Source organism: Roseovarius litoreus (assembly GCF_900142765.1).
Lineage (GTDB): Bacteria > Pseudomonadota > Alphaproteobacteria > Rhodobacterales > Rhodobacteraceae > Roseovarius > Roseovarius litoreus.
Genome location: NZ_FRCB01000003.1, coordinates 57,672 through 171,208, shown reverse-complemented (window position 1 = coordinate 171,208; position 113,537 = coordinate 57,672). Strand labels below are relative to the sequence as shown.

Sequence of the window (113,537 nt, the reverse complement as noted above, 5' to 3'; positions counted from 1 at the left end):
CGGTGTGCTGAACACCGCATGGATCGCCACCGTCAGTTCCACAACGCCAAGGCTCGATCCCAGATGGCCGCCGGTTTCCGACACGGCCGAGATCACCTCGGATCGCAGCTCCTGGGCCAGCCGGGCGAGATCCCGATCCGGCATCTGGCGCAGGTCCGACGGACCTGCAACACGGTCGAGCAACGGTGTGTGTGGTTTTTCGCTGGGCATCGCGGCCCCCCTTTTCGGTGGCTCTGGCGTCGCCCGCGCAACGGGGTCGGGACGCAGGCGGCGCGATGAGAACGGAACGGCGCGCGGGATGGCGCGCCGTTCCCTGTTTCAGCTCAGTTGCCGTAATCCGGCGCGCCCGTCGTGGCCAGTTCCGGCCAGTCCTTGATGACGTTCGTGCCCTGCAGCGGCTGCTGATAGCCCTTGTGGCAGGTCTTGCAGGCCGCCTTCGGCGCATCGGCATGAACCGGCCCAAGACGTTCGGGCGGATACTGATCCTGAAGCGGCACGAGATATTCGTTGTTCATCTCGAGCACCATCTGGATGCCAAGGCTTTCGGTGGCCCATTGCGGGGTCACTTGCGCACCGTCATAGAAGGCGCGGCTGTTGTGGCAGAACACGCAGTTCACCCCGAGCGAGTTGCTGACATAGTTCATCAGCGAATAGGTCCGCTCGGCCTGCTGGATGCCCGGATAGCCATCCGTGCCCGGAATACCCGCAACGCGGCTTTCCAGATCGTGCACCGCGATCACCTCGCCATCGAGCAGGTATTTCTCCAGCGCGTCCGAGGGCAGAGAGGTGAACTGGCTTTGTGCCGTCACCCGGTTCTGATTGGCCGACCAGCCCGCCATCGTCTCGTTCACATCGCCCATCTTGAACCAGATGTCGCTGGGAACGTTCTGTCCGCGGTGGCAGGTCATGCAGGTCACGCCGACCTGTTTGTTGGCGTTGACGTGACCGTCCCATGCCTCGTTGAGGTTCTGCGTCATCTGGATCATCCGGCGGGCGACGACCTTGGTGTAAAGGTTGTCCTCGCCGTAGGTCTCGATGTCGCCATCGCCGTGGCAATAGGCGCAGCCCTGCTCGGGCGAAACCCACCGGGTCATCGCCGCCATCAGCCGGTTGAAGTTGGCATCGGTCAGATCGCCCAGAACCTGAACGTTCTGGTAGATGTCCTTGGCCAGGGCTTCACCCGGTTCGGGCACGAAGGGCGGATCCTCGATCAGAAGCTCGATATCGGGATCGGGCTTCGCCAGATCGGCGGTGAATTCGGGGACGGACATCCCCGTGCCGCGCGGACCGGTCTGCATGCTGTCGGTTGCGAAGGGCTGCCCCCATGCGATCAGCATGGTGGCGGCAAAGACTGCCCCGCCCACCGTGCCGATGATGATCGCCGGACGGAAGACGTCCGTGGGATTGTCCCGGTTCCATTTGTCAAACCATTTGGGAAACATCGCTCAGTCCTCCTGCCCGATGAAGGCTTCATAAGACCCAAAGCTCTCATAGCCGTAAGACCCATCGTACATCGGCGCGAAGTTGTGCTCCTGAGCCCAGATGAACCAGTTGTCGACAACCGTGCCTGTCAGCAGGATCCCGATACCGCCGGTGATTGGCGTCAGTACCGCGAACCACCAGGCCCAGCGGTGAATACCCTCCATCGTGGCATTGAACCCCATGGTCCAGCGCCAGAACAGGGCCGCACGCTCGCTCGCCGTGCCGCGGTCATAGATCTGCTCCAGCTCACGGTCGCCGCCGAAGCGGGTCACGGCAAGGATGGTCGCCCCATGCATCGCGAACAGCAGCACCGAGCCATAAAGGAACACGATCGAGAGACAGTGGAACGGGTTGTAGTACAGATTGCCGTAGCGGATCGAGAACGCCGTGGTCCAGTCGAGATGCGGGAAGATGCCGTAAGGCACAGCCTCGGACCATGACCCCATCAGGATCGGACGGAACAGCCCCAGCACCAGGAACAGCCAGATCGCGGAGCCGAAGGCCCAGGCGATATGCTTGCCCATCTTGTGCTGCTGAGCCAGCAGATACGAGCGCAGCCACCATGTCATGACACTGACCAGCAGGAAGAAGCTCGAGATGATATACCAGCCCCCGTCATTGAGCGGCGGCATCGACAGGCCGTGTTCGGGGCCGGGCGGTTCAAGCGCCAGCCAGAAGCCCTGCCGCAGGAACTCGGGGATCGACCAGCCGACCTGCGCCAGCATGTTCAGACCCACGATGTTGAACCACAGGACACCTGTCAGCAGGCTGATCATCCCGGTCCAGCCAAGATAGACCGGACCGATCTGTGCGTTGCCCATCCAGCCGACCAGGGTGCTGAAGAACGGCTTGCCGATCCGCTCTTCGGCCATGTTGTTTTCGTTGTCCATGCCCCATTCGGGCGGGCCCTGGACCTGAACTTGTGTGAATATGTTCTGATATTCGGGCATTTGTTACATCCCCACCTGAGAGGGCCAGATCGGCAGCTCAAGCCACCAGTTCCACCACTCGGGCCAGCCCTTGGTCCAGAGAGGTCCGCTGATGATGATGCAGACCGCCGACCAGAACCCGGCATTGAGCGCCAGCAGCAAACCGACGCGGTGAATCCCCAGCGTGCCCACCGAGTAACCGATGAAATCGCGGAAGAACGTATCCTCGTGATCGGGCGATTTGGCCTCTTCGCCCTTCTCGGGGTTGGCAGCCGACAGGATCAGGCCGCCATGCAGCGCCAGCGCCAGCGTGGTGGTGAAGAAGAAGGTCACCGCCAGCATATGCGCCGGATTGTAATGGAAGTGCAGATAGGCGTAGCCGGTGTTCGACACCCAATCGAGGTGGCTGAAGATGCCATATGGGAAGCCATGCCCCCATGCGCCCATCAGCAAGGGACGGAACACCACCAGTGTGGCATAGGCGAAGATCGCGACACTGAAGGCGAAGGGCACATGATAGCCCATGCCCAGTTTGCGGCAGATCTCGACCTCTCGTAGCGCCCAGCTGATGAAGGCGCCTAGCGCGCAGATCGTGATGATCTGCCAAAGACCGCCCTCCATGAGCGGTGCCAGCCCCAGACCGTATTTCAGGTCGGGCGGCGCGATGTTGATCAGCCAGGGATTGAAGGTGCCCTGATGGGCAGCGCCCCAGAATATAAGGATGGTCCCCAGGGCGGCAAAGAACGCCGCCGTGACACCGAAGAAGCCAACGTAGAAAGGTCCGACCCAGAAGTCGAACAGATCGCCGCCGATCAGCGTCCCTCCGCGGACCCGGTATTTTCGTTCGAAACTGAGCACAGCCATTTTCGCAGCCTCCGCATATGGCGACTCGCGGGGCCCTCTGGCCCGGAGCCAACCGGATCTAAACTTGGTCTTGGTAGCCGCGGGCGGGACAGGCCCCGCCCGCAGCGCTGTCTTGCATCAGCTGATCAGCCGCCGTACTTGGCAGCGGCGATTTCAAACCAGTTGAAACCGTCGGTGCTCAGAAGCACGAGGTGGATCATCGCTGCGAGCAGAAACAGGAACGCGCCCTGCGCCACGAACACGCGGCGGGGGTCGAAGATGAGCCAGATCTTGTAGAATTTAGCCATTTCTATACCCCTTCCTTAGAACCACGGGAACCAGATGAAGGTTGCGATGTGTGCAACCACTGCAATCAGCGCGAACAGCCAAAGGCCGCTCATGTAGACCGAATGCAGCTCCTGGGCCTGCTCGTCTGTGAGACCTGTGAAGGACAGGTCGGATTTATCAGCCATGAACTTTCCTCCGGAACGTTATGCTGACGCCGCGAACCCCGCGGCCGGGTGCCTTCGGGGCCTTCACGGTCCCTCAGGTTTCTGTCCGCCCTTTCGGACAGGCAGCTTGGATCTCGGATCACCGAGCACTTGGACGTGCTCAGGCCGAGAATATGAATGGCGTCGTGCGATCCGCCTCGGACCATGCGCGGGCCAGCGGGCCGCGCAGGTTCAACGTGCGGAGCGCCCCGACATCGCGCAGGTAACTGACCGTTGCGAAAGGCAGCGCCACGATGAAGATCGTCGCGAAATAGACCTTGAATTCCAGGCTGCGGCGACGACCGTGATGGCTGCGCTGCGGCGGGTTGGATGTCATGTCGGTCATGATGTCAGTCCTCCTTGTGAACTGGCTGTGCCTGGCGCCCCTCGGGCGACAGGGCTTGCACGGTTTCCAGGACCACGCGCTCGGCGCCTTGCCGCAGGGCGGCTTCCTCGGCGGCGTCGCGCAGGGTCTTTGCTGCGGAAATTCGGGTCAGAACCGGATGGCCGGCAACGATCCGGTCGAGCTCGCGTTGCGCGTCCTCGTCCCAGGGGAAGTCGCGGCGCAGCGGCGTCGGCGTGGCGGCAGTGGCGTCCATCTCGGAGCCGAGCGGCAGGATGTGGAACAGCGCATCGAACAGCCCGTTGCACACTTCCTGCAAGAGATACGTGGCCCCCGCATAGCCCATCATCGGTGTTCCCGTGGCCCGTCGGATCGCGGCACCGGGGAAGCTGGCGGGGATGAAGGCCGGTTTCGGCCCATGCCCGCCCTGCAGCTCGGCGAGATACATTTTCTCGTTGATCGACCCCATCAGGATCAGCGGACGTGCCTGCCCGATCAGCGCGCGCACTTCCTCGTTGTTGGTCTTGGTCCCGGCGCTGCGCGACACCGCGAAGGCGCAAGGCAGTCCCAGATCACCTTCGAGGTAATTGCGGATGCCGCGGGCATAGGTCTCGTTGGCGACGATGCCGAAACTGGCCGTGGCAAAGAAATCCTGCGTGACGCTGCGCCACAGATCCCAGACCGGCTTGATCGTCGAATGCTTTTCGCGGGCGATGAACGGCTCGGGGTCCAGCCCCAGAAGCTCGCCCAGCTTGCGCAGGAATTTCGTCGTGCTCTCGACCCCGATGGGCGCCTGCAGATAGGGCTTTTCCAGCACCTCGCACAGACCCCGGCCAAACTCGCGATACATGCAGATGTTCACATCCGCGTTCACCAGATCGCGCATCTCGGCCAGATGCGCGCCAAGCGGCATCACCATGTTGACCTCGGCGCCGATCCCTTCGACCAGACGGCGGATCTCGTGCAGGTCGCTCGGCATGTTGAACGTGCCATACATCGGGCCAAGAATGTTGACGCGCGGCGCGGCGCCATCCTCGCGGGCCTTCTCGCGGGGCATCCTGCCCTTGGTCATTCCGAATTCGGTGAACAGCCAGGTCATCGCGCGATCAGCGGCTTGCCACTGGTCCTCGTCGATGGTGCGCGGCAGGAAACGCTGGATATTGGTGCCCATCGGCGTCACGCCACCGCCGATCATCTCGGCGATCGAGCCGGTGACGACCACGGCGGGAAGTGCCGGATCAAGCGTGCCCCAGGCCCGCTTCATCGCGCCTTCGGTGCCGTCGCGGCCCAATTCCTCTTCGCCAAGCCCCGTCACCACGATCGGCAACTCATGGGGCGGCAACGCATCGGTGTAATGCAGCACCGAGGTCACGGGCAGGTTCTCGCAGCCCACGGGACCGTCTATGACCACCTGCAGACCCTTGATGGCGCAGAAGGCATAGATCGCCCCCCAATAGCCGCCAGCCCGGTCATGATCCTGGATCAGCATGGCGCACCGCCTTTCGCGCGGTGAGTCGCACCGACGCAATACCGACGTGATACCGACGTGATACCGAAGCGGATATTTTGCCCCCGGACACCCATCAGATCATCTCCTGCGCCTTGGCGGCGCGGCGCTGTTTTTCCAGTTTCTTGAGGTTCAGGGCGCGATAATCCTCGCGGATATTCGGATCGCCCTCCCAGACACCGGCGGTATCGCCGGTGCCCACACCCTCAAAGAATTCGCGCATATGTTCCATGCGCGCCTTGCCTGCCATGGCGGCATTGACCACCTCGGCCAGGCTGCCTGCCCCTGCAGGTCCCATCAGCGGTCGCGCCGAGATGAGGTTTGTGAAGTAAAGCGCTGGAATCGCGAGCTCTTTGGCCTTTTGCACAACCGGTGTCGTGCCGATGGCCAGATCGGGTTTCAGTCCTTCCATCGCCGCGCAATCGTCTTCCAGCGAGGCGCGGAATTTCACCGTCACACCGCGGGCGCGCAGCCATTCGGCATCCGCTTCCGACCACGGGGTTTTCGGGCAGGCGGTGCCCACATAAGGCACATCCGCACCGCTCTCGATCAGCAGCCGGGCAACCAGCAGTTCGCTGCCTTCATATCCGCTTAACGTGATCGTGCCATTGATCGGCGCTGCACTCAGCGCGCCCTTGATCGCCGGCAAAAACGCATTCTGCGCCTGCGCCACCTTGTCGGCGGACAAACCGAACGCGTCACCGATCCCCGCCAGCCAGGCGGCGGTGCCGTCATGCCCTACGGGCGCGCTGCCCACGATGGGGCGGCCTGCGGCCTGAAACTCGCGGACGGCGGCGGTATAGAACGGATGGATCGCCGCGACCGCGCCGCAATCCAGCGCGGCATAAAGCTCGCGCCATTCGCGGCATGGCACCACCGGCCCTGCCGCCAGCCCCATGGGCGCCAGCATCTGGCCGATCATCACCGGATCGACCGGGAACATCTCGCCCAACAGGGCCACGCTTGGCCTGTCGGACACACCGCCCTCGGGCTTGGGCACCGGGCCGGCCTGGATTTCCTTGCGCGCATAATTCAGCATCGCGCCGGCCAGCACGTCCTTGGCCTCGGCATGGGTTGGAATTCCGAACCCCGGCACATCAATGCCGACGATCCGTACGCCGTTGATTTCACTCGGCAAAAGCCGCAGCGGAACACCGCTGGCGGTTGGCACGCACAGATTGGTCACAACCACCGCATCGAAGCGGTCGGGATCGGCCAGCTCGTGCACGCTGTCGCGGATATCCTCGAAGAGCTTCCCCGTCACCAGGCTTTCGGAATTGAACGGCACATAGCCGACCGACCGCCGCGCACCGTAGAAATGGCTCACGAAGGTCAGACCGTAAACGCAGCAGGCCGAACCGGAGAGCACCGTGGCCACCCGTTTCATGCGCAGCCCAACCCGCAGCGAACCAAAGGCGGGGCACATGCTTTGCGGCTTGTCATGCGGACCTTGGGGATAGTCCTTGGCATACTGGTCCAGCAGCTCGGATTGGCCGGCCATGCGGGCGGCCTTTTCCATCTCGGCGCCCGAGTGGCAGCCAAGCCCCGGATCGCCCTGCAGTTCAGGGGCCGGCGCGTCGGACTTGCCTTCGATCACCTGCGCAGTCGCGGCGTCGTCATATGTGACTTCTTCGCTCATGCAGTCCCCCGGGTGTCCTCTTGCTGGCCGGATTGGCGGATATCCTCGACAAGTCGGCGAATCTGGTCGGGGCGGGCCCGGGCCAGCATTTCGCGGACTTCGTTCAGGCGGCGGTCACAGGACTGATCATGCTTCGTCATAGATCACCTCCAGGCTCTCGCGCGTGACGGCGTATTTGCCGCGCATGTCCTCGTCGGTCGCGGGCTCCAGCGTGACACCCGCTCCGGTATCCGAGCCGTCGAACAGCGCCAGAAGCCCGTCCTGATCCAGCGGTGCAGGCCGCACCGGCGGCGCCAGAGACACCGCCTCGGCCAGCTCGGCAAACAGCGCGCCCCATTGGCTTTGGGCCGTGCCGACAATCTGGTAATTGGCGGATTTCTTGCGCAGATCGTCATCCTGCGGAATGGCCGCCAGCACGGGGATATCCACCGCCTTGGCAAAAGCCTGCGCCTCGCCCGAGCCATCGTCCTTGTTGATCACCAGACCGGCGATCCCGACATTGCCACCCATCTTGCGGAAATACTCGACCGCCGAGCAGACATTGTTGGCGACATACAGCGATTGCAGATCGTTCGAACCCACAAGGATCACCTTCTGCGCCATGTCCCGCGCGATCGGCAGGCCGAAGCCGCCACAGACCACGTCGCCCAGGAAATCAAGCAGGACATAATCGAAATCCCAATCGTGAAAGCCCAGCTTTTCAAGAAGTTCGAAGCCATGGATGATCCCGCGACCACCACAGCCACGACCCACTTCCGGCCCGCCAAGCTCCATCGCGAAGACACCGCCGCGCTTGAAGCAGACATCGCCGATCTGCACCTGCTCGCCGGCGAGGTTCTTCTTGGTCGAGGTCTCGATGATCGTGGGGCAAGCCTTGCCACCGAACAAAAGCGAGGTCGTATCGGATTTGGGATCGCAGCCGATCAACAGGACGCGCTTGCCCTGTTCGGCCATCATGTGACTGAGATTGGCCAGCGTGAAGGATTTGCCGATCCCGCCCTTGCCGTAAATCGCGATGATCTGGGTTTTCGAGGTCGGCTCCCCATGAGGAACCTCCAGGGTCGGCTCTTCAGCCGCCTCATCCCGCAGGCGTTTGTCGAAATCCTTCAGATTCGGTACTTCGTCCTTCACGCGGCGTCCTCCCAATCAAGTATCATTTTCAGGCATCCGCTGTCTTCGAATGCCGTTCGGTAGGCGTCGGGTGCCTGCCGCGCCGAGGCGCGATGCGTGATCAGCCCCTCCAGCGACAGCGCGCCGCTATTCACCAATGCGGCGGTCGCGGTCAGATCATCGCGCGCCCATTCCGCCGCGACGCGGAACCGCGCCTCTTTCATGAAAGCGGGCGGAAAGGCGAAACTCAGCGCATCGGGATAAAACCCGGCCAGAACGATCTCGCCGCCCTTGCGGATGCGGCCCACCAGATCGTTGAGAATGGCCGAATTGCCCGAGGCATCGTAAATCGCGCCATAGTCACGGCGCGTGTCGTCTTCTGGGGCGATCACCTGGTATCCCGTGGCGCCCGTGCGCCGGTCGGCCTGCGTCTCCCAGACGGTGGGCGCGGGCGCACCGGCGGCGATGGTCAGCCGCGCAAGCAAGCGCCCCAGCACACCATGCCCCACGATCAGATCGGGCACGGCCTTGTCGAGCCCCGCCATCGCGTGCCGCGCCGTAGCCGCGAGAGCCAGAAGCGCGCCTTCGGCCCCGAGGACCGGATCGATTCGCGTGACGCGGTCGGCCTTCGTCACCAGACGCGCCGAGGCGCCGCCGAAAAGACCGAACGCTCCGTTAAAACAATCTGCACCGGGGACGAATACATGATCCCCAGGCTTGAAACCGGTGCCGGGCGCGGCCTCGACCACCTCGCCTGCCGCCTCATAGCCGGGAACAAGCGGATACCCCATGCCCGGGAAGGGCGGCATCCGGCCTGACCAGAACAGCTTTTCGGTGCCGGTGGAGATTCCGGAATGCGCGATGTCAACGACCAGATCCCCGGCTCCCGGCGCTTTGAGCGCGAGAGTGTCCAAGTGAAGATCCTCTGGACCGTTCAAAAAGACAGCGCGGGCCTCCATTAACATCTCCTTGTTTCCTTGGGCCCCCTGCTGGTCGACAGACTCAGCGCGGATTGCAGGCCTATTTGTAAGTTTAAAGACACACACCAAAGTGTCAAGTTTAGTTTACATATGAGAGGAGATTGTTTGCAAAAGCCTTACAGCGGCTTACTGCAACTCAAGGCGCTGGTGACAAAGGGGCGTGGCGCCTTGGCCACGCGTACGGCTTCGAAACCCGCCGCCTCGCACAGCTCCGCGATTCTCGCAGCCGAGCGCGTGCGCCCGGTGCCCATCGCCATTGTGTAGAAGGCGAAATAGACATCGCAGATCGGATCGGGCCTTGCGCCGCCCGACATCGGCTCGGATATGATCAGCCGCCCGCCGGGCGGAAGCGCGGCATGCACCTTGGCCAAAAGATCGCCCACGGTTGCGTCATCGTGATCATAAAGCACCCGGATCAGGGAAATCGCATCCGCCCCGGTCTGCAGCGGACCGTCACGAAACGAGCCCGCACAGCAGATCACGCGCCCATCGAGCCCGGCCGATCCCAGACGCCTTCGCGCATCCGGGATCACCTCGGGCAGATCGAACACGCTCAGCGCGATTCGCGGATACCGCCGCGCCACATGCGACACGAACACCCCCGAGCCGCCGCCCACATCCATCAGACGGCTGACACCGCGCAGCGGAATCATCCGCAGCGTATCCTGAGCCACCAGCTCCTGTGACTGCGCCATCAGGTCCGAGTAGCGCAGCGCGTCTTCGGGCGGGATATCGCCCTTTGCGCCAAACACATAAGGCCAGAACTGAGCCAGACCCGTCTCGCCCTCGCCGCGCAGCAAGGCCACGGGATCGGCCATGTCCTGATAAAAAACGTGGTGATGCCGGATCATCGCCTCGAGGCCCGGCACGCCGATCAAAGCGGCCCCCTTGCGCGACAGGCGGAACCGGCCATCGCCACGGCGCTTCATCAGCCCCATGGCGGCACCGGCCTGCAAAAGGATCTCCATCCGCTCGGGCGCGATGCCCGCGCCTTGCGCCAACTCGGCAGGATAGGCATCCCGCTCCATCAGCCACGGCAACACCCGCAACTCGACCAGCGCCCCCAGAACCTGGGAACGCACAAAGCCCTGAACAATCTCGAAAATCTCAGCACCGTCGCGCCGTGCAAGCCCGCGACTGAAGGGCAGTCTTGCGGCAAGGCTCTGGATATCGGGGCGGGCGATCAGCCGGTTCAGCCACCGCGTCAGATCGAAACCGCCACGCGCCGGAGGGTCCTGCGCCGCCACGGCGTTCAGGCCCGGCCTGCCGTCGCCGGCACATTGGGCACGATACGCTCCGCAGTCTTGCGAACCATGCGGGCCAGATCCGCCTCGCCCGGACAGGACGGGATCGATGCGATCGCCCCCGCCAGAATATCCGACAAGCGTTTGCTGGCCCCGTCAACGCCCAGCTTGGCAACCGCATTGGGCCGGCCATGCAGCGCATCCTGACCCACGGGCTTGCCAAGCGTGGTCTCGTCCAGCAACGCATCGCGTAGATCGTCCGCCACCTGGAACGCTTCGCCGATCAAGGCACCAAGATCGCGCCAGTTATCGGGATCATGGCCCGCCGCGATGGCCCCCATCTCAGTGGCCGCGATGAACAGCGCGCCGGTCTTCGAGCGGTGATAGGCCGCCAGATCGACCTCGGGCTCGCTTTCCCAGCCCTGCCCCGCGCAGATCCCACCGGGCATTCCGGTGCGCTCCGCAAGCGCGGTCATCAGCCGCGCCGCGCGCGCCGGATCGGTGATCGCCTGCCGCGCCAGCACCTCGAAGGCCAGTACGATCAGGCTGTCGCCCGCCAGCACCGCCAGAGGCTCGGAAAAGGCGCGATGCACAGACGGCTTTCCGCGCCGAATATCGGCATCGTCGAAACAGGGAAGATCGTCATGCACAAGCGACGCGCAATGGATCAATTCAAGCGCACTGGCCGCCGCATCGGACACATCGGGCCGGTCGTCTCCGCAGGCCATCGCCACCGACAACAAGATCGTTGGACGTATCCGCGCGCCGCCGGGCGCCGTGGCATAATCCAATGCCGCGCTCAATTGCCTTGGGGCCCTTCCGGCCCGCGCCCTGGCAATGGCGCAGGAGATAGCCGCTTCGATCCGCTCGGTCAGTGGCATCGAGGCCTCCTTTTTGCGACCTGTCCACAAAATAGGACAGGCAATGTGTAAATCATACTGGACAGTTTGCCTTGCCGAGTCAACAATCAACCCATGACAGCAAACGCATCGGGCATAACCGCCAAAGATCGCGTGGTCGTCGTCGGCGCCGGCATTGCCGGCCTCGCTGCTGCTGCGCGTTTGGCTCACGAGGGCCTGCCCGTCCTTCTGCTGGACAGGCAGCCCGCCCCCGGCGGCAAGATGCGCTGCCTGGACAGCCCCGCAGGCCCAGTGGATACCGGCCCGACGGTGCTGACCATGCGCGCCGTCTTCGACGAGCTTTTCGCGGAAATGGGCGAGCGGCTCGACGATCACGTGACCCTTGTTCCACAGCGCATTCTGGCCCGGCATTTCTGGCCCGATGGCAGCCGTCTGGACTTGTTCGACACGGAAACCGACAGTGCCGAGGCGATCGACGCCTTCGCCGGAGCAAACGCCGCGCGGCAGTTCCGCGCCTTTTCGGCCCGGGCGCGGACCCTCTTTCAAGGGTTCGAACACCCCATGATGCGTGCTGCCGCCCCGTCGCTGCCGGGGCTTGCCGCACATGTGATGCGCCACCCGCATCTGATTCGACCCATGGCGCCCCTTTCGACACTGGCCGGGCTTTTGCATGGCACGTTCGACGATCTGCGCCTTGCGCAACTCTTCGGGCGCTACGCCACTTATGTCGGGGGATCGCCCTACAGGGTTCCCGGCCTTCTGGCGTTGATCTGGCAGGCCGAGGCGGCGGGGGTCTGGGTTGTTCAGGGCGGCATGCACCGTCTCGCGCGGGCGCTATGCGATCTGGCGCAGGCACGCGGCGCCGAAACCCGGTTTGACACACATGTGGAACGGATCGAGCGGCAGGGCGGACGCGTGAGCGCCGTGATCCTGACCGATGGCACCCGCATCGCGACAAGCACCGTCATCTTCAATGGCGATCCTCGTGCTTTGGCCACCGGCGCGCTTGGTCCCGGTTGCGATGCCGCTGCGCCCCAGACAATGCGGGCAGGTCGGAGCCTATCGGCCGAGGTCTGGGCCTTCGCCGCCACGCCGCAAGGTCCCGAGCTTGCCCATCACAACGTCTTTTTCCGCGACGATCCCAAGCCCGAATTCGACGCGCTCGAGCAAGGCCGACTGCATCCCGATCCAACGCTCTATATCTGCGCGCAGGATCGTGGGCTGCCCGGCCCCCTGCCCTCGCCGGAACGGTTCGAGATTATCGCCAACGCACCGCCGCTTGACCCGGCCACCCCCCGCCAAGAGGAGTTCGACACATGCCGGACACGCACATTCCAGACGCTGGTCCGCTTCGGACTGAGCTTCGATCCGATCCCGGGGCCAGAGGCCCTGACAACGCCACAGGGCTTCGACCGGCTGTTTCCAGCCTCGCTCGGATCCCTTTACGGGCAGAGCCCGCATGGCATGACAGCGGCCTTTCAGCGCCCCACCGCGCGCAGCCCCATACCGGGACTGTATCTGGCGGGGGGCGGAACGCATCCGGGGGCGGGCGTCCCGATGGCGACCCTCTCAGGCCGGCACGCGGCCGCGGCGATCTTGAGCGACCGAACTTCAACCTCGACGTCCCGGCCAATGGCTACGCATGGTGGTATATCGACGGGATCAGCGACGACGGCACCCGCGCCCTCAGTGTCATCGCGTTCATAGGGTCGGTCTTTTCGCCCTGGTATGCGTGGTCAGGCCGCCGTTCGCCGGACAACAATGTCTGCATCAATGTCGCGACCTACGGACCCGGCGGGCGCTTCACCATGACCGACCGTGGCCGCGCCGCCCTTCGCCAGACCGAAACCGAGTTTACCGTCGGCCCCTCGTCACTGCGCTGGCAGGGCAACGCGCTGGTGATCGATATCAATGAAATCTCGTCACCGCCGATGATCTCGCGGGTGCGGGGCCAAATCAGGGTCATCCCGTCGGCACTCACCTCGGTGGAAATGCCTCTGACCCCGGATGGCGCCCATATCTGGCGGCCCTTCGCGCCGACATGTGACATCGAGGTCAATCTCGATGCGCCGGGCTGGACATGGACGGGGCATGGCTATTTCGATGCCAATTTCGGCACCCGCGCGCTTGAGCAGGATTTCAGTCACTGGACATGGGGCCGCTATCCGACCGGCGGCGGAAGCACCTGTTTCTATGATGCAAAGCGCCTCGATGGCAGCGAGTTGGGGGTCGGGATCCGGTTCGATGCCGCAGGCCGCGCCGAGGCGATCGACAGCCCTCCGCCCAAGACCCCGTTCCGCCGAAGCCTCTGGGCGGTGGCGCGCGACACGCGGGCTGATCCAGGCTACCAGCCGCAACAGGTCAAGGCGATGCTGGATGCGCCGTTCTATTGCCGCTCGGCAGTGCGCACCTGCATCGATGGCGAGGAAACGGTGGGCGTGCACGAGGCGCTGGACCTCACCCGGTTCCGGTCACCGCTGCTCAAGCCGATGCTTGCCGTGCGGGTGCCGCGGCGTCCGGGTTGGCGGTTCAGCGACTGAAAAGGCCCGGCTCAGGCCTCTTCGCGTGCGGGTTTTGCATCGGGGTTGAGGCGCAACACCGAAAAATTCAGCGCGCCTGCCACTGACACCCAGCACAGATAGGGCACGAACAGCGCCCCCGCGATCCAGTCCACCTGCCAAAGGGCCACCATCGTGGCGGCCACGGCCGCCCAAAGCGCGCTCAGCACGATCAGCCCGAGTTTCATCCGCCGCAGCCCGAAAAAGACCGGCGTCCAGAGACCGTTCAGGGCGATTTGCAGCGACCACAGCGCCATCGCAAGCCCGTTATCGGGGCTGACGGCAACCCGAGCACCCGCCCCCGCCATGCACAGATAAAGCAGGGTCCACGCCACGGGGAAAAGCCAATTGGGTGGTGTCCAGCTTGGCTTTTGCAGCGCGTCATACCATTTGCCCGGCGGAAAAAGCCCACCGGTCGAGCCTGCCGCGAAGCACGCAGCAAGGAAAATTCCGAAATAAAGCCAGATCATGCGGTCTCTCTAACCTGCGCACCCGTCCGGGGCAACGCCATACGGCGCTCCTTGTCCTTTGACTTAAGCTCGGCCAGAGTTTCGTAAAGCGTCTCGCTCCAATCGGTCGCAGGCTTGGCATCCGCCGCCGCTTCGACCAGAAATACCGTTTCCGGCAAGGGCTGCGCATAGATCAGGGGCGATCCGGGCATGACGACCGAGCCGCCCGCCTGCAGGATCGACAGACCAAGCCAGCCCATCTTCTGCCAGCCCCCCGTGCGTGCACGGCGCGAAATCGAATCGTGCCCCGCCGCACGCACCTGTCCGCCGATCCCGGCATAGATATGCCGCGCGGCGAAAATGCCCGGACGGCATGCCAGGGGCAGCGCGGCGATCCCCGACGCCCCGCGCACATACAGATCATCCGCCTCACGCAGCAGGCGCCGGACCATGGTGGCCATCTCGGGACAGGGGCGCGGCGATTCCAGAAACGCCTCGGGCGCCAGGCCCTCCTGCTCCATCCATTCGGTCGGCATGTAAAGCCGGCCCTCGCGGGCATCCTCACCCACGTCACGGGCGATATTGGTCAGCTGCATCGCAACGCCCAGATCGCAGGCCCGGGCCAGCGCATCGCGATCCCGCACGCGCATCAACACGCACATCATCACTCCAACCGCCGACGCCACCCGCGCCGAATAGGCGCGCAGCTCCGACAGGCTGGCATAACGCCGGCCACCGGCATCCCATGCAAGCCCCTCCAGCAACGCCTCGGGCAAGGCGCGCGGCATGTCGAAATCCTCGATCACGGCGGTAAAGGCGCGATCCGCCGGCGCATTGCGCGGCCGCCCCGCATAGGCCTTGTCCAGCCGCTCATGCAGCGAAAGGACCGCATCTGCCTTGGCATCGTGCAAATCCACCGCATCATCGGCCAGCCGGCAAAACGCATAAAGCGCCAATGCCGGATCACGCAGAGAGCGCGGCAACAGCCGGGACGCCGCATGGAAAGACAAAGACCCATGCCGGATCGCCTCGACGCAATGCTCCATGTCGCGCGGATCGATCATGACGGCATCACCGTTTGCGGATCGGGCACCAGTTGATCCAGTACCTCGGCGCTGGAAATCACGCCCGGCAGGCCTGCGCCGGGATGTGTGCCCGCCCCCACGAGGTAAAGGCCCTTGGCCTCTTCGCTCACATTATGCGGGCGGAACCATGCGCTCTGCAGGATGCGCGGCTCGATCGAGAAGCCGGTCCCATAAGGGCTGAGATAGCGATCTCGGAACGTGTCCGGCGTGAACACGCATGACGCCGACAGATGATCGCCCAGACCCGGCAAAAGCTGTTCCTCAAGAACCGACTGCACCTTCTGGCGATAGGTTTCTTCCATTTCGGACCAGTCAACGGGATTGGCATGGCCCAGATGCGGCACAGGACTGAGCGCGTAGAACGTATCACCGCCCTCCGGGGCCACGCCGGGATCGGTCACACTGGGCCGGTGGACATAAAGGCTCATGTCATCGGCCAGAACGCCCGTCCGAAAGATGTCGCGGACCAGCCCCTCATAACGCGGACCGCTCAAGATCGTGTGATGGCCCGCATCGGGCCACATCTCGGACGTGCCTTTGGTACCGAAATACCAAACGAAGAGCCCCATGGACCATCTCGAGCGTTTCAGCCGCGCCGGCGTCCAGCGGCGTTTGCGGTGATTGCGCAGCAGATGGTCATAGGTGTGGCCCGCATCGGCGTTCGACACCACGATATCGGCAGTCACGATCTCGCCACCGGTCAGGCGCACGCCCCGCGCACGCCCCGCCTTGAGCAGGATCTCATCGACTTCGGCATTCTGGCGCATGATGCCGCCCTGATCCTCGATCACCCGCACCATGGCCCGGGCAATCGCATCGACGCCGCCCATGGCGTAATGCACGCCAAAGGCCTTTTCCAGATGACTGACCAGCGCATACATCGATGTGACATTGAACGGATCGCCGCCGATGAACAGCGGATGGAACGACAGCGCCATGCGCAGGCGCTCGTCCTTGACACGCATCGCGGCGTGAGCGGCGACCGAGCGATCGGCGCGCAGCATCGCAAAGGTCGGCAGAACCTTGATCAGATCCCACAGCTTGTGCATCGAGCGCCGGCCCAGATCCTCGAACCCGACCCAGTAGCGCCGCTCGCTGTCGGCCAGAAATTTCTCATAGCCCTTCAGATCACCGGGCGACAGGCGCGCCACCTCGGCCTTCATCGCGGCGTCATCCTGACGTGCGGTGAAATGGCTGCCATCAGGCCAGCGGATTTCATAGAAAGGATCGAGAGCGCGCAGATCGACATCGGCGTCGAAGTCCCGCCCGCAGGCCGCCCACAACTCGCGAAACACCTGCGGCACCGTGACGATCGTCGGCCCCAGATCGAAGCGATGGCCGTTCTGGGTGATCGACGAGCCGCGCCCACCGGGCGAATCGAGCCTGTCGAGAACCGTGACGCGATATCCTTTCGCCCCCAACCTCATGGCAGAAGCCAGCCCGCCAAGGCCCGCCCCGATGATGATGGCATGGGGCTTCATGGCCCCGGCCACCTGCTTGCTCAGCTCAGGATCAACGCGTGTCAACATACGCCAAGACTACACGTGTCTAGTTTAGTTGACAATCTCGACGTGCAGCCCTTTTCACGACCCTAAAACCGTGTCAATAATCACCAACAAGACCACGCAGGAGCCGCCCCATACAAACCGTCAGCCTCAGTTTTTATCGTTTTTCCTCAGGCGCCGACCGTTTATGGGCCTTCGCCATGATGGGATTTGCGCGGTTGTCACTGCCGCGCGTTGACGGCATCGGCTTCTGGAAGCTCTGCGGTTCGGGCACCGGCGAAGGCTTCACCCCCGTGCCCAACACCGCTGTTTATGCGATTCTCGCGACATGGCCCGATCTCGAAACCGCCCGCAAGCAAACCCGCGATGCCGCGATCTTCCGCCGCTACGAACGCCGCGCCATTGAGGCCTGGAGCGTATTTCTCGGACCGACTTCCGTACGTGGGAACTGGTCGGGCGTGGTCCCGTTTCAATCGGACCACCATCAGGACACCGGCGCATTGGCGGCCCTCACCCGCGCCACCGTGCGCCCTTCGGCGGCGTTGCGGTTCTGGCGGCGGGTGCCCGATATCAGCGCGGTGATCGGGCACGATCCGAATGTCGCCTTCAAGATCGGTATCGGCGAGGTGCCCCTGCTGCATCAGATCACCTTCTCGATCTGGCCCGATGCCGACGCCATGGCCGCCTTTGCGCGTCATGACGGCCCCCATGCCCGCGCCATCCGTGCCGTTCGCGACGGCAACTGGTTTCGCGAAGAACTTTACGCCCGCTTCCGAGTGCTCGATACACGTGGCACATGGAATGGCGGCCAACCGCTTGCAAAACTCTCAGGACAGACATGACAGCAGCTTTCCCGTTTTCCGCCATCGTCGGCCAGGAGCAGATGAAACTGGCCATGATCCTGACCGCGATCGAACCCCGTCTGGGCGGCGTGCTGGTGTTCGGCGACCGCGGCACGGGCAAATCCACCGCTGTCCGGTCTCTGGCCGCCCTCCTGCCTCCGATCACGGCGATCAAGGGCTGTCCGGTCAATGCCGCCACCGCCGCCGACTGCCCCGACTGGGCCGGGATCACGACGACCGACACCATCGAGCGCCCCACCCCGGTGATCGACCTGCCGCTTGGCGTGACCGAAGATCGTGTGACCGGCGCTCTGGATATCGAGCGCGCGCTGACCCAAGGCGAAAAGGCGTTTCAGCCGGGCCTTCTGGCGCGCGCCAATCGCGGCTATCTCTATATCGACGAGGTCAATCTGCTTGAGGATCACATCGTCGACCTGTTGCTCGACGTGGCCCAATCCGGCGAAAACGTTGTCGAGCGCGAGGGGCTGTCGATCCGCCATCCCGCACGCTTCGTGCTGGTCGGCTCGGGCAACCCCGAAGAGGGCGAATTGCGTCCCCAGCTTCTGGACCGCTTCGGCCTCTCGGTCGAGGTGACCTCGCCAACCGATATCGACGAACGGATCGAGGTGATCCGCCGTCGTGACGCCTTCGACATGACCCCTGACGCTTTCCTTGCCGCATGGCAGGACAAGGATGCCGCGATCCGCGACCGTATCCTGTCGGCCCGCGCCACATTGGACAGCACGGAAGCTGGTGATGCCATCCTGCGCGATTGCGCCAAGCTGTGCGTGGCCCTTGGTGCCGACGGTCTGCGCGGCGAGTTGACGCTACTGCGCGCCGCCCGCGCGCTTGCCGCCTATGAGGGCGCCGATACCGTCAGCCGCGATCACCTGCGCGCCGTGGCGCCTCTGGCGCTCAGCCACCGTCTGCGCCGCGATCCTCTGGACGAGGCCGGATCGGGCGCCCGCGTCGCGCGCTGCGTGGCGGATGTGCTGGGATGACCGACGCGCCTGCGCCCGCCTCGGCCTGGTCGCGCGGCCTTCGCGCGCTGGCGCTGTTGGCGGTGGACCCGACGGGGCTGCGCGGGCTGACCCTGCGGGCGCGCTGCGGTCCGGTGCGACAGGTCTTCGAAGAGGCGATCACCCGGCTGCCGATGACGCAACGGCGCATCCACCCCGAGATTTCGGACACACAACTTTTCGGCGGCCCTGACATTGCCGCCACATTGGCCGAGGGGCGTCTTGTGCTGGACCCCGGGCTGGCCGAAACGCCGGCCTTGTTGATCCTTCCCATGGCCGAACGCGCCGCACCGGGCCTTGCGGCTCGTCTTGGCCAGATCCTCGATGCCGCGCGCGGACATGGCCTGATCCTGCTGGATGAGGGGATCGACAGCGACGAACAGGCCCCCTCAGGACTGCGCGACCGGCTGGCCTTTGATGTGGATCTGGACGACATCCGCTGGCCCGAAGCCATCGCCCGCCTGCCCGCCCCCGGCGATATCGATGCCGCCCGTGCCCGATTGGCCCATGTCACCGCCTCCTCCGACGATCTGACCACACTCACCGCCTTGGCCGCGCGCTTCGGCATCGACAGCCTGCGCGCCCCCAGCCTTGCCCTGCGCGCCGCCCGCGCCATCGCCGCGCTGAACGGCCATGACGCGCTCAGCGCCGACGATCTGCGCGAAGCGGCCGAACTCGTCTATCCGACGCGGGCCACCATGCTTCCGCAGGACGAGGACGATGAGGCCCCCCCCGAGCCACCCGCGCCCGAGGACACATCCGACCAGCCGACCGACGCGAGCGACACCGATGGCGCCATGGATATCCCCGACGAGTTGCTGATCGAGGCTGTCCGCGCCCTGCTGCCCCCATCGCTTCTGGACCGGATCGCCGAAGGCCGCAGCACTCGTGGCGGCGCATCCGGCGCAGGCGCCGGAGCACGGCGCAAGGGCAATCGGCGTGGCCGTCCGCTGCCCGCACGCCCCGGCCATCCCGATGGACGCTCGCGCATCGATGTCGTCGCGACCTTGCGCGCCGCCGCACCATGGCAGGCCGTGCGCCGTCGCCAACGACCCGACGCGCCGCAAAAGGTCATCATCCACCCCTCGGACATCCACCTGCGCCGCTTCGAGGACCGCTCGGACCGGCTGCTGGTGTTCACGGTCGACGCTTCGGGCTCCGCGGCGCTGGCACGTCTGGCCGAAGCCAAGGGCGCGGTCGAGCTGTTGCTTGTCCAGGCCTATGCCCGGCGCGATCAGGTCGCGCTTGTGGCTTTTCGCGGCACCGGTGCCGAAGTGCTTTTACCGCCCACAAGATCGCTGGTGCAGGCCAAGCGGCGGCTCGCTGCGATGCCCGGCGGCGGCGGCACTCCGCTGGCCGCTGGACTGGTGGCCGCCGCCCTGCTAGCCGAGCAATCCCGCGGCCGGGGGCTTTCGCCTGCTCTGGCGCTACTAACCGACGGGCGGGCCAATGTGGCGCTCGATGGCCGTGGCGACCGCGCACAGGCCACACAAGACGCCGAGATGATCGCCCGCCAGCTTTTCGCACAGGGCTTTCCCGGCGTGGTGATCGACACCGCCACCCGCCCCGGTGATGCGCCCGCCGCACTGGCCGCCCGCATGGGCGCGCGCTATCTCGCGTTGCCACGGGCCGATGCGGCGCGCATCAGCACCGCCGTATCCACGGCCTTGGACGGCTAGGCCGATGGACTGGAACCGCGACCTTGCGGGTTGGCCCCTCCATTCCCTGTCCCGCCGCATTCGCCACCGCCCGCATGACTGGCACGTGCAGGAAAGCGGCGCTGGCCCGATGCTCCTCTTGCTGCATGGCGCCGCTGCCTCGACCCATAGCTGGCGGGACCTGATCCCGACGCTTGCCCGGAAGTTCCACGTCGTCGCCCTCGATTTGCCGGGGCAGGGCTTCAGCCGCGCTGGTACCCGGCGGCGGCTTGGACTGACCGCCATGTCCGAGGATATCGCCGCCCTCTGCGCCGCCGAAGGCTGGCAGCCTCACGCCATCATCGGCCATTCGGCGGGCGCCGCGCTGGCGCTGGATCTTGCGCGCCACATGACACGCCCCGACGGCACGCGACCCGATGTGATCGGCATCAACGCCGCGCTCGACCGCTTCGAAGGTGTCGCGGGCTGGCTCTTTCCGATGCTGGCCAAGGTGCTGGCGCTGAACCCGTTGACCGCGACTGCCTTCACCCTTGGCCGCAACCACGAAGACCGCGCCCGTCGCCTGATCGAAAGCACGGGCTCAACGCTGGATGAGGCGGGACTTGGGCTTTATGCCCGCCTGATTTCCGACCGCAGCCATGTGGAAGCCACGCTTCAGATGATGGCCCAATGGGATATCGACGCGCTCCTGCCCCATCTGCCCGGGATCACGGCGCGCTGCCTGCTGATCACCGGCGCGCAGGACAAAGCCGTCTCCCCCGAGGTCTCGACCCGCGCCGCCCGCCTGCTTCCCAATGCGCAAACCCACCGGATCGAGGGGCTGGGCCACCTTGCCCACGAAGAAGACCCCGCCACGCTGCTGGACATCATCACCGGCTGGCTTGCACAGGACTGACGTGCCGCCCCGCCGCGCGACCGGCTGGACAGTGCGAACTCAGCCCCTTAACTTCAGCGTATAGCGCACATTGGCGCTCAAAATGAAGAGGCGCTGAATTTGGCGATCAAGATCGAGATGCTTCGCTGCTTTCGGGCCGTCGCCGAACAAGGCAGCCTTGCGGATGCCGCCGAAGTACTGGGCCGCACGCCCTCGGCCGTGTCGATGATGCTGCGCCAGTTCGAGGATCACATCGGCGCGCCCCTGTTCGAAAGTGCGCGCAAATCCCGCCTGACGCCCCTGGGCGAGTTGATCCACGCCGAGGCCCGCCGCGAGCTTGACCATTTCGACCGCACCATCGCCGCGATCGAAGGCATGTCCCGCGCCGAGGCCGGGCATGTCCGGTTGGCCGTCACGCCCTCCGTGGGTCAGGTCATCATGCCCTCGATCCTGCGCAGCTTCATGGCGGCGCATCCCGGCGTGCATGTGGATATGCGCGACAGCCATTCCGCGGCCGTACAGGACGATCTTGCCGCGGGCCGGGCCGATATCGGGCTGGCCACCCTGCCCCCAATGCCGGGATTCGAGCGCCATTTGATTTTTACCGACCGTTTCGGGGTCGTCTGCCGGTCCGATCATCCGCTCGCGCGCGACTGGTCGGATCTGCGTTGGTCGGATCTGAATGGCAGCCAGTTCATCGCCAACGGCCTGTGCCATCTCATTCAGGACGAGGGCTTTCTACCGCTGCTTGAAGCGGCGCGCCTCAACGTGGCCAACACCGCCTCGCTGCTCAGCATGGTGCGCGCGGGCGCGGGTGTCACGCTGCTGCCGGAACTTGCCATGCAGCGCGCGGATGAGGATCTGGCCTTCCTGCCGCTTCTCGACAGCAGCGCGCGGCGCGAGGTCTGGATGCTGACGCCGCCCGCCCCCCTTATGACTCCGGCCGTTCAGGCGCTTGCGCGCGCGATCCGCAGCGCCGATCTGCCCGCTCCCCAGGCCTGAGCGCGCTCCGCTCCGCCACCACTTCAGAGTCGCTGAATTTTTCTTCAGAAGTTTGCGTTTGCCTGAAACGCTTCTCTCTGACCTTCTGCCCCGCATCATCTTCGAAGACCGACTCAGAACGGGGGCTGCACCATGACCGACACCAAATTGAACCATATCGCGGGCGAATGGGTCGCTGGTGGCAGCGAGATCGAAAACCGCAACCCCTCGGATCTGACGGATCTTGTCGGCCTCTTCACACAAGCCACACCCGATCAACTGGACACTGCCCTTGACGCCGCCCGCAGCGCGCAGGCCGAATGGGCCGCTTACGGCCTCGAGCGCAAACAGGCCGTCCTGATGGCGATCGGCACCGAAATGATGGCGCGCGCCGAGGAATTGGGCACTCTGCTCAGCCGCGAAGAGGGCAAACCCCTCGCCGAAGGCAAGGGCGAGGTCTATCGCGCCGGGCAATTCTTCACCTATTACGCCCATGAAGTCCTGCGCCAGCTGGGCGAGAATGCCGACAGCGTCCGCCCCGGCATCGAGGTCGATGTGCGCCGCGAACCGGTCGGCACCGTCGCCGTCATCAGCCCGTGGAACTTCCCCACCGCCACGGCCAGCTGGAAGATCGCCCCGGCGCTGGCTTACGGCAACGCGGTGATCTGGAAACCCGCCAACCTGACCCCCGCCTCGGCCCATGCCCTGACCGAGATCATCACCCGGCAGGACATCCCCAAAGGTCTGTTCCAACTGGCGATGGGCGCGGGCCGCGATGTGGGCCAGCGTCTTGTCGAAAGCCCCAAGGTCGATGCGATCTCGTTCACCGGCTCGGTGCCGGTGGGCAAGGGGATCGCGATGGCCGCCATCGGCAACCTGACGCGGGTGCAGATGGAAATGGGCTCGAAAAACGCCCTTGCGGTGATGGACGACGCCGATCTCGATCTGGCAGTCACGCTGGCACTTGGCGGCGCTTTCGGGGGCACCGGGCAGAAATGCACCGCCTCCTCGCGGCTGATCGTGCATGCGGCGGTGCATGACGCCTTCGTCGAGAAACTGGTGGCCGGCGCACAGGCGATGAAGGTCGGGCACGCTCTGGCCGACGGCACCCAGATCGGCCCGGTGGTCAGCGAACAGCAGCTTTCGGAAAACCTCGCCTATGTCGAGCTTGGCAAATCCGAAGGCGCCGAGCTGGCCTGTGGCGGCGCGCGCCTCACGCTCGAGACCGATGGCTACTTCATGTCCCCCGGCGTCTTCGTGAACACCACCAACCAGATGCGCATCAACCGCGAGGAAATGTTCGCCCCATTGGCCGCCGTCATCAAGGTCGACTCCTATGACGAGGCTCTGGCCACCGTGAACGACACCAATTTCGGCCTGACCTCGGGGATCGTCACCAAAAACCTGGCCCGTGCCACCCATTTCCGTCGCAACGCGCGCACCGGGGTGGTCACCGTCAACCTGCCCACCGCAGGCACCGACTATCACGTGCCCTTCGGCGGCCGGGGCGACAGCTCTTATGGGCCGCGCGAACAGGGCATCCATGCGCGCGAGTTCTACACCACCGTCAAGACGGCCTATATCGCCGCAGGCCAGCCGGAGTAAGCGCCGTGGGATATCGCATCGACTGCCTGCAATATGCCAACTGGTCCGAAAAGATCTTCCGCCAGATGCGCGAGGGCGGCGTCGATGCGGTCCATGTCACCATCGCCTATCACGAGAATTTTCGTGAAACCGTCCTCAACATCGAGAAATGGAACCGTTGGTTCGAACAGTTCCCCGATCTGATCTTTCACGGGGAATGGGCCAGCGACGTGGTCCGCGCCCGCGACACAGGGCGCACCGCGATCTTTTTCGGCTTCCAGAACCCCAGCCCGATCGAAGACGATATCGGTCTCGTCGAGGTGCTGCACAAGCTGGGCGCGCGCTTCATGCAACTGAGCTACAACAACCAGTCCCTTCTGGCTACCGGCTGCTACGAGGCCGAAGATCCGGGCATCACCCGAATGGGCCGTCAGGTCATCAAGGAAATGAACCGGGTCGGCATGGTCGTTGACATGAGCCATTCCGCCGACCGCTCCACCATCGAGGCCGCCGATATCTCCGAACGTCCCATCGCCATCACCCACGCCAACCTCCACTCATGGCAACCCGCCCTGCGCAACAAGCGCGACGACGTGGTGCGCGCCGTTGTGGACAATGGCGGGATGATGGGCTTTTCGCTCTATCCCCATCACCTGCAGGGCAAGTCCGACTGCACCATCGACAGCTTCTGCCAGATGATCGCCACCGCCGCCGACCGCTTCGGCGTTCAGCATTTCGGCATCGGCAGCGATCTGTGTCAGGACCAGCCCGACAGCGTCGTGGAATGGATGCGTGTCGGTCGCTGGACCAAGGAAATCGACTATGGCGAAGGCTCGGCCACAGCCCCCGGCTTCCCGCCGCAACCCGACTGGTTCCGCGACAACCGCGATTTCGACAACATCGAGCACGGCCTGCGCCGCGCCGGGTTCAACGACACCGAAGTCGCGGGCCTGATGGGCGACAACTGGCTGCGCTTTTTCGAACAGAACTTCACCCCGGCTGACACAAGGCCGGACACATAAGGGCCCAAGCGCCCACCCCAAGGATATTCGCAGGGAGAACAGAATGTCCGACATCACACACAAGACGACCGCCTCCAGTGGCGGACTTCACCACATCAACAAGCCTCTCTTCGCCATCACCGGCGGCTTCATCGCGATCTTCTGCCTGATCGCGCTTTACGACCTCGACCTGCTGTCGCGCATGGTCGATGCCAGCTTTGCCTTCTCGGCAAAATATTTCGGCCTCTACTGGCAGCTTCTGCTGCTGGGAACCTTCCTGATGGGGCTGGTGCTGGTCGCTCTGCCCGGCAGCAAGGCCATCATGGGCGGGCTCGACCGGCCCGAGTTCCCGCTGTTCCAGTGGGGCGCGATGATCATGTGCACCCTGCTTGCCGGCGGTGGCGTGTTCTGGGCCGCAAGCGAGCCGATGGCGCATTTCCTGTCCTCGCCGCCCCATTTCGGAGCCGAGGCCGCGACGCCTGAAGCCGTTAACCCGGCGCTGGCGCAAAGCTTCATGCATTGGGGCTTTCTGGCATGGGCGATCCTTGGCGCCCTGACCACGGTGATGCTGATGCATTACCACTATGAAAAGGGCCTGCCGCTCTCGCCGCGCACGCTGCTTTACCCGGTGTTCGGCGACAAGGCGATCAACGGCCCCATCGGTCTCATTGCGGATGCGTCCTGCATCATCGCCGTCGTGGCGGGCACCGTCGGCCCCATCGGCTTTCTGGGCCTGCAGGTCAGCTATGGCCTGGGCGCGCTGTTCGGTATTCCCGACACCTTCGCCACTCAGGCGGTCGTGATCCTCGGGCTGGTCGCGATCTACACGATCTCGGCCATGACCGGCCTGTCCAAGGGCATCCAGATCCTCAGCCGGTTCAACGTGATCCTTGCCGGGCTTCTGCTGGTGTTCATGCTGATCGCCGGCCCCACCATGTTCATTCTCAAGGGCTTTGTCGGCGGCTTCACGACCTATCTGACCGATTTCTTCGGCATGGCACTCTATCGCGGTGATGCCGGTCTCTTCGGCGAGCCGGGCTGGCTGGGCTGGTGGACGGTGTTCTTCTGGGGCTGGTTCCTTGGCTACGGTCCGCTGATGGCGATGTTCATCGCGCGCGTGTCGCGGGGCCGGTCGATCCGGTCGATCATCGTCATGCTGTCGATCGTGGCACCTGTCGTGACCGCGTTCTGGTTCACCATCGTGGGCGGCACCGGCCTCAGCCAGGAGCTGGCCAACCCCGGTTCGGTCTCGACCGCCTTCGAAGGCTTCAACCTGCCTGCGGCCCTTCTGGCCATCACCCAGCAATTGCCGATGGGCTTCATCGTATCGATCCTGTTCCTGATCCTGACCACGGTCTTCGTGGCCACGACGGGCGACTCGATGACCTATGTCATCTCGGTCGCCATGTCCTCCGAGGACAAGCCCGCCCTGCCGGTGCGCATGTTCTGGGGGGCGGCCATGGGCGCGATGGCGCTGATCCTGATCTACACGGGCTCGGGCGGCATCGGCAAACTGCAAAGCTTCATCGTCGTCACCGCCGTACCGGTGTCGCTGGTGTTGCTGCCTTCGCTGTGGGACGCGCTGCGCATCACCCTTGCCAAGGGCCGCGGCGACGCATGATAAAAAGGGGCGGTCCGCTGGCCGGGCCGCCCTATCATCTGATATGACAAGACCGGAGGAGCCCCATGCACCAGCCTGACACGCAGCCCGTAGCGCCCCGGCATCCCGATGTCGTGATGCGGCTTGACCGGCTCGGCTCCTTTCATCAATCCCGCCTGAGCTTCATGCGCATCCTGCTGCGCCGCCTGCAATCCGAAGGCTGGCGCTTCGAATGCGCCCTGTTCGACATCGACGCGCGCGGCGTGGGCCGCGCCGTATACACCGCCCATGGCCCCGAGCGCAGTTATTCCCTTGTCGCCTTCGCCAACGACCTGCCCCCCGAAAAACGCTCGGACCGGGTGATCGCCACCGAATGGGACGCGACCTTCACATTGTTCGACGGCGTGCCCGAAACTGCCGATCTCGACCGCCTGCAGGCCAACGTGCCCCGGCAAGAGGCCGGTCGCGTGTCTGAAAAAGAGCTGTCTCTCAGCCGCGCCAACCGCTCGGTCCGGCTCTGGGATCATGTGGTGGACAGCCTGGCCTCGGGCCATCAACCCGACCCTGCCCGCGTGGCCGAGGTGGGGTACCTCATGCGCACCACCGCCGTCTACGGCTCGGGCAAGTTCGGCGCGGCGGACCGCGAACAGATCGCTCACCGCCCCGAATGTCAGGCCCCCTTCCAGATCGAGATGCTGTCGGTCTATCTCACCCGCGCCTTCGTCATGGACCTTGTCGAACACATGGCCCGGATGCGCGCGCCCGAAACCGCCGTGCCGCTCGACCCCGATCTGCGCCGCCGCTTCGGCATCGGCAATTCCACCGGGCTTGGCATGGCCCCTTTTCTGGTCACCCATCCCGCGCTCCTCAACAACTGGATCGCCACCCGCGAAGAGGCGCTGGCCCGCATCCGCAGCCTGCCCCATGCCTCCGCCGGCGAGGCCCAGACCCTGCGCCGCTTCGCGATCCGCGCACAGCTTCACGCCGCCGACTGGCACTCCGATCACCCCGTGCAGATCGCCAAACTGGAGGCGCTGCGCGCCGACATGGCATCCCTTCTGGCCCATCTCGCCACCGCCGACCTGCAGGCAGACCAGCCCTGGAACCGGCTGTGGCTCTGGGCGGAAGGCGCGCTCACGCTCGAAGGTCAGGAACTTCTGGCCTCGCTGCTGCTCGAACCCTATCCGCGTCTTGTCGATCCGCTGGCCTGCTGCATGGCCGCTGACGAGGCCGCCACATGGCGCATCGACGGCGCCATGAGCACCGCACGCCTGCGCGCGCTTGTGCAGGAGATCTACGGCTGGGCGCTCGCCATCGACTGGACAGATCCCGACGCACAGGCCCGCGTCTGGTATACTTCCGAAGCCAAGCTCGAACCCCGCCTTGGCGAACGCTTCGACGAGCCGATCGAACCTTATGAGCAACCGCTTTGCCCCGGTCGCGACGCCGCGCGCCTCTGGTCGGATCTGTCCGAGGCAACCGAGGACAGCGTGGCCGGCTTCCTCATGCGCCACCCTCAGCATCGTCACATCGTGCGCCGCGCCCAGATCGCCGCGCGCCTGCCCTATGCCGAGATCCGCGACAACACAATCGACGCCACCATGATGCCGATCGACATGCTGCGCCTGAAACTCAGCTTCTTCGGCGCCTGCCATTTCGATCCGCGCTCGGACCGCTGGCTGCGCATCAACATGTATCAGCACGCCCCCTTCCCGCATGAACTGGGCGACCGTTCGGGCGATGACTGGGCCTATCCCTTCCTTGCGGTGGCCGCCGAATGACCTGGTCGCTGAACGAGATCGAGGCGCTGTCGCGCAAGGCCGCGCGCGGCGCGGGCCTGAGCTGGGGTCTGGCCGAAGAGGCCGGCAAGGCCGCCCGCTGGCTGGTTGCGCAAGGGCTGCCCGGCCCGCAGGTTCTGGCCGATCTGCTGACCCGCAACGACGGCACGACCTACGAGACGCTCTGCCCCCACGACGAGGATGAAGGCCGCTGGACCGCGCGCGGTGGCACGCTCTGCCCGCTGATTTCCGGCGCAGCCCTTTGCGATCATGCCTCGCGCCTTGCGGCGGGCGAGGCGCTGCATCTGGGCCGCACCGCCAGCCCGATGCTGCTGCTGCCCTATCTCGACGCCGCGGCCCGGATCGCCGGGCGCAGCGTCACCGTGTCATGGGAGGGCGTGTCGGTCACCTGTGGTGCCGCGGATGGCATCCCCGACGGCATGACCGACGCTCTGAGCACCACCATGGTGGACGCCGTGGCGATCCTGCCCGGCGAGCTTTGCGATACCGAGACACCATCGCCGACGGCCCGCGCGGACATCCCCGAAGCAACCGCGCGCCAGCTCGACGCCTTCGCGCAGCGCACCTATGCGCCGGAAACCGAAACAAGCCGTCTGGCCGGTGCGGGCGCGGGTCTCACCGACAACGACTGATCCCGCGCCCCTATATACCCGTCTCAGAACTGCCAGAGCGACGGGATGAACCGGTAGGCATCCCCCTCGCGCTGCACATGGCCCACGCCGGGGAACGGGAAGTGATAGCCCAGAACCGCGATGCGATCCTCGGCGGCCATGTCCAGCAGCCGCTTGCGCGTGGCGACCGTCTGCGCGCCATCGGCGTCAAATCCGTTATACCAGTCAGGATGCGCGAAATTCGTATAGGCGTGGCTCATCGAATCCCCAAGCGCGATCAACGACCGGTCGCCGCTATCGACCCGCAGGCTCATATGCCCCGGCGTATGGCCGGGCGTGTCGAACATGGTCAGCCCCGGCACGACCTCGTGGCCGTCCTGCACCAGCGTCCATTCCACACCCTCGGTCTCGATGGAATTGACCGCGCCGACGACGAATTGCTGCATGTCCGGCTCGACCTGGTTCACCAGACCATCCTGCATCCAGAACGCATGTTCGGCCTCGCCCATCAGATGCTCGGCGTCCGGCAGGATCGGCTCTTCGAAATCGTCGATGATCCCCCAGATATGATCGGGATGCGCATGGGTGATGACCACATGGGTGATCCCCGAGGGGTCGATGCCCGCACGCTCCAGGTTGCCCATCAGGCGACCCGCCGTTTCGGCCATGAACCGGCTGCCCGAGCCCACATCCACCAGCACCTTGGCGTCACCGATCTCCACATAAAGATGGTTCGTGTGCGAATAGCCCATCTCGGGCGACAGGAAATGCCGCTCGAGGAACGCCTGAACCTCGGCGGGATCGGCATTGACGCCAAGCCCGTCCGTGGGCAGGCGGAAATACCCGTCCGAGACCACGGTCAGCCGGGCATCGCCCACGGAAAAGCTGAAATGCGACGGGTTGCCACCCTGCGGCGCGCCAAGCTCGGCGCGGGCGGCGGCAGCAGGCAGAGCAAAGGCGGGGGCCGCGGCGGCCATCTTCAGCAGATCGCGACGCGTGGGTTTCAGCAAAGTCATGTGGTTCCTCCCTTGGTTCGGGCCAAAGATACTGGCCACACGGCATAACGCAATACGTTTCATGAATGTGTTCAACGAGACCGCACCGCACGGCCTGCTTCAGACCGGTGCGGCGCCCGTGCGAGCTCAGCCCGGCTCAGCTCATCTCTTGCAGCCGCGCGACGTAGCGCGCCAGCGTGTCGATCTCGAGATTGACCGCATCGCCCACCGCCGCCTGTCCCCAGGTTGTCGATTGCTTGGTATGCGGGATGAAGTTGATCCCGAAAGTGCAGCCTTCCACCTCGTTCACCGTAAGCGATGTGCCATTCAGCGCGACGGACCCCTTGGGCGCGATGAATTTCGCCAGCGCCTCGGGCGCGCGCAATGAAACGCGCGTGCTGTCGCCCTCGTCGCGCACCGCCACGATCTCGGCCAGCCCGTCGACATGGCCCGACACGATATGCCCGCCCAACTCGTCACCGACCTTGAGCGCGCGCTCCAGATTGATCCGATGACCTTCGGTCCAGCCCTTCACGTTGGTCTTGGACACCGTCTCGGCGCTGATATCCACGTCGAACCAGTCCGCGCCCTTGTCCACCACCGTCAGGCACACCCCGTCACAGGCGATCGACGCGCCTATATCGACGCTGTGCATGTCATAGCGCGTGCCGATCCGCGCCCGCAGATCGCCGCGCATCTCGACCGAGCGCACCTGCCCCACATCCGTGATGATCCCCGTGAACATGATAGGCCTCCGATTGGGTTCTCAACCGGACGTAGCCGCGCCAATCGCCACTGGCAAGGCACCCAAGCCTCTGCCAGACTTAATTTTGCCGAATTTTTCCGTTAGAAATAATATCCGGTAAACGGTTTCACGGGTAATGATCACGCGCATGACAGGCAGCGTTCGGACATTTTTGTTTCTGCAGGGGCCTCATGGGCCTTTCTTCTACCGGCTTGCGCAGATGCTGACGCGCACCGGGGCAAAGGTGCTTCGCGTGGGCTTCAACGCCGGCGATCAGGCGTTCTGGCGTGACCGCTCCAGCTATATCCCGTTTCTCGGCAACACCGACGACTGGCCCGACACGCTTGCTGCCATTCTGGCGGACAGGGCCGTGACCGATCTCGTGCTCTATGGCGACACCCGCCCGATCCATGCTCAGGCGATCCGCCTTGCCCGTGCCGCGGGCCTTCGCATCCATGTCTTCGAAGAAGGCTACCTGCGCCCCTATTGGGTCACTTATGAACGCGGCGGGGTGAACGGCCATTCGCGCCTGATGGACATGACCGTGCCCGAAATGCGGGCCGCGCTGGAAAATTCCGACATGGACACCGCCTTGCCGCCCGCCAGTTGGGGCGACATGCGCCAGCATGTGTTCTACGGCGCACTTTATCATGGCTTCGTGCTTCTGATGAACCGCCGCTATCGCAATTTCCGGCCTCACCGCTCTCTCGACGTGCGGCAGGAGTTCAAGCTCTACCTGCAGCGCCTGTTGCTGATGCCGTTTCAGGCGATCGAACGGCATATCGCCACGTCCCGCATCAAATACGGCGGTTTTCCCTACCACATCGCGCTGTTGCAGCTCGAACATGACGCCTCCTTTCAGGCCCATTCGCCGTTTGCCTCGATGACCGAATTCCTGGAAACCGTGATCGGTGGCTTCGCCAAGGGCGCACCTCGGCACCATCACCTTGTCATCAAGGCCCATCCGCTCGAAGACGGGCGCGTGCCTATCCGACGTGAGCTGCGCAGGCTGGCGCGCGACCACGGCCTTGAAGGGCGCGTGCATTACGTGCGTGGCGGCAAGCTGGCGCAGCTTCTCGATGAGGCGCGCAGCGCCGTGACGGTCAATTCCACCGCTGCCCAACAGGTGCTCTGGCGCGGTATTCCGCTCAGAACCTTCGGCGCGGCGGTCTATGCCAAGCCCGAATTCGTCTCGACCCGCCCGATCGAAGAATTCTTCGCCGGCGCTGAACGCCCCGACAGGCGCGCCTATGCCGATTATCGCCGCTTTCTTCTGGAAACCAGCCAGGTCGCGGGCGGGTTCTATTCGTCTCGCGGGCGGCGCCAATTGCTCCGGCAGACAGTCGATATGATGCTCGCCAACGAAGACCCCTATGACGCGCTGCGCCTCGGGACCGCGGCACCTCGGCAACAGTTGCGGGCGGTGACCTGAGCATCTGCAATCACGGCGCTGGATTTTATCGCCGGATTCCGGTAATTTGCCTGAAAAAGAAAATACGGCAGGCAAAAGGTCGAGGAGACCGAGCAGTGAAATTCAGAACCAGTCGCTGGGCGAAAAGTGTCGCCCTTGTTGTCAGTGTTGCCATGGTATCCTCCTGTGGCATCCTTCCACGTGTCGGCCCGACCAAGAACGAAATCTTCGCAGGATCCGTTCAGCGCGAGGGTGACGCCTTCATCGTTTCGGTCAATGACCGCGTGACCCGCGCCACCGCCGTGCAGCCCGCGCTCGGTTTCTCCGAAGAATTCCGCAATGCCGGCGTGCTCGGCTCCGACACGATCCGCCCCGGCGACGTGCTGGGCCTGACCATCTGGGAAAACGTCGATGACGGGCTTCTGGCCGGCGAAGCCGCCAACCAGACCGTGCTGCAAGAGGTGCAGGTCGACGGCTCGGGCTTCATCTTCGTGCCCTATGCCGGCCGCATCCGCGCCGCTGGCAACACGCCTGACGCGATCCGCCGCATCATCACCTCGAAACTCGACGAACAGACACCCGATCCCCAGGTCGAGGTCCGCCGCCTCGCCGGCGACGGCTCGACCGTGTCGCTGATCGGCGCCGTGGGCGCACAAGGCGTCTACCCGATCGAGCGCCCGACACGTACGCTTTCGGCCATGCTCGCCAATGCCGGCGGCGTGGTCATCGAACCCGAAATCGCCCAGATCACCGTCATCCGCGGCAACCACCGCAGCAAGGTCTGGTTCCAGGACCTGTTCAACGATCCGTCCTTCGACATCGCGCTGCGCGCGGGCGACCGGATCCTCGTCGAACAGGACACCCGCGCCTTCACCGCCCTTGGCGCCACCGGCGCGCAAGCCCGCGTCCCGTTCGAAACCCAGACCCTCAGCGCCGTCGAGGCCCTGGCCCAGGTGGGCGGCCTGACGCCCACCGCCGCCGATCCGACCGGTGTGTTCGTGATGCGCAACGAACCCGCCGCCATCGCAAATCAGGTGCTTGGCCGCGACGATCTCATCGGCGCACAGCGCATGGTCTATGTGCTCGACCTGACCAAACCCAACGGCATGTTCGTCGCGCGTGACTTCTCGATCCGCGACGATGACACGCTCTACGTGACCGAAGCGCCCTTCGCCCAATGGGGCAAGGTCATCTCGGCGCTCACCGGCACGCTTGGCGCGGTCAGTTCGGTCGCGACCTCGGCAGACGTGCTCAGCGGCAACTGATGCCCGCGCCACACGCGCATGATCCCGCCGCAGGCGATACGCCGCGGCGGGTTTTTCACGTCAATGCAGGCTTTCTGCGCCAGCGCCGCCTGCGCCGCATCCTGTCGCTGGCAGGTTACGACCTGCGCCTCGGATGGCCCGGCCCCTCGGACCTGGTCGCCGTCTGGGGTCACAGCCCCTATGCTCCGCGCGGCGAGGCTCTGGCCGCGCGCACCGGCGCCGGGCTCATCCGGATCGAGGATGCCCTCCTGCGCTCGTTGCATCCCGGCCGCTCGGGCGAGCCGCCCCTCGGGCTGGTGATCGACCATCAGGGCGTGCATTTCGATCCCTCCACCCCCTCCGATCTGGAAACCCTGCTGGCGACGCATCCGCTGGACGACACACCCCTGATGGACCGCGCCCGCGCGGCCATCGCCCGTCTGCACGAAGCGCATCTGACCAAGTACACCGCCTTCGATCCCAAGGCACCCTGCCCCGAACCCGGCTATGTTCTGGTCATCGACCAGACCCGTGGCGACGCATCGGTGACCCATGGGCGGGCCGACGCCAACACGTTTCGCGAAATGCTCTTTCATGCGCAGACCGATCATCCCGGTGCGCCTGTGCTCATCAAGACCCATCCCGAAACCGTGCAGGGCCACCGCGCAGGCTATTTCGGGGCAGAGGTCGAAACCGACCGTATCCGCCTGTTCAGCGATCCGGTCAGCCCCTGGGCGCTGCTCGACGGGGCCATCGCGGTCTACACCGTCAGCTCGCAACTTGGATTCGAGGCGATCTATGCCGGCCACAAGCCGCATGTCTTCGGCCAGCCCTTCTATGCAGGTTGGGGCCTGACCGAGGACCATCACCCGATGCCCCTGCCGCGCCGGGGCCGCCCGCTCAGCCGCGCGCAGCTCTTCGCGGGCGCGATGATCCTCTATCCCAAATGGTATGACCCCTGCCGCGACAGGCTCTGCCCGCTCGAAGACGCCATCTCTGCGCTCGAAGCGCAGACCCGCGCCTGGCGCGAGGATCACGCGGGCTGGGTCGCCTCGGGCATGAGGCTCTGGAAACGCGGCCACCTGCAACGCTTTTTCGGCGGCGTGCGCCCGGTGCGCTTCCGGTCCGATCCGGCCAAAGCCGCTTCACTCTCCCTCAAGACAGGCCGCCGCCATATGTGCTGGGCCTCGGGCACGACGCCCGCGCCCGACGCTCTGCGGATCGAGGACGGGTTTCTGCGCTCGCGCGGTCTGGGCGCCGATCTGGTCCCGCCCCTGTCACTGGTCTGCGACGATCTGGGGATCTATTACGATCCCGGGGCCGAAAGCCGCCTCGAACGGCTGATTGCCAGCCGCGCCCGGTTGCGTGCCGATCAGCGCAACCGCGCCGAGGCGCTGATCGCCGCCCTGACTGCCCGCGGCCTGAGCAAATACAATCTGGGCGGACTGCTTCCCGATCAGGCGGATTTGCCATCCGGCCAGCGCATCCTCGTGCCGGGTCAGGTCGAAAACGACGCCTCCATCCGGCTTGGCGCAGGCGCTGCGGTGGCGACCAATCTTGCCTTGCTGCAAAAAGCCCGCTCGGAAAACCCCGGCGCGGTGATCCTCTACAAACCCCATCCCGATGTCGAAGCCGGACTTCGCCCCGGCGCGCTGACCCCTGCGCAACTGGCAGGGCTTGCCGATGCGGTGCTCGATCGCACCGATCCGGCGACGCTTCTGGATCACGTGGACGCGGTCTGGACCATGACCTCCCTGTTGGGCTTCGAGGCGCTGCTGCGCGGCCTGCCCGTGACCACGACGGGCGCGCCTTTCTATGCCGGCTGGGGTCTGACCCGCGATCTTGGCCCGGTACCGCCACGGCGGCGCGCGCGCCCGTCGCTGGCCGGCCTCGTCCATGCCACGCTGATCGACTATCCGCGCTATCTTGATCCGCTCACCAACCTGCCCTGCCCGGTCGAGGTGGTGCTTGACCGTCTCTCGCAAGGTCCCGCTCCGCGCCCCGGCCCTGCCAACCGGGCGCTTGCGAAGCTTCAGGGCGCTTTTGCCAGCCAGTCATGGATCTGGCGGCGCCGCGGCTGACGCTGCCCGTCCCGCGCCCTCTGCGCACCCTCTGCCCTGATCCTGCCCGCGCTCATGCGCCCCCGCCAGCGTTCTGTCTCATCTCGCTGGCCGACGACGCGCCACGAAGCGACGGCAAACACACCTTGCGGCCCGATGTCGTCGTCTCGACCGAGACGGGCAAACCATAGACATCGCCAAGCGCGCTTGCGGTCAGCACCTCATGCGCCGGGCCATGCGCGCGCATGCCGCCCTCTTTCATGAGCAGAACCCGGGCCTCCAGCGCAAACGCCTGATCGGGATCATGGGTCGACAGGATGACGCCGCAGCCTTCCGCCGATGCGGCCTGCGCCAGCAGGGCGATCTGCGCCAGAACCTGCGCCTGATTGCCGAAATCAAGGCTGGCCGTGGGCTCGTCCATGACGATCAGCGGCGCCTCCTGCGCCAGCGCCCGGGCGATGAGCACAAGCTGGCGCTGCCCTCCGGACAGGCGGGAATAATCCCTGTGCGCCAGATCCCCGATCCCAAGGCGCTCCATGGCCTCCTGCGCGATGGCGCGGTCCTGCCGTCCCGGTTGCCCGAAGGCACCAAGCCGCGCGGTCCGGCCCATCAGCACGACCTCCAGCGCCTCGAACGGAAACGGCGGCGCATGGGCTTGCGGCACATAGGCGATCCGTCGGGCGATGTCCGTGCGGCTTTGCGCCGTGATCGGCTGGCCCGCCAGCATGACATCCCCGGCAAGCGGCGGCAAAAGACCCAGAAGCGTTCGGAAAAGCGTTGTCTTGCCACAGCCGTTCGGCCCCAGAAGGCACAGGATATCGCCCGGCCTGACCGACAGGCTCAGACCCGCGCCGATCGGCTCCCGGCCATAACCGATGCTCAGGTCGCGCGCCTCCAGCATCACGACCAGCCCTGTCGGCCGCGCGCCAGCAGCCAGACGAAGAACGGCGCCCCGATCACCGCAGTGAGGATCCCCAAAGGCACCTCGGCCTGGGCGATCGTCCGCGCCAGCGTGTCCACCATCAGCAGATATCCCGCCCCGATCAGCACCGAAACCGGCAGCAACCGGCCAAAGCCCGGCCCCACCAGCATCCGCGCGATATGCGGAATGACCAGCCCGACCCAGCCCACGACGCCCGCCAGCGCCGTGACGCTTGCGGTAATCAACGTCGCCGCCACGATCACCACGAATCGCGTGCGCCCGGCCTCGACGCCAAGCGCGCGCGCTTCCTCGTCTCCAAGGCTGAGCACATTGATCCGCCAGCGCAGCAGCGCCAGCGGCACCAGCCCCACCAGCACCGCAGGCACGGCCGGAAGGATATCCTCGGTGGTGATCGCCGCCAGCGAGCCCAAAAGCCAGAAGGTGATCGCCGGCAATTGGTCATAAGGATCGGCCATCACCTTGAGCAGCGACGTCGCCGCCCCCGCCAGCGCCCCGATCACCACGCCGATGAGCACCAGTGTCAGGGTCCGGTCGGTATTGCGCACCAGCGACGCCACCAGCGTCACCACCCCCACCGCCGCCATGCCGCCCACAAAGGCCGAGGCCTGGATCGCCGCCACCGGCAGCGACAGGAATATCCCCGCCACGGCCCCCAGACCCGCCCCCGCCGACACGCCCAGAATATCGGGCGACACCAAAGGATTGCGAAACAGCGCCTGATAGCTGGCCCCGGCGGCCGCCAGCGCCGCGCCGACCAGCAGCGCCGCCGCCACTCTCGGCAGGCGGATGCTCCAGACCACGATCTCGGCCTGCGGGTCGCCCCTGCCCAACAGCGCCGCAAGCGTCTGCGCGGGGCTCAGGCCATAAGGCCCGATCATCACCGCACCGAACACCAGCGCCGCAAGAGCCAGCAGCAGACCGCCCGTCAGGCTCAGGACCGGCCTCCGCAAGCCTATCTTGGCGGTCGTCCCTCGGCCCATTCCAGCAACCCCTCCATTTCCTCGTCACTCAGGTCGACATGATAATAGAGCTCATAGAACTCACGTGTATCCCGGCGCAGATCGTCCTCCCACCGATCGGGGTAAAGCAACCCCGCCATCCAGCGCAGACCCATCATCCGGTTCAGCGACGGGGGCCGGTCGATCCAGCCGAAAGGGGCCGTGGGCGACAGATAGACCCGTCCTTCGCGCACCGCCTTGATCCCTTGCCAGAGCGGATCATCGAACACGCTTGCATGGAAATTCCTGTCCCATGTCACGATGATCTCGGGATTGGCCACGATCACCTGTTCCATCGACGCCTGCACCAGACCGCGTGTCGCGCCACCATCATCGGCCACGTTCCGCCCGCCGGCGCGCTCGATGATCTCGGTATTGATCGAGCCTTTCATGCCGGTCTCCAGCCCTTCGGGTCCACGCGCAAGATAGACACGCGGGCGCGCCTCGGGCGGCACATCCGCAAGGATCGCGTTGATCCGCGCGAATGTCCCCTCGACATCGCGCGCCAAGGCCTCACCGCGCTCCGGCGCCCCAAGCACCTCGCCCAGAAGCCGCAGCGCTTGCGGTGTGTTTTCGAACCGGCCATCGATCAGGATATAGGGAATGCCGGTCTGCTCCTGCACGCGGTTTGCAAGATCGACATAGGTGTCGCGCACCGATCCGAAATCGATGATCAGATCGGGATTGATCTGCAGCACCCGTTCCAGATTGGCCTCTCCGCCGCGCCCGGTGATGCGCCCGGTCTCGGGCAGGTCGCGGAACGGCTCGGCGATATAGGGGCGTTCTTCGGCGCGCAAGGCGCGCGGCCAGCCGGTCAGCGCCTCGGGCTTCATGATATAGACAAGGATCGAGGCCGGTGGCCCTGCGGCAAAGACAGTGCCGATCTCATCGGGGATCTCGACAACGCGCCCGGCGCTGTCGGTAATGCTGCGCGCCTGCGCGGGCAGCGCCAGCAGGGCAAGGATAAGCACCAGATACCGCATCTCAGTCTCCTGTCGGCTGTCGCCTGTTTGGCCGCGCCGCAAGAACCTCGCCCGGAACGGACCATGCGTGCGCTTTCGCGATCAGAGCACACTCCGCCCCGCGCGACAACGGCTTGCCGATACCTGCATCGCCGCTCGAGCTCGTCTTTGACCGTGTCAGCGCGCTCGAAGCCTGCGCCGCCGCAGCGCCTTGACGACGGGCCAGACGATCACCAGCAGCGTCATGACGATCAGGACAGCCGAAATCGGCCGCGTGAACAGCTCCGTTGCATCGCCGCGGCTTATCAGCAAGGCACGCCTGACGCTTTGCTCCGCCATCGGCCCAAGGATCATGCCAAGGATGATCGGCGCCAACGGCACGTTCACTTTCTCGAACAGATACCCGATCAGCCCGGCGCCGAGCATCACCCAAAGATCGACCGGACGACCGTTGATGACATAGACGCCAACGCACATCAAAATCAGGATCGACGGCACCAGAAGCACGCCGGGCAACCGCTGGAACTGTGCGAAGACACGCGTCGCCAGCGTCCCGCCCAAGGCAAAGATCAGCACCGAGGTCAGAAGCATTTCCATCATGAAGCCGCCCACAAGAACGGGGTTCTGATGGAACAGCTGCGGGCCGGGTTGCAGCCCGTGAATGGTCAGCGCGCTCAGGACCAGCGCCGCGACCACATTGCCGGGAATGCCCAGCGACAGCGCCGGGATCATCGAGGCGGCATTGTCCGCATTGTTCCCGCATTCGGCCGCCGCCACGCCCTGCGGATTGCCCTTGCCGAAGCTTTCGGGATCGTCCGAGGCATTCTTGGCCGCATTATAGCTCAGGAAGGCGGCGATATTGCCGCCCGCGCCGGGCAGGATGCCGACCGCGATACCAATGCCCGAAGACCGCAGCCATGTCGGCAGGAAGCTGCGCAGCTCTGCGCGGGTGAACGGCATATTCGTCAGTTTCAGCTGCGCCGCCGACAACCCCTTGAGATCGCATTTCTCCGCCAGTTGCAGAACCGGCGGCAGCGCATAAAGCCCCACCAGCACCACGATCAGATCCAGCCCGCCCAGCAACCATGTCTGCTCGAAGGTGAACCGTGCCTGACCCGACAAGGTGTCGATCCCCATGGTGCCGATCAACAGGCCCAGAACCGCCGCCATGATCCCCTTCACAGGGTCCGACCCGACCATCACCCCCACCGAAGCCATGCCGAAAATGGCGATCCAGAAATATTCCGCCGGCCCGAAATGCAGCGTGACGCGCGCCAGAAGCGGGCCCACCGTCATCAGCGCAATCGCGCTCGCGATGCCGCCCACCGCCGAGGACCAGCAGGCGATCTTGAGCGCCTTGGACGCCTCTCCCCTGTCGGCCATGGGAAACCCGTCAAAGGTCGTCGCGATCGACGCGGGCGTTCCGGGGATCCGCAACAGGATAGCCGGAATGGCGCCGCCATACATCGAGCCGTTATAGATGCCCGCGACCATGCCAAGCGCCACCAGCGGATCCATCGAATAGGTCAGCGGCAGAAGAAGTGCGATGGCCATGACCGGGTTCAACCCCGGCAGCGCGCCGATGAACACGCCAAGCAGCGTCGCCCCGATCATCGCGACAAGCGGGCCGACCGTCAGAACCTGCGCCAGGGCGTTCGTATAGAACTCCATGTCAGCCCGAACTGCCGAGGATGGACAGGATCGCCTCGCGGGGCAGCGGTTTCTCCAGCAGCACGGTGAACACGAGATAGACAGACGCCATGAAGATCACCGCCACCACCCCCGCCTGGACAGGGCGCCGCAATCCAAGCCCGAAGGGCATCGCCAGCATCAGCAGAAAGGAGGCGGTGTAGAACCCCAAGGGCACGACCGCCGCCACATAGAGCGTCGCGATCCCGACCGCCACCAGCAGCTTGCCCGGCGCCTCCACCAGCGCCCGCGCGCCGCGGCTGCCGGACCGGGCGGCCCTCACCGCCACGGTCCCTCCAAGAAGTGTCAGGATCAGGCCCAGCACCATGGGATAGATGCCGCTGGCCCCGGCATAGCCCCGCGCCATCCAGGCCGCGGCAAGGCCGAGGCCGGCCAGAGCCAGCCCCAGCACGATATCCTGACGCGCCTCCATCCCTCAGAGGCCAAGCGCCTTGGACACGGCCGCCAGCGCGTCGAACTCGGCCTGCAGCCGCGCACCCAACGCCTCGCCCTTGACCACATTGGGCACCTCGCCCTTGGTCTTCAGGAACTCCACATAGCCCGGATCGTTGACCGCTTCCTCGATCGTATCCGCCAAAAGGCTCACGATCTGCGGATCAAGACCCTTCGGCCCCAGAATGGCGCGCCACAGCAGCGTCTCCTTGTCGGCCATGCCAAGCGCCTCGAGCCCCGATGCGCCCGGCAGCGCAGGCACATCCGCCGCCGAGGTCACCAGCGGGCATTTCGCCTCACCGCTCTCGACATAGGGCAACACGGTCGAGATCGAGCCGCCATAGATATCCACGTGACCGCCCAGGAAATTCTGCAGCGTCTCGCCCGCCCCGCCAAAGGGAATGGCCACCGCCTCGATCTGCCTTGTCTGGAAGATCCGCTCGGCCGCAAGCTGCATCGTGCCGCCGATACCATCATTGCCATAGGTATACTTGCCCGGATTGGCCGCCAGTTCCGCCAGGAACTCCTCGCCGGTCGTCGCCGGGAAATCCGCCTTCACGCAAAGCGTATAGGCAGTCTCCGACGTCGAGGCGATCGGCGTGAAACTGTCCAGCGAATAGGCGACATTCTGAACCTGCGGCACGGTTGTCAGCGGGCTGTTCCATGTGGCGAAGAGCGCATAGCCATCGGGCTTGGCCTGCATGAATTGCGACGCGCCCACCGAGCCTCCACCGCCGCCCACATTCAGGATCGCGATCGAGGTGCCCAGCTTTTCCTCCAGCAGGATCGCAAGCTTGCGTGCGCTGGTATCCGTGCCACCGCCGGCTCCGGCCGGAATGGTCATCTCGATGGTGCGTTCGGGATATTCCGCCAGAACCGGCGCCGCCAGTGCGGCGGCGGCCGTCAGGCCGATACAGGCTGCCTTGAATGTCATCGTCTCTCTCCCTTGATGCATATGTGTTGGTCAGTTGATTTCGCTGCGATAGCGGAACTCGGTGGCGCTGCCGCTTGCAATGCGCCATTCGATCGGGGTGTTCTCGATGTCGAAAGCCGTGCGCTTGATCACCGCAAGCGGATCGCCGGGCTTGATCCGAAGTTGCTGCGCCACCCGCTCCGAAGCCCACCCGAAGGACACCTCGTCCGTCGCGTGTTTCACCATTATTCCGAAATGCTCGAAATAAAGCGGATAGAGCAGCGGCCCCAGAGCGGCCTCCGGCAAGGTCTCGAACCCCGCAAAGCGCCGGGCGGGGATGTATATTTCCTCGAAAAGAACCGGCTGGTCCGACAGGCTGCGCAACCGCACGATCTTGATGACCTCCCGGGTGCCCAGCACCCGGGCCGCCTCGTCCGGCGCCTCGGTGATGCTGCGCAAGAGAATATGGCTCGACGGGATCGACAGGGGCGCACCGTCCTTTTCCCGGATCGGAAAGAAGCGGAACAGGGTCGCATTGAAGGACGGCGCGCGCACGCGGGTCCCGGACCCCTGACGACGCTCCAGAAGCCCCTCCTCCACCAGCCCGTCCACCGCCTTGCGGACGGTCCCGATGGAGACGTCGAATTCCTTGGCAAGACGCGCCTCGGACGGGATCGGCTGATCGGGGGTCCACTCGCCCTCGGCGATCCGCGCCGTCAGCGTGTCCCGCAGCCGGACATAGGCCGGAAGCCTTGCATCGATAGCCTTGAGTCGATCCATCCCGTTCTCCTCCTGGCGTCGGGTTTAGTCCATCTTGACCCCTATAGTCAACTAGTCATATATATGTTTTGAGGAGGCCCCGATGATCCGGTTCGACTGTCACGCGCATGTCTACGAAACGCTGGCTGCGGTGGACGGCGCGCGCTATGTGCCGGCGCGCCCCGCGCCGTTGCGCGACTGGCTGACCCAACTGGAACACCGCGGCATCTCGGGGGGCGTGATCGTTCAGGTCAGTTTTCTGGGGGCCGACAATTCCCAGCTCTGTGCGGCGCTCTCACAGCTCGATCCCGCACGGTTCGCGGGCGTCGGCGTCTTGCCGCTCGACGCTGGCGACGCGGCCTTCGACCGGCTCGCCGCGTGCGGGATCCGCGGCATCCGCTGGAACCTCGTGCGCGGCGCCGACATCCCCGATCCCGGCGCGCCTGCAACCCGCGCCTTCCTGCACAGGCTGCGCGCGCGCGGCATGCATCTCGAAATGCATCTCGAAGGCCCCCGCCTCGCTCCGCTCCTGCCGGCGCTGGCCGACCTGGGGATCGATGTGGTGATCGATCATTTCGGCCTGCCCTCCGACCCCGCCCCCAAGGACGATCCGATGCTGCGCGCGGTCAGGCAGCTGCAGGACCGACAGGCGCTCTTTTTCAAGTTCTCCGCGCATTACCGGGTCCCTTTCGACGTGGCCCCGCATGCCCGGGACCTGCTCGAGATGCTCGATGCCGATCATGTGGTCTGGGGCAGCGACTGGCCCCATACACAACATGAAACGCGCACCGATTATGCTCGGGTCTGGGCCCATGCGCCGCATTTGGGCACCCTGTCCGATCACCGCGCGGCGCAACGCCTCTACGGGATCGAAGCCGCACAGCTCAAGGCCGATCGGGCTGGCGCCGATCCCCGGTGACCCACCCCGAGCGGGCCTTGGGTCATCCCGATGAGCACAGATCGGCCGATGCGGCGACCTCGGAAGACGGGAGCCTCCGGCGGGGATATTTTAAGCCAGAAGAAACGGGGGGCGGCGCGGCTTTCTTCTGGCTGCAAATATCCCGGGGGAGGCGTTGAAATCCTTCAGGATTTCAATGTCGGGGGCAGAGCCCCCAAAAGACCCGTTTCAGGACGCGATCCAGCGGCTCATCGCATCATTGCCCAAGACCCGCAATTCCTGCAGCCGGAAGCGCTCGGCGCCGTCGAGACGATCGAGCCCCATCGCCCCCAGGGCCGGCAGGCCTTCGGCGCCGATCATCAGACCGGCGGAAAACAGCACCAGCTCATCCACCAGCCCCGCCCCGAGAAGCGACGCGGCGAGGCTGCCGCCGCCTTCGCAGAAAATCCGCGTGAGGCCCTTTTGGCCAAGTGCGAGCAACACCGCCTCCATGTCGAGTTGCCGGCCCGTCAGATCGCAGGCGATCCGCTCGGCGCCGATCCCGTCCCAGGCGTCGGCCAGGGCCGCGTCCGGGTCCGGGCCGTGGCACAGCCACAAGGGCACCTCGCGCGCGGTTTGCGCCAGTTGCGACATCAGCGGCAGGTCGAGCCTGCGCGAGACGACGATCCGCACCGGTTGGCGCGCGACATCGCCCTGGCCACGCACCGTCAGCATCGGATCATCGGCGCGCGCCGTGCCTGCCCCGACCATCACCGCGTCATGGCGCGCGCGCATCGCATGCACGGCATGGCGCGCTTGCCGCCCGGTGATCCATTGGCTGTGTCCCGAGGCCGTGGCGATCCGCCCATCGAGCGAGGTGGCCAGTTTCAGCGTCAGATGCGGGCGTCCGCCCCCTGCCCGGCGCAGGAAACCACCCAGATCGCGCATCGCCTCTTCAGCCAGAACCCCGGTCGTGACCTCGATCCCGGCGGAACGCAGCCGCGCGAATCCCTTGCCCGACACGCGCGGATCGCTGTCCGAGACCGGCGCCACCACCCGCGCCACACCCGCCGCAATAAGCGCCTCGGTGCAGGGCGGCGTGCGGCCATGATGGGCGCAAGGCTCGAGGCTGACATAGACCGTCGCACCACGCGCCGCGTCCCCGGCGCGCGCCAGGGCCTGCGGTTCGGCGTGGGGCCGACCGCCGACGCCGGTCCAGCCGCGCCCCACCACGCGCCCCTCGCGCACCACGACACAGCCCACCGCCGGGTTGGGCCAGCACCGGCCCTGGCCGCGCCGCCCCAGCGACAGGGCGAGGGCCATGAAGCGGGCGTCGTCGCGGCTCACTCGTCCGGTTGCTTGGCTTCGGCGATCGCCTCGTCGGGGCGCAGTTCGCTCACGAACTTGTCGAAATCATCGGCCGCCTGGAAGTTCTTGTAGACGCTGGCAAAGCGCACATAGGCCACCGTGTCGATCCGCGCGAGGCTTTCCATCACGATCTCGCCCACGGTTTTCGACGGGATATCCGTCTCGCCCATGCTTTCGAGCCGCCGTACAATCCCCGAGATCATCTGCTCGATGCGCTCAGGGTCCACGGGCCGCTTCTGCAGCGCGATCCGGATCGAGCGTTCCAGCTTGTCGCGGTCGAAATCCTCGCGCCGCCCGTTGGTCTTGACCACCACCAGATCGCGCAATTGCACGCGCTCATAGGTGGTGAACCGCCCGCCGCAAGCCGGGCAGAACCGGCGCCGTCGGATCGAAACATGATCCTCCGCGGGCCGTGAATCCTTTACCTGAGTGTCGATATTTCCACAAAACGGGCAGCGCATCGGCCGTTCCCCTTTCTTGTCCGCCTCTTGGTCATGGGTCTGAGGCCCATTTATCCACAGCCACTATAGGAGACCCGCAAGGTTTTGGGTAGGGGGGAAATGACACCCCTAGATAAAGGCCCACGCCCCCCTTTGACCGAAGCGACCCGGCACCTACCTGTCAGTAAGACGCAAGGATCAACGAAAGGACAGGCCATGACTGCCAAGACCCTTTTCATCACCGGCGCATCCTCGGGCATCGGCGCCGCCACCGCCCGCGCCGCGGCCCATGCGGGGTGGAACGTGGCGCTTTTCGCACGCAACCGCGAAAAACTCGACGCCCTCGCCGATGAGATCGGCCCCGACCACGCGCTGGCCCTGCCCGGCGACGTCACCCGCCTCGACGACATCAGCGCCGCGATCGAACGCGCCGCCACGCATTTTCAGGGGATCGACGCGGTCTTTGCCAATGCCGGCACCGGGCTGTCCACCCCCGGAATCGAACAGGGCGACCCCGAGGAATGGCGCACCATGATGGAGGTCAACGTCATGGGCCTTCTGTGGACCATCAAGGCCGCCCATGCCGCGCTCAAGGCCAGCCGCGGCCACCTGATCCTCACAGGTTCGGCCGCCGGCAAGCGCTACATCCCCGGCTCCATCTATGGCGCGTCCAAATGGTTCGTGCACGGGCTGGCGGGCAACATGTCCGAGGCGATGCGTGACTGGGGCGGGCGCTGCACGGTGATCGCGCCCGGCATGGTGGACACGCCGTTTTTCGACGAACCCAAACCCGACAAGCTGCAGCCCGCGGATGTCGCGGCCTCGGTCGTGCATGCGCTCGAACAACCGCGCCGCGCCGACCTGCGCGAGATCTTTCTCATGCCCACAGGCTGAGCGCTCAAAGGCGCGCTCAATCCGCCATCAGATGCGCCGCCACCGCGCGCCGGTGCGGCGCATCGCGATGCTCGAAGACGTAAATCCCCTGCCATGTGCCCAGCACCGGATGCCCACCCCTGACCGGTATCGACAGGCTGACCGGCATCATCGCCGCCTTGATATGGGCCGGCATGTCGTCGGGGCCTTCGGTGGTGTGGCGCAGATAGGCCATCGCCGGATCATTGGCCTTCGGCACCAGCCGCGCGAAATAGGCCCTCAGATCGCCCTGCACATCCGGATCGGCGTTTTCCTGTATCAGCAGGCTTGCCGATGTGTGGCGGATGAACAGCGTCAACAGCCCGTCGCCCACACCCGATCCGGCGACCCATGCGGTCACCTGCCGGGTGAACTCGTACAGCCCCTGACCGTTGGTTTCGATGGTGAATGTGGTCTGCATCGGCTCAGCACCCTGTCCAGTCTTGCGCCTCGCCGGACCAGCATTGGCCCGCCGCCTCCTTGGCCTCAAAAAGCGGATAGAGATCCGCCACCGTCACACTGCCCGGATCACAAGGCAGCTCGGCCAGCTGCGCATCGCCGCGCAGCACATGCACCGCCCCTGTCACCTCGCGGCTCTCGCTCAGCCGGTCCACCGCATAGCTCACCCGATAAGCATATCCGGCATTGGCGAAAACCGCCGCCTCGGACAACCAGCGCCCGACACCGGACCAGGGCCACATATCCACTTGCGCGACAGGCTGCGCCAGCAGCAAATCCGCCGTCCCTGTCGCAGGACCAAAGCGGTAAGTGGCGACATCGCCCTGCAGGCAGGCATCTACCGCCTTTGCGCCCTGCTCCAGCGTGCAATGAAACAGCGGTGTGCCGGCGCCAAAACACCCCTCGGCCCCCGCCGAACCGGTGGTCACGCCCAGTGCCATCGCGCTCAGTATCATGCCGCGCATGCCGTCTCCCCCTCAAAGGTTACGCCCCAAAGCATAGCACGCCCCGGCCACGCCCGCCCATTCCTTTCAAGCAGGTGACACCACCGCACGGCCTGTTCACAAACACGAAGCGGTCGCAGTATTTACCCTTTGGTGACACCTCCGTGCGTTTGGACACCAGCACGGCCCCGGCCCGGCCAATCGTCAACCCGGCGCGCGCCCCTTCACCCCCGAAACTGCCCCGAAACCGGCCCGAACCCCTTTCGTCCCAAATGCGCGTAGGTTTCGTACCAGTCGTACACAGCCGGACATGAAAAAAGGCCGCGTCAAACGCGGCCCTTTCATGCACTTTGGTGCAGCTTACTGATCGAGGAACGAGCGCAGCTTGCGCGACCGCGACGGGTGCTTGAGCTTACGCAGCGCCTTGGCCTCGATCTGCCGGATCCGTTCGCGGGTCACGCTGAACTGCTGACCCACTTCTTCCAGCGTGTGGTCGGTGTTCATGCCGATGCCGAACCGCATCCGCAGCACACGTTCCTCGCGCGGCGTCAGGCTCGACAGAACCCGCGTCGTGGTTTCGCGCAGGTTGTCCTGAATGGCGCTGTCCAGCGGCAGGACGACGTTCTTGTCCTCGATGAAATCGCCAAGCTGGCTGTCTTCCTCGTCGCCGATCGGGGTCTCGAGGCTGATCGGCTCCTTGGCGATCTTCATCACCTTGCGGACCTTTTCCAGCGGCATCTGCAGCTTTTCGGCCAGTTCTTCCGGCGTCGGCTCGCGGCCGATCTCGTGCAGCATCTGTCGCCCGGTGCGCACCAGCTTGTTGATCGTCTCGATCATGTGCACCGGAATACGGATGGTGCGCGCCTGATCGGCGATCGAGCGGGTGATCGCCTGACGAATCCACCATGTCGCATAGGTCGAGAACTTGTAGCCCCGGCGATACTCGAACTTGTCCACCGCCTTCATCAGGCCGATATTGCCTTCCTGAATGAGATCAAGGAATTGCAGGCCCCGGTTCGTGTATTTCTTGGCGATCGAGATAACCAGCCGCAGGTTGGCTTCGACCATTTCCTTCTTGGCCAGACGGGCTTCCTTCTCGCCCTTCTGCACCTGTGCGACGATGCGGCGGAATTCGCTGATGTCGAGGCCCACATACTGGCCCACTTGCGCCATGTCGGCGCGCAGCTCGGACACCTTGTCCAGCGAGCGTTCCATGAACATCTTCCAGCCGCGCCCGTCCTTCTCGGCCATGTCGTCCAGCCAGTTGGGGTCCAGCTCGCGGCCACGGTATTCGTCGATGAACTCGCGCCGGTTGATGCGGGCCTGATCGGCCAGCTTCACCATCGCTCCGTCGATCTGCATGATCCGGCGGTTGATCCCGTAAAGCTGGTCGATCAGCGCCTCGATGCGGTTGTTGTGCAGATGCAGCGAGTTGACCAGTTGCACGATCTCGGAGCGCAGCGTCTGGTATGTCTCTTCCTGCTTGGCGCTGAACGATCCATCCTCGTTCAGCGTGGCCGAGATGCGGCTGTCCTGCATCTCGCTCAGTTTCTCGTAATCGTCGGCGATCCGGTCCAGCGTTTCCAGAACCCGGGGTTTCAGCGCGGCTTCCATCGCCGCAAGGCTCATATTGGCCTGTTCGTCCTCGTCGTCATCGTCTTCGCTGGCAATCGGGTTGCCGTCGGCATCCAGTTCCGGCTGGCCATCGTCGCGCCGCTCCGAGGCGGGCGCGGTCGTCACGTTGGCCGCTTCGACCACCGCCTCGGCCTCTCCGTCCTCGCCCATCTGGGTGCCGAACGTGGCTTCCAGGTCGATGACGTCGCGCAGAAGGATGTCCTCGCCCAGAAGTTCGTCGCGCCAGATGGTGATGGCCTGAAAGGTCAGCGGGCTTTCGCACAGGCCCGCGATCATCGTGTTGCGCCCGGCCTCGATGCGCTTGGCGATGGCGATCTCGCCCTCGCGGCTCAGCAGCTCGACGCTGCCCATCTCGCGCAGATACATGCGCACCGGATCGTCGGTGCGGTCCAGCTTCTCGTCCTTGCCCGAGCCAAGCGCCAACTCCCCCCGGCGGCCGATCTCGGCCACGGCGGTGGATTTCTGCTCTTCTTCCTCGGCGTCCTCTTCCTCGATGATGTTGATGCCCATCTCACTGAGCATCGACATGACGTCCTCGATCTGTTCCGACGACACCTGATCGGGCGGCAGCACCTTGTTGAGCTGATCGTAGGTGATGAACCCCTTCTCGCGCGCCTCACCGATCATCTTCTTGACCGCCGCCTGGCTCATGTCGAGAGAAAGCTCGGCCTCCTGATCCTCGGGTTTCTGGTCGTCGTTATCCTTGGCGGCCATGAAAGTCTCCTGAGCAGTGAGCGATCGAGTGATTCGAATCAATATCGCGTTCTAGTGATTCGCACACCCTGTACCCTGTCTTCTTTACCTATTTCTCACCAAACCACAATCAACGGGCCGGTTTGGAAAAGGTGATGCCGTTCAGCAGCTTTTCCAGTCTTTCGCGCTCATCGCGACTGATTCGCGCGCCGTTCTCCGCTAGATCGTATTCAGTCGTGTCTTCCGTCTGGCTGCGCAAAGCGCGCTGTCGTTCTTCGGCGGCCTGTCCCAACCGCCATGTCACCGCCTCGTCAGCAACGCCCGCAAGATCCTCCGCGGCCTCCCTGACTTCGGCGTTGAGGCCGCGCTCGGCCTCGAGCTTTGACAATTCTTCCGCGATGGTCATGCGGGCGATGTCCGGATCACCCGGACGGCGCACAGCAGGAGCCAGAGCGACATGGGGAAGCGACAACAGCTTTTCAAGGGCATCGCCCCCGGCCTCCGCCTCAAGCCGCGCACGCAGCGCCTCGCCCGCCTGCCCCGCATGGCGCAGGATCAGCCCGCGAAGCCGCTCATGTTCGGGATCCGAACAGGTCATCCCTTCCAACTGTCCCTCGACATCGTCGAACACCTGCGGCGTGCAGATCACCGTGGCCAGGATCAGCGCCTCCCTGAGACGCTGATGCGCCCCCTCGCCCGCCGCCACCAGAAGCGATGCGCGGGTGGTCTGGCGTGCGCTGGCCGGAGGCTGCCATCGACCGCCCCGCCCAAAGCCCTGACGCGCGCTGCCGCCCTCCTGCCGCCGGGGGCTGAACAGCGCCCAGCGCAATTCCTTGATCGCCTCCCCGTAATGACTGCGGATCGAAGGATCACGGATCAGCATGATCTTCTCGCGCAGCGCCTTGTCCAGCGACGCGCGCCGCTCGGGGCTGTCGAAAACACGGCCCTCGGTCTCGCGCTGCCAAAGCAGTTGCACCATCGGCAAGGCCCGGTCCAGGATCTCCTGCACCGCCACCGGCCCCTTGGCCCGCAAGAGATCGTCGGGGTCCATTCCCTCGGGCATCAGCGCGAAGCGCAGCGATTTGCCCGCCTCCAGCAGCGGCAGCGCCACATCGATCGTACGATACGCCGCGCGCAGGCCCGCCCCGTCCCCGTCCAGCGCGATGATCGGCTCATCGGCGATGCGCCACAGCAATTGCAGATGATGCTCAGTCACCGCCGTGCCAAGCGGGGCCACAGACGCATCGAACCCCGCCATCGCCAGCGCGATCACATCCATATAGCCTTCGGCTACGATCAGTGGCTTGCCCTTGCCCGCAGCTTCCCGGGCCGGACCGTGATGATACAGAACACGCGACTTGTCGAAGAGTTCCGTATCCTGTGAATTCAGATATTTGGCATCATCGGCAGGGTCCATCGCCCGGCCACCGAAGGCGATGCAGCGCCCGCGCGGATCGCGGATCGGAAACATGATGCGGTTGCGGAACGCGTCATAGGGCCGCCCTCCGGGCTTGGTGCTGCGTCGGCACAACCCGCAATCGAGGATCAGCTCCTCCTCCACGCCCTTGCTCGTCAGATGCTCCAGCAGCGCCTGCCACGAGGCGGGCGCGAAACCGATCTCGAACCGCTCCTGACCGGCCTCCGCCAGCCCTCTGCCAGCCAGGTAATCGCGCGCCGCGGCGCCTGCACCCATCTTGAGCTGCAGGCGGAAGAACTGCACCGCCATCTCCATGACCTCGGCAAGCTGCTGGCGCCGATCCGCCTTTTGCTGGGCCTGGGGGTCGCGTTCGGGCATCGGCATGCCCGCTTCGGCCGCGAGGATCCGCACGGCCTCCATGAAATCGACATTCTCGGTGTCCTTCACGAAACCGATCGCGTCGCCCTTGGCATGACAGCCGAAGCAGTAATAAAAGCCCTTGCGGTCATCCACGTGAAAGCTGGCGGTCTTTTCCTGATGGAACGGGCATGGCGCCCACATGTCGCCCTTGGCCTGATTGGACTTGCGCATGTCCCACATGACCTTGCGGCCCGCCACCTGAGACAGCGACGTCCTCGAGCGCAATTCATCAAGAAAACCGGGTGGAAGACTCATACCCGGAATATGGTGGATACGGTCCGCCACGGCAAGGACCGTGCGCGATCATTCCCGCTACTGGCTGAATTCGAGGCACTGTTTTTCAAACGCGCCACCGACATCGAGCGCCAACTGATCTTCCGGCAGGGTGAACACCCACTCCACCAGCGGCGTGATACCGGGCGCATATCTGGCGGGAATACCGCTCTCGGCGGCCTCCATCATCGCCTTGGTGGCCTGTGCATCGCGCCCCTCCTGGCGGGCATCGACCGCCAATGTGACGATATCGGCCTGCGCCGCGCAGCGTTCGGCCTTCTGGGCGGCGGTCTCGGCCGAGGCCGCTCCGGCCAGCACGGCAAGCCCGCAGGACAATGTCAGAACACGCAGCATGAGACCCTCATTCATTCTCTGTCGCCCCGCATCCTGTCAGCCACGGTCAGGCGCCGCAACCCCCTTGCATCGCCGCTCATACATCCTGTGCCGGACGTCGGAAGGCAAGCAGCCGAGACTCGATCTCGCGACCGCCCTTCTCACCGGTTTTGATGAGGTCCCCATCATGCCGGTGATGGATCAGCGGCGTCATGCGCTCGATATAGTCCTGCACAGGTCTGGCCCAACCGGATTCCTGATAGCGTATCGGCTCGGGATGGGTCACCACCTGAAGCACGACGATACAGCCGGGTTTGTGCACCAGTGCCAGCAGCCTGTCATAAAAGGTCTCTTCCTCGTCCGGATGGACATGGCACACCACGTTGAAGGCAAAGACAAGATCAGGGCACAGTCCTGCAGCGGTCTCAAGGGCGCTGTCGAATGTGCCGAGCACCGGGCGCTTGGCGCGCACCAGCTCCGCAAAAGCGGTGCGACCCTCGTCGATCAAAGCCTGCGAGATATCCAGCCCGGCGAACCGGCCCGGGCCAAGATGATCGATGAAATGCGCGCCGATCCGCAAGGTTCCGCAGCCCAGCTCGCAGACCGCACTGTCCTTCGGCAGAGATTTCGCACCGGTCACGAAGCTGAACGCGTCACAGACCCGACGGAACGACCCCTTGCCCGAAACCCGCCAATCCCCCGTGGTCAGATTGCGCCCCAACGAGGCATGCGGATGCCCCGCCATGATTTTCGGGACGTGAACCCCGTCGAAATATTCCGAAAAACTCTTGCCCGGGTTCTTCTTGAGCCATGCCTTATAGCGCGCATCAAGGGCCGTCTCGTCTGGCGTCCTGTCAGTCATCTGGTCCCAACCCATGCCGCTCATGCCGGGTATTTACGGCGGCCATGCCATCACGGCCGCCGTTGACTCATAGACATTGTGCGTCGAGTTGGCAATTTAAGGTTGTTCTTTATGTCACCTTGATCGCCTACAGACCGAGCGCGCGATAGCTTGCGGCAACCTTGTTGATCGATACCAGATAGGCCGCGGTCCGCAGGTCGGTCACATCCTCGCGCCCGTGCCACACCTCGCGCATCGACTGGTAGGCGATGCGCATCGTGTCATCGAGACCCGAGCGCACCAGTTCAAGCTCGCCCGCGCCGCGCAGGTATTTCTGCTTGAAGTCGGGGCTCATGACCCAGGCATCGCCGAGATGACGGTCCAGCCGCTCCAGCTCGTCCACGATCAACTGATGCCGCGCCTCTTCCTGGCGGCGGCCCATCCGGCCAAAGCGGATATGGCTGAGGTTCTTGACCCATTCGAAATAGGACACCGTCACGCCGCCGGCATTGGCATACATGTCCGGAATGATCACCGTGCCCTTCTTGCGCAGCACTTCGTCGGCGCCGGCGGTGACCGGGCCATTCGCCGCCTCGATGATCAGCGCCGCCTTGATGCGTTCGGCATTGCCAAGGTTGATCACCCCTTCCATCGCCGCCGGGATCAGGATGTCGCACTCATGTTCGAGCACGGCAGCCCCCTCGGCGGTATGGGTGGCATCCGGATAGCCGGTCACGCCGCCATGTTTCATGATCCAGCCGCGCACCGCTTCGACATCCAGACCCTCGTCGCTGTAAAGCGCGCCGTCATGCTCGATGATGCCGGTGATGACCGCCCCATCCTCTTCCTGCAGGAACTTGGCGGCATGATAGCCCACATTGCCCAGGCCCTGCACGATCACGCGCTTGCCGTCCAGCGATCCGGACAGGCCGGCGGCGGCCATGTCCTCGGGGTGGCGGAAAAACTCGCGCAGCGCATATTGCACGCCGCGTCCCGTCGCCTCGACACGGCCCGCGATGCCACCGGCATTCAGCGGCTTGCCGGTCACGCAGGCGCGCGCATTGATGTCGGTGGTGTTCATGCGCCGGTATTGATCCGCGATCCAGGCCATCTCGCGTTCGCCAGTGCCCATGTCCGGTGCCGGCACGTTCTGGCTCGGATTGATCAGGTCGCGCTTGATCAGCTCATAGGCAAAGCGGCGGGTGATGCTTTCCAGCTCGTGCTCGTCCCATTCGCGCGGGTCCACGCACAGCCCGCCTTTCGATCCGCCGAACGGCGCCTCCACCAGCGCGCATTTATACGTCATCAGCGCCGCCAGCGCCTCGACCTCGTCCTGATTGACCGACAGCGCATAGCGGATACCGCCCTTGACCGGCTCCATATGTTCCGAATGCACGCTGCGATATCCGGTGAAGGTCTGGATCTTCCCGCGCAGCCGCACGCCGAAGCGCACAGTATAGGTGGCGTTGCAGACGCGGATCTTTTCTTCAAGCCCGGGGGGCAGGTCCATCAGCGCAACCGCGCGGTTGAACATAAGGTCCACGCTTTCGCGAAACGACGGCTCATTCAGGTGTTTCATCAGACGTTCCTTTTTCCCGGTCCTGCTCCGTGATGTTGCAAACGCTGTGCCAGATAGGCGTTAAACCACCGTGAAGGTCAGCGACTTTTTTGTCCACCCATGGGCCGGGCGAATCTCCTGCGCCTGTTTGCTCCGGGATTGCATAACAATCCGGAAACAGTCCCTGGGAAACGATAAAAACTGTCTCACATCATGGGGTTAAATGACGAAATAACTCTGGATTCAGCCTTAATTCTGTCACTAGGATCGCACAGATATTAACGCTCGACTGCCTATTTAAAGTGTTCTGCAACCCAAAGGTGATGCTATGACTGGCTTGGGAATTTGCCCATCCATCCGCAAGACCCCCACAAACGGCATGCGCATTTCTCGCACCGCCGGGAGTTTTGCGACACGTGACGATGGGGCCATAACAATTCTGTCGCTCTTTTTGTTCGTCGTCATGCTCGCCGCTGCCGGCCTGGGCATCGATGTCATGCGCCACGAAATGGCGCGCACCCATCTACAGGCGACGCTCGACAGCGCGGTTCTGGCCGGGGCCGGCGCCCCTGCCGATGCCACCGCCGACGACGTGAAATTCATCGTCGAGGATTACTTCGACGCAGCGGATCTGAGCCAGTATCTCAGCACCATCGATCCCGACACGGATATCGTCGCATCGCTCAATGCCAAAAGCGTCACCGCCTCGGTCGAGCTCGAGATGGACACCTTCCTGATGCGCCTGTCCGGCGTGGACACCCTGACAACCGCCGGCGGCGCCACCGCCGCTATCGCAGCACCACGCATGGAAATCGTGCTTGTGCTCGACGTGTCCGGCTCGATGGAGGGCGAGCGTTTGACCAAGATGAAATCCGCCGCCAAGCAATTCGTCACCGATGTGATGAGCGCCTCGGATCAGGGCACGACCACGATCTCGATCGTACCCTACAGCTGGTCGGTGACCCCCAGCGACGAGATGTTCGAGGCGCTCTCGGTGGATGTCCGCCACAATTATTCGACCTGCATCGACTTTCTCGAGTCCGATTTCGAGAAAACCGCCATCGACCCGGCGCGCAGCTACGGGCAGACGATCTATACCTCGCTCACCGGGTCTTTCGGCAATATCGGCATCGGTGATCCGACCGTCACCAACACGGCCTATAACCGGACGTGCTACACGGACGAGTATTTCCGCATCCTGCCCTATTCCAACTCGGTCACGGCGCTGCACAACAAGATCGACAGCCTCAAGGCCGCAGGCAGTACCTCGACGCATCTGGGCATGAAATGGGCCGCCGGCCTTCTGGACCCGGCCTTCGCGCCCGTGGTCAGCAGCCTGCAGCAGACCCGCACCAAAACGGATTCCAGCGGCAATCTCGTGACCTACAATATCGTCGATCCCTCTATCAATAACACGCCCGCGCTCTATTCGACCGGACAGGTTCTCAAAGTGGCCATCGTCATGGGCGATGGTGCCAATGACTGGACCTATGGCCTCGACGATCCCAACGGGCTGATGAACCCCGATATCGTGGAAAATCACACCCAGCCGGATTACCGCGGACCGGACTCATATCTCTACAGGGTCCAGTATACCGACGACGTCTTCAAATACCGGTATTTCGTCTTCAACCCGAGCTTCATCTCCTACAGTGAAATGAACTGCAACACGGGCTATTGGGTCTGCGTCTATGAATCCGAGGACATCACCAACTATTACCTCTATTCGACCTACTGGAACGACTACACCGACATCACCAACGGCGTGTATCTCACCCCGGCGCAGTTCAATGCTCTGCCCACCACGCTGCCCAACTTCGACAGTCAGGAGCGGCTGTCCTGGGAAGAGGCATGGGGCCTGATGACGCCCGATTTCTACTCGAGAACCACCTTTGATTACGCGCCGGACAACATGTTCTCGAGAAACGGCAATGGCAGCATTGCCCCCGAAACCAAGGACGACCTTATGGCCGACATCTGTAGCGCCACCAAGTCCAAGGGCATCGTCGTCTATACCATCGCCTTCGAGATGGGCGAATTCAACAGCGCGGCCGACCGGCTCGAGAACTGCGCCTCCTCCCCGTCGCAGCACTTCGATGCGACCACGGTGAACATCAGCCAGGCTTTCGGGTCGATCGCCGCCAATGTCCAGAAACTGAGGCTGACCCAATGATCTGCGCCCTGTCCAGACGGCTCCGGCGGTTCAGACGTGCCGAAGACGGCAATGCGTCGATCGAATTCGTGATTATTTTCCCGGTTTTCATGATGTTCCTGATCTTCGCACTCGAGCTCAGCTTCATCACCCTGCGCCATGCCATGCTGGAACGCGGTCTCGATCTGACCGTCCGGCAGATCCGGCTGGGCTATGCGACACCGCCCAACCATCCCACGATCAAGAACATGGTCTGCGAATTCGCTCGGCTCGGCGGCAACTGCACGGAAAACCTGCGCCTCGAAATGCGGCCGATCGATCCGCGGGCCTATGTCGGGCTGGATACAGTCGCGGATTGCACGGATCGGGCCGAGCCGACCGCGCCTGTCAAGCAGTTCACACCCGGTCAGCGCAACGATCTGATGATCCTGCGCGCCTGCCTGAAATACGACCCCCTGATGCCCGATGCCGTTCTGGGCCGTGCCCTGCAAAAGGATTCCAGCGGGCAATCCGCTGTCGTCTCCCTCTCCGCATTCGTGAACGAGCCATGATCCGATGACATATGCCCGCCTCAAATCCTTCCTGCTGCGCTTCCGCGACGGTGTCCAGGGCACGATCACCGTGGAGGCCGTGGTGATCGTCCCGATCCTGTTCTGGGCGCTTCAGGCAACCTTCGAGATCTTCGAGATGTATCGCTTCAAAAGCGTCCGCGAAAAGGCGACCTATACCGTCACCGACATGATCTCGCGCGAACAGGCCGTCATCGATCAGCCCTTTCTGGACGGCGCCAAACAGCTGTTCGACGAGTTCACCAACGGTGTTGGCGAAAATCAGCTGCGGGTGACCGTGGTCACCTTCGACACGTCGACGAATGAATATTCCGTTGTCTGGTCCCAGATCCGCGGCACAGGCCCGATGAACCCGCTGCAAACCTCCGATGTCGCGACCGATCACGACTCCCTGCCCACTCTGGGCAATGGCCGTCAGCTGATCATCGTGGAAAGCTGGTCGAATTACGAGCCGCGCCTCAATGCCGGCTTCGATCCCTCGGTCCCGGTCACGACCCGTGTGTTCACCGGCCCGCGCTTCGTGGAGAACATCCAATGCCCAAGCTGCACGCCGAGCAGCTGACGCCGCATCCGCCCTGCCCGTGATCAGCGCTTGTCCTGCCGCTCCGCTGCGTGCTGCGCCATCATTTGGGTCAGAAGCTCGGCCATCACCCGGGCCTGCGATCCCGGCGTCACGCCACCGATGCCCACGCGCCGCCCCATGCGCCACCACAGGCCCGGCTCCCAACGCCGTGGCCCGGCGTCGCTCCCGGCTCTCAGCTTCAGCATGAACCCGTTCGACGGCTTGAACGCCAAGGCCCCCCGCTCCAGCTGCTCGACATCCGCGACCCTGACCAGCACCTCGCCCGTGCTGCTGCGCAGCTCGCTGCGCGTCAGCTCCAGATGCGCCATCGTGGCATGGCGCATCTTGTTGCTCAGCCACAGCGCCGTCAGCCCCAGCGCGATCAGGAACGCGGTCCAGCCCGGATGCCCCGGCGGCTCGAACAGCGCCACATAGACCGCCAGCGCGCCCAGCATCAGCACCGTTCCCACACCGAGCACCCGCCGCGGGGGCGATGCCTTCAAAACCGCCAGAACCTCGTCCGCCATCCATGTCTCCCAACTTGCCGCTGCGGCTTGAAGCGTTCCGCCTGTGACCTGAGGCACCAGCTAAAGGCGAAACGCGTGCAACGATCGAACAAGGCACTGCATCTCGCGAAAATCTGTGGGTCAGGTTTTTCGCGACACGCTTTAGCCCGAAACCGCCCCGGACGCGAGGGGGTATCGCAGCGCGGCACTGCTCTGTGCCAGCACCTGTTGTCCCCCGCGCACAGCTTGCGTTCACCCGCTCACAGATCGCCCCATTGCGCGGGCCGCGTCCCGGCATATCTCTTGCCCCGAAAGGAGCCACTCCCATGTCCATCAGACCGACACTCGAAACCCACCGCGCCCAACCCACGCTCGAGGGCGCGGGAGTCCATCTCCACCGCGCCTTCGGCTTTCATAACCCCTCCGAGCTCGACCCCTTCCTGCTCTTCGACGATTTCCGCAACGACGATCCGGCGAAATACGCCAGCGGCTTTCCCTGGCATCCCCATCGCGGGATCGAGACGATCACCTATGTCCTCGAAGGCGAGGTCGATCACGGCGACAGCCTGGGCAATACCGGCACGCTCGGGGCGGGCGATGTGCAATGGATGACCGCCGGATCGGGCATCCTGCATCAGGAAATGCCGCGCGGCAACAGCCACGGCCAGATGCATGGCTTCCAGCTCTGGGCGAACCTGCCCTCGGCGCTCAAGATGACCGCACCACGCTATCAGGACGTCAAGGCCCCCGACATCCCCGTGGTGACCGATGACGACGGCACCCGCGTCCGGGTGATCGTCGGCAGCTTCTGGGGCCGCACCGGCCCGGTCGACGGCATCGCCGCCGATCCGCAATATCTCGATATCTCCGTCCCCCCCGGCGCCCGCAAGACCTTCAAGGTCGACACCTACCGGCGCGCCTTCGCCTATGTCTTCGCAGGCTCCGGCGCCTTCGCCGATACCAGCCAGCCCACCGGCATTCTGCTGGAAAAAGAGGTCATGGGCCAGGAGGTCAATATCCGCGACCTCTCGGGCGACCGCACGCTGGTGCGCTTCGGCACCGGCGACGAGGTAACGGTGCAGGCCGGTCCCGACGGGGTCCGCTTCCTGTTGATCTCCGGCGCTCCCATCCAGGAGCCGGTCGCCTGGCACGGCCCGATCGTGATGAACACCGCGCAGGAATTGCAACAGGCCATGGCCGAGCTGCGCAACGGCACCTTCATCAAACCCGCGCATTGACCTCTGCCCGAACCGCATGCGGGCGGCCCCTCAATGCCGCCCGTCACCCTGTCCCGAGGATCGCCCGGCTCAGCCGCGCTTGCGCCGCGCCACGACCCCTGCCAGCCCCAGCCCCGCCAGCAGCATCGGCAGCGTCGCCGGCAGCGGGATCGGCGCGGTCACTTCCGCCGAGAAATTGTCCCAGTAAAGCGTCCGGTCTGTGCCCGCCTGCGAGTTGTAATTCTGCAGGATCGCGTTCCCGATCCGCGTCGCCCCGTTCGCCCCGATCGTGCCGATCACTTCACCGTTCACCAAATACTCGAACTGCTCCGCCGCCCGATCAAGCTCGATGGTCAGGGTGTTGAACGCCTCCCATGCGAATCCCGATGGCGTGCCGGCAAACACGAAAGCCGCGCCATCCCAATACCGGAAGCCTGCGTCCTGCCCGGTGCCGGTGCCGAAATAATCGATGATCGGATAGGCCGTTATGGCATCTGCGGCATCGAACGCCGTTCCCCAGAAACCGCCAAGCCGCCCCCCCGTCTCGAACGCGGCGTCAAAGAACAGATCGATCGAGATCCGGTTGGCGCCGGCCGTATCGTATTTGCGGCCTTGCGTGTTGTAAAAAACGCTCGAGAAGGAAGACGGCCTGTTGTCGGCCCCGTCCGAGGCGGTGATCTCATGGGCCAGGCGATGATCTCCCATGAAGTCCTGGGATGAAAATCCCGCCGGTGCATAGCGGTCCACATACCAGCTTCCCGGAGCCTGCGTGTCCGACAAGGTCGGGTCGGCATCGAAGCTCTGCTGGGTGATGACCGTGGCATGTGCAAATGTGGTCGTCGTCAAAATCGTCGCTGCGGCCATGGCCGCCAATCGCATCTGTTTCATTGGATCTCCCTGTTCAAAATGTCTCTTCAAAATTGGCCGAAACCGCCCGACACCCTAATGGGATGCTCACATCCGGCCTCTTGCAGGCTTTCAAAACAATTAACATGACGCAAGTTCTTTCTCGACCGCACGCATGGCGCCTGCGGTTAAAACCTCTCATGAAAACAATATTTTCCGAGAATCCAGCAGAAAGAAGCCCGCCGCCACCCCTTCAAAGCGCGCCAAACTGCTTTGCTTTAGCTCACTATATTCACCACAGGCACCCACCCCCAGGGTCGCCTGCCCCATGTGCCGCGGACCCCCCGGCACAGCCGCCCCCCATACCAGCCCCCGGCCGCCCCCAACCCCACCAGCCGCATCCGTCTTACCAAGGCAGCCCCCGGATCGACACAGGCCACGCGATACCCGCCTGCCAGACGTCACTCCGCAAGGCCCTGCATCCGGACTGCATCGCGCCGCTGCCCGCGCACCCCTCCCTTCATCGTTCCCCAAATACTCGTAATGCTCCGCCGCAGCCCGCGCGGTGGCCCGGGTGATCGACCGCCTCGCCACCTTCAGGAGATGTCACCCTGAGACGCGAGCGATGCTCGTATCCGCAGGCGCAGGCTCCCACCCTGCACCAGACCCGGATCTCTCGATCTGCGATGTGACCCTTCCCGATCCGGTCTCCTATGACGCGATCGAAATGGCGGTGCGCATGATGCATTTGAACACTCTTTTGTGGCAGGCGCGCTGCCAGCCACGGGTCTCGCTGGCATGATGGCGCATAGCACAGCAAGGCCTGCGCGGCCCGCGCCCCTTCTCCCCCAAACCCGCCACCGCGACCGCCTCTCGGCCTTGTGCTGAAACGTGCCGACACCCAAATTAGGCAACACCAAAGGTTGACCTTCGCGCTATGAGTGTATCTGATGGGGATGTGCGGATGATGGCCATTGGGCCCATCTTCCCGAAGGCGTTTTGCGGTAGGTTCACGAGTGACATTCCAACTGCCCAGTCCCTAGGAGGACGCATGAACACCGCGCAATCCGGTCGAAAGCCGACCGATCCCAGTGACGAGACATCCATTTGCCTCGTTGCGACCAGCCGGATGATCTCGGAAGCCATCCAGCATTTTCTCAAGACTGAATATGGTTTCGATGTCACCGTCGCAGGCTCCATAGACGAGGTGCGCAGCCTTGTCGCAGACGGCAATATTCCCGACGTGATCCTGCTCGATCCGGCGAATACGGGCATCAAGGGGCTTGATGCGCTGTCACAGGCCGCCCGGGCCAGCAGCGACTCGAAAATCGTGCTCTTCACCCACAAGGTCGACACGAACCTGGCCAAGAACGCCTTGAGCAAGGGCGCCGACGGCATCATCTCGCATGGCCAGAGCCTCAGATCGCTTGTCAACGCCATCGGCCTGATCCAGAGCGGCGAGGTGTTCATTCCCGCCAACATCAATTCCGAACTGCATCACAACTGGGTCGAACCCGCCCGCCCCCGCAACGAGGCGTTGACGCATCGCGAAAAACGCATCCTGCAACTGGCCTCCGACGGCGGCACCAACAAGGAAATCGCCCAGGAACTCGGCATCACCGAAAGCCAGGTGAAGATGATCATGCGCACGCTCTGCGCCAAGCTGCAGGCGAAAAACCGCACCCATGCGGTTGTGCGTGCGAACCGGCTCGATCTGATCTGACGGCGCGCGGTCGGTTAACCCTTGGTGACAGGGCGCCCTGCACCGATCCCGCACCGACGCGATACCGACGTCATACCGACGTGATACCGAACGGGTTTTTCCTGCCTTTTCAGAGCGTTAACCGCGATTCGCGGCGGGTTCCGGAGTCACCGCCCTGCGCACCATATCCCAATAGATCGTCTCGACATCCGGCAGGCTCAACCGCCCCCCGTCCCGAAACCAGGTATTCACACCGGTCAACATGGCAATCACCGCCATCGTGGTGATCTTCGGCTCGGCCACATCGAACAGGCCCAGCGCCACGCCCCGCCGCAGAATGTGCTCCAGCTGATCCTCATAGCGCCGCCTAAGCCCTTCTATCACCTCGAAATTTTTCGGGCTGAGGTTACGCAGCTCCATATAGGAGACAAAGACCGCATCGGCCCGCTCGGTGTTGAACCGGATATGGAACCTTGCGAACCGCTCCAGCGCCTCCAGCGGGTGCTCGGGCGCCGCCTCCGCCTCCCAGGCTGTCAGAAGATCATCCATATGCGCCTTCATCAGATCGAACAGCAGGGTCTGCTTGTCGGGCGTGTAATTGTACAAGGCCCCCGCCTGCACCCCCACTTCACCGGCGATTTGTCTCATGGAAACAGCGGCATAGCCCTCCCGGGCAAAAAGGCGCAAGGCCGCCTCCCGCACCCGCGGGCCGGTGATGTCGGAATGCGATCCTTGGGTTCTGGCCATGGCGGTCAAATTATCTGAACACCCGTTCAGATCAAAGCCCTCGCTTGCCCTCGCCCCTCAAACAGTGGCAAGAGAGAGACAACACACCTGTCCCGAGGTCCGATCCATGCGCGCCGGCACCCTTGTTTTCTTGGCTTTCGCCACCATTCTACCGGCAGGCTGCACGCAGCTTCCCGCGCTTGACGACGCGATTGACCCCGCCCTGCGCGACGCGCCCTATCCCCAGCTTGTGCCCATCGAAACCCTTCGCGCCAGCGCTCCGGCCCCCGACCTCGGCGACGAAGACCGCAGCGAAATCGACGCCCGCACCGCCACCCTCCGCGCCCGCGCCGCCACCCTTCGCGGCGCCGTGATCGACCCCGACACCCGCGACCGCATGGCCCGTGGCGTGCAGGAAAGGTAAGGCCCCTGAAAACCTGCGTTGCAAGGCCCCGTCGAACCCGTTACATCGCGCGTCCAGACCACCCCGGAAGCGACGAATGGAGACCGACATGACAGACCCCCTGCGCCTTGGCATCGCCGGATTGGGGACCGTCGGCACCGGCGTCGTCAAGATCGTCCGCCAGAAAGCCAGCCTTCTGGCCGCGCGCGCCGGACGGCCCATCACGATCTCGGCCATCTCCGCGCGCACCCGCGACAAGGACCGCGGCGTGACCCTTTCCGACTACGCATGGGAGGATGATCCTGTCGCCCTTGCCACGCGTGACGATGTGGATGTGTTCGTCGAGCTGATGGGCGGCAGCGACGGGCCTGCCAAGGCTGCGACCGAAGCCGCCATCGCCGCGGGCAAGGACGTGGTCACCGCCAACAAGGCGATGCTGGCCCATCACGGGCAGGCTCTTGCAATCGCTGCAGAAAACGCCGGTCGCGTGCTGCGCTTCGAAGCCGCCGTGGCTGGCGGCATCCCGGTCATCAAGGCGCTGACCGAAGGGCTTGCCGGCAACGAGATCACCCGCGTGATGGGCGTGATGAACGGCACCTGCAACTACATCCTGACCCGTATGCAATCGGCGGGCCTGCCCTATGACACGGTGTTCGACGAGGCCGCGCAGCTTGGCTATCTCGAAGCCGATCCGACGCTGGATGTGGGCGGGATCGACGCCGGTCACAAGCTGTCCCTGCTAGCCTCCATCGCCTTCGGCACGCAGGTCGATTTCGACGCGGTCGATCTTGAAGGCATCGAGAAGGTGACGATCGCCGACATCCGCCATGCCGCCGATATGGACTACCGCATCAAGCTGCTTGGCGTCGCCCGGATGACCGGCCGTGGGCTTGAACAGCGCATGTCGCCCTGTCTTGTCCCCGCCGACAGCCCCCTCGGTCAGCTCGAGGGTGGCACCAACATGGTGGTGCTCGAGGGCGACATGGTCGAACAGATCGTCCTGCGCGGCCCCGGCGCGGGCGAAGGCCCCACGGCCAGCGCCGTGATGGCCGACGTGATGGACATCGCGCGCGGCTGTCGCGTATCGACCTTCGGACAGCCCGCCAAGGGCCTGCAAAAAGCCCAAAGCGCCCTCGGTGCGACGCCCGCCCCCTATTACCTGCGCATGGCGCTCGAAGATAAACCCGGCGCTCTGGCCAAGGTGGCCGCGGTGCTGGGCGAGGCGGGAATATCCATCGACCGGATGCGCCAGTATCGCCACGACGACACCACCGCCCCCGTGCTGATCGTGACCCACAAGACCACCCGCAGCGCGCTTGATGCGGCCCTTGACGCCATGTCGCGGCTGGACGTGGTGGCCACCGAGCCTGTCGCCCTGAGAATAGAAACCGTCTGACCGCGGGCATTCGAAAGACCCGCGCCACTTGTGCGCAAAGGGTGCTGCCGCTAATGCTTACGCGACTTGCATCAAACAAGGATTTGCCATGACCGCCGCCGACTTCAACGACCGCATGCTGTCTCTGGGCCTCGCCCGTGTCTCCGAGGCTGCGGCCCTCGCCTGTGCCGACCTGATCGGTCGCGGCGACGAGAAAGCCGCCGATCAGGCGGCAGTGAACGCCATGCGCGAACAGCTCAACATGCTCAGCATCAAGGGCGTCGTGGTGATCGGCGAAGGCGAACGCGACGAAGCCCCGATGCTCTATATCGGCGAAGAGGTGGGCACCGGCGATGGCCCCGGCGTCGATATCGCCCTCGACCCGCTCGAGGGCACGACCCTGACGGCCAAGGCCATGCCCAATGCGCTGACCGTGATCGCGATGGCCCCGCGCGGCACGCTGCTGCACGCCCCGGATGTCTATATGGACAAGCTGGCCATCGGGCCGGGCTATCCCACCGATGTCGTCTCGCTCGCCATGTCGCCGCGTGAGCGGGTCGAAGCCCTGGCCAAGGCCAAGGGCTGCAAGCCGTCGGATATCACCGTCTGCATCCTCGAACGCCCCCGCCACCAGGAGATGATCGCCGACGTGCGCAGCACGGGTGCGGCGATCCACCTGATCACCGACGGGGACGTTGCCGGCGTCATGCATTGCGCCGAGCCTGAGCAGACCGGGATCGACATGTATATGGGATCCGGCGGCGCCCCCGAAGGCGTGCTGGCCGCCAGCGCCCTGAAATGCATGGGTGGCCAGATCTGGGGCCGTCTTCTGTTCCGCAACGACGATGAAAAAGCCCGCGCCGCCAAGGCCGGGATCACCGATCTCGACCGCGTCTATTCGCGCGACGAGATGGTGACCGCCGATGTGATCATCGCGGCGACCGGAGTGACCGATGGCTCGGTCGTGTCGGGCATCAAGCGCCGCCCCGGTTACGTCGAAACCGAAACCGTGCTGATGCGGTCCAAGACCGGCTCGCTGCGCCGGATGATTTACCGCAACCCCACCCGCTGATCCGGCGGGGCGGGGGTGGACGCCTATCTCGGCATCGCGCATTCGCTGACCGGGCGGCGCTGGATCGGCCCCGGCGCCGAGATCGAGCGCCGCGCCGAAGCGATGGCCCAATCCACCGGCCTGCCCCGTCCGCTGTGCCAGACGCTCGCGCGGCTTGGCGTGCCCGAAACCGAGGCCGAGCCCTATCTCGAACCGTCGCTGCGCGACCTCTTGCCCGATCCGCGCAGCCTTCGGGACATGGAAACCGCCGCCGGCCGCTTCATCGCGGCGGTGCGCGGCCACGAGCGTATCGCGATCTTCGCGGATTACGACGTGGATGGCGGCTCATCCGCGGCGCTGTTGATCGACTGGCTGCGCCAGATGGGCCTTGCCGCGACGCTCTATATCCCCGACCGGATCGACGAGGGCTATGGCCCCAATGAACCCGCCATGGCCGAGCTTGCCGCAGCCCATGACCTGATCATCTGCGTGGATTGCGGCACGCTCAGCCATGACGCCATCGCAGCCGCGCGTGGCGCGGATGTCGTGATCCTCGATCACCACCTGGGCGGCGAGACGCTGCCGCCCGCACTTGCGGTGGTCAATCCCAACCGGCAGGACGAGACCGGTGATCTGGCGCATCTCTGCGCCGCCGCCGTCGTGTTCCTGATGCTGGTCGAAGCCGGGCGGCAGCTGCGCGCCCTTGGCGAGACAGGCCCCGACCTGTTGGCCATGCTCGATCTGGTGGCGCTGGCGACCGTGGCCGATGTCGCACCCCTGAAGGGCGTGAACCGCGCCTTTGTCCGGCAGGGTCTGCGCATCATGGCGCATCGCGACCGTCCGGGCCTTGTCGCGCTCAGCGATGTGGCGCGGCTCGATACGGCGCCCTCGGCTTATCACCTTGGCTTCGTGATGGGTCCGCGTGTCAATGCCGGGGGGCGGATCGGCAAGGCCGATCTGGGCGCACGGCTGCTGGCGACCCGCGACATCTCCGAGGCGCGATCCCTCGCTGAACGGCTGGATCAGCTGAATTCCGAGCGCCGCGACATCGAAGCCGGCGTGCGCGCCGCCGCCCTCGCGCAGGCCGAGGCACGCGGACTGGACGCGCCGCTGGTCTGGGCTGCGGGCGAAGGATGGCATCCCGGTGTGGTGGGGATCGTGGCCTCGCGGCTCAAGGAACTGACGAACCGCCCCGCCATCGTGATCGGCATGGATGGCGACGAGGGAAAAGGCTCGGGCCGGTCCATATCGGGCGTCGATCTGGGCGCGTCGATCCAGCGTCTTGCCGCCGAGGGGCTGCTCATCAAGGGCGGCGGGCACCGCATGGCCGCAGGTCTCACCGTGGCGCGCGATCGACTCGAAGCCGCGATGGAGCGCCTGTCCGAATTGCTCGACCGGCAAGGATCAGGCGCCGCAGGCCCCGCCGATCTGCGGCTTGATGGCGTCCTTATGCCCGGCGCCGCCACGGTCGAGCTGGTCGAGCGGATCGAAGCCGCCGGTCCCTTCGGCGCAGGCGCGCCGGGGCCGCGCTATGTCTTTCCCGACATGCAGATCGGCTTTGCCAAGCGGGTGGGCGATGCGCATCTGAAACTGCGCTTCGGCGACGGATTGTCCGGTCAGCTCGACGCCATCGCCTTCGGCGCCTTCGACAGCCCGCTCGGGCAGGCGCTGATGTCGCATGGCGGCGCGCGGTTCCATCTGGCCGGTCGGATCGGGATCAACGAATGGGGCGGGCGCCGCAGCGCGCAGCTCCAGCTGGAAGACGCGGCTCCTGCCTGACATTGGCAAGCGCGCCCTTTTCCCGGCGCTCCAGAGGCGGCTCCAAGGCCCCTGACACGTCACGAACAGGCCGGATCGCATCCCCCGAAAACGGCGCAGACAGCTCGCCTGCCCGGCATTTCGGAAATTGTCGGCATTGGTGAAAAAACTGCTTGAACAGGTCAGGTCACTTCTCTAGATAGCCATTCACGCGCAGCAGTGGCCCGTTCGTCTATCGGTTAGGACGCCAGGTTTTCAACCTGGAAAGAGGGGTTCGATTCCCCTACGGGCTGCCACTCCTCCCCCAGAAAATTACCAAGCAAAATCTGACAGCGTCCGGTGTGGCGCTCTGCCCGATTGAATTGCGTTAGCCCATCCGGCAGGTCGTCATCTGGGACCCGACAGGCCAGACAGGCCAAAGGCCCGGCACCACCTCGCTTGCTGCGAAGCCTTCAGGCACAAGATAGCCGTGCCCCCGCCCCCGGACCAAGGCGCAGCGAACCATCCGGAAGCTGCCCCCGAAGGCCCGGGCCTCAGGTCTTGCCGCGCATCGCATTGCGCAAGGCCTCGCCAAGCGCACCTTGCGCGCTCTCGCGCGGCTCGGACTTGGTGCTGGTCTTGGGCGGCTGCGACTTGTGCGGCCTGCGGCCTGTGGGTTTCTTCTCCTGCGAAGGTGTTTGCCCCTCGGACTTGGCCTTGCGCATGCTCAGCCCGATGCGCTTGCGGGCCACATCCACCTCGACCACCCGCACCCGGACCACGTCCCCGGCCTTGACAACCTCATGCGGGTCCTTGACGAACCTGTCCGCCAGCTGGCTGACATGCACCAGCCCATCCTGATGCACGCCGATATCCACGAAAGCGCCGAAGGCCGCCACATTCGTCACCGTTCCCTCCAGCGACATGCCGGGGCGCAAATCCTTGATGTCGTCGATGCCCTCGGCGAAGCGGGCGGTCACGAAATCGGGCCTCGGGTCACGGCCGGGCTTTTCAAGCTCCCCCAGAATATCGCGCACCGTGGGCAGGCCGAAACGGTCATCCACGAAATCTGCTGCATTCAACCCGCGCAGGGCCTCCGGTGCGCCCATGATCGCCCGTATGTCGCGGCCACAGGCCTGCACGATGCGCCGGGCGACGTCATAGGCTTCCGGATGCACCGAGGTGGCGTCCAGCGGCTCGCTGCCATCGCGCAGCCGCAAGAATCCCGCGCATTGCTCAAACGCCTTCGGCCCCATCCCCGAGACCTTGAGCAGCGCCTTGCGCGACTCGAACCGACCCTGTGCGTCGCGATGCGCCACGATGGACTGTGCAAGCGACGGCCCCACCCCCGCCACCCGCGCCAGAAGCGGCGCCGACGCCATGTTCAGATCGACGCCCACCGCGTTCACCGCATCCTCGACCACCGCATCGAGCGCCTGCGTCAGACGGCGCTGATCGACATCATGCTGATATTGTCCCACGCCGATGGATTGCGGGGTGATCTTCACCAGTTCGGCCAGCGGATCCTGCAGCCGCCGTGCGATCGACACCGCCCCGCGCAGGGACACATCCAGATCGGGAAATTCCTCGGCCGCAAGTTCCGATGCCGAATAGACCGAAGCCCCCGCCTCGGACACGATCACGCTTGCAGGGCGCGCGCTACCCTTGGGCAGCTGCTTGAGCGTGTCGGCGACCAGCCGCTCGGTTTCGCGGCTCGCCGTCCCGTTGCCGATGGCGATCAGCTCGACCCCGTGGCGCGCGATCATCGCGGTGATCACGGCCTGTGCGCCCGCCACATCCATACGCGGCTGAAACGGATAGAGCGTCGCGGTCTCCAGAAGCTTGCCCGTGGCATCCACCACCGCCGCCTTGACCCCGGTGCGAATGCCGGGATCAAGCCCGAGCGTCGGGCGCGGCCCCGCCGGGGCCGCCAGCAGAAGATCGCGCAGGTTGCGGGCAAAGACGGTGATAGCCTCTTCATGCGCACGTTTGCGCAGCGTGCCCATCAGATCGACATACATCGTCAGACTGAGCTTGACCCGCCATGTCCAGCCCGCCACCTCGCGCAGCCACTGATCCCCCGGCGCGTTGCCTGCAATGCCGATCGCCGCCTCGATCATGGCGATGGCGCGCGGGGCGTCGGTTTCGGGATCGGGGGCGATATCGACGGTGACGATCTCTTCCTTGGCCGCGCGCAGAATCGCCAGCGCCCGATGCGACGGGATGCTCGCCCATTTTTCACGGTGATCGAAATAATCCGAGAACTTGACCCCCGCCTCTTCCTTGCCCGGCTGGACCCGTGCGGTGATCAGCGCGGTCTCCTGCATGAAGCTACGCAAGCGCCCCAGCAGATCGGCGTTTTCGCTCAATTCCTCCACGAGGATATCCCTCGCGCCCTCCAGCGCGGCTTTGGCATCCGCCACCGCCTCGCTCAGATACCCCGCAGCCAGATCCTCGGGCCGGGCCGCGCGATCCTCCAGGATGGCGCGCAACAGCGGCTCAAGCCCGTTTTCGCGCGCGATCATCGCCTTGGTGCGGCGCTTCGGCTTGAACGGCAGATAGATGTCTTCAAGTGCGGCCTTGGTGTCCGCACCGGCAATGCTTCGCTCCAGCGCCTCGGTCAGCTTGCCCTGCTCCTTGATCGAGCCAAGGATGACCGCGCGACGCGCCTCAAGCTCGCGCAAATAGCCCAGCCTGTCAGCGAGGGTCCGCAACTGCGTGTCGTCAAGGCCTCCGGTCGCTTCCTTGCGATAGCGGGCCACGAAAGGCACCGTCGCCCCCCCATCAAGAAGCTGGACGGTCGCACTCACCTGATCGGGTCGGGCATTGATCTCGGTGGCGATGATGCGGGCAATGCGCTCTGCGGTCTGGGTCAAATCACGCGTCCTCTGCTGTGCGGAACTCCCTGATACAAGGCGCCGACACCAGAGAAAAGGGGCTCACGCCCCCGGGCCTCACGCCCTCGCGCAAGGCTGTTGCACAGGCCGCATCGCCCCGGCAGGACGGATCATCAGAAGGGTTGGCGCATCAAGCCTGAACGGCGCTCAGGACATATCGCTTGCGGCCATTATGCTGCACCGTCGTCAGCAATCCGCGTGTTTCAAGCGACTGTATCACCCTGTATTTGCTCGCACGCGAGATCTGATCCAGCAAGGGATGATTGGCCAGATCCGCGGCTTTGAAATGCTCTTTTTCTTCCAAAAGCTGCACCGTCGCGGCCAGCGCATCAAGTTCCGCAGGGCTCAGATCCCCCATCCCGAGATCCGCCTCAAGCGTTCTCAAAGCGATACGCAAGCGCGCCATGGCTGACAAAAGAGTGGACTCTACCATATCGATTTTAATCCTGAATTTCAAAATTTTCAGTCGTCCCATCGCCTCGCAGGGCTGATAAACACACGCAAACCGCGAAAAAATCAGCTTGGGAGACAACGGGCCGCGGTCAAGAAAACAACTCGTTTACCATTACCATTGCGTTACAAGTCTCGTGAATTGGCACATTCTGCTTCAAATGCGGAAATCCTAGCACCCGGAACGAAAATAACAAGATGTCTTGCATGCGGCGCACCCGGCCCGGGCCTGCCTTGCAACCGGTCTCGTGTCACCTGCCCCGTGTCACCCGCCCCTTGTCAGCCAGGGCCGCCGCCCCTTCTGCCCTCATGGCTCACCCCCCCTCGGATGGATCATGAACCACATGCCGCCCTCGCCCCGCCGCCTTGGCGGCGTAAAGCGCGCGGTCGGCATCGTCCATCATCTGCGCGATCATCGCCCCCGCCTCCCGCGTGACATAGCTTCGGCTCAAGGCCGCGCCGATGCTGGCCGAGATTTCCAGCGGCCTGCCCTCCCACCGCATCGGCTCCTCGAGGCGCGCGATCAGCCGCCTTGCGATATCATCCACCCGCGCGCGATCCACCGGCCCCTCGAGGATCACCACGAACTCATCCCCGCCAAGACGCAGCACCCTGTCACTGTCGCGCGTCTCGGCCCGCATGATGCCAGCCGCTTGCTGCAACACATGATCGCCAGCCGCATGTCCCAGCGTGTCGTTGACCGCCTTGAAGAAATCGAGATCAAGATTCAGCAGCGCAAAGTCACTCCCGGCATCGATCAGCCGTGTCAGAAGCGGCTCCAGCACGCGCCGGTTGCCAAGCCCGGTCAGCGTATCGGTAAAGGCCTTTTCCTCCGCCGCGATGCGCGCGCCCTGCAGCCGCAGGTTCAACTTGCGCGACGCCTCCATCGCGACAGATTTCGCCTCGATCAGATAGAGCATCTCGACAGCCAGATCGGTCGCCGCGAAATCCCCCGCCGTCAGGGAAAAATCGCGCACCGCCTCCTGCAGGGCAATGCCGAAGGACAGGTTGACCACCGCCCCCCCGGCCACCGGCACGAACACTCCCTTCAGCCCCGTGGCCGGAGGCTGGCGCAGCCGCAGCCGCAAACGCACCGCGCCGCCGTCCATCAGAAGATCGACCCTGTCGTCGATGCGCGGGCGGCGCAGCTCGAAGAGATCGGCAAACCGGCGCCCCACCACGCCCGAGCGCGCATCGAGCTTGGCCAGCATCGGGCCTGCATGGACGATCCACCCTTCCCGGTCCAGCCGCGCATGCATCGGGCAGAGCACATCCAAAGCCGCCTGATCCGGCGGCGCTGCCGCGCCGCAATCCCTCACCCGAACGCTCCGAGGGAAAACGCCCGACCCCTTGCATGATCGGCGCTCAGAAAGTCGATCTCCACACGCTCCACACCGGCCTGCTCGCCCTTGTGCTCCAGTAGCACAAGCGCGCCGTAATCGTCCGCCAGCGCCCGGAAAAGACCCACCGCCAGATGGCCAAAGCCTTGCCCGGGGCTGTTCGCTGCACCGATCCGCAGACAGAACCGGCCGTCCGCCTCTTCTGACACATCCACCGGCGGCAGACGCAGCTCCGACACCGCAAGCGCCGCGCGCCCCGGCAGGTCTTCCAGTGAATGAAGCACCTCCTCGAACGTGTCTCCCCCGAAGCGTAAGAGCCGCCGCACAGCCGCCGCATTGGGATGCGAGACAAGATATGTCCCGATATCCTCCAGGATGTCCGCCTGCGGCCTGTCCAGTGCAGCCGCCACCGCCGCCAGCAGACGCGGCGTGATCTCGGGATCGTAATTCAGCATCGCCTCGAACTCGGAAAACCCCAGATCGAGGCCGCGCATGATCGCCTGCCATGTATCGCGCCCATATGTATCGCACACGAACCGCTCCACCGCGCGGTTGACCAATCCTTGCATTCAAGGCTCCCTTCTCCGAAGGCTCGGGTTTCCGACAGGCACGAGGATCGCGTTTGAGGATTAAAACCTCCTCAACAGATCAAATTGACGCGAAATTCTTTGGGGGTCGGACGATGGGTCAGCGACCCGGCCTCACGCCTGCGCGCACCGGATTTCACCGATACGATACCGACGTAATACCGACGTTATACCGACGCGATACCGAAGCCGTTTTTCAGAAGTCCGTGGGCGCCCCGCCCTCGGCCTTGCGCCGCTCCACGAAGGCCGCCAGTTCCTCATGGATGGCCACCTCCATCGGCGGCGGCTCGAAGCTTGCGATGATGTCGTGAAAGACCTGATGCGCTCTCTGCGCCGTCCAGGCAGCCCCCGCCGCCTCCCATGCCTCGTAGTTGCTCCAATCGCTCAGAAAGGGCTGATAGAAGGCCGTGGTATAGCGGTCCTGCGTGTGCTGGATGCCAAAGTAATGACCCTCGCAGCCCACCTCACGCACCGCCTCGAGCGCGATGTCCTCGGGGCCGGTCGCGGTCAGGGTAGGGTCCATATAGCGTTGAATATGCTGTAAAATTTCGCAATCCATCACGAATTTCTCGGGGCTGGCGATCAGCCCACCCTCCAGCCACCCGGCGGCGTGATAGACCATGTTGGCGCCCGACTGCACCGCCGACCACAGGCTGTTCGAGGTCTCCCACATGGCCTGCCCATCGGGCACATTCGCGGCACATACCCCGCTGGCCCGCATCGGCAGACCGTAGAACCGCGCCATCTGCCCGGTCATCTGCGTGGCGCGCATGTATTCCGGCGTCCCGAATGCTGGCGCTCCGGTTTTCATATCCACATTCGATGTGAAAGTCCCGATCGCACAACACGCCCCCGGCCGGATGATCTGCGCCAGCACCACCGCGCACAATCCCTCCGCCAGACTCAACGTCACCGCCCCCGACATCGTAACCGGCGCCATCGCCCCGGCCAAGGTGAACGGCGTGACCACAAGCCCCTGATTGCGCCGCGCCACCCGCATCCAGCCATCCAGCATGGGGTAGTCATGCTTGAGCGGCGAGGTGGAATTGATGTTGGTGTACATATGCGGCCGCGCCTCGAATTCGGCATCGCTCAGCCCGGCTGCGATCCGGACCATTTCCATCACGTCCTCGACCCGCTCTTTGCCCAGACAATAGGCATGGGCCACCTTGTCGGTCAGGGTCAGCTTGTCATAGAGCACATCCAGATGGCGCACGCTGGCATGGATATCCTGCGGTTCCACCGGATAGCCGCCGATGAAATGCACGCAGTTGAAATACTGGCTCAGTTTCAAAAGGTTGCGGCACATCTCACGATTGCCCGCCACCTTGCGGCCGAGAGCCAAATCCCAGTAATTCGGCGGCGACGAGACATTGCCGAACACCATGTGGCGCCCCCCGATGGCAAGCTGTCTTGCAGGATTGCGGGGCGTGATCGTCCATTCGCGCGGCGCCCTTGCGATCATCTCCATCACGAAGTCGCGGCCCATGCGCACATTCTCGTCGCGTATGGTGCAGCCTCCCGATCCGCGCAGGATGTCCAGAGCCTCGGGGTTCAGAAACTCGATCCCGATCTCTTCGAGAATCCGCATCGCGCCATCATGGATCGCGGCGATCCCGGCCTCATCCAGTGGCTCGACGGGCCGGTCGATATTGACCGGCGGCGCCCATGGCATCTGCTCGATCGCCGCGGTGCCCCGGCGCTCCGCGTTGCCTGCCCGCCCGCCCGCGCGCTGCCTGCGTCTCAAAGCTTTTGCCATCGCCGGGATTCCTTTTGCGGCTCTGGATCATGGAACCACCGCACAAGGCCTTGCGTTTGCCGCTTTGCGACTGATGCTGTCGTTTTTGGAGAATTGGCCCGCGTTGCTCAGAGGCGCGCCGGCATCAATGCACAGGCCCGCCCGGTCCGGGTCGGCGACCAGTCCATATGATATACACCGCGAGACTGCCCACCACGATCGCACCGCCGACGATCATCATGGGTGTCGGCGCCTCGCCCGTGCCCACCCAGACCCAGACCGGCCCCAGTACGGTTTCCAGCAACAAAAGCAGGCTCACATTCGATGCATGCGTATAGCGCGAGGCCAGCGACAGCGTGAAGAAAGATACCGGCAGGATGACCAGACCGGTCACGGCAATCGCCCAGACATTGCCATTGGTCATGGCCTGCGGCCCCGCCACACCTAGCGCCGTGGCCCCGGCCAGCGCGGCCCCCACCCCGATCACAAGAAGGATCGGCAATTGCGGACGACGGCGCATCACCACGAAGTTGAGTGCCAGCACCAGCGCCGTACCAAGCCCGAACAACGCCCCATAGAGCGAATTCCGGTCCAGCCCGATCTGGCCCTTGTCGCCGCTGAAAACCGCGATCCCGATCCCCGTCATCACCGCAGCGATGGTGACCCAAGTGGCCCTCCGCGTCGGCTCACCAAGGATCAACCACGCCAGGATCGCCGAAAAGATCGGCACGGTCGCCAGCCCGAACAGCACCACGGCGACCGGCGCCACCGATATGCCAAGGCCGAACAAGGTGGCGTTGAAGAACTGACACACCACGATGGTCAGGCCAAAGCCCGAGCCAAGGATCAGCAGGTCTGCGCGCCGGTCGCGGCTGAGGATCGCCCACATCACCAGCATGGCCACCCCCATCAGAAGACCGCGCCAGGCGACCATCTCGAAGCCGCCCATCTCGGACCAGCGCATGAACATCGTGTCGGGCGTCAGAACCAGCGTTCCGAACACCGCCAGCAGGATCCCGAACAGCGGGTGCCGCGTCATGCCAGCATCCAGGCCGGCAGATGCCCGATATCCGGCAGCACGGCATCCGCCAGCGGCGCCAGATCGTCATGGCCGGCAAGACCAGTCAGAACGCCCACCGTCTGCATCCCCGCCGCACGGCCCGCCAGCAGGTCATGCGTGCTGTCGCCGACCATCACCACCCGTTCGGGCAAAAGGCTGACATGGCGGGCAAAAGCCAGCAGCGGCCCCGGCGCGGGTTTCGCGCCATGTCCTGAATCGAACCCGGCAATGAAATCGAAATGTTCCTCGACCCCGGCACTGCGCAAATGGCTGCGGGCACCGTATTCGGTATCATTGGTCATCACGCCAAGGGCGATGCCCTGTGCCGCCAAACCCTCGAGAAACGCCGCCAGCGGCACCGCGGGCGCCAGCGGCGCTTCGGCGGCACTCATCATGAGCAGATATTCGATCTCCTCGATGCTGCGCTCCGGCAGGGCGCGGCCCATGCATTCGGCGGCCTCGCGATTGGTGCCCGCGATCACCGGGCTTTGCGGATTGAAGCGGCCATTCTCGAGATCGAAGTCGATTTCAAGCGCGATCCGGGCCATGGTCGCCGGCTCTCCGCCCGCCAGGTCATGGATCGTGGTCTGCGCCCAGACATTCCATGTGGCATTGAAATCGAACAGCGTGCCATCCTTGTCAAAGAGAATGCCGTCAATCTTTCTTGCGATCCCCGAGGCAATGGTCGTCATGTCCAGTTGACCTGCTGCCCGCCCGGAAGAGCCGCACGGGCCCGCATCGGCATGTCGTTCTCGATGCCCAATGCGCTGCAACATTGCACGACCCAGGCATCATCCATCAGGATGAAATCCAGAACGGATCCAAGAAACTCAACATCTTGCGCGTTTTCCCTCATGTCGGCCTCGGAAACCCCGGTGGCGCCCATGAAAACGGGCAAAAGATCTTCGTTCCCCGCAAGCCACCCCAGGCAGCGCAAGGCGACTGTTTCGGCATTATCCTGCGTCAGCGTCAAAATGATTAATTCCCGGAAAGGTTTTCTTAACCACTCACAGGGATAGTCATGGTCACGAAAAGAGCAAGTCCGAAAGGCAACCTCCGATGTCCGGCAAAATTCTCATCCTCGACGACCTTGCGACCAACAGGATCGTCCTGAAGGTCAAGCTGTCGGCCGCCTATTACGACGTGATCCAGGCGCGCACCGGGGCCGAGGCGTTGGCGCTGGCGGCGCGGGAAAACCCGGATCTGGTGATCTGCGCGCCCACCCTCAGCGATATGTCGAGCCATGGCTTTGTCCAAAGCCTCAAGGTCCGCGACGGGGTCGAGGCGGCGCCGGTCATCATGTTCCTGCATCACGACGATCATCAGGCGCGGCTTGCCGCGCTGCAATCCGGTGCCGACGAGATCCTCGTCAAACCCGTGGATGAGAGCATGCTGCTCGCACGGCTGCGCAGCCTTCTGCGCCAGCATCAGATGGCCCGTGACCTGCGCGTTCATGCCGGCACGGCATCGGCATTGGGATTCGCTGAAACCGCACCGATTTTCGACCGGATATGCCATATCGGACTTGTGGCGCATGGCCAGAAAGAGGCTGTCGCGCTGGCTGCCAAACTGGGTCAGCTCAGCCGTTGCCAGGTCAAGCCGCTCGACCCCGAAAGCGCGCTGGTACACCCGCGCGACGGCACCGTGCCGGATCTGTACCTGCTCCGGGTCTGTGTGGGCAGCCGCGATGAGAGCGTCGACCTGATCGCACGGCTCAACGCATCGCCGCACAGCCGCAAACGCCCGATCATCGCCCTGCTTTCCCCCGATGCGGCCGGCCTCACGCCGGGGCTGCTGGATATGGGAGCAGATGACGTGATCGACGAAACCTGCGACACGCGCGAATTGCAGTTGCGGCTCGACCGGCAACTGGCCCGTGCCCGCAAGGCCGAATCCATGCGCGAACAGCTCCAGACCGGGCTTGAAGCGGCGGTGATCGATCCTCTGACCGGCCTATATAACCGCCGCTATGCCCTGCCCTTCCTCGACCGGTTGATCGACGAGACCCGGCGCGACGGGCGCGGATTTGCGGTGATGGTGGCCGATCTCGATCATTTCAAGCGAATCAATGATCGTCACGGGCACGCCGCCGGGGATGCCGTGCTCAGCCAGATCGCGCGCCTGTTGAAATCCAACTTGCGCGACGAAGACATGATCGCCCGTATCGGCGGCGAAGAATTCCTGATCGTCATGCCCGATACGGGCCGCGACGAAGCGAGCCGCATGGCGCGGCGGCTCTGCGCGGCGGTCCGGCGCAGCCCCTTGCACGTGATGTCCAGCGAGGCGCCGTTGAACGTGACCATCAGCATCGGCGCCACCCTTGGCCATCCCCGGCCCGATGCGGAAACGCCACGGGTGGACACCCTTCTGGACGAGGCCGACCGCGCGCTTTATGGCTCGAAATCCGATGGGCGCAACATGGTGACCTTCAGCCGCCGCCCCGCCGCGTGATCCGCCCCAAGACATCCCCGGTAGCGCGTTACCTGTCGCGACCGCGCTGCCAACCCGCTTCGAGCCTGTCCGCAAAGGCCGCCCGCTCCTGCGGTTCCATGCCTTCCAGCCGGTCCACCAAAAGCCCCTGTCCAAGCTCCAGCCGAGCGACCAGCATCCCGCGGATACGCGCCATATGCCCCTCGATCGCCATCCGGTCGAACGGTGTCTTGCGCAGATCGGCAATCAGCGCATCGAATGCCGCGCGCTGCTCGGCGCGGCCGGGCCTGCCGTCGCGATAGGCCTCGCGCAGCTGCCGGGCGATCGCGCGCCGGTCGCGCTCGTCCAGCGCGCGGGTCATCGGCCCGCCAGCCGCGTCGATACCGGGCGCGTGATGCCTGCCATGCCCTCCCCCGCCCGAGATCAGATGGCCCGCAACCGCCCCTGCCACCAAAAGGTTCAGCGCAAGCGACACCACCAGAAGACCGCGCATCCACTTGCCCATCGGGGCTTTATCGCGTTTCGGCTGTTCTTGATCCTGCGCCATCACAGCGATCCTTCTGCAAGATCGAACCCCGCCCCCGGAGCGAGATCGACGATATAGGCGGCGTCAGGCGCCGAGAAATAGGCCTCCACCTGCTCGGGCGGACTGAACCCGATCCAGATGCCGGCCACTGTCGCAGCGGCGAGCCCTCCCATGGCGGGCCATCCGCCAAGCGCCCGGACCGCCTGAAGCAGGCGACCGCCGCGCGCCCGAGGCGCGCGGGCGCATGGGCGCTGCATGTCGGACTGAACCGTCTCGGCATCGGCCAGCACCCTTGCCAGCAGGGCGCTCGACGGCTCGAGCGGGGTCGCACGCGCTGCCTTGAAACAGGCATCGAGCGCCCGGATGTCGTCTTGGTCTTTACTCATCGGTGAACCCCAATTCCTCGCGCCGATCGATCAGATCGGCCGACAATGCCCGTTTCCCTCGCGCCAGCAGACTTTCTACCGCCTCGACGCTGATTTCCATGATCTCGGCGATCTGCGGATTGCCCAGATCCTCGATATGGCGCAGCACAATCGCCTGACGCTGCCTGTCGGGCAGCCGGTCCAGCGCCTCTTGCAGGGCTTTCGCCCGCTCGGCCCCCTGAAGAAGCGCCACCGCCCCCTTGGCCGGGTCCACCGGCTCGGCCGCGGCGTCCAGCGCGGAGGGTCGGGCCTGACGCCTGCGGTCGATGCACAGATTGGCCACGACGCGATAAAGCCAGGTGGTCACCATCGCCTCGCCCTGCCGCCAGTTCGGGGCGATCTTCCACAGCCGCAGCATGGCCTCCTGGGCCACGTCCTCGGCCTCGGCGGCATTGCCCAGCAACCTGTAGGCATGATTGAGAAGCCGTGGTGTCAGACGCAGGGTCAAGGCTTGCGCGGCGAGCCTGTCACCATTGGCGAAGAGCACCAGCAAGGCCTCGTCCGACATGTCGCTCATCGCATCCAGTGGCATATCCCCTGTCCCCGGCCTTCATGATGCGCCCCGTGGCGTGGCACGGCAACCCCGGGCCATATGCGGCCCGGGGATCCGATCCGTCGCACGGGCGCGGATCAGTCGGCCCCACCACGCTGCATGTGATCGCGCCGCTGCATGCCGGCTCCATCGCCCTGCCCGGAATAGTAATGATGATGCGTGTGGTAATGGATCTCGCTGACACCGCCACCCTGCGCATGACCCTCGTGGCTGGCGCGCATGTGATGGCCTTTCATCCCATGCTCGTCTTTGTCATGCCCGTGCCGGTAATGGCCTTCCTTATGATACCCCTGTCCGCCATGTCCCTTGCCATCACGGGCCCGGGACATCCGTTCGGCGCGCATATTGGCCATGTCCTCGAATTCTTCGGCCGAGATCGCGCCATCCCCGTCAGCGTCGTGACGGTCGAACATCCGTCCCATGCGTCCCGCCTGCATCTCTTCCATGCTGAGCAGGCCGTCTCCGTCACTGTCCTGACGGGCGATCATCTGTTCGACGCGCCGGGCCATGCGCTCCATCATGCGCGCTTGCATCCGCTCGGCCATTTCCTGCGGTGACAGCTTGCCGTCGCCATCCGCATCAGCCGCGCCAAAACGGGCCTGCGCCTGTGCCGCCATCTCGTCTCGGGTGATCCGACCGTCACCATCGGCGTCGAGCTCCTCGAAATCAAAGGCCGGACCATGCTGACCGCCTCCCATGTCGCCCTGCATGGCTTGCTGCGCGACGCCCAGACCGGCTGTCGCAATAATCAGGGCCGTTACGGCTCCGGTCATCAGATAGGTGCGTTTCATGGCAATCTTCTCCTTTGCTTTCCTATACTGCGAGACCGGCACCCTGGCCGGTTCACAAGGTCATACGGACCAGCCGCAAGGTTCCGTCGCATTGAACCCCGTCAATACTTCACGCTTGCGTGATCGCCGCCGGACCCTGCCGTTTTGCACGCCCGGCATTTGCGACATCACGACGCAATGACCACCTGACATCTTCATATCCTTTGGTGAATGGCCCATTGTCGGACCCTGACCGGAAAGGACGATCATGGCCAACGCGCAGCACCACGAGCACGAGCACGACCTTGAGCAAGAGGGCGAGCGGCAATTATGGCCGGCGCTGCGCAAGGGATTTCGGCGCAAATGCCCCAATTGCGGCAGTGGCCCGATGCTCAAAAGCTATCTCAAGGTGCGCGATACCTGCACGGTCTGCCGCGAGGATCTCAGCCACCACCGCGCCGATGACGGCCCGGCCTATCTGACGATCCTGATCGTCGGTCACCTCATGGCGCCGCTGCTGCACATCGCATTCGTCGCATGGCGGCCCGAACCCCTGGTGCTGTTCACCATTTTCGCGGTTGGATGCGTGACCCTCTCGCTGTATCTTCTGCCGCGACTGAAGGGGATGATCGTGGCCTTTCAATGGGCGCGACAGATGCACGGGTTCGGAAACCCGGCCTGAACCCCCCTTTCGGCGACGAAAGGGCTGACATGACCACGCCAGACAAAACCGCCATCCGGAATGCGTCCACGGTGATCGCGCTGCGGGATCGCCGGAACGACCCGCATGTCCTGATGGGCCAGCGCGGCGCGACCGCGGCTTTCATGCCCAACAAGTTCGTCTTTCCGGGCGGCGCAGTGGATGAAGCGGATGCTTCGGTGCCGCTGGCCCGCCCCCTGCCCGGCCTGTGCGCCCAACGCCTGACCGAGGAGTCTCCGCGCGATCTGGCCCATGCGCTGGCCGCGGCCGCCATCCGCGAATTATGGGAAGAAACCGGCCTCATGCTGGGTCGTCCCGGCGATTGGCCCTCGCCTGCCGTTCCCGCCGACTGGACGAGCTTTGCGGATCGTGGCCTTCTGCCAAGCGCCGAGGCGCTGCAATTCGTGTTTCGCGCCATCACGCCTCCGGGACGCCCGCGCCGCTTCGATGCGCGGTTCTTTCTGGTGGATGCCGATGCGATCGCCGGTGATCTGGATGATTTTTCGGCCGCCTGCGACGAGCTTTCGCATCTGCAATGGGTGCCGCTGGCGCGGGTACGGGATTTCGACCTGCCCTTCATCACCGAAGTCGTGCTGGCCGAGATCGCCGCCCGCGTGGAGGATGCCAAGCCGCCCGCATCCGTGCCGTTCTTCCGCAATGACGACGAGGAAAGCCTGTTTCTGCGCCTTCAGGGCAAAAGCCCCATGGCGCGGACCTGACCGGCCTGACCTGACGTGCCGCAGATCTCAGCCCAGCAATACAAGCGCCAGAATGCTGCCGGTCAGCAGGGTGATGCCGACCGCTTCGCGCAGCGTCAGTTTCTCGCGAAAGACCAGCCACGAGACGAGCAGCGAAAAGATCACCTCGATCTGTCCCACCGCAAAGACCAGCGCGGCATTCTGCAAGGTGAAGGCCGTGAACCAGCACAGGCTCCCGCCCATGCTGGTCACTCCCATCCACAACGCGACCCGCCGCGCGCCCCAGACGGCGCGCACCTGCCCCGCCTCGCGCCACGCAAGCCACGCGCCAAGCCCGATGGTCTGCGACACCGTCACAACCGCCAGCGTGACGCCCGCGCGCAATAGCGGATCGTCGCTGGCCACCTCCAGCGTGGCGCCGCGATAGGCCACCGCCGAGATGGCAAAGAACGCACCCGACGCGATCCCAAGCCCCACCGCCCGGTTCATCATCCGCCGCAGGCTCAGCCCCGGCAGGCCCGCATTGTCCGACAGCACAAGCACCCCGACCAACCCCAGGATGATCGCCGCCAGCGCCAGCCCGCTGATCCTGTCTCCCAGCACCAGCAGACCGACCAGCGCGGTCTGTATCACCTCGGTCTTCTTGAACGTGATGCCCACCGCGAAATTCCGCGCCGCGAACAAGGCCACGACGCACCACGTCGCCAGAACCTGCATCAGCGCCCCGATCAGCGCATAGGCCCAGAAGCCCCCGCCCCGCGCAGGCAATGCCGCACCGCTCCACACAAGGTATCCCGCCAGCCCCAGCACCACCAGAGGCGCCGAATAGGCAAAGCGTGCGAATGTGGCGCCGCCCGCCGACAGCGTGCCGATACTGAGTTGTTTTTGCAGCATGAACCGCAACGTCTGAAACGCCGCGGCCGCCACGGAAAGGATGATCCATGCGTCCATGGCGCACAGCTATGACCTGCTTTCACGCCATGGACCAGAGGGGATTTGATCCGTCGCCGTCCCGGCGGCATCGGGTGCAGCATCCGCGACGGCCTCAGCCCCGCATTCGCCCCCAATCGATCCGCGACCAGACCCGCTCATAGGCGACATACATGCTCAGACCGATCGCGGTATTGACCACCGCCATGGCGCCACCGATCGTGGCCGATCCGGTCATCGCCAGCCCCACAAGGGACATCACAAGAAGCCCGATCAAGTTCCAGACAATCGCCTTCACAAGCGTGCGCCGCCGCGTCTCCATGTGCCATCTCCGATGCTGTTCCTGCCCTCAGAGCTACGCGCCATCGCGCCGGTGGACCATTCCGCACTTGGTTAACATTTCTCTGCATATGTGATATTATTCATCATATGCCGGAAAAAACCGACAAACGCCTTCGGGCCGATCTCTTTCGTCTGCGCCTGACCGCGGCGCTGAACGAGCGGGGCAGCAATCAAAGCGCGCTGGCCCGGGCGGTCGGGGTGGATCGTTCGACGATTTCGCAACTGCTCAAGGGACAAGGCGCGCGGCTGCCCAATGCGCAGGTGGTCGGCGAATGTGCCCGTGCGCTCGGCGTGTCGGCGGACTGGCTTCTCGGCCTCACCGACCGCCCCGAAACCGCGGCCGACATTCTGGCCACCTCGATGTCACTCACCGAAGCCCCCCGTGCGCTGGTGGATGAGCAGATCTTCCAGTGGCACAAGGAAGCCGCGGGCTACAAGATCCGCCATGTGCCGGCGGGGCTGTCGGACATGCTCAAGACCCGCGAGATGCTGGAATGGGAATACACGCCCCATCTGGGCCGCAGCACCCAACAGGCGATCGGCGCCTCCGAGGACCGGCTCGAGTGGATGCGCGGCACCCAATCGGATTACGAGATCGCGATGCCGCTCTCGGAAATCCGCAGCCTCGTGCGCGGCGAGGGCTATTACACCGGATTGCCCCGCGACGTCCGCGAAGCACAGATCGACCGCCTGCTCGAGGTCACGCAGCAGCTTTATCCACGTCTGCGCGTCTATCTCTATGATGCGCGCCGGCTCTATTCCGCTCCGATCACCATCTTCGGCCCGCTTCTGACCGTGATCTATATCGGCCAGAACTACATGGCATTCCGCGATACCGAACGGGTGCAGGCCCTGACCCGGCATTTCGACCATCTGGTGCGCGAGGCCCATGTCACCGCCCGGCAATTGCCCGATCACCTGCGCGCCCTGCGCAAGGAGCTGTCCGAGGACTGACGCGGGCCGTGCTCCGCCTCAGAATGGCATGGGATGGGCGCGATGCGCGGTGTCGATCTCGCTCAGGACCTCGTCCGACAACACCAGATCGACACTGTTCAGCGCGGTGTCCAACTGCTCCAGTGTGGTCGCCCCGAAGATGGCCGAGCACATGAAAGGCCGCGTCAGGCACCAGGCCAGCGCCATCTCCACCGGGTGCAGCCCATGCCGTCCGGCGATCTGCAGATAGGCGTCCACCGCGTCGAACACCCGGTCGGTCACACGCCCGCCAAGCGTGCTGTTCAGCGCCATGCGCGACGTGCCGGGCACGACGCCACCCTGATACTTGCCGCTCAGCAGCCCCGCCGCCAGCGGCGAAAACGCCAGCAGTCCCACATCCTCGTTGACGCTCAGTTCCGCCAGATCGGTGTCATAGAGCCGACAGAGCAGCGAATATTCGTTCTGGATCGAGGCCACCCTTGGCCAGCCCCGCGCCTCGGCGATCCGCAGCCATTGCGCCGTGCCCCAGGCGCTTTCGTTGCTCAACCCGAAATGCCCGATATTGCCCTTGTCGACCTGCTTTTGCAGCGCCTCGAGCGTGTCCTCCATATGCGCGATGGTCTCGGTTCGGCTCTGGCCCGACGGATCGAAACTCCAGTTCTTGCGAAACATGTAGCTACCGCGGTTGGGCCAATGCAGCTGATACAGGTCGATATGATCGGTCTGCAGCCGCCGCAGCGATCCTTCGACCGTTTCGGGGATCGTGGCCGAGCTGATCGGCGCCCCGTTGCGCGCGTGCATGAACCCCTCGCCGGAATGCTTGGTGGCCAGGATCACCTCGTCGCGCCGCCCGGTCTTGGCGAACCACTGACCGATGATCTCTTCGGTGCGGCCGGTGGTTTCCTTCAGCGTCGGGTTGACCGGATACATCTCGGCGGTGTCGATGAAGTTGACGCCCCTTTCCAACGCCCTGTCGATCTGGGCATGGCCCTCTTCCGGGGTGTTCTGGCTGCCCCATGTCATCGAGCCAAGGCACAGCGCGCTCACCTCAAGCCCTGTGCGGCCAAGCGGGACCCTCTTCATCCGTCATTCCTTCCGTATCGTCGCATCATGCTTTTCCCGGCGCAGCTTACGCTTTTTCCGCCTGTGGTCACCCCCCTCTCCCCCGCATTGCGCGCTTGAGAACATTTGGTGAACATGCTATCGCTCACCGCATGACAGCCCACTTGCTCGATCGCCGCCACCATGCCGCCCGCCCCGCCCTGCCGGTGCTGGGCGACATGGCGCTGCCCCTGGCACGGCTGCACGAAGCCTGCGGTCCGGCGCGGCACACATTGGCGATGCTGGTGGCGGCGGCGACGCGCGGGCCGGTCTTCTGGATCACACCGGCCTGGCTGGGGGATCGGCTTAACCCCGACGGGATGGCCGCCTTCGTCGATCCCGGACGCTTCACCTTCCTGACCCCCACCCGCCCCGAGGATCTGCTCTGGACCCTGGAAGAGGTGCTGCGCAGCGGCACCGTGCCCCTGGCCGTGGCGGACCTGCCCGACGCGCCCTCCATGACCCCGGTGCGCCGGCTGCATCTGGCTGCCGAAACCGGCGCGCAGACCGGCCCGCACACCCCCCTCGGACTGATCCTGACACCCGGCGATGGCGGGGCGGCGGGGGTGGAAACCCGCTGGCACATGGCGCCCGCACATGAGACGGCACGCCATGGCTGGACCCTGTCACGCCTGCGCGCGCGCACCGCCCCACAGGCCACGTGGCAGCTCAACGGCGCGCCCGGTCGGTGGCGCATGACGCGAATGTGAGACGCGCCGCCCGAAAACGCGCTAGAGTTCATTCATGAACCGACGTTCCGCGATCCTCGGGCCTCTCGCCCTTTGCGCCCTTGCCCTCCCCGGCGCGGGCCACTCGGCACAGCAACGCTACCGGCTGGATGCCGCACGCTCGACCGTGGCATTCACCTACAGGATCGGCGACGCCGCCAACAGCGGGCAGATGCCCGTCAAATCCGCCGACATGCGGCTGGATCTCGACAATGTCCCCGCCAGCCGTGTCGATGTGGTCCTCGACGCAGCACAGGCGCGCGCGGGGTTCTTTCTGGCCACCCAGGCCCTGCGCGATGCCAACGTTCTGGACACCGTCACCCATCCCGAGATCCGCTTCCGCTCGACCCGGATCACGGGCGACCTGTCGGGGGCCACGATCACCGGCGACCTCACCGTGCGCGGCATCACCCGCGCGGTCACGCTCGATGCCGGCCTTTACCGTCAGCGCGGCACGCAGCCGGGCGACCGTGACAACCTGACCGTGCTGCTGACCGGCAGCGTCAGCCGCTCGGCCTTCGGGGCCACAGGCTATGCCGGGCTTGTGGGCGATCTGATCGGCATCCGCATCGTCGCACGGATCACAAAATAACCGCACCGCGCGGAAAACGACGCGTTTTTGTCGAAAAACCGCAGGCATGCCGCAGCCAGACTGACAGTCTGGCCGGAACATGCGCCTTCTCATTTCCTTCGCCGCCCTTTTCCTGTCGGTCATCCTTCTGCAACTCTCGACGGGGGGCGTGGCGCCGCTTGATGCGATCTCGGGGCTGGCGCTGGATTTCACCACCGCCCAGATCGGCTTTCTCGGCTCGGCGCATTTCATGGGCTTCTTCATCGGCTGCTGGTGGGCGCCGCGCCTGATGGGCAGCGTCGGCCATTCGCGCGCCTTCGCCGCCTTTACCGCCACCGGCGCCATCGGACTGCTCATGCATATGATGGTGGTGGACCCCTATGCCTGGGCGGTGATGCGGGTGGCGTCAGGGCTTTGCGTGGCGGGCTGCTACACGGTGATCGAGGCATGGCTTCAGGCCAAGGTCACCAACGAGACCCGAGGCCGCACGATGGGCGTCTACCGGGTGGCCGACATGGGCGCGTCCCTTGTGGCGCAAATGATGATCTCGGTGCTCGAACCGGCCTCCTATGTCTCGTACAATCTTCTGGCGATCCTGTGCTGCGCCTCGCTTCTGCCGCTCACCATCACCCGCGTCAGCCAGCCCGAGACCCCCGCCGCCCCGCGCCTGCGCCCCGGCCTTGCCGTGCGATGCTCGCCGCTGGCGGCCATGGGCGTCATCGTGGCGGCCCTGTCCAGTGCGACCTTCCGCATGGTCGGACCGGTCTATGGCCAGCAGGTCGGCCTTGTCGTGGACCAGATCGCGTGGTTCCTCGCCGCCTTCGTTCTGGGCGGCGCGCTCGCGCAATACCCGGTGGGCTGGCTGGCCGACAGGTTTGACCGCCGTTGGGTCATGCTCTGGCTCTCGGTGGCCGCGATCATCAGCTGCGTGACGACGGCCCTCGCCCATGACCTGAGCTCGACGGGGGTGCTGCTCACCGCCTTCTTCTTTGGCCTGACGACCTTTCCGATCTATTCGGTCGCCGCCGCCCATGCCCATGATTACGCCGACAGTTCCGAACGGGTGGAGCTTTCGGCCGCACTGATGTTCTTCTACGCCATCGGCGCGATCGCCGCCCCGCTTCTGGCCTCGGCGCTGATCGACCGCTACGGGCCTGCAGCGATGTTCTGGATGATCGCGCTCGGGCATGTGGCCCTGATCGGCTTCGGGCTGATCCGGATGTGCGCGCGCCCTTCGGGGCGGCCCCGCACCTCGTATATCTGGACACCGCGCACCAGCTTCCTGATCGGCCGCCTCACGGGCCGCACCCGCGAGCCTGACTGACGCAGCCTTGCCCGCAACGGTCGCTGGCATACCCCGGCGACCTGCGTTAAACGAGGCGCGAGACAACTTTCAAAGGGCATCCGACACCATGGCACGGCACCTGATCACCTCGGCGATCCCCTATATCAACGGGATCAAGCACCTGGGAAACCTTGTCGGCTCCCAGCTTCCCGCCGATCTTTATGCCCGCTATCAGCGCGCCCGCGGCCATGAGGTGATGTTCCTGTGCGCCACCGACGAGCACGGCACTCCCGCCGAACTTGCCGCCGCCAAGACCGGCGAGCCGGTGGCCGAATACTGCGCCCGCATGCACAAGGTGCAATCCGATCTGGCCGAAGGCTTCCGCCTCAGTTTCGATCATTTCGGCCGCTCCTCCAGCCCGCAGAATCACCGCCTGACCCAGCATTTCGCGGGCCGCCTCCACGCTGCCGGCCTGATCGAGGAAGTCACCGAAAAACAGGTCTATTCCAAGGCCGATGGCCGCTTCCTGCCCGACCGCTACATCGAAGGCACCTGCCCCAATTGCGGCTATGACAAGGCCCGTGGCGATCAGTGCGAGAACTGCACCAAACAGCTCGATCCCACCGATCTGATCGACCCGCGCAGCGCGATTTCCGGCTCCACCGATCTCGAGGTGCGCGAGACCACGCATCTCTATCTGCGCCAGTCCCTGATGCGCGATCAACTCAGCGACTGGATCGACTCCAAGACCGACTGGCCGATCCTGACCACCTCGATCGCCCGCAAATGGCTCAACGATGGCGACGGGCTGCAGGATCGCGGGATCACCCGCGATCTCGACTGGGGCATTCCCGTCAAGCGCGGCGACGAAGACTGGCCCGGCATGGACGGCAAGGTGTTCTATGTCTGGTTCGACGCCCCCATCGAATATATCGCCTGCGCCGCCGAATGGGCCGAGGCGCATTCGCTCGACGACAGTGCATGGGAACGCTGGTGGCGCACCGAACGCGGCGCCGACGATGTGCGCTACACCCAGTTCATGGGCAAGGACAACGTGCCCTTCCACACCCTCAGCTTTCCCGCCACGATCCTCGGCTCCGGCGAGGACTGGAAGCTGGTGGATTACATCAAGTCCTTCAACTACCTGAACTATGACGGCGGCCAGTTCAGCACCAGCCAGGGCCGCGGCGTGTTCATGGATCAGGCGCTCGAGATCCTGCCCGCCGATTACTGGCGCTGGTGGCTGCTCAGCCATGCGCCCGAAAGCTCGGATTCCGAATTCACCTGGGAGAATTTCCAGCAATCGGTCAACAAGGACCTGGCCGATGTTCTGGGCAATTTCGTCAGCCGCGTGACCAAGTTCTGCCGCTCGAAATTCGGCGAAGCCGTGCCCGACGGCGGCGAGATGCGCGCCCGCGAACGCGCGCTGATCGACGATCTGGGCGACCGCATCCGCACCTATCAGGCCCATATGGACGCGATCGAGGTCCGCAAGGCCTCGCAGGAATTGCGCGCGATCTGGGTGGCTGGTAACGAATACCTGCAAGAGGCAGCCCCGTGGTCCACCTACAAGGAAGACCCCGAACAGGCCGCAGCACAAATCCGTCTCGCGCTCAACCTGATCCGGCTTTATGCCGTGCTCTCGGCACCCTTCATTCCCGATGCCTCCGAGACGATGCTGACCGCCATGCACACCGCCGACACCGACTGGCCCGATGACGTGGCGCAGGCTCTGGCGCATCTGGAACCGGGCCATGCCTTCAGCGTGCCCGAGGTTCTGTTCACCAAGATCACCGACGAGCAGCGCGAGGATTGGGAAACCCGGTTCTCCGGCACCCGCACCTGACCCGCACAAGACCACAAGGCCGGGGATCACCCCTCCCCGGCTTTTGCACCCTTACCGGCGACGCCTGACGCGGGGAATATCCGTCCTGCGATAGGTATATGTGGCCTCGGGATGCGGCGGATGCCCATCGGTGCTCCGCCAGAAGCGCGGCCCGCCGCGCCGCAGGAACAGCGGCACGGTCAGCGCCATCCCCACCAGAAAGCCGCCCGCATGCGCCCAATAGGCCACGCCGCCCGCCATCGGATCGGCCCCTATGCTGCTGAACAATTGCAGGCCGAACCACAGGCACAGCATGATCCAGGCCGGCACTGGTATGATCCTGATAATGAAGACGAAAAACAAAAGCACATCCACCCGCGCCTTGGGAAACATCAACAGATAGCCCCCCATCACGCCCGCAATGGCCCCCGATGCGCCCACCGTCGGCACCGGGCTATAGGGCGCCGAGATCATATGCGCCGCCGCCGCCCCGATCCCCGACGCGAGATAAAAGGCGAGATATCCCAGATGCCCCATCTCGTCTTCGAGATTGTCGCCGAAAATCCACAGGAACAGCATGTTGCCCGCAAGATGCATCCATCCGCCATGCAGGAACATCGACGTGGCCATCGTTGACCATGTCCCCTGTTCACTGACCAGCGCGGGCACCAGCGCCCATTCGTAGAAAAACAGGTTCAACTCCCGCGGATCCGCGAAAAGCGGCCAATAGCTCAGGAACACCACCACGTTGATCGCGATCAACGCGTAGGTGACAAAGGGCGTATGGCGCGATGGGTTGTGATCACGGATCGGGAACATGCCAGATAGTTGGCGCGCGCCCGGCCTCAGGTCAAGCGCACAGCCTTGTTACCAGACCGAATGCCGCAAAAACACGTCCACGCTCAGGCGCTTGGTGGGGCTGACCTCTCAGGCCATACCCCCCAGAAGCGCCGCATTTCCGCCCGCCGCCGTCGTGTCCACACAGACATGACGCTCATGCAGCACATGGCCCGCATCCGGCATCCCGGTGATCAGCGGCAGGATCGGCCCCGCCCTCTCGCTAAGGGCCTGGGCATAGGCGCGGGCCGTGGTCATGTCCTGTCCCCAATAGATCGCGCCCGAGATCCCGCCGACACGGCGCAGCGTCTCGCAGGGCACATGCCCCGTGGCTTCAACGGCGATCCCGCCCAGCTTTCGCACGGCATGGGCCTGCGCGGCGGCGGCTTGCGCCCCCGGTCCCAGACACAGCACCGCCTCACGGGTATGCGTGGTCAGACGGTTGGACTCTCCCGTTGGCCCCGGCAAGACCAGCGCCTCACGGCGCTCGGCCTTGCGCGCATTGGCGTGATCCAGCGCAGCCTGCAGATCCGTCTCCGCCATGTCGCGCGGCCAGGCCTCGTCGCCCATAGGTGCCGTGCGACGCGTGAAGCGCGGCAGGTAATTCGGCCCGCCCGCCTTTGGCCCGGTGCCCGACATCCCCTCGCCGCCAAACGGCTGCGAGCCTACGATCGCGCCGATCTGGTTGCGGTTCACATACATGTTGCCCGCCTTGATCCGGTCGGTGACATGCTGCACCCGGTCATCGATCCGCGTCTGCAACCCGAAGGTCAGCCCGTATCCCGTGGCGTTGATCGCGTCGATCACGCGGTCCAGCTCATGGGCCTTGAAGGTCGCCAGATGAAGTACGGGGCCGAAAATCTCGCGCTCCATCTCACCGATGCCACCCACCCGGATCAGCGTTGGCGCCACGTATGTGCCCGCATTGGGTGTCTTCAACTCGTGGATCAACCGGCCCTCGGCGCGGGCCTGTTGGATATGCGCATCGATCCCGCGCTTGGCCTCGTCGTCGATCACCGGGCCGACATCCGTCGACAGGTGCCACGGCATCCCGAGACGCAGCGCATCCATCGCGCCGATCAGCATCTCGGTAAAGGGCTTCGCGATATCCTCCTGCACATAAAGACAGCGCAGCGCCGAGCACCGCTGCCCCGCCGACTGGAAGGCCGATTCCACGATCGCCTGCACCGCCTGCTCCGGCAGCGCCGTCGAATCCACGATCATCGCATTGAGACCACCGGTCTCGGCGATCAACGGCGCCCCGGGCGCCAGGTTTTCGGCCATCGCGGCGCGGATCTTCATCGCCGTCTCGGTCGAGCCGGTGAAGGCCACCCCGTCCACACGTGGATCGGATGTCAACGCCGCGCCCACATCGCCTGCGCCGGGCAGCAGTTGCAGCGCGGTCTCGGGCACGCCCGCCTTGTGCATCAAACGCACCGCCAAAGCCGAGATGATCGGCGTCTGCTCGGCAGGCTTCGACAGAACCGCATTGCCCGCCGCCAGCGCCGCGCTGATCTGACCGGTGAAAATCGCCAGCGGAAAGTTCCACGGGCTGATGCAGGTGAAAATGCCCACCGCCTCGCCCTCGGGCGCATTGGCCGCGTAATAGCGCAGGAAATCCACCGCCTCGCGCAATTCGGCCACCGCATCCATCACCGATTTCCCGGCCTCGCGATGGATCGCCGCGAACAATTCGCCGAAATTCTCTTCATAAAGGTCGGCCACCTTGTTCAGCACCTCGGCCCGTGTCGCCACCGGCGCATCCCAGGCCTTTGCTGCCGCCAGCGCCGTCTCCACATCCGCCGGGCTGGCCCAGGCGACCGTGCCGGGGCTGTCGGCGGGATCGGCGGGATTGGTGACAGGCTCGGGCGCTTTCGGCGCGGCCTGCCCGGCAAGGATCGGGGCCACGCTCCAGCTGTGGTTGGCGAACGGGCCACGCGCCGCCTCGATATGGTCCAGCGTCGGCTGGTGGCTCAGATCGAACCCCATCGAATTGCGCCGCTCGGGCTGGAACAGATCGGGGCCGGTCGGCAATGCCGGCTGCTCATCCCTCAATGCCTCGAACGGATCGCGGGCAACGGTCTCGGGCGGCACATCCTCGTCGACGATCTGGTTGACGAAGCTGGAATTGGCGCCGTTCTCCAGCAGCCGCCGCACCAGATAGGCCAGCAGATCGCGATGCGCGCCAACGGGAGCATAGATCCGGCAGCGCGTGCCCTCGGATTGCAGGATGATATCGTGCAGCGCCTCGCCCATCCCGTGCAACCGCTGAAACTCGAAGCTGTCCTTGTCATCGGCCATATACAGGATCGCCTCGGCGGTATGCGCGTTATGAGTGGCGAATTGCGGATAGATCCGGTCGGTCATCCCAAGCAGCTTGCGCGCATTGGCGATATAGGAAATGTCGGTCGCCGCCTTCGATGTGAAGACCGGGAACCCCTCGACGCCCTCGACCTGCGCCAGCTTGATCTCGGTATCCCAATAGGCCCCCTTGACCAGCCGCACCATGATCCGGCGATCCAGCCGGGTGGCCAGATCATGCAGATAATCCAGCACATAGGCCGCGCGCTGCCCATAGGCCTGCACGACAACGCCGAACCCGTCCCAGCCCGCCAGCGCAGGCTCGCTCAGCACCGTCTCGATCACATCCAGCGACAGCGACAGGCGGTCGGCCTCCTCTGCGTCGATATTCAGCCCCATGCGCGCCGATTTCGCCAGCAACGCCAGACTGCGCAGACGCGGCACCAGCACATCCATCACCTGATCGCGCTGCGCCACCTCATAGCGCGGATGCAGCGCCGACAGCTTGACCGAGATACCGGGATTGTCGCGGATATCGGCATTGGTGCAGGCCTCGGCGATCGCGGTGATCGCGCGTGAATAGCTCAGGTGATAGCGGGTGGCATCCGCATCGGTGCGCGCCGCCTCGCCCAGCATGTCATAGGAATAGGAATAGCCCTTCTTCTCCATCTCCGCCGCGCGCTTCATGGCCGACTGGATGCTCTCGCCCAGCACGAACTGGCGGCCCATCTCCTTCATGGCGCGGCCCACGGCCGACCGAATCACCGGCTCTCCAAGACGGCGCACCGCGCCGCGCAGATGGCCCACAATCCCTGGGTCCTCGTCCTTGAGCACCTTGCCCGTCAGCATCAGCGCCCAGGTCGAGGCATTCACCAGCGGCGAGGCCGAATGCCCCATATGCTTGCCCCAGTCCGACGGCGCGATCTTGTCCTCGATCAGCGCGTCGATGGTCTGCGCATCCGGCACCCTCAGCAGCGCCTCGGCCAGACACATGAGGGCGATGCCCTCATCGGTCGACAGGCCATATTCCGCAAGAAACACCTCCATCAGCCCCGGGCTGGACTGCCCCCGGATATCGCGCACCAACTGCGCGCCGCGCGCGCAGATCTTCGCGCGATCGGTCTCCGACAGCGCGGCGATCTCGGTCAGCCGCTCGATCGTGGCGGCCTCGTCGGCATAGGTGGCAATGTCGATGGCGCGGCGCAGATCACTGTCATATGGCATGGCGTTTCCTCCAAGTGCATTGACCCATGATACCACCGTGCGATAAGTCATTTCTCCTGATTAACGAGGAACCGCAATCCAAAGCGGACAAAATTACGAGGGTTTGGCATGAAAAACGACCACCCGGAACTGGACCGTTTCGACCGGGCGATTCTCGGCGTGCTCGCCGTGGATGGCCGCATCAGCATAACAGATCTGGCGCGCAGAATCGGACTTTCGAAATCGCCGACCCAGGCCCGCCTCCGACGACTCGAGGCGGACGGGGTCATCACCGGCTACCGCGCGCTCTTCGATCCGATCCGCCTCGGCCTCGATCACGTCAGTTTCGTCGAGGTCCGCCTTCAGGACACCCGCGAGGCCGCTTTGGCCGAATTCAACGCCGCCGTCGCCCGCGTGCCCGAAATCGAACAGGTCCACCTGATCGCCGGGAATTTCGACTACCTGATGAAGGTGCGCACCCAGAACATGTCCGATTACCGCCGCGTGCTGGCCGAACATATCTCGACCCTGCCGCATGTCTCCAACACCTCGACCTATGTGGCGATGCAGGCGGTAAAGGAAAACGCGCTGTCAGATATCATTTGACTGCAGCCGCGGGCGCATCATCTAATGCGCTCATGAAGAATGGTGTTGCGTCAATTATCGCTCTGGCCCTGTCATTGGCCTTTCATGGTCCCGCCCTCGCGCAGGAGCAGACATGCCCGCCCGCCCCCGATCATTCCGCCGCGCTGACCGACCTGATCCGCGCCGCCCAAGCCGCCGAGGATGAACGCAGCGGGCGCATGCTCTCCAACGAGATGTGGGCGCTCTGGTCCGACGCCCCCGACAGCTATGCACAGGAGTTGCTGGACGAGGGGATGTCCCGGCGCAATATCTACGATTACGACGGCGCGATGAAGGCATTCGAGGCTCTGATCGCCTACTGCCCGGATTACGCCGAAGGCTACAACCAGCGCGCATTCATCCATTTCCTGCGCGAGGATTTCTCGGCAGCCCTGCCCGATCTCGACCGGACCCTCGCCTTGTCGCCGCGCCACGTGGCGGCAATCACCGGGCGCGCGCTGACCCTGTCGGCGCTCGAACGCAAGGCCGAAGCGGTGCTGGCGCTCCGCAAGGCGCTCGCCATGAACCCTTGGCTCAGCGAACGCCACCTGTTGCCGGTTCTCGAAGCCGCCGAACAAGAGCTCTGACACCGCTTTACACCCGCCCCCGAACGGATATTGTCCGCGCCCGAGGCCCGCGTGGTGGAATGGTAGACACAGGAGACTTAAAATCTCCAGGCCGCAAGGCCGTGCCGGTTCGAGTCCGGCCGCGGGTACCAGCGCCTCCGACATGCCGGTGACCGCTCGCCTCAGCCCCTCACGCCAAGCGCCGCTGGCCCGAAGCGGTCCGCCTTTAACCTGAGGCATCAGCTCAAGGCGAAACGCATGCAAAGATTGAACAGAGCACTGCATTTCGCGAACATCCCTGAGACAGGTTTTTCGCGAAACGCTTTATTTGTAGTAATCAAGAAAGGAAGGATGCCGCCCGCCCGATGAGGCGCGTTCCAGAACCTTTGGGTCCGCGACCAGCCCGAACAACATGCGTTTCCACCTCAAGGACTGCTCGGCGGACGGGAACGAGGGCTGGGGTCCAAGCCGGCTTTCAAGAACCTCCCTCTCATAGAGACAGACAACCGGATGCACCTCGGATACCGTCAGTTCCGCATAGCCAAGCGCGCGGTGTTTCTGGGTGAATTGCGTGATGATCCGCGAAATATCCGCCAGCTGCGGATGAAAGCTTTCATGCCCGAGATGCCCGTATTTCTTCCACAACATGGCGACCCAGTCATTCGGGATGGTGCAATCGGCGCTGTAGAAAAGATTGATGGTGAAATTGGCGAAGTCGAGCGGCGATCTGGCTTTCGCGAATAGCCGCTGTTTGTAGACATCCACCGACAGCTGGGACACAAGCTGGTAAAGGCGCAGCTGATATTTCGTCAGATTGTCGAAAATGCGAAAGAACGTGGATCTCGAATACCCGGCCTGTTTGACGATATTCGCGATCTTGACCTCCGCCAGACTGTCGGCATGCGCATATTGCCGAATGCCGGCCAGAGCGAACGCCTCCCACCGGTTATCCGCGATATGGTCCGATGCCGCCTTGGCGACCTCATCGGCCCACAGGCTGGTCACAAGGTCCGGCTCTGACAGGAACTCTTCGATGTCGAACCACTCATTGCTTCTGATCCTGTCCAAAAGCGCGGCTTTTTGGGCTGCATCTGGTTTTCTCACCGTGATCCTCTAAAATGCTTGGACGGGCGGAAGCAGGTAACACGCACATATTCGATTTCGTTAAAAACACATGCCCCACGATTAGCTGCGCCGTGGGCCTGTTACAATCCCCACCTCGCGGCATGCTCCTGCAGATACGCATCGCCGATCACACGGGACGCGCAGTGCCGGACCTGCACCGATCCTGTGCCCGCGACGGCCCGCGACGGCCTGTCAGGGCCGGCAAGGCCGGCCCATCCGCAACAGCGCGCGCCGCGTTAACACCGGCCTGCACTGACCTCGGCACCGACGCGATACCGACGTTTTACCGACGTGATACCGAACGCTCTTTTCGCTTGTTTTACCGCGCCTTAACCCTGATTCGGGTTACCGGCCGCGCACCGCCTTGGTGAACTTGTCGAAAATCAGCTCATTGCCGCAAATGACATTGCCATCCGCAAGGATGTCATCGCCTTCGTTCAGCGGTTCGACAAAGCCCCCCGCCTCCTGCACGATGATGATACCCGCCGCCAGATCCCAGGCATTCAGCCGCCGTTCCCAGAAGCCCTCATAGCGCCCGGCCGCCACATAGGCCATGTCCAGCGCCGCCGATCCCCAGCGCCGCACCCCCGCACAGACCGGCATCAGCCGCGCGAGATCCTGCAGCGTCTCGGGCAGGTCCGACCGCCCCCCGAAAGGCAGGCCCGTGGCAAAGATCGACTCGATCATCTTGCCGCGCCCCGACACCCGCAAGCGGCTGTCATTCATCCACGCGCCCTCGCCCTTCTCGGCGAAGAACATCTCGTCCTTGGCCGGATCATAGATCACACCCGAGACGATTTTTCCCTTGTGTTCCAAGGCGATGGACACCGCCCAATGAGGCAGGCCATGCAGGAAATTGGTGGTTCCGTCCAGCGGATCGACGATCCAGCGCCGGGTCGGATCCTCGCCATCCTCGCCGCCATTTTCCTCGGCCAGCCAGCCATAGGTCGGGCGCGCGCCCCTCAGCTCGTCCTTGATGATCTTCTCGACCGCCAGATCGGCGCGGCTCACGAAATCGCCCGCACCCTTCATCGACACCTGAAGCTGCTCGACCTCGCGGAAATCCTTGACCAGCGACCGCCCCGCCTTGCGCGCGGCCTTGATCATGATGTTGAGGTTGGCACTGCCCGGCATCGTATCGGCTCCCATCGGTTCAGGCCGCGCGTATACGCCGCCCCGGCCTTGCTTACAAGGGGCGTTCCCCCTGCACCTCTCCGCGTTGCATCCTGACCGGGATCTCGCGGGCCAGCCGGATCAGGTGCGCGACATAGGGCTTGTCCGCATCATCCTCGCGGATCGCCGCGTAAAGCCTTTTGGTCAAACCCTTTTCCGTGATCGGCCGGGTCACGTAATCGGTGCTGGTGCGCACTTCGCGCACCACCCAGTCGGGCAAGACCGCCACGCCACGATTGGACGCGACCAGCAGCAGGATCACCGCCGTCAGCTCCACCTGCCGGGTCGCACGCGGCTCGACCTTGGCAGGTGTCAGCAGTTCGGTGAACACATCCAGCCGCGAGCGGTCCACCGGATAGGTGATGAGCGTCTCGTCGCGGAAATCCTCGGCCTCCACATAGGCTTTCGCGGCCAATGGGTGCAGGCTCGAGGCCACGAAGACCGGCTCGTAATCGAAGAGCGGCTTGAAGCCGATGCCAGGCAGATCCTCGGGGTCCGACGACACCACCAGATCCACCTCCTCCTTGCGCAGCGCCGGAAGCGCGTCAAAAGCCAGACCCGGCTTGATATCCACATCCACATCCGGCCAGGCCTTGCGGAATCGCTCCAGCACCGGGAACAGCCATTCGAAACAGGCGTGGCATTCAATGGCGATATGCATCCGCCCGGCGCTGCCCTGCCGCAAGCCGCCGAACTCATCCTCCAGCGCCTCGATCTCGGGCAGCACCTTCTCGGCCACCCTCAGCAAACGGTGCCCCGCCGCCGACAGCTTCAACGGCTTGGAGCGGCGCACGAAAAGCTCGACCCCCGCCTGATCCTCCAACCCCTTGATCTGATGGCTCAATGCCGATTGGGTGATGTGCAGAAGATCCGCCGCGCGCGCGATCCCGCCCGCCTGATGGATGGCCCGGATCGTCCTCAGGTGCCGAAGCTCGATATGCATATATTAACGCGCCTCATTGTAACCATGAATATTATGAAGTTGTCTCACAGTGCGGCGCCTGCAACAAGAGGCGAACAATGTAATCCTCAGGATACCTCAGATGACAGCGCCCAAGGTTTCGTTCGAATTCTTCCCGCCCAAAACGCTTGAGGCCTCGTTCCGCCTTTGGGACACCATTCAGGTTCTCGCCCCGCTTGACCCGCGCTTCGTGTCGGTCACCTACGGCGCTGGCGGCACCACCCGCGAATTGACCCGCGAGGCTGTGGGCACGCTCCACAAGGCCACGGGCCTCAACGTCGCCGCCCATTTGACATGCGTCGAAGCCACCCGCGAAGAAACCCTCGCCATCGCCGACAGCTTCCACGAGGCCGGCGTCACCGAGATCGTAGCACTGCGCGGCGATCCTCCCAAAGGATCGGGCGGCTTCACCGCCCATCCGGACGGCTTTGCCAATTCCTGCGAGCTGATCGAAGCGCTGGCCGATACGGGCAAATTCACCATCCGGGTCGGCGCCTATCCCGAGAAACACCCCGAGGCCGCTGACGCCAAAGCCGATATCGACTGGCTCAAGCGCAAGCTGGATGCCGGTGCCGCCGAAGCGATCACCCAGTTTTTCTTCGAGGCCGAGACGTTCTTCCGGTTCCGTGACGCCTGCGTCAAGGCCGGGATCGACGCGCCGATCATCCCCGGCGTCCTGCCGATCGAGAACTGGACCGGCGTGCGCAAATTCGCCACCTCTTGCGGCACCACGATCCCCGCATGGCTCGACGACACGTTCGACAAGGCGATCCGCGACAACCGGCAGGATCTGCTGGCCACGGCGCTTGCCACCGAACTGTGCAGTGAACTGATCGAAGGCGGGGTGGAGCATCTGCATTTCTACACGCTCAACCGCCCCGAACTGACCCGCGATGTCTGCCATGCGCTTGGCGTGACGCCCAAGGCCACCCTTCGCGACGTCGCCTGAGCCGACATCCTGTCATCCCGACATCATCCGGGCCCGTGGTGCAGATCACGGGCCCTTTTTCGTCCCGGCACGGGCCGGGACACATAAGGGGATATGACCCTCTACTCCGCCGCCATCGCGGCGTTCATCATCATCCAGACCCGGTGCGGCGTGAAGGGCATATCCGCCTGCCGCACACCCTTGTCCCAAAGCGCATCCGCCACCGCATTCGCCGTGGCGGCCATGGCGCCCACGGTCCCCGCCTCGCCGCAGCCCTTCATGCCCATCACGTTCGCGGTCGAAGGCACGGCCTCGGTGGCAAAGCGGATCATGGTCACATCATCAGCCCTCGGCATCGCATAATCCATGAAGCTCGCCGTCAAAAGCTGGCCATCCTCGTCATGCACCACCCGTTCGCACAATGCCTGACCGATGCCCTGCACCGCACCGCCATGCACCTGCCCTTCGACCAGCATGGGGTTGATAAGATTGCCGAAATCATCGACCACCGTGTATCGTTCCAACGTCACCTTGCCGGTATCGGGGTCCAGCTCGATCTCGGCCACATGCGCGCCATTGGGAAAGGACCGCGCAGGCAGCGTCGCCGTTTCCTCATGCACCAGAAGATCGGTGCGCCCATCCGCGCGCGCCATCGCCGCCGCCTCGATCATCGTGGGCGTCAGGTTCGATCCGGCTGCGCGGAACGTCTCGTCGTCAAAGCTCACCTCGCGGGCCTCCACCCCCATCTTCTCCGCCAGATAGGGCGTGAACCGCTCGATCATCCGGCTCACCGTCGCAAGCGTGGCGTTGTTCTGCGTGGTGACCGACCGTGACCCGCCGGTGCCGCCACCCGTGGCGATCCGGTCGCTATCCCCCTGCACCACCGAAATCAGATGCGCCGGTATGCCTGTCTGATCCGACAGGAACTGCGCATAGACCGTCTCGTGGCCCTGCCCGTTGGATTGCGTGCCCACATAGATCGTCACGGTGCCGTCCTCGTTGAACTCCACCTTGGCGGTCTCCGACGGATTTCCCAGAATGCTCTCGATGTAATAGCACAGCCCCATGCCGCGCAGCTTGCCGCGCGCCGCGCTCTCGGCCTTGCGCGCCGCAAACCCCGCGCGGTCGCATTCGGCCTCGGCGCGGGTCAGCACCCGGTCGAAATCGCCCACATCATAGGTCTCGCCCGTGGAGGACACATAAGGGAACGCCTCTTTCGGGATGAAGTTGCGCCGGTGCAGATCCCACGTGTCCACGCCCAATTCGCGCGCCGCGCGGTCCATGATCCGCTCCAGCGCATAGATCGCCTCGGGCCGGCCCGCCCCGCGATAGGCATCGACCTGCGTGGTGTTGGTGTAATAGCCCTCGACATGCAAATAGGTGTCCTGCACGTCATAGACCCCCATCAGAACCTTGGAGAAAAGCTCCGACTGGATCGCCTGCGCCATCGTGCTGTTATAGGCGCCCAGATCCACCCGGCTGTCCACACGGTAGGCCGTGATCTTCAGATCGGCATCGAACGCCATCATCAGATCGTGATCCAGCCCGCGCCCGGCATTGTCGCTCAGCATGGTCTCGGTGCGATCCGCCATCCAGCGCACCGGCCGCCCCAGCTTGCGCGCGGCATGGGCCACCAGATAGGTTTCAGGATAATCCATCGCCTTGGTGCCGAACCCGCCGCCCACATCGGGGTTGGTCACGCGAATATCGTCAGGCGACAGTCCCAGAACCCGCGCCAGATTGCGCTTGGTGCCCCAGACGCCCTGCCCGTTCACCGCCAGATGCAGGCGGTTGCCCTCGATCTCGGCATAGCAACCGCGCGGCTCCATCGGGTTGGCGATGATCCGGTTGTCATGCAGGCTCATGCGCACCACATGCGCCGCACGCGCCACCGCCGCCTCGACCGCCGCTTCGTCGCCCATGCCCCAGTCAAAGGCACGGTTGTCCGGCGCCTCGTCATGCAGGGCCGTGCCGCCGGGACCGATCTCCATATGGGCCGGCAGATCCTCGAGCTCCATCTCGATCAGCTCGGCGGCATCGCGCGCCGCCACGAGACTCTCGGCCACGATCAGGGCCACAGGCTCGCCCACAAAGCGCACCCGCCCCTCGGCCAGGATCGGCCTGCGCGGGGCCGCGCCCTTGGTCCCGTCCCTGTTCTGCACAAGGTTGAAGGCCATCCCCTCGGTCACGCCATCCTGCGCCAGATCGTCCGCTGTCAGAACCAGATGCACGCCGGGGGCTTCCCTCGCGGCCTCGACATCCAGCGCCGTGATCTCGGCATGGGCCACCGGGGCGCGCAGCACATACGCCACCAGCGCGCCTTTCGGGGCGATATCATCCACGTAGCGGCCATGACCGGTGAGAAATCTCTGATCCTCGACCCGTGTCACCGGCTGGCTTTTGCCGAACTTGTCCATGATCCGCCCTTTCGCATGTCTGCCGCATCGTCAGGGCGGACCCTAGCGGGACGGGCCGACATGTCCAGAGCCAGTCACATAAGATCGGCCACCGTGACCATATCTTCCAACCCGTAGCCGTTGAAACGCGTGGTCAAGCTGCGCGAATAGGCACCCATGCCATCAAAGAGAACATAATCCCCCTCGGCGATATCCCCCGGTAGCGGCAACGGTTCGGGCAGCCGGTCTAGGCTGTCGCAGGTGGGGCCAAAGACGACACGCGGCACCGGGGCGCCTTGGCGTGCGCGCCCCTGCGGATCGATCACCCGAAGCCGGCCCGGCGCGCCGATATCGCGCATCTCCATCAGCCCGCCATAGATGCCATCGTTCAGGAACACCGCACCACAGGCGCGCAGCGCCTTGACCCGGGTGGCCAGCGTCAGCGCATCGGCCACCATCGCACGGCCCGGCTCGCAAACGAGCCTTGGCGCCTGTGCCCCGAAACAGCGATCCGTCTCGGCGCGGATATGCACGAATATCGCCTCCAGATCGGGCGCGTCTCCGCCGCGATGCGAGGCAAACCCACCCCCCACATTCAGCCGCGCGATCTGCACCTTCGCCGCGCGCGCCACCTCTGCCGCCGCTTCGATATACGTCCCCCAAGCCGCCGGATCGGCGCATTGCGTGCCCGGATGAAAGGTGATCGCCGGAACGAAGCCGCGCTCGGCCACCTTGCGCAACAAGACCGCAGCGCGCTTGGGCTCAAGTCCGAACTTCTCACCGAAATCATACGCCGCCCCTTTGACCGGCAAGGCAAGGCGCACAGCGATTTCCGTGCTTCTCGGCAAACTCTCGAGCTTGTCCAACTCCCTTGGACAATCCACCGAACAGGACGCCACGCCATAGGCTCGCGCCACCGCGACCTCATCAACCGAGCGGACGGGATTGTTGTAATGCAGCGCCGCATCGCCACAGACCGCGCGCACCGCGGCCATCTCCTGCGGGCTGGCCACATCGAAGGCGCGGATGCCCGCCGCCACCAGATTGGCAAGCACCTCTTCGCCCGGATTGGCCTTGACCGCATAGGTCACCAGCCCATCGAACCCCCGCTGAAACCGCCGCGCCATGTCCTGCAAGGCCGCGGGGCTGAAATAAAGCTGCGCGGTATCGGGCCGGTGTCTCACGATATGGGCTATCGGTGTCGCCCAGGTCGGTGTCTCGCGCATGTCGGTCCTCTGTTCGCCTGCCTGTTTCTTGAAGTGTGCCGCCAAAAGGCGTCGATTCCGCGCGTCAGATTGCATAAACTGACTCTCGTGATCGCCAGAATGACGGAGCCATCATGCAAATCGACGACACAGACCGCGCCCTCATCGCCCTTCTGGCCGAAAACGCGCGGGCGCCGGTCGCTCTTCTCGCGCGGCGGCTGGATCTGGCGCGCACCACCGTGCAGGCCCGGCTGGACCGGCTCGAATCCTCGGGCGTGATCCGGGGCTACACCCTGCGCCTTGCCGACAGCCAGCGCGCGCCGCTACGCGCCACGGCCCTGCTCAGCATCGAGCCGCGCAGCGCGCCGGCGGTTCTGGCCCGGCTCAAATCCCTGCCCGGCGTCAAGACCGTGCACACCACCTCGGGCCGGTTCGATCTGATCGTCGGGCTCGAGGCGGACACCACCGAGGCACTCGACGACACGCTCGACCGGATCGGCGAAACCCGAGGCGTCAAGGGCTCGGAAAGCCTCATCCACCTGTCCACCAAGCTTGATCGCAGCACCTGAGCCTTAACCGCTTCCACTCGCGCGCCAGTTTCGCTAAGGGGGTCGGGACCAAGCGGAATGACCACGGGATCAAGACCATGGCGATGGAAAAGACCTTCAACGCAGCACAGGCCGAAGGCCGCATCTACGAGGCATGGGAACAGACCGGCGCCTTCAAGGCCGGCGCCAATGCCAGACCCGGCGCCGAGCCGTTCTGCATCATGATCCCGCCGCCCAACGTGACGGGCAGCCTGCATATGGGCCATGCGTTCAACAACACGCTGCAGGATATCCTGATCCGCTGGCACCGGATGCGCGGCGATGACACGCTGTGGCAGCCGGGGCAGGATCACGCCGGCATCGCCACGCAGATGGTCGTCGAACGCAAGCTGGCCGCCGAAGGCCAGCCCGGCCGCCGCGAACTGGGCCGCGACCAGTTCCTCGAAAAGGTCTGGGAATGGAAAACCCAATCCGGCGGCACGATCATCAATCAGCTCAAGCGCCTCGGCGCCTCCTGTGACTGGTCGCGCAACGCCTTCACCATGTCCGGCGCCCCCGGCGCCCCCGCCGGTGAAGAGGGCAATTTCCACGACGCCGTCATCAAGGTCTTCGTGGACATGTACAACAAGGGGCTGATCTATCGCGGCAAGCGGCTGGTCAACTGGGATCCGCATTTCGAAACCGCGATCTCGGATCTCGAGGTCGAGAATATCGAGACCCCCGGCCATATGTGGCACTTCAAATACCCGCTGGCCGGCGGCGAGACCTATACCTATGTCGAACGCGACGAGGACGGCAATGTCCTGTTCGAGGAAGAGCGCGATTACATCTCGATCGCCACCACGCGCCCCGAAACCATGTTGGGCGATGGCGCCGTCGCCGTTCATCCATCGGATCAACGTTACGCGCCAATCGTCGGGAAACTCTGCGAGATTCCCGTTGGCCCCAAAGAGCACCGCCGCCTGATCCCGATCATCACCGATGACTACCCCGATCCCGATTTCGGCTCGGGCGCGGTCAAGATCACCGGCGCGCATGACTTCAACGACTACGAGGTGGCCAAGCGCGGCAACATCCCGATGTACCGCCTGATGGACACCCGCGCCCATATGCGCGACGACGGCCTGCCCTATGCCGAGGCCGCCGCCCGCGCGCAGGAGATCGCCAATGGCGCCGCCTTCACTGCCGCCGAGGTCGATGCGCTCAACCTCGTGCCCGATCACCTGCGCGGGCTGGACCGTTTCGAGGCGCGCGCCCGCGTGATCGCCGAAATCTCCCATGAGGGCCTCGCCGTCATGGTGCCTGAAAACGACCCTCGTCTGGGCAAGGCCGCCCACACGCCCGTCGCCCCCGAAGAAGGCGGCGACCCGCGCGAGCTGTCGCTTGTCCCACTGGTCGAATCCAAGCCCATCATGCAGCCTTTCGGCGACCGCTCGAAAGTCGTGATCGAGCCGATGCTGACCGATCAATGGTTCGTCGACACCGCCAAGATCGTCGGCCCCGCGCTCGATGCCGTGCGCTCGGGCGAAACCACGATCATGCCCGATGCAGACCGCAAGGTGTATTTCCACTGGCTCGAAAACATCGAGCCATGGTGCATCTCGCGCCAGCTGTGGTGGGGGCACCAGATCCCGGTCTGGTATGACGAGGACGGCACCCAGTATTGCGCCGCCTCCGAAGAAGAAGCCATCGCCATGGCCGGCGGCAAGGCGCTCACCCGTGACGAGGATGTGCTCGACACATGGTTCTCCTCTGGCCTCTGGCCCATCGGCACGCTCGGCTGGCCCGACGACACGCCCGAGCTGCAAAAATACTTCCCCACATCGGTCCTGATCACCGGGTTTGACATCATCTTCTTCTGGGTCGCCCGGATGATGATGATGCAATACGCCGTCGTGGGGCAAAAGCCGTTCAGCCATGTCTATGTCCACGCCCTTGTCCGCGACGAGAAGGGCAAGAAGATGTCCAAATCGCTCGGCAACGTGCTGGACCCGCTGGACCTGATCGACGATTACGGCGCCGATGCGGTGCGCTTCACCCTCACGGCGATGGCCGCCATGGGCCGTGACCTGAAACTGTCGAAAGACCGGATCGCGGGCTATCGCAACTTCACCACGAAGCTCTGGAATGCCGCGCGCTTTGCCGAAATGAACGGCGCCACCGGCAGCGACGGCACCATTCCGCAACCCGACGCCACCGTGAACAAGTGGATCATCGGCGAAACCGCCAAGGTCCGTGAAACCGTGGACGAGGCACTTGCGGCCTTCCGCTTCAACGATGCCGCCAACGCGCTTTATGCCTTCGTCTGGGGCAAGGTCTGCGACTGGTATGTGGAATTCTCGAAGCCCCTTCTTCTGGATGGCGATGACGCCACCCGCGCCGAGACACAGGCCACGATGGCATGGGTCATCGACCAGTGCCTGATTTTGCTGCATCCGATCATGCCCTTCGTCACCGAAGAGCTCTGGGGCACCCTTGGTAGCCGCGCCAAGATGCTGGTCCATGCCGATTGGCCCGACTACACCAGCGCCGATCTGGTCGATGCACAGGCCGACCGCGAAATGAACTGGGTCATCACCCTGATCGACGCGGTCCGCTCTGCACGGTCGCAGGTGCATGTGCCCGCGGGTCTCCATGTGCCGCTCCTGTGCACCGAACTTGATGCCGCAGGTCAGCGCGCCTGGGACAACAATCAGGCGATGATCACCCGGCTGGCCCGGATCGGCGAGTTTACCCATGTCGAGGCACTCCCCAAGGGCTGCATCACCGTCGCCGTCGAAGGCGGCAGCTTCGGGATGCCGGTGGCCGATATCATCGACGTGGCCGAGGAAAAGGCCCGGCTGGAAAAGACCCTCGGCAAGCTGGAAAAGGAACTGGGCGGTTTGCGCGGTCGGCTGAACAATCCCAAATTCGTCGCCAGCGCCCCCGAGGACGTGGTCGAAGAGGCGCGCGAAACCCTCGCCCTGCGCGAAGAGGAAGAGGGCAAGCTGCGCGCAGCACTCGGCCGATTGGCCGAACTTGGCTGAGGCTCCGGCCGCGCCCGATGCTGCGCTGCAGTACCGACGCGATACCGACGTTATACCGACGTGATACCGAAGGCCGTTTTTCGGCCTTCGGACGCAAGGGTTGCACATTCTTTCGCAATGGATTTAGCTGCCCCACATGACCGGACCCCGCTATACCGACCTCGTGAATTCCCTGCCCTCGACCGTGCCTTTCGTCGGCCCGGAAGAGCTTGAGCGCAGCCGTGGCACGCCTTTTCGGGCGCGGCTTGGCGCCAATGAAAGCCTCTTCGGCCCCTCGCCCGCAGCCGTCAAGGCCATGCAGGCCGAAGCGCTCGAGATCTGGAAATACGGCGATCCGACCAGCCATGACCTGCGCGCGGCACTGGCCGATCACATGCAGGCGCGGGTCGAAAATATCCTTGTGGGAGAAGGGATTGACGGGCTTCTGGGCAATCTCGTGCGGCTTCTCGTGGCGCCCGGCGATGCGGTCGTCACCTCGGACGGCGCCTACCCGACCTTCAACTACCACGTGGCCGGATTCGGCGGTGTGCTGCACAAGGTGCCCTACCGCGACGACCGCGAGGATCCCGCCGCCCTGTTAACCCGTGCGAAAGAAGTTGATGCCAAGCTGGTCTATCTGGCCAACCCCGACAATCCGATGGGCAGCTGGTATCCCGGCACCGATATTCTGGCCGCTCTCGATGACCTTCCTGATGGCTGTTTGTTGCTTCTGGACGAAGCCTATATCGAATTCGCCCCAACGGGCGTTGCGGCCCCGATTGACGCCGATGACCCGCGCGTGATTAGAATGCGAACCTTTTCAAAGGGTTACGGCATGGCGGGCGCCCGGATCGGCTATGCCGTGGGGGCGCCGGACCTGATCCGGGCCTTTGACCGCATCCGCAACCATTTCGGGATGAACCGGGTGGCTCAGGCCGGTGCCCTGGCCGCGCTGCGCGACACCGCCTGGCTTGCGCATGTGCAGGATCAGGTGGCCACCGCCCGCGACCGGATCGCCGCTATCGCCGCCGATAACGGCCTTGTGGCCCTGCCCTCGGCCACCAATTTCGTCGCCGTCGATTGCGGCGCCGACGGGGCCTTCGCAACCCGTGTTCTGGACGCGCTTCTGGCCCGTGGCGTCTTTGTCCGCAAGCCCGTGGTGCCCCCGCAGGACCGCTGCATCCGCATCAGCTGTGGCCGCCCGCAAGACCTTGATGTTCTGGCAGAAACCCTGCCTCAAGCCCTTGCCGCCGCCCGCGCCTGAGCGGGTGGCCACTCACATTTTCCGCTGACAACCGCCAATCCTGCGCTAAGATCGCGTCATGAGACGCGGTAATATGCCCGAAGCGCCGAACTACACCGTGCCGGCGCTTATCATGGGGCTTGTGAACTTGTTGTGGATTTTCATGGCCTTATGGGCAGCCTTCGGCTTGCCCGCCGTGTTCGCGGTGGGCTATGGTCTAAATCTGCTGATCACCTGGATCGCGCGCCGCGGCTAAGCATCAGGCCCGCGCGATCACCCGTGTCGCCGCCTCCAGCGCCCCTGAGCCATGCGGAATCTCCAGCGCCGACAGCCCCGCATCGACCGCGCCCAGCATTCCCAGAACCATATGTGCGTTGACATGGCCCATATGTCCCATGCGAAAGAATCCGTGCCACGCAGGATCACCCGGCTCGGCCATGCCAAGCCCGATGCCCAAGGTCACGCCGGCCTTGTCCTGCACCCATTTGCGCAGCGCCGACCCGTGCGGCGCACCAATCCTCAGCGACGTCACCGCGCGACTGCGGTAGGCCGGAGTGTCCACGTTCAGCTGCAAAGGTCCATCCTGCCCCCAGGCCTCACATGCCGCCCATATGGCTTGCGCCAGCAGGTCATGGCGTGCCCAGACCGCCTCGATCCCTTCCTCGTGGATCATGTCCAGCGCGGCGCGCAGCCCGAACAGATGATGTGTCGGGGCGGTTCCGCCAAAATACTGATAGAACATCTCGGGCTGCGCCCGCGGCCTCCAATCCCAATAGCGGCTGACCCGCTCCATCCCGGCGCGCAGCTCAGCTGCCTTGTCGCCGAAGAAGACAAAGCTCAGACCGGGCGGCGTCATCAACCCTTTCTGGCTGGCGGCGACCATCACATCCACACCCCAGGCGTCCATCTCGAACCGGTCACAGGCAAGCGACGCGATGCAATCAGCCATCAAAAGCGCCGGGTGCCGGGCGGCATCAAGGGCTGCGCGCACGGCCGCCACATCATTGAGAATCGAGGTCGAGGTATCCACATGAGTGACCAGCACCGCCTTGATCTTGTGGGCTTTATCGGCGCGCAGCGCATCTTCCACGCGACCCGGATCAAGCGGGCTTTGCTTGCCGAAATCAAGTATTTCGACCTCTGCGCCAAGGCCGGTGGCAATATCGCCCCAACCGTGGCCAAACCGCCCCGTAGCCGCCACCAGCACCCTTTCGCCCGGTGCGATCACATTGGCCAACGCAGCCTCCCAAGCCCCATGCCCATTGGCGATATAGATCGCGACATGGCCCTTGGTGCGGGCCACGCGCCGCAGATCGGGGATCAGCCCGGCGGTCAGGTCGATCAGATCGCCCTCGTAAATATTGGGCGAGGCGCGGTGCATGGCGCGCAACACGGCATCGGGCATGACTGACGGGCCGGGAATGGCCAGATAGGGGCGTCCTTGGCTGAGGCTCACGGGATGGGGTCTCCTGACATGAATGGGGTGACATTACCTTGCATCAGCCTGCCGTCAATCGGCCCCGCGCGCCTTGCCATGAGGGCCGCTGCCGAATAAATGGGGCGTTCAGGCAATCGGACCTGCCGGATGGAGCGCTTCCCTTTTATGAAACTGTTCAGAAGACTCGTCGATTGGGAACGAAACCTGCGCAATTCGTTCGACACGGACCTGTCGACACCGGAAAATCGCCGCCGGGCAAATATCTATAATCTGTGGTTCGACCATGCGGTTCTGCGCAAGGTCTGGACGAATTTCTACGAAATCGCCCCGGGTGTCTATCGCTCGAACCAGCCGACCCATGAACGCTTCGTCAAACTGAAGAAGAAAGGGATCAAGACGATCCTCAACCTTCGCGGCGCAGGCGGGACCGCACATTATCTGGTGGAAGAAGAAAGCTGCCGCACCCTTGGTCTGACACTGGTCAATGTGAACCTGATGGCCCGTCAGGCCGCGCCGGGAACCGAAATCAAGGGTCTGATCCGCGCCTTCCGCGAGATTGAAAAACCCTTTGTCATGCATTGCAAATCCGGTGCGGATCGCGCGGGCTTTGCCGCTGCCATCTACCTGCTGGTGATCGAGGGACGCCCCGTTTCGGAGGCCCGCAAGATGCTGGGGGTGAAGTATATCCATCTCAAATGGTCGAAGACCGGCGTTCTGGATCATATCCTCGATCGCTATGAGCAAAGCCACGCGGCGACCGGCATCAGCTTTGAGGATTGGCTGGAGGCCGAGTATCAGCATGACGCGATGCAGGCCGATTACGAGGCGACCCACAAGCCGATTTTCTAAGGGTTTCCGCCTGTGGCCAAGGTGACGCCGGGTGTCACCTTTCGGAGCTAGTAGCGGCGCGCCAGGCTCTCGGGATCGGCGCCCATCAGGTATCTGAGCAACAAGGACAGGTTGCGCGCCCCACGCCGCAGCCAGCCGTCACGGGCATAGCGCGCCGCACTGGTGGTCACGACACCCGGCAGACCCTCAAGCCGCGCGCCAAGCGCACGGGACATGGCAACATCCTCCATCAGGGGGATATCCCGAAATCCGCCTACTGCATCGTATTCCGTCCGCGAGATCAGCAGGCCTTGATCGCCATAGGGCAAATGAAACCGCCTTGCACGCAGGTTTGCCCATCCTGCCACCAGCATCGGGGCAAGCCCGGCTGTATCGAACCGCATCCTGAAATAAGCGGGCCTTCCGGTGGATATCTGGTCCTTGACCATATCGGCCCACCCTGAGGGCAGGACCGTATCGGCATGCAGAAACAACAGCCATTCCCCTGTCGCCGCATCGGCCCCGCGGCGCAATTGCCCCCCACGCGAAGCTGGCCCCGACACCACATGCGCCCCCGCCTCATCCGCGATCGTCAGGGTCGCATCGGTCGATCCGCCATCCGAGATGATCAGTTCGCGGATCAGCCCCGCATCAAGCCCTTCGGCCAGTGCCGGAAGACTGCGCGCCAGCTCCTGCGCCGCATTCAGCGTCGGCATCACCACCGAGAGTTTCGCCCGCATTCACGCCCCCTGTTGTGCCGCGCATCATGAGCTATATTACAAGGCACAAGCTGACGGGAGTGGCAATGACACGCACGATTCTGGAAATCACCGGATCCGAGGCGCAGGACTTCCTGCAAGGCCTTGTGACCAACGATATGCGCAAACTGGATCAGGGTCTTGTCTATGCGGCCATGCTGACGCCTCAGGGCAAGTATATCGCGGATTTCTTTCTTGCCCGTCATGAAGAGGCGATTCTTCTGGACGTTGACGAAAGCCTGTCCTCACAGCTTCTGCAACGGCTTACGATGTACAAGCTGCGGGCCGATGTGACGATCACGCAAAGCAAGTTGCAGGTGAAGCGTGGAACCGGCCCAGCCCCGGACGGCGCGCTTGCCGATCCGCGCCACCCCGATCTGGGTTGGCGTCTTTATGGGACGGAAGGCGGGGATGACGGCACCGACTGGGAGGCCATTCGCGTGGCCCATTGCATCCCGGAAACCGGCATCGAGCTGTCGCCCGACACCTTCATTCTGGAGGCCGGGTTCGAGCGTCTCAACGGCGTCGATTTCAAGAAAGGCTGCTATGTCGGGCAGGAAGTGACCGCCCGCATGAAGCACAAGACAGAGTTACGCAAAGGGCTGGCAACGGTTGAGGTCGAGGGCCAAGCGCCCGCCGGGACACAGATCACATCATCCGAAAAGCCGGCGGGCACATTGTTCACCCAATCGGGCGGCAAAGGCATCGCCTATCTGCGGTTCGACCGCGCCGCAGGCCCGATGCAGGCTGAAAGTGCCACGGTCACATATCCGGCAGGGTGATACGAAAAAGTCCGGCAAGGACATCAACCTTTGCCGGACTATTCTGGGCATCTGCCGATATCGGTCAGGCGCGTTCGGAATATTCGATGGTCTCGGTGTTGACGACGATATCCTCGTCCGGTCCGACAAAGGGCGGCACCATCACCTTGACGCCATTGTCGAGAATCGCCGGCTTGAAGCTGTTGGCCGCGGTCTGACCCTTCACCACAGGCTCGGTCTCGACCACCTTGCAGACGACTTTCTGGGGTAACGTGGCGTTAAGCGCTTCGTTCTCGTGATACTCGATCAACACGGTCATGCCGTCCTGAAGGAAAGCGCGGCGCTCACCCAGGATGTCGGCAGGAAGCTCGATCTGCTCGAATGTTTCGGTGTCCATGAACACAAGGTTGCCGTCCATTTCATAAAGAAACTGCTGGTCTTTTTGTTCCAGACGGACGCGCTCGACCTTGTCGGCGCTGCGAAACCGTTCGTTCAACTTGGAACCATTGCGCAGGTTTCTCATCTCGACCTGAGCAAAAGCCCCACCTTTTCCGGGCTTTACGTGATCGACCTTCACTGCGGTCCACAAACCGCCGTTGTGTTCCAGGACATTGCCTGGTCTGATCTCGTTTCCATTGATCTTTGGCATTGGGCAAAACCGTGACATAAGGTTGATGGAGGGTCCGCCATCCCTATATCTGGGGAGGGGATGACTGGCAAGACGACGATATATCGTATGGAGCATCGCAAAGATATGCACCCAGGGCATACATGCTATGCATATGTGCTCTATCCGAATCGTTCAAACTTCGCCATAACCATCGCCACGCCGGAAAGACAAGAGCAATAACATCAAGGACGAACCATGACGGATTTCGTTGACGGCACGGCCTTCAATGCCGAACAGGGCAACCGTGCCCGTAAACTATTTGCTGCCGTTGTATTGGCTGCGCTGGATGACGCCATCGCAGATGACAAAAAATATGGCAATGGCCCCGAGCAGATCGCTCGGTGGGCTCGGTCTCGTGATGGGCGCGAAGTGCTGTCCTGTGCGGGTATCGACCCCAACGAACGTGTGGTTCAGGGTCTGATGGAATTTGTGGGCAAGGGTGTGCGCACCTCGGTCGCCCTCTCACGTGAGGAAAGTGAACGCCGGAATGCCGCCGCTCAGGCCGAAGCCGCCTGACGCACCTGCAAAGTCCTGCGAAATGGCCCTGCCCAATGCGGCGGGGCTTTTTCTTTTCGGGACATCGAATTTCCCGGGCAGCCACCGGAACGCCTTTCCTTGGGCGGCGCCTGTTTGTATCACGCTCTGACCGGCGACAGGAGGCAACGTCATGACACGGTCCATCATGATTCAGGGCGCGGGATCGAACGTGGGCAAGTCCATGCTTGTCGCGGGACTGGCGCGCGCCTTCGCGAACCGTGGCCTGTCTGTGGCCCCCTTCAAGCCGCAGAACATGTCGAACAATGCCGCCGTGACCGAGGATGGCGGCGAGATCGGACGCGCTCAGGCCCTGCAGGCGCTGGCCGCACGCCGCGCGCCCCATACCGACATGAACCCCGTTCTGTTGAAACCCGAGACCGACACCGGGGCACAGGTCATCGTGCAGGGAAAACGCTTTGCCACATTGCGGGCGCGCGACTATGCCAAGGCCAAACCGCAGCTTCTGGCCCCTGCGCTCGACAGCTTTCGCAGGCTCTGCGCCGGGGTCGATCTCGTGCTGATCGAGGGCGCGGGCAGCCCCGCCGAGATCAACCTGCGTGCCGGCGATATCGCCAATATGGGCTTTGCCGAAGCCGCCGGGGTTCCGGTAATCCTGATCGGCGACATAGACCGGGGCGGTGTGATCGCGCAGGTGGTCGGCACGCAATATATCCTGCCGCCCGAAGATGCCGCACGAATCAAAGCCTATGCGATCAACAAGTTCCGTGGCGATGTCAGCCTGTTCGACGAGGGGTTGGTCGAAATCACGAAACGCACCGGCTGGCCGTCGCTTGGTGTGTTGCCTTGGTTCGCCGACGCATGGCGCCTGCCCGCAGAGGACGTGATGGAAATCCGCTCGACACGCGGCGGCGCCTTCAAACTGGTCGTTCCCCGCCTGAACCGGATCGCAAATTTCGATGATCTTGATCCCTTGTCGTCCGAACCGAATGTCAGCGTCGAAATCATCGAAGCCGGAACCCCCCTGCCCGGTGATGCCGATCTGGTGCTGATCCCCGGAAGCAAGTCCACGATTGCCGATCTGGCGCATTTCCGGGCGCAGGGCTGGGATATCGACCTCACGGCCCATATCCGGCGCGGAGGCCATGTTCTGGGAATTTGTGGCGGCTACCAGATGCTAGGCCGCGAAATCAACGATCCCGACGGCATCGAAGGTACGCCGGGCTCGGTGCCGGGTTTGGGGCATCTGGATGTGGTCACGGTCATGAAACCGGAAAAACGGCTCGCTTTGACCGAGGCCGTCTATCTGCCGACCGGGGATGCGGTTTCGGGCTATGAAATCCATCTGGGCGAGACGACCGGCCCGGATTGCGCACGGGCGTGGCTCGGGGTGGGTCCACTTGACGAGGGCGCGGCATCGCCTTCGGGCCGTGTACGCGGCTGTTATCTGCACGGCTTGTTCGCATCGGACAAATTCCGCGCGGCGTTCCTGGCGGATTTCGGTGTGCAGACGGGCTTGGACTATTCGGACAGTGTGGACCAGACGCTGGATAACTTGGCTCGGCATATCGAGACACATCTAGATCTCGACATGCTGCTCGAACTGGCTGAAGAGCCTGCGCTCTAGTCGAATTCCTGGCTGGTCAGGGCGCGGTGAATTTCGCGCCGCACGAGTTTGCGGACATTGCGCGTTATTCTTTCGCCCAAGGCCCCCTGAAGTTCCTGGCGCACAATCTCGCTGACCATATCGCGCAGTGTGTCTTCATCGATGATCGCTTCACCCTCATCCGACCAGAGCGCGGCTTCGTTTTCGCGGGTCTTTTCCGATCCATCCTCCGGGTCGGTCACGCGATCGGATAATGCCGCGTCGTCGCGGGCTTCAGAGGTGGACCGATCGTCGGC

The 113,537-nt window shown here is 64.4% G+C and carries 111 protein-coding genes and 2 tRNA genes (2 of these 113 cut by a window edge); 49 read left to right on the top strand and 64 right to left on the bottom strand.

Annotated features, from left to right (window positions below):
* From dxs to F3H35_RS07225, 14 genes are all read right to left on the bottom strand, one after another.
* Window positions 1-210 carry the 5' end (the start) of a 1-deoxy-D-xylulose-5-phosphate synthase gene (gene dxs / locus F3H35_RS07285; RefSeq protein WP_149778959.1) on the bottom strand. The gene continues 1,719 nt to the left of window position 1, outside the view, so 210 of the gene's 1,929 nt are visible here — the first part of the coding sequence; the start codon lies at window positions 208-210; its stop codon lies beyond the left edge, outside the window.
* Window positions 211-323: 113 nt separating this feature from the next.
* Window positions 324-1,442 (bottom strand): photosynthetic reaction center cytochrome PufC, encoded by a 1,119-nt coding sequence (gene pufC / locus F3H35_RS07280; RefSeq protein ID WP_149778958.1) that lies wholly within the window; start codon window positions 1,440-1,442, stop codon window positions 324-326.
* Between the two features lie 3 nt (window positions 1,443-1,445).
* Entirely contained in the window at window positions 1,446-2,432 is a 987-nt protein-coding gene (pufM, locus tag F3H35_RS07275; protein ID WP_149778957.1) for a photosynthetic reaction center subunit M, read from the bottom strand.
* Between the two features lie 3 nt (window positions 2,433-2,435).
* Window positions 2,436-3,275 carry a photosynthetic reaction center subunit L gene (gene pufL / locus F3H35_RS07270; protein ID WP_149778956.1) on the bottom strand — a complete coding sequence of 280 codons (840 nt, stop codon included), beginning with the start codon at window positions 3,273-3,275 and terminating at the stop codon, window positions 2,436-2,438.
* Between the two features lie 125 nt (window positions 3,276-3,400).
* A complete protein-coding gene (pufA, locus tag F3H35_RS07265) occupies window positions 3,401-3,562 on the bottom strand; it encodes a light-harvesting antenna LH1, alpha subunit (protein ID WP_007814242.1) in 162 nt (53 codons plus the stop codon).
* Window positions 3,563-3,577: 15 nt separating this feature from the next.
* The gene (gene pufB / locus F3H35_RS07260; RefSeq protein ID WP_007814244.1) at window positions 3,578-3,727 is read right to left on the bottom strand and encodes a light-harvesting antenna LH1, beta subunit; all 150 of its coding nucleotides are present in this window, start codon (window positions 3,725-3,727) and stop codon (window positions 3,578-3,580) included.
* A 139-nt stretch (window positions 3,728-3,866) separates the two neighbouring features.
* Window positions 3,867-4,091: a cytochrome PufQ gene (pufQ, locus tag F3H35_RS07255; protein WP_149778955.1), complete on the bottom strand. Its 225-nt coding sequence runs from the start codon at window positions 4,089-4,091 to the stop codon at window positions 3,867-3,869.
* 4 nt (window positions 4,092-4,095) lie between these two features.
* Window positions 4,096-5,577 carry a chlorophyllide a reductase subunit Z gene (gene bchZ, locus F3H35_RS07250; RefSeq protein WP_149778954.1) on the bottom strand — a complete coding sequence of 494 codons (1,482 nt, stop codon included), beginning with the start codon at window positions 5,575-5,577 and terminating at the stop codon, window positions 4,096-4,098.
* 94 nt (window positions 5,578-5,671) lie between these two features.
* Window positions 5,672-7,234, bottom strand: coding sequence for a chlorophyllide a reductase subunit Y (bchY, locus tag F3H35_RS07245; protein WP_149778953.1), 1,563 nt, complete (start codon window positions 7,232-7,234; stop codon window positions 5,672-5,674).
* Window positions 7,231-7,374: a hypothetical protein gene (locus F3H35_RS18815; RefSeq protein WP_188129908.1), complete on the bottom strand. Its 144-nt coding sequence runs from the start codon at window positions 7,372-7,374 to the stop codon at window positions 7,231-7,233. Before F3H35_RS18815 ends, bchY begins: the two co-directional genes overlap by 4 nt.
* A complete protein-coding gene (locus F3H35_RS07240) occupies window positions 7,361-8,365 on the bottom strand; it encodes a chlorophyllide a reductase iron protein subunit X (RefSeq protein ID WP_149778952.1) in 1,005 nt (334 codons plus the stop codon). The genes F3H35_RS18815 and F3H35_RS07240 overlap by 14 nt, the downstream gene beginning before the upstream one ends.
* Window positions 8,362-9,303 (bottom strand): chlorophyll synthesis pathway protein BchC, encoded by a 942-nt coding sequence (gene bchC, locus F3H35_RS07235; RefSeq protein ID WP_149778951.1) that lies wholly within the window; start codon window positions 9,301-9,303, stop codon window positions 8,362-8,364. The genes F3H35_RS07240 and bchC overlap by 4 nt, the downstream gene beginning before the upstream one ends.
* A 137-nt stretch (window positions 9,304-9,440) precedes the next feature.
* A complete protein-coding gene (locus tag F3H35_RS07230; RefSeq protein WP_149778950.1) occupies window positions 9,441-10,571 on the bottom strand; it encodes a methyltransferase in 1,131 nt (376 codons plus the stop codon).
* A gap of 5 nt (window positions 10,572-10,576) precedes the next feature.
* On the bottom strand, window positions 10,577-11,449 hold the full coding sequence (locus F3H35_RS07225; protein WP_149778949.1) for a polyprenyl synthetase family protein: 873 nt from the start codon (window positions 11,447-11,449) through the stop codon (window positions 10,577-10,579).
* Between the two features lie 93 nt (window positions 11,450-11,542).
* Between F3H35_RS07225 and crtD the strand changes: the two genes are divergently transcribed.
* Together crtD and crtC are read left to right on the top strand one after the other, a co-directional pair.
* Entirely contained in the window at window positions 11,543-13,135 is a 1,593-nt protein-coding gene (gene crtD, locus F3H35_RS07220; protein WP_149778948.1) for a 1-hydroxycarotenoid 3,4-desaturase CrtD, read from the top strand.
* Window positions 13,090-13,968, top strand: a complete 879-nt coding sequence (crtC, locus tag F3H35_RS07215) for a carotenoid 1,2-hydratase (protein ID WP_149779197.1) — start codon at window positions 13,090-13,092, stop codon at window positions 13,966-13,968. The genes crtD and crtC overlap by 46 nt, the downstream gene beginning before the upstream one ends.
* Window positions 13,969-13,979: 11 nt before the next feature.
* Here the strand turns inward: crtC and tspO are convergent, their stop codons facing one another.
* Genes tspO through F3H35_RS07200 form a run of 3 tightly spaced genes read right to left on the bottom strand, consistent with a single transcriptional unit; the run spans window position 13,980 to window position 17,049 of the window.
* Window positions 13,980-14,456 (bottom strand): tryptophan-rich sensory protein TspO, encoded by a 477-nt coding sequence (gene tspO, locus F3H35_RS07210; protein ID WP_149778947.1) that lies wholly within the window; start codon window positions 14,454-14,456, stop codon window positions 13,980-13,982.
* A complete protein-coding gene (crtB, locus tag F3H35_RS07205) occupies window positions 14,453-15,499 on the bottom strand; it encodes a 15-cis-phytoene synthase (protein WP_149778946.1) in 1,047 nt (348 codons plus the stop codon). Before crtB ends, tspO begins: the two co-directional genes overlap by 4 nt.
* Window positions 15,496-17,049 (bottom strand): phytoene desaturase, encoded by a 1,554-nt coding sequence (locus F3H35_RS07200; RefSeq protein WP_188129907.1) that lies wholly within the window; start codon window positions 17,047-17,049, stop codon window positions 15,496-15,498. Before F3H35_RS07200 ends, crtB begins: the two co-directional genes overlap by 4 nt.
* Window positions 17,050-17,159: 110 nt before the next feature.
* Between F3H35_RS07200 and crtA the strand changes: the two genes are divergently transcribed.
* From crtA to F3H35_RS07150, 10 genes are all read left to right on the top strand, one after another.
* Entirely contained in the window at window positions 17,160-17,867 is a 708-nt protein-coding gene (crtA, locus tag F3H35_RS07195; protein ID WP_188129925.1) for a spheroidene monooxygenase, read from the top strand.
* Window positions 17,864-18,868, top strand: coding sequence for a magnesium chelatase ATPase subunit I (gene bchI / locus F3H35_RS07190; RefSeq protein ID WP_149778944.1), 1,005 nt, complete (start codon window positions 17,864-17,866; stop codon window positions 18,866-18,868). The genes crtA and bchI overlap by 4 nt, the downstream gene beginning before the upstream one ends.
* Window positions 18,865-20,565: a magnesium chelatase subunit D gene (locus F3H35_RS07185; protein ID WP_149778943.1), complete on the top strand. Its 1,701-nt coding sequence runs from the start codon at window positions 18,865-18,867 to the stop codon at window positions 20,563-20,565. The genes bchI and F3H35_RS07185 overlap by 4 nt, the downstream gene beginning before the upstream one ends.
* 4 nt (window positions 20,566-20,569) lie before the next feature.
* A complete protein-coding gene (gene bchO / locus F3H35_RS07180; protein ID WP_149778942.1) occupies window positions 20,570-21,439 on the top strand; it encodes an alpha/beta fold hydrolase BchO in 870 nt (289 codons plus the stop codon).
* A 99-nt stretch (window positions 21,440-21,538) separates the two neighbouring features.
* Window positions 21,539-22,420, top strand: coding sequence for a LysR family transcriptional regulator (locus F3H35_RS07175; RefSeq protein ID WP_149778941.1), 882 nt, complete (start codon window positions 21,539-21,541; stop codon window positions 22,418-22,420).
* Window positions 22,421-22,552: 132 nt separating this feature from the next.
* Window positions 22,553-24,004: an aldehyde dehydrogenase family protein gene (locus F3H35_RS07170; RefSeq protein WP_149778940.1), complete on the top strand. Its 1,452-nt coding sequence runs from the start codon at window positions 22,553-22,555 to the stop codon at window positions 24,002-24,004.
* Between the two features lie 5 nt (window positions 24,005-24,009).
* Complete coding sequence (locus F3H35_RS07165; RefSeq protein WP_149778939.1) at window positions 24,010-25,005, top strand: membrane dipeptidase; 996 nt, start codon at window positions 24,010-24,012, stop codon at window positions 25,003-25,005.
* Between the two features lie 43 nt (window positions 25,006-25,048).
* Window positions 25,049-26,605, top strand: a complete 1,557-nt coding sequence (locus F3H35_RS07160; RefSeq protein WP_149778938.1) for a BCCT family transporter — start codon at window positions 25,049-25,051, stop codon at window positions 26,603-26,605.
* Between the two features lie 65 nt (window positions 26,606-26,670).
* Window positions 26,671-28,365 (top strand): hypothetical protein, encoded by a 1,695-nt coding sequence (locus tag F3H35_RS07155; RefSeq protein ID WP_149778937.1) that lies wholly within the window; start codon window positions 26,671-26,673, stop codon window positions 28,363-28,365.
* The gene (locus F3H35_RS07150) at window positions 28,362-29,015 is read left to right on the top strand and encodes a DUF3726 domain-containing protein (protein ID WP_149778936.1); all 654 of its coding nucleotides are present in this window, start codon (window positions 28,362-28,364) and stop codon (window positions 29,013-29,015) included. The genes F3H35_RS07155 and F3H35_RS07150 overlap by 4 nt, the downstream gene beginning before the upstream one ends.
* A gap of 23 nt (window positions 29,016-29,038) precedes the next feature.
* Here F3H35_RS07150 and F3H35_RS07145 read toward each other — a convergent pair whose 3' ends face one another.
* A complete protein-coding gene (locus F3H35_RS07145) occupies window positions 29,039-30,010 on the bottom strand; it encodes an MBL fold metallo-hydrolase (RefSeq protein ID WP_149778935.1) in 972 nt (323 codons plus the stop codon).
* A gap of 136 nt (window positions 30,011-30,146) precedes the next feature.
* Complete coding sequence (locus F3H35_RS07140; protein ID WP_149778934.1) at window positions 30,147-30,734, bottom strand: riboflavin synthase; 588 nt, start codon at window positions 30,732-30,734, stop codon at window positions 30,147-30,149.
* A 148-nt stretch (window positions 30,735-30,882) separates the two neighbouring features.
* Between F3H35_RS07140 and F3H35_RS07135 the strand changes: the two genes are divergently transcribed.
* From F3H35_RS07135 to F3H35_RS07125, 3 genes are all read left to right on the top strand, one after another.
* A complete protein-coding gene (locus F3H35_RS07135; protein WP_223228342.1) occupies window positions 30,883-32,166 on the top strand; it encodes a capsule biosynthesis protein in 1,284 nt (427 codons plus the stop codon).
* A gap of 152 nt (window positions 32,167-32,318) precedes the next feature.
* Window positions 32,319-33,410 (top strand): polysaccharide biosynthesis/export family protein, encoded by a 1,092-nt coding sequence (locus F3H35_RS07130; RefSeq protein ID WP_223228341.1) that lies wholly within the window; start codon window positions 32,319-32,321, stop codon window positions 33,408-33,410.
* Window positions 33,410-35,470 carry a capsular polysaccharide biosynthesis protein gene (locus F3H35_RS07125; protein ID WP_149778931.1) on the top strand — a complete coding sequence of 687 codons (2,061 nt, stop codon included), beginning with the start codon at window positions 33,410-33,412 and terminating at the stop codon, window positions 35,468-35,470. The genes F3H35_RS07130 and F3H35_RS07125 overlap by 1 nt, the downstream gene beginning before the upstream one ends.
* Before the next feature lie 52 nt (window positions 35,471-35,522).
* Here the strand turns inward: F3H35_RS07125 and F3H35_RS07120 are convergent, their stop codons facing one another.
* The 7 genes from F3H35_RS07120 to F3H35_RS07090 form a co-directional block, all read right to left on the bottom strand.
* A complete protein-coding gene (locus tag F3H35_RS07120) occupies window positions 35,523-36,350 on the bottom strand; it encodes an ABC transporter ATP-binding protein (protein WP_188129906.1) in 828 nt (275 codons plus the stop codon).
* Window positions 36,350-37,372, bottom strand: coding sequence for a FecCD family ABC transporter permease (locus F3H35_RS07115; protein WP_188129905.1), 1,023 nt, complete (start codon window positions 37,370-37,372; stop codon window positions 36,350-36,352). Before F3H35_RS07115 ends, F3H35_RS07120 begins: the two co-directional genes overlap by 1 nt.
* The gene (locus F3H35_RS07110) at window positions 37,345-38,373 is read right to left on the bottom strand and encodes an iron ABC transporter substrate-binding protein (RefSeq protein WP_149778929.1); all 1,029 of its coding nucleotides are present in this window, start codon (window positions 38,371-38,373) and stop codon (window positions 37,345-37,347) included. The genes F3H35_RS07115 and F3H35_RS07110 overlap by 28 nt, the downstream gene beginning before the upstream one ends.
* 156 nt (window positions 38,374-38,529) lie before the next feature.
* Window positions 38,530-40,023 carry a tripartite tricarboxylate transporter permease gene (locus tag F3H35_RS07105; RefSeq protein ID WP_149778928.1) on the bottom strand — a complete coding sequence of 498 codons (1,494 nt, stop codon included), beginning with the start codon at window positions 40,021-40,023 and terminating at the stop codon, window positions 38,530-38,532.
* Between the two features lies 1 nt (window position 40,024).
* A complete protein-coding gene (locus tag F3H35_RS07100) occupies window positions 40,025-40,474 on the bottom strand; it encodes a tripartite tricarboxylate transporter TctB family protein (RefSeq protein WP_149778927.1) in 450 nt (149 codons plus the stop codon).
* Window positions 40,475-40,477: 3 nt separating this feature from the next.
* Window positions 40,478-41,428, bottom strand: a complete 951-nt coding sequence (locus tag F3H35_RS07095; protein WP_149778926.1) for a tripartite tricarboxylate transporter substrate binding protein — start codon at window positions 41,426-41,428, stop codon at window positions 40,478-40,480.
* Window positions 41,429-41,458: 30 nt separating this feature from the next.
* Window positions 41,459-42,187 carry a GntR family transcriptional regulator gene (locus tag F3H35_RS07090; RefSeq protein WP_149778925.1) on the bottom strand — a complete coding sequence of 243 codons (729 nt, stop codon included), beginning with the start codon at window positions 42,185-42,187 and terminating at the stop codon, window positions 41,459-41,461.
* 82 nt (window positions 42,188-42,269) lie between these two features.
* Between F3H35_RS07090 and F3H35_RS07085 the strand changes: the two genes are divergently transcribed.
* Complete coding sequence (locus tag F3H35_RS07085) at window positions 42,270-43,085, top strand: amidohydrolase family protein (RefSeq protein ID WP_149778924.1); 816 nt, start codon at window positions 42,270-42,272, stop codon at window positions 43,083-43,085.
* A 207-nt stretch (window positions 43,086-43,292) separates the two neighbouring features.
* Here the strand turns inward: F3H35_RS07085 and ribD are convergent, their stop codons facing one another.
* Both ribD and nrdR read right to left on the bottom strand, forming a co-directional pair.
* Window positions 43,293-44,390, bottom strand: coding sequence for a bifunctional diaminohydroxyphosphoribosylaminopyrimidine deaminase/5-amino-6-(5-phosphoribosylamino)uracil reductase RibD (gene ribD / locus F3H35_RS07080; RefSeq protein WP_223228340.1), 1,098 nt, complete (start codon window positions 44,388-44,390; stop codon window positions 43,293-43,295).
* On the bottom strand, window positions 44,387-44,872 hold the full coding sequence (gene nrdR / locus F3H35_RS07075) for a transcriptional regulator NrdR (RefSeq protein ID WP_007814316.1): 486 nt from the start codon (window positions 44,870-44,872) through the stop codon (window positions 44,387-44,389). The genes ribD and nrdR overlap by 4 nt, the downstream gene beginning before the upstream one ends.
* Before the next feature lie 195 nt (window positions 44,873-45,067).
* On the opposite strand from nrdR, the gene F3H35_RS07070 reads away from it, so the two are divergent.
* Window positions 45,068-45,745 carry an SDR family oxidoreductase gene (locus F3H35_RS07070; protein ID WP_149778923.1) on the top strand — a complete coding sequence of 226 codons (678 nt, stop codon included), beginning with the start codon at window positions 45,068-45,070 and terminating at the stop codon, window positions 45,743-45,745.
* Window positions 45,746-45,761: 16 nt separating this feature from the next.
* Here F3H35_RS07070 and F3H35_RS07065 read toward each other — a convergent pair whose 3' ends face one another.
* The 7 genes from F3H35_RS07065 to F3H35_RS07035 form a co-directional block, all read right to left on the bottom strand.
* Complete coding sequence (locus F3H35_RS07065; protein WP_149778922.1) at window positions 45,762-46,184, bottom strand: secondary thiamine-phosphate synthase enzyme YjbQ; 423 nt, start codon at window positions 46,182-46,184, stop codon at window positions 45,762-45,764.
* Between the two features lie 4 nt (window positions 46,185-46,188).
* On the bottom strand, window positions 46,189-46,686 hold the full coding sequence (locus tag F3H35_RS07060; protein WP_149778921.1) for a hypothetical protein: 498 nt from the start codon (window positions 46,684-46,686) through the stop codon (window positions 46,189-46,191).
* Window positions 46,687-47,025: 339 nt separating this feature from the next.
* On the bottom strand, window positions 47,026-49,014 hold the full coding sequence (gene rpoD, locus F3H35_RS07055; RefSeq protein ID WP_149778920.1) for an RNA polymerase sigma factor RpoD: 1,989 nt from the start codon (window positions 49,012-49,014) through the stop codon (window positions 47,026-47,028).
* Between the two features lie 109 nt (window positions 49,015-49,123).
* A complete protein-coding gene (gene dnaG / locus F3H35_RS07050) occupies window positions 49,124-51,085 on the bottom strand; it encodes a DNA primase (RefSeq protein ID WP_149778919.1) in 1,962 nt (653 codons plus the stop codon).
* Window positions 51,086-51,142: 57 nt separating this feature from the next.
* Window positions 51,143-51,472, bottom strand: coding sequence for a DNA primase (locus tag F3H35_RS07045; RefSeq protein ID WP_149778918.1), 330 nt, complete (start codon window positions 51,470-51,472; stop codon window positions 51,143-51,145).
* A 61-nt stretch (window positions 51,473-51,533) separates the two neighbouring features.
* Window positions 51,534-52,298, bottom strand: coding sequence for a class I SAM-dependent methyltransferase (locus tag F3H35_RS07040; protein WP_188129904.1), 765 nt, complete (start codon window positions 52,296-52,298; stop codon window positions 51,534-51,536).
* A gap of 127 nt (window positions 52,299-52,425) precedes the next feature.
* Window positions 52,426-53,856, bottom strand: a complete 1,431-nt coding sequence (locus F3H35_RS07035; RefSeq protein WP_149778916.1) for a Glu/Leu/Phe/Val family dehydrogenase — start codon at window positions 53,854-53,856, stop codon at window positions 52,426-52,428.
* A 358-nt stretch (window positions 53,857-54,214) separates the two neighbouring features.
* Here F3H35_RS07035 and F3H35_RS07030 point away from each other — a divergent pair, with 358 nt between their 5' ends.
* From F3H35_RS07030 to F3H35_RS07020, 3 genes are read left to right on the top strand one after another with little or no spacing between them, the layout of a single operon-like run.
* Window positions 54,215-56,008 carry a VWA domain-containing protein gene (locus F3H35_RS07030; RefSeq protein WP_188129903.1) on the top strand — a complete coding sequence of 598 codons (1,794 nt, stop codon included), beginning with the start codon at window positions 54,215-54,217 and terminating at the stop codon, window positions 56,006-56,008.
* A complete protein-coding gene (locus tag F3H35_RS07025; RefSeq protein WP_149778914.1) occupies window positions 56,005-56,538 on the top strand; it encodes a TadE/TadG family type IV pilus assembly protein in 534 nt (177 codons plus the stop codon). The genes F3H35_RS07030 and F3H35_RS07025 overlap by 4 nt, the downstream gene beginning before the upstream one ends.
* A gap of 4 nt (window positions 56,539-56,542) precedes the next feature.
* Window positions 56,543-57,118, top strand: coding sequence for a TadE/TadG family type IV pilus assembly protein (locus F3H35_RS07020; protein ID WP_149778913.1), 576 nt, complete (start codon window positions 56,543-56,545; stop codon window positions 57,116-57,118).
* A gap of 23 nt (window positions 57,119-57,141) precedes the next feature.
* On the opposite strand, the gene F3H35_RS07015 is transcribed toward F3H35_RS07020, so the two are convergent.
* Window positions 57,142-57,645 carry a hypothetical protein gene (locus F3H35_RS07015; RefSeq protein WP_149778912.1) on the bottom strand — a complete coding sequence of 168 codons (504 nt, stop codon included), beginning with the start codon at window positions 57,643-57,645 and terminating at the stop codon, window positions 57,142-57,144.
* A 305-nt stretch (window positions 57,646-57,950) separates the two neighbouring features.
* Between F3H35_RS07015 and F3H35_RS07010 the strand changes: the two genes are divergently transcribed.
* Entirely contained in the window at window positions 57,951-58,862 is a 912-nt protein-coding gene (locus F3H35_RS07010) for a pirin family protein (RefSeq protein ID WP_149778911.1), read from the top strand.
* Window positions 58,863-58,931: 69 nt separating this feature from the next.
* On the opposite strand, the gene F3H35_RS07005 is transcribed toward F3H35_RS07010, so the two are convergent.
* Entirely contained in the window at window positions 58,932-59,729 is a 798-nt protein-coding gene (locus tag F3H35_RS07005) for a VPLPA-CTERM sorting domain-containing protein (protein WP_223228339.1), read from the bottom strand.
* Between the two features lie 583 nt (window positions 59,730-60,312).
* Between F3H35_RS07005 and F3H35_RS18810 the strand changes: the two genes are divergently transcribed.
* Together F3H35_RS18810 and F3H35_RS07000 are read left to right on the top strand one after the other, a co-directional pair.
* A complete protein-coding gene (locus tag F3H35_RS18810) occupies window positions 60,313-60,489 on the top strand; it encodes a hypothetical protein (protein WP_188129902.1) in 177 nt (58 codons plus the stop codon).
* Window positions 60,490-60,738: 249 nt separating this feature from the next.
* A complete protein-coding gene (locus F3H35_RS07000) occupies window positions 60,739-61,410 on the top strand; it encodes a response regulator transcription factor (protein WP_188129901.1) in 672 nt (223 codons plus the stop codon).
* A 117-nt stretch (window positions 61,411-61,527) separates the two neighbouring features.
* Here F3H35_RS07000 and F3H35_RS06995 read toward each other — a convergent pair whose 3' ends face one another.
* Window positions 61,528-62,136: a TetR/AcrR family transcriptional regulator gene (locus tag F3H35_RS06995; protein ID WP_149778909.1), complete on the bottom strand. Its 609-nt coding sequence runs from the start codon at window positions 62,134-62,136 to the stop codon at window positions 61,528-61,530.
* Window positions 62,137-62,242: 106 nt separating this feature from the next.
* On the opposite strand from F3H35_RS06995, the gene F3H35_RS06990 reads away from it, so the two are divergent.
* The 5 genes from F3H35_RS06990 to F3H35_RS06970 all read left to right on the top strand — a co-directional run bounded on the left by F3H35_RS06990 (window position 62,243) and on the right by F3H35_RS06970 (window position 66,998).
* Entirely contained in the window at window positions 62,243-62,539 is a 297-nt protein-coding gene (locus F3H35_RS06990; protein ID WP_149778908.1) for a hypothetical protein, read from the top strand.
* Window positions 62,540-62,627: 88 nt separating this feature from the next.
* The gene (locus F3H35_RS06985; protein ID WP_149778907.1) at window positions 62,628-63,914 is read left to right on the top strand and encodes a homoserine dehydrogenase; all 1,287 of its coding nucleotides are present in this window, start codon (window positions 62,628-62,630) and stop codon (window positions 63,912-63,914) included.
* An 88-nt stretch (window positions 63,915-64,002) separates the two neighbouring features.
* The gene (glpX, locus tag F3H35_RS06980; protein WP_007814345.1) at window positions 64,003-64,965 is read left to right on the top strand and encodes a class II fructose-bisphosphatase; all 963 of its coding nucleotides are present in this window, start codon (window positions 64,003-64,005) and stop codon (window positions 64,963-64,965) included.
* Between the two features lie 15 nt (window positions 64,966-64,980).
* Window positions 64,981-66,723, top strand: a complete 1,743-nt coding sequence (gene recJ, locus F3H35_RS06975; RefSeq protein WP_149778906.1) for a single-stranded-DNA-specific exonuclease RecJ — start codon at window positions 64,981-64,983, stop codon at window positions 66,721-66,723.
* Between the two features lie 200 nt (window positions 66,724-66,923).
* Window positions 66,924-66,998, top strand: a tRNA-Glu gene (locus F3H35_RS06970).
* Between the two features lie 237 nt (window positions 66,999-67,235).
* On the opposite strand, the gene F3H35_RS06965 is transcribed toward F3H35_RS06970, so the two are convergent.
* The 8 genes from F3H35_RS06965 to F3H35_RS06930 form a co-directional block, all read right to left on the bottom strand.
* Complete coding sequence (locus F3H35_RS06965; RefSeq protein ID WP_149778905.1) at window positions 67,236-69,557, bottom strand: Tex family protein; 2,322 nt, start codon at window positions 69,555-69,557, stop codon at window positions 67,236-67,238.
* 151 nt (window positions 69,558-69,708) lie between these two features.
* A complete protein-coding gene (locus F3H35_RS06960; protein ID WP_149778904.1) occupies window positions 69,709-70,110 on the bottom strand; it encodes a TolC family protein in 402 nt (133 codons plus the stop codon).
* Window positions 70,111-70,342: 232 nt separating this feature from the next.
* Window positions 70,343-71,287, bottom strand: a complete 945-nt coding sequence (locus F3H35_RS06955) for a GGDEF domain-containing protein (RefSeq protein WP_149779192.1) — start codon at window positions 71,285-71,287, stop codon at window positions 70,343-70,345.
* A gap of 56 nt (window positions 71,288-71,343) precedes the next feature.
* Entirely contained in the window at window positions 71,344-71,937 is a 594-nt protein-coding gene (locus F3H35_RS06950; protein WP_149778903.1) for a heme NO-binding domain-containing protein, read from the bottom strand.
* A 214-nt stretch (window positions 71,938-72,151) separates the two neighbouring features.
* Complete coding sequence (locus tag F3H35_RS06945; RefSeq protein ID WP_149778902.1) at window positions 72,152-73,714, bottom strand: trimethylamine methyltransferase family protein; 1,563 nt, start codon at window positions 73,712-73,714, stop codon at window positions 72,152-72,154.
* Window positions 73,715-73,838: 124 nt separating this feature from the next.
* Complete coding sequence (locus F3H35_RS06940) at window positions 73,839-74,732, bottom strand: DMT family transporter (protein WP_149778901.1); 894 nt, start codon at window positions 74,730-74,732, stop codon at window positions 73,839-73,841.
* Window positions 74,729-75,445 carry an HAD family hydrolase gene (locus tag F3H35_RS06935; protein WP_149778900.1) on the bottom strand — a complete coding sequence of 239 codons (717 nt, stop codon included), beginning with the start codon at window positions 75,443-75,445 and terminating at the stop codon, window positions 74,729-74,731. The genes F3H35_RS06940 and F3H35_RS06935 overlap by 4 nt, the downstream gene beginning before the upstream one ends.
* Window positions 75,442-75,726: a DUF3572 domain-containing protein gene (locus F3H35_RS06930; RefSeq protein WP_149778899.1), complete on the bottom strand. Its 285-nt coding sequence runs from the start codon at window positions 75,724-75,726 to the stop codon at window positions 75,442-75,444. The genes F3H35_RS06935 and F3H35_RS06930 overlap by 4 nt, the downstream gene beginning before the upstream one ends.
* Before the next feature lie 86 nt (window positions 75,727-75,812).
* Here F3H35_RS06930 and F3H35_RS06925 point away from each other — a divergent pair, with 86 nt between their 5' ends.
* The gene (locus F3H35_RS06925) at window positions 75,813-77,204 is read left to right on the top strand and encodes a diguanylate cyclase (protein WP_149778898.1); all 1,392 of its coding nucleotides are present in this window, start codon (window positions 75,813-75,815) and stop codon (window positions 77,202-77,204) included.
* 28 nt (window positions 77,205-77,232) lie between these two features.
* On the opposite strand, the gene F3H35_RS06920 is transcribed toward F3H35_RS06925, so the two are convergent.
* The 4 genes from F3H35_RS06920 to F3H35_RS06905 all read right to left on the bottom strand — a co-directional run bounded on the left by F3H35_RS06920 (window position 77,233) and on the right by F3H35_RS06905 (window position 79,478).
* Window positions 77,233-77,730, bottom strand: coding sequence for a periplasmic heavy metal sensor (locus tag F3H35_RS06920; protein ID WP_149778897.1), 498 nt, complete (start codon window positions 77,728-77,730; stop codon window positions 77,233-77,235).
* Window positions 77,730-78,095, bottom strand: coding sequence for a hypothetical protein (locus F3H35_RS06915; RefSeq protein WP_149778896.1), 366 nt, complete (start codon window positions 78,093-78,095; stop codon window positions 77,730-77,732). Before F3H35_RS06915 ends, F3H35_RS06920 begins: the two co-directional genes overlap by 1 nt.
* Window positions 78,088-78,666, bottom strand: coding sequence for an RNA polymerase sigma factor (locus tag F3H35_RS06910; RefSeq protein ID WP_149778895.1), 579 nt, complete (start codon window positions 78,664-78,666; stop codon window positions 78,088-78,090). The genes F3H35_RS06915 and F3H35_RS06910 overlap by 8 nt, the downstream gene beginning before the upstream one ends.
* A gap of 98 nt (window positions 78,667-78,764) precedes the next feature.
* On the bottom strand, window positions 78,765-79,478 hold the full coding sequence (locus F3H35_RS06905) for an EF-hand domain-containing protein (RefSeq protein ID WP_149778894.1): 714 nt from the start codon (window positions 79,476-79,478) through the stop codon (window positions 78,765-78,767).
* Here F3H35_RS06905 and F3H35_RS06900 point away from each other — a divergent pair.
* The 3 genes from F3H35_RS06900 (at window position 79,477) to F3H35_RS06890 (ending at window position 80,876) form a co-directional block, all read left to right on the top strand.
* On the top strand, window positions 79,477-79,659 hold the full coding sequence (locus tag F3H35_RS06900; protein WP_149778893.1) for a hypothetical protein: 183 nt from the start codon (window positions 79,477-79,479) through the stop codon (window positions 79,657-79,659). The two genes, F3H35_RS06905 and F3H35_RS06900, sit on opposite strands and share 2 nt — an antisense overlap.
* Before the next feature lie 66 nt (window positions 79,660-79,725).
* Window positions 79,726-80,139 carry a DUF983 domain-containing protein gene (locus F3H35_RS06895; RefSeq protein WP_149778892.1) on the top strand — a complete coding sequence of 138 codons (414 nt, stop codon included), beginning with the start codon at window positions 79,726-79,728 and terminating at the stop codon, window positions 80,137-80,139.
* Between the two features lie 29 nt (window positions 80,140-80,168).
* A complete protein-coding gene (locus F3H35_RS06890) occupies window positions 80,169-80,876 on the top strand; it encodes an NUDIX hydrolase (protein WP_149778891.1) in 708 nt (235 codons plus the stop codon).
* Window positions 80,877-80,903: 27 nt separating this feature from the next.
* On the opposite strand, the gene F3H35_RS06885 is transcribed toward F3H35_RS06890, so the two are convergent.
* Both F3H35_RS06885 and F3H35_RS06880 read right to left on the bottom strand, forming a co-directional pair.
* On the bottom strand, window positions 80,904-81,806 hold the full coding sequence (locus F3H35_RS06885; RefSeq protein WP_149778890.1) for a DMT family transporter: 903 nt from the start codon (window positions 81,804-81,806) through the stop codon (window positions 80,904-80,906).
* 94 nt (window positions 81,807-81,900) lie between these two features.
* Window positions 81,901-82,107, bottom strand: coding sequence for a DUF2061 domain-containing protein (locus F3H35_RS06880; protein ID WP_149778889.1), 207 nt, complete (start codon window positions 82,105-82,107; stop codon window positions 81,901-81,903).
* Window positions 82,108-82,214: 107 nt separating this feature from the next.
* Here F3H35_RS06880 and F3H35_RS06875 point away from each other — a divergent pair, with 107 nt between their 5' ends.
* Window positions 82,215-83,081: a helix-turn-helix domain-containing protein gene (locus F3H35_RS06875; protein ID WP_149778888.1), complete on the top strand. Its 867-nt coding sequence runs from the start codon at window positions 82,215-82,217 to the stop codon at window positions 83,079-83,081.
* Window positions 83,082-83,099: 18 nt separating this feature from the next.
* Here F3H35_RS06875 and F3H35_RS06870 read toward each other — a convergent pair whose 3' ends face one another.
* Window positions 83,100-84,143 carry an aldo/keto reductase gene (locus tag F3H35_RS06870; protein ID WP_149778887.1) on the bottom strand — a complete coding sequence of 348 codons (1,044 nt, stop codon included), beginning with the start codon at window positions 84,141-84,143 and terminating at the stop codon, window positions 83,100-83,102.
* Between the two features lie 131 nt (window positions 84,144-84,274).
* On the opposite strand from F3H35_RS06870, the gene F3H35_RS06865 reads away from it, so the two are divergent.
* The 4 genes from F3H35_RS06865 to metG all read left to right on the top strand — a co-directional run bounded on the left by F3H35_RS06865 (window position 84,275) and on the right by metG (window position 88,591).
* On the top strand, window positions 84,275-84,871 hold the full coding sequence (locus F3H35_RS06865; RefSeq protein ID WP_188129900.1) for an ImuA family protein: 597 nt from the start codon (window positions 84,275-84,277) through the stop codon (window positions 84,869-84,871).
* A gap of 34 nt (window positions 84,872-84,905) precedes the next feature.
* Window positions 84,906-85,481 carry a YceI family protein gene (locus F3H35_RS06860; RefSeq protein WP_007814400.1) on the top strand — a complete coding sequence of 192 codons (576 nt, stop codon included), beginning with the start codon at window positions 84,906-84,908 and terminating at the stop codon, window positions 85,479-85,481.
* Window positions 85,482-85,560: 79 nt separating this feature from the next.
* Window positions 85,561-86,784, top strand: a complete 1,224-nt coding sequence (locus F3H35_RS06855; RefSeq protein ID WP_149778886.1) for an MFS transporter — start codon at window positions 85,561-85,563, stop codon at window positions 86,782-86,784.
* An 88-nt stretch (window positions 86,785-86,872) separates the two neighbouring features.
* Window positions 86,873-88,591, top strand: a complete 1,719-nt coding sequence (gene metG, locus F3H35_RS06850) for a methionine--tRNA ligase (RefSeq protein WP_149778885.1) — start codon at window positions 86,873-86,875, stop codon at window positions 88,589-88,591.
* Window positions 88,592-88,642: 51 nt separating this feature from the next.
* Here the strand turns inward: metG and F3H35_RS06845 are convergent, their stop codons facing one another.
* Window positions 88,643-89,389 carry a rhomboid family intramembrane serine protease gene (locus F3H35_RS06845; protein ID WP_149778884.1) on the bottom strand — a complete coding sequence of 249 codons (747 nt, stop codon included), beginning with the start codon at window positions 89,387-89,389 and terminating at the stop codon, window positions 88,643-88,645.
* Between the two features lie 108 nt (window positions 89,390-89,497).
* Window positions 89,498-92,932, bottom strand: coding sequence for a bifunctional proline dehydrogenase/L-glutamate gamma-semialdehyde dehydrogenase PutA (gene putA, locus F3H35_RS06840; RefSeq protein WP_149778883.1), 3,435 nt, complete (start codon window positions 92,930-92,932; stop codon window positions 89,498-89,500).
* A 108-nt stretch (window positions 92,933-93,040) separates the two neighbouring features.
* Here putA and F3H35_RS06835 point away from each other — a divergent pair, with 108 nt between their 5' ends.
* From F3H35_RS06835 to F3H35_RS06825, 3 genes are all read left to right on the top strand, one after another.
* Complete coding sequence (locus tag F3H35_RS06835; protein WP_007814408.1) at window positions 93,041-93,517, top strand: Lrp/AsnC family transcriptional regulator; 477 nt, start codon at window positions 93,041-93,043, stop codon at window positions 93,515-93,517.
* Window positions 93,518-93,549: 32 nt separating this feature from the next.
* On the top strand, window positions 93,550-94,122 hold the full coding sequence (locus tag F3H35_RS06830; RefSeq protein ID WP_149778882.1) for a tetratricopeptide repeat protein: 573 nt from the start codon (window positions 93,550-93,552) through the stop codon (window positions 94,120-94,122).
* A 45-nt stretch (window positions 94,123-94,167) separates the two neighbouring features.
* A tRNA-Leu gene (locus tag F3H35_RS06825) sits at window positions 94,168-94,253 on the top strand.
* A gap of 172 nt (window positions 94,254-94,425) precedes the next feature.
* Here the strand turns inward: F3H35_RS06825 and F3H35_RS06820 are convergent.
* The 3 genes from F3H35_RS06820 to F3H35_RS06810 form a co-directional block, all read right to left on the bottom strand.
* The gene (locus tag F3H35_RS06820; protein WP_149778881.1) at window positions 94,426-95,205 is read right to left on the bottom strand and encodes a hypothetical protein; all 780 of its coding nucleotides are present in this window, start codon (window positions 95,203-95,205) and stop codon (window positions 94,426-94,428) included.
* Between the two features lie 366 nt (window positions 95,206-95,571).
* A complete protein-coding gene (locus F3H35_RS06815) occupies window positions 95,572-96,360 on the bottom strand; it encodes an inositol monophosphatase family protein (RefSeq protein WP_007817097.1) in 789 nt (262 codons plus the stop codon).
* 52 nt (window positions 96,361-96,412) lie between these two features.
* Window positions 96,413-97,342 (bottom strand): LysR family transcriptional regulator, encoded by a 930-nt coding sequence (locus tag F3H35_RS06810; RefSeq protein WP_149778880.1) that lies wholly within the window; start codon window positions 97,340-97,342, stop codon window positions 96,413-96,415.
* 100 nt (window positions 97,343-97,442) lie between these two features.
* Between F3H35_RS06810 and metF the strand changes: the two genes are divergently transcribed.
* Window positions 97,443-98,309 carry a methylenetetrahydrofolate reductase [NAD(P)H] gene (metF, locus tag F3H35_RS06805; RefSeq protein WP_149778879.1) on the top strand — a complete coding sequence of 289 codons (867 nt, stop codon included), beginning with the start codon at window positions 97,443-97,445 and terminating at the stop codon, window positions 98,307-98,309.
* Between the two features lie 101 nt (window positions 98,310-98,410).
* On the opposite strand, the gene F3H35_RS06800 is transcribed toward metF, so the two are convergent.
* Together F3H35_RS06800 and F3H35_RS06795 are read right to left on the bottom strand one after the other, a co-directional pair.
* Window positions 98,411-100,705, bottom strand: coding sequence for a xanthine dehydrogenase family protein molybdopterin-binding subunit (locus F3H35_RS06800; RefSeq protein ID WP_149778878.1), 2,295 nt, complete (start codon window positions 100,703-100,705; stop codon window positions 98,411-98,413).
* A 74-nt stretch (window positions 100,706-100,779) separates the two neighbouring features.
* A complete protein-coding gene (locus F3H35_RS06795; protein ID WP_149778877.1) occupies window positions 100,780-101,910 on the bottom strand; it encodes a type III PLP-dependent enzyme in 1,131 nt (376 codons plus the stop codon).
* Window positions 101,911-102,023: 113 nt separating this feature from the next.
* On the opposite strand from F3H35_RS06795, the gene F3H35_RS06790 reads away from it, so the two are divergent.
* From F3H35_RS06790 to F3H35_RS18805, 4 genes are all read left to right on the top strand, one after another.
* Window positions 102,024-102,458 carry an Lrp/AsnC family transcriptional regulator gene (locus F3H35_RS06790; protein ID WP_149778876.1) on the top strand — a complete coding sequence of 145 codons (435 nt, stop codon included), beginning with the start codon at window positions 102,024-102,026 and terminating at the stop codon, window positions 102,456-102,458.
* Between the two features lie 77 nt (window positions 102,459-102,535).
* Window positions 102,536-105,463, top strand: coding sequence for a valine--tRNA ligase (locus tag F3H35_RS06785; RefSeq protein WP_149778875.1), 2,928 nt, complete (start codon window positions 102,536-102,538; stop codon window positions 105,461-105,463).
* A gap of 136 nt (window positions 105,464-105,599) precedes the next feature.
* Entirely contained in the window at window positions 105,600-106,706 is a 1,107-nt protein-coding gene (locus F3H35_RS06780; protein ID WP_149778874.1) for a pyridoxal phosphate-dependent aminotransferase, read from the top strand.
* Window positions 106,707-106,764: 58 nt separating this feature from the next.
* Complete coding sequence (locus F3H35_RS18805) at window positions 106,765-106,941, top strand: hypothetical protein (protein WP_188129899.1); 177 nt, start codon at window positions 106,765-106,767, stop codon at window positions 106,939-106,941.
* Between the two features lie 3 nt (window positions 106,942-106,944).
* Here F3H35_RS18805 and F3H35_RS06775 read toward each other — a convergent pair whose 3' ends face one another.
* On the bottom strand, window positions 106,945-108,141 hold the full coding sequence (locus F3H35_RS06775; RefSeq protein WP_149778873.1) for a pyridoxal-phosphate-dependent aminotransferase family protein: 1,197 nt from the start codon (window positions 108,139-108,141) through the stop codon (window positions 106,945-106,947).
* Window positions 108,142-108,288: 147 nt separating this feature from the next.
* Between F3H35_RS06775 and F3H35_RS06770 the strand changes: the two genes are divergently transcribed.
* The gene (locus tag F3H35_RS06770) at window positions 108,289-108,972 is read left to right on the top strand and encodes a phosphatase domain-containing putative toxin (RefSeq protein WP_223228338.1); all 684 of its coding nucleotides are present in this window, start codon (window positions 108,289-108,291) and stop codon (window positions 108,970-108,972) included.
* Between the two features lie 47 nt (window positions 108,973-109,019).
* On the opposite strand, the gene F3H35_RS06765 is transcribed toward F3H35_RS06770, so the two are convergent.
* Window positions 109,020-109,691 (bottom strand): TIGR04283 family arsenosugar biosynthesis glycosyltransferase, encoded by a 672-nt coding sequence (locus F3H35_RS06765; RefSeq protein ID WP_149778871.1) that lies wholly within the window; start codon window positions 109,689-109,691, stop codon window positions 109,020-109,022.
* A gap of 65 nt (window positions 109,692-109,756) precedes the next feature.
* Between F3H35_RS06765 and ygfZ the strand changes: the two genes are divergently transcribed.
* Window positions 109,757-110,491: a CAF17-like 4Fe-4S cluster assembly/insertion protein YgfZ gene (gene ygfZ, locus F3H35_RS06760; RefSeq protein ID WP_149778870.1), complete on the top strand. Its 735-nt coding sequence runs from the start codon at window positions 109,757-109,759 to the stop codon at window positions 110,489-110,491.
* A 64-nt stretch (window positions 110,492-110,555) separates the two neighbouring features.
* Here the strand turns inward: ygfZ and efp are convergent, their stop codons facing one another.
* Complete coding sequence (efp, locus tag F3H35_RS06755; RefSeq protein WP_149779190.1) at window positions 110,556-111,119, bottom strand: elongation factor P; 564 nt, start codon at window positions 111,117-111,119, stop codon at window positions 110,556-110,558.
* 216 nt (window positions 111,120-111,335) lie between these two features.
* Here efp and F3H35_RS06750 point away from each other — a divergent pair, with 216 nt between their 5' ends.
* Window positions 111,336-111,656, top strand: coding sequence for a DUF6280 family protein (locus tag F3H35_RS06750; RefSeq protein ID WP_007817071.1), 321 nt, complete (start codon window positions 111,336-111,338; stop codon window positions 111,654-111,656).
* Window positions 111,657-111,807: 151 nt separating this feature from the next.
* On the top strand, window positions 111,808-113,262 hold the full coding sequence (locus tag F3H35_RS06745) for a cobyric acid synthase (RefSeq protein WP_149778869.1): 1,455 nt from the start codon (window positions 111,808-111,810) through the stop codon (window positions 113,260-113,262).
* Here F3H35_RS06745 and F3H35_RS06740 read toward each other — a convergent pair.
* Window positions 113,259-113,537: the end of an ICP22 family protein gene (locus tag F3H35_RS06740; protein ID WP_223228337.1), read on the bottom strand. The gene runs 603 nt beyond the window's last position; the window shows 279 of its 882 coding nt (coding positions 604-882); the start codon falls outside the window, past its right edge; its stop codon occupies window positions 113,259-113,261. The two genes, F3H35_RS06745 and F3H35_RS06740, sit on opposite strands and share 4 nt — an antisense overlap.

Coding starts and splice junctions, on each gene's coding strand:
- pufM (WP_149778957.1), bottom strand. CDS start 2,432: ATGCCCGAATATCAGAACATATTCACACAAGTTCAGGTCCAGGGCCCG.
- F3H35_RS18805 (WP_188129899.1), top strand. CDS start 106,765: ATGAGACGCGGTAATATGCCCGAAGCGCCGAACTACACCGTGCCGGCG.
- F3H35_RS18810 (WP_188129902.1), top strand. CDS start 60,313: ATGCTCGTATCCGCAGGCGCAGGCTCCCACCCTGCACCAGACCCGGAT.
- F3H35_RS06810 (WP_149778880.1), bottom strand. CDS start 97,342: ATGCATATCGAGCTTCGGCACCTGAGGACGATCCGGGCCATCCATCAG.
- efp (WP_149779190.1), bottom strand. CDS start 111,119: ATGCCAAAGATCAATGGAAACGAGATCAGACCAGGCAATGTCCTGGAA.
- F3H35_RS07125 (WP_149778931.1), top strand. CDS start 33,410: ATGCCCGCGCCACACGCGCATGATCCCGCCGCAGGCGATACGCCGCGG.
- F3H35_RS06925 (WP_149778898.1), top strand. CDS start 75,813: ATGTCCGGCAAAATTCTCATCCTCGACGACCTTGCGACCAACAGGATC.
- F3H35_RS07025 (WP_149778914.1), top strand. CDS start 56,005: ATGATCTGCGCCCTGTCCAGACGGCTCCGGCGGTTCAGACGTGCCGAA.
- F3H35_RS06940 (WP_149778901.1), bottom strand. CDS start 74,732: ATGACGCGGCACCCGCTGTTCGGGATCCTGCTGGCGGTGTTCGGAACG.
- F3H35_RS06835 (WP_007814408.1), top strand. CDS start 93,041: ATGAAAAACGACCACCCGGAACTGGACCGTTTCGACCGGGCGATTCTC.
- F3H35_RS06770 (WP_223228338.1), top strand. CDS start 108,289: ATGAAACTGTTCAGAAGACTCGTCGATTGGGAACGAAACCTGCGCAAT.
- F3H35_RS06995 (WP_149778909.1), bottom strand. CDS start 62,136: ATGGCCAGAACCCAAGGATCGCATTCCGACATCACCGGCCCGCGGGTG.
- F3H35_RS07030 (WP_188129903.1), top strand. CDS start 54,215: ATGCGCATTTCTCGCACCGCCGGGAGTTTTGCGACACGTGACGATGGG.
- F3H35_RS07020 (WP_149778913.1), top strand. CDS start 56,543: ATGACATATGCCCGCCTCAAATCCTTCCTGCTGCGCTTCCGCGACGGT.
- F3H35_RS07015 (WP_149778912.1), bottom strand. CDS start 57,645: ATGGCGGACGAGGTTCTGGCGGTTTTGAAGGCATCGCCCCCGCGGCGG.
- F3H35_RS06915 (WP_149778896.1), bottom strand. CDS start 78,095: ATGAGTAAAGACCAAGACGACATCCGGGCGCTCGATGCCTGTTTCAAG.
- bchY (WP_149778953.1), bottom strand. CDS start 7,234: ATGAGCGAAGAAGTCACATATGACGACGCCGCGACTGCGCAGGTGATC.
- metF (WP_149778879.1), top strand. CDS start 97,443: ATGACAGCGCCCAAGGTTTCGTTCGAATTCTTCCCGCCCAAAACGCTT.
- pufB (WP_007814244.1), bottom strand. CDS start 3,727: ATGGCTGATAAATCCGACCTGTCCTTCACAGGTCTCACAGACGAGCAG.
- F3H35_RS06780 (WP_149778874.1), top strand. CDS start 105,600: ATGACCGGACCCCGCTATACCGACCTCGTGAATTCCCTGCCCTCGACC.
- F3H35_RS07085 (WP_149778924.1), top strand. CDS start 42,270: ATGATCCGGTTCGACTGTCACGCGCATGTCTACGAAACGCTGGCTGCG.
- F3H35_RS07060 (WP_149778921.1), bottom strand. CDS start 46,686: ATGCGCGGCATGATACTGAGCGCGATGGCACTGGGCGTGACCACCGGT.
- pufQ (WP_149778955.1), bottom strand. CDS start 4,091: ATGACCGACATGACATCCAACCCGCCGCAGCGCAGCCATCACGGTCGT.
- tspO (WP_149778947.1), bottom strand. CDS start 14,456: ATGATCTGGCTTTATTTCGGAATTTTCCTTGCTGCGTGCTTCGCGGCA.
- F3H35_RS07090 (WP_149778925.1), bottom strand. CDS start 42,187: ATGGATCGACTCAAGGCTATCGATGCAAGGCTTCCGGCCTATGTCCGG.
- F3H35_RS06795 (WP_149778877.1), bottom strand. CDS start 101,910: ATGCGCGAGACACCGACCTGGGCGACACCGATAGCCCATATCGTGAGA.
- F3H35_RS06955 (WP_149779192.1), bottom strand. CDS start 71,287: ATGCATGCGCGGCTGGACCGGGAAGGGTGGATCGTCCATGCAGGCCCG.
- bchO (WP_149778942.1), top strand. CDS start 20,570: ATGGACTGGAACCGCGACCTTGCGGGTTGGCCCCTCCATTCCCTGTCC.
- glpX (WP_007814345.1), top strand. CDS start 64,003: ATGACCGCCGCCGACTTCAACGACCGCATGCTGTCTCTGGGCCTCGCC.
- F3H35_RS07120 (WP_188129906.1), bottom strand. CDS start 36,350: ATGCTGGAGGCGCGCGACCTGAGCATCGGTTATGGCCGGGAGCCGATC.
- F3H35_RS07095 (WP_149778926.1), bottom strand. CDS start 41,428: ATGACATTCAAGGCAGCCTGTATCGGCCTGACGGCCGCCGCCGCACTG.
- F3H35_RS07135 (WP_223228342.1), top strand. CDS start 30,883: ATGACAGGCAGCGTTCGGACATTTTTGTTTCTGCAGGGGCCTCATGGG.
- pufC (WP_149778958.1), bottom strand. CDS start 1,442: ATGTTTCCCAAATGGTTTGACAAATGGAACCGGGACAATCCCACGGAC.
- F3H35_RS06935 (WP_149778900.1), bottom strand. CDS start 75,445: ATGACGACCATTGCCTCGGGGATCGCAAGAAAGATTGACGGCATTCTC.
- F3H35_RS06890 (WP_149778891.1), top strand. CDS start 80,169: ATGACCACGCCAGACAAAACCGCCATCCGGAATGCGTCCACGGTGATC.
- F3H35_RS06865 (WP_188129900.1), top strand. CDS start 84,275: ATGACAGCCCACTTGCTCGATCGCCGCCACCATGCCGCCCGCCCCGCC.
- F3H35_RS07170 (WP_149778940.1), top strand. CDS start 22,553: ATGACCGACACCAAATTGAACCATATCGCGGGCGAATGGGTCGCTGGT.
- F3H35_RS06880 (WP_149778889.1), bottom strand. CDS start 82,107: ATGGAGACGCGGCGGCGCACGCTTGTGAAGGCGATTGTCTGGAACTTG.
- F3H35_RS06895 (WP_149778892.1), top strand. CDS start 79,726: ATGGCCAACGCGCAGCACCACGAGCACGAGCACGACCTTGAGCAAGAG.
- F3H35_RS06750 (WP_007817071.1), top strand. CDS start 111,336: ATGACGGATTTCGTTGACGGCACGGCCTTCAATGCCGAACAGGGCAAC.
- F3H35_RS06815 (WP_007817097.1), bottom strand. CDS start 96,360: ATGCCGGGCAGTGCCAACCTCAACATCATGATCAAGGCCGCGCGCAAG.
- bchC (WP_149778951.1), bottom strand. CDS start 9,303: ATGGAGGCCCGCGCTGTCTTTTTGAACGGTCCAGAGGATCTTCACTTG.
- putA (WP_149778883.1), bottom strand. CDS start 92,932: ATGCCATATGACAGTGATCTGCGCCGCGCCATCGACATTGCCACCTAT.
- F3H35_RS07070 (WP_149778923.1), top strand. CDS start 45,068: ATGACTGCCAAGACCCTTTTCATCACCGGCGCATCCTCGGGCATCGGC.
- F3H35_RS07200 (WP_188129907.1), bottom strand. CDS start 17,049: ATGTTGACACGCGTTGATCCTGAGCTGAGCAAGCAGGTGGCCGGGGCC.
- F3H35_RS07115 (WP_188129905.1), bottom strand. CDS start 37,372: ATGGGCCGAGGGACGACCGCCAAGATAGGCTTGCGGAGGCCGGTCCTG.
- F3H35_RS06990 (WP_149778908.1), top strand. CDS start 62,243: ATGCGCGCCGGCACCCTTGTTTTCTTGGCTTTCGCCACCATTCTACCG.
- nrdR (WP_007814316.1), bottom strand. CDS start 44,872: ATGCGCTGCCCGTTTTGTGGAAATATCGACACTCAGGTAAAGGATTCA.
- F3H35_RS06910 (WP_149778895.1), bottom strand. CDS start 78,666: ATGCCACTGGATGCGATGAGCGACATGTCGGACGAGGCCTTGCTGGTG.
- F3H35_RS07005 (WP_223228339.1), bottom strand. CDS start 59,729: ATGAAACAGATGCGATTGGCGGCCATGGCCGCAGCGACGATTTTGACG.
- F3H35_RS07140 (WP_149778934.1), bottom strand. CDS start 30,734: ATGTTCACGGGGATCATCACGGATGTGGGGCAGGTGCGCTCGGTCGAG.
- F3H35_RS06790 (WP_149778876.1), top strand. CDS start 102,024: ATGCAAATCGACGACACAGACCGCGCCCTCATCGCCCTTCTGGCCGAA.
- crtD (WP_149778948.1), top strand. CDS start 11,543: ATGACAGCAAACGCATCGGGCATAACCGCCAAAGATCGCGTGGTCGTC.
- F3H35_RS06945 (WP_149778902.1), bottom strand. CDS start 73,714: ATGGCAAAAGCTTTGAGACGCAGGCAGCGCGCGGGCGGGCGGGCAGGC.
- F3H35_RS07010 (WP_149778911.1), top strand. CDS start 57,951: ATGTCCATCAGACCGACACTCGAAACCCACCGCGCCCAACCCACGCTC.
- F3H35_RS07130 (WP_223228341.1), top strand. CDS start 32,319: ATGGTATCCTCCTGTGGCATCCTTCCACGTGTCGGCCCGACCAAGAAC.
- F3H35_RS06830 (WP_149778882.1), top strand. CDS start 93,550: ATGAAGAATGGTGTTGCGTCAATTATCGCTCTGGCCCTGTCATTGGCC.
- crtB (WP_149778946.1), bottom strand. CDS start 15,499: ATGATCGATCCGCGCGACATGGAGCATTGCGTCGAGGCGATCCGGCAT.
- bchI (WP_149778944.1), top strand. CDS start 17,864: ATGACAGCAGCTTTCCCGTTTTCCGCCATCGTCGGCCAGGAGCAGATG.
- pufL (WP_149778956.1), bottom strand. CDS start 3,275: ATGGCTGTGCTCAGTTTCGAACGAAAATACCGGGTCCGCGGAGGGACG.
- F3H35_RS07110 (WP_149778929.1), bottom strand. CDS start 38,373: ATGCGGTATCTGGTGCTTATCCTTGCCCTGCTGGCGCTGCCCGCGCAG.
- F3H35_RS07225 (WP_149778949.1), bottom strand. CDS start 11,449: ATGCCACTGACCGAGCGGATCGAAGCGGCTATCTCCTGCGCCATTGCC.
- F3H35_RS07185 (WP_149778943.1), top strand. CDS start 18,865: ATGACCGACGCGCCTGCGCCCGCCTCGGCCTGGTCGCGCGGCCTTCGC.
- F3H35_RS07105 (WP_149778928.1), bottom strand. CDS start 40,023: ATGGAGTTCTATACGAACGCCCTGGCGCAGGTTCTGACGGTCGGCCCG.
- F3H35_RS07045 (WP_149778918.1), bottom strand. CDS start 51,472: ATGAATGAGGGTCTCATGCTGCGTGTTCTGACATTGTCCTGCGGGCTT.
- F3H35_RS06985 (WP_149778907.1), top strand. CDS start 62,628: ATGACAGACCCCCTGCGCCTTGGCATCGCCGGATTGGGGACCGTCGGC.
- F3H35_RS06800 (WP_149778878.1), bottom strand. CDS start 100,705: ATGGACAAGTTCGGCAAAAGCCAGCCGGTGACACGGGTCGAGGATCAG.
- metG (WP_149778885.1), top strand. CDS start 86,873: ATGGCACGGCACCTGATCACCTCGGCGATCCCCTATATCAACGGGATC.
- F3H35_RS06870 (WP_149778887.1), bottom strand. CDS start 84,143: ATGAAGAGGGTCCCGCTTGGCCGCACAGGGCTTGAGGTGAGCGCGCTG.
- bchZ (WP_149778954.1), bottom strand. CDS start 5,577: ATGCTGATCCAGGATCATGACCGGGCTGGCGGCTATTGGGGGGCGATC.
- F3H35_RS07160 (WP_149778938.1), top strand. CDS start 25,049: ATGTCCGACATCACACACAAGACGACCGCCTCCAGTGGCGGACTTCAC.
- F3H35_RS18815 (WP_188129908.1), bottom strand. CDS start 7,374: ATGACGAAGCATGATCAGTCCTGTGACCGCCGCCTGAACGAAGTCCGC.
- F3H35_RS06765 (WP_149778871.1), bottom strand. CDS start 109,691: ATGCGGGCGAAACTCTCGGTGGTGATGCCGACGCTGAATGCGGCGCAG.
- pufA (WP_007814242.1), bottom strand. CDS start 3,562: ATGGCTAAATTCTACAAGATCTGGCTCATCTTCGACCCCCGCCGCGTG.
- F3H35_RS07035 (WP_149778916.1), bottom strand. CDS start 53,856: ATGAAACACCTGAATGAGCCGTCGTTTCGCGAAAGCGTGGACCTTATG.
- rpoD (WP_149778920.1), bottom strand. CDS start 49,014: ATGGCCGCCAAGGATAACGACGACCAGAAACCCGAGGATCAGGAGGCC.
- F3H35_RS06875 (WP_149778888.1), top strand. CDS start 82,215: ATGCCGGAAAAAACCGACAAACGCCTTCGGGCCGATCTCTTTCGTCTG.
- F3H35_RS07150 (WP_149778936.1), top strand. CDS start 28,362: ATGACCTGGTCGCTGAACGAGATCGAGGCGCTGTCGCGCAAGGCCGCG.
- F3H35_RS06900 (WP_149778893.1), top strand. CDS start 79,477: ATGGCAATCTTCTCCTTTGCTTTCCTATACTGCGAGACCGGCACCCTG.
- ygfZ (WP_149778870.1), top strand. CDS start 109,757: ATGACACGCACGATTCTGGAAATCACCGGATCCGAGGCGCAGGACTTC.
- F3H35_RS06920 (WP_149778897.1), bottom strand. CDS start 77,730: ATGGCGCAGGATCAAGAACAGCCGAAACGCGATAAAGCCCCGATGGGC.
- F3H35_RS06885 (WP_149778890.1), bottom strand. CDS start 81,806: ATGGACGCATGGATCATCCTTTCCGTGGCGGCCGCGGCGTTTCAGACG.
- F3H35_RS06905 (WP_149778894.1), bottom strand. CDS start 79,478: ATGAAACGCACCTATCTGATGACCGGAGCCGTAACGGCCCTGATTATT.
- F3H35_RS07145 (WP_149778935.1), bottom strand. CDS start 30,010: ATGACTTTGCTGAAACCCACGCGTCGCGATCTGCTGAAGATGGCCGCC.
- F3H35_RS06845 (WP_149778884.1), bottom strand. CDS start 89,389: ATGTTCCCGATCCGTGATCACAACCCATCGCGCCATACGCCCTTTGTC.
- F3H35_RS07040 (WP_188129904.1), bottom strand. CDS start 52,298: ATGACTGACAGGACGCCAGACGAGACGGCCCTTGATGCGCGCTATAAG.
- F3H35_RS07000 (WP_188129901.1), top strand. CDS start 60,739: ATGAACACCGCGCAATCCGGTCGAAAGCCGACCGATCCCAGTGACGAG.
- F3H35_RS06745 (WP_149778869.1), top strand. CDS start 111,808: ATGACACGGTCCATCATGATTCAGGGCGCGGGATCGAACGTGGGCAAG.
- F3H35_RS07155 (WP_149778937.1), top strand. CDS start 26,671: ATGCACCAGCCTGACACGCAGCCCGTAGCGCCCCGGCATCCCGATGTC.
- dnaG (WP_149778919.1), bottom strand. CDS start 51,085: ATGAGTCTTCCACCCGGTTTTCTTGATGAATTGCGCTCGAGGACGTCG.
- F3H35_RS06855 (WP_149778886.1), top strand. CDS start 85,561: ATGCGCCTTCTCATTTCCTTCGCCGCCCTTTTCCTGTCGGTCATCCTT.
- F3H35_RS07065 (WP_149778922.1), bottom strand. CDS start 46,184: ATGCAGACCACATTCACCATCGAAACCAACGGTCAGGGGCTGTACGAG.
- F3H35_RS06860 (WP_007814400.1), top strand. CDS start 84,906: ATGAACCGACGTTCCGCGATCCTCGGGCCTCTCGCCCTTTGCGCCCTT.
- F3H35_RS06950 (WP_149778903.1), bottom strand. CDS start 71,937: ATGCAAGGATTGGTCAACCGCGCGGTGGAGCGGTTCGTGTGCGATACA.
- F3H35_RS06785 (WP_149778875.1), top strand. CDS start 102,536: ATGGCGATGGAAAAGACCTTCAACGCAGCACAGGCCGAAGGCCGCATC.
- F3H35_RS07100 (WP_149778927.1), bottom strand. CDS start 40,474: ATGGAGGCGCGTCAGGATATCGTGCTGGGGCTGGCTCTGGCCGGCCTC.